Origin of the sequence: Polynucleobacter nymphae, from assembly GCF_018882155.1 — a bacterium.
GTDB lineage: Bacteria > Pseudomonadota > Gammaproteobacteria > Burkholderiales > Burkholderiaceae > Polynucleobacter > Polynucleobacter nymphae.
The window spans coordinates 976,184-1,091,526 of record NZ_JACVPA010000001.1; the positions used below are offsets into that span (position 1 = coordinate 976,184).

At 44.9% G+C, this 115,343-nt stretch carries 119 protein-coding genes and 1 pseudogene (2 of these 120 running past the window's edge); 46 read left to right on the forward strand and 74 right to left on the reverse strand.

All coding sequences use genetic code 11. From position 1 onward, the window contains the following. Positions 1–370, forward strand: the 3' portion of a protein-coding gene (gene kdsB / locus ICN29_RS04995) for a 3-deoxy-manno-octulosonate cytidylyltransferase (RefSeq protein ID WP_216130308.1). It extends 392 nt beyond the left edge of the window; the window shows 370 of its 762 coding nt (coding positions 393–762); its start codon lies beyond the left edge, outside the window; it ends in the stop codon at positions 368–370. A 108-nt stretch (positions 371–478) separates the two neighbouring features. Next, a complete protein-coding gene (gene adk / locus ICN29_RS05000) occupies positions 479–1,144 on the forward strand; it encodes an adenylate kinase (protein ID WP_216130310.1) in 666 nt (221 codons plus the stop codon). An 80-nt stretch (positions 1,145–1,224) separates the two neighbouring features. Here the strand turns inward: adk and nrdR are convergent, their stop codons facing one another. Both nrdR and glyA read right to left on the reverse strand, forming a co-directional pair. Continuing rightward, the gene (gene nrdR, locus ICN29_RS05005) at positions 1,225–1,671 is read right to left on the reverse strand and encodes a transcriptional regulator NrdR (RefSeq protein WP_216130312.1); all 447 of its coding nucleotides are present in this window, start codon (positions 1,669–1,671) and stop codon (positions 1,225–1,227) included. A gap of 29 nt (positions 1,672–1,700) precedes the next feature. Beyond that, entirely contained in the window at positions 1,701–2,945 is a 1,245-nt protein-coding gene (gene glyA, locus ICN29_RS05010; RefSeq protein ID WP_216130314.1) for a serine hydroxymethyltransferase, read from the reverse strand. A gap of 76 nt (positions 2,946–3,021) precedes the next feature. Here glyA and tolQ point away from each other — a divergent pair, with 76 nt between their 5' ends. From tolQ to queC, 7 genes are all read left to right on the forward strand, one after another. Continuing rightward, the gene (gene tolQ, locus ICN29_RS05015) at positions 3,022–3,678 is read left to right on the forward strand and encodes a protein TolQ (RefSeq protein ID WP_216130316.1); all 657 of its coding nucleotides are present in this window, start codon (positions 3,022–3,024) and stop codon (positions 3,676–3,678) included. A gap of 11 nt (positions 3,679–3,689) precedes the next feature. Next, positions 3,690–4,109: a protein TolR gene (tolR, locus tag ICN29_RS05020; protein ID WP_216130318.1), complete on the forward strand. Its 420-nt coding sequence runs from the start codon at positions 3,690–3,692 to the stop codon at positions 4,107–4,109. A 23-nt stretch (positions 4,110–4,132) separates the two neighbouring features. Beyond that, positions 4,133–4,936 carry an energy transducer TonB gene (locus ICN29_RS05025; protein ID WP_216130320.1) on the forward strand — a complete coding sequence of 268 codons (804 nt, stop codon included), beginning with the start codon at positions 4,133–4,135 and terminating at the stop codon, positions 4,934–4,936. Positions 4,937–4,939: 3 nt separating this feature from the next. Next, a complete protein-coding gene (gene tolB, locus ICN29_RS05030; RefSeq protein WP_216130322.1) occupies positions 4,940–6,250 on the forward strand; it encodes a Tol-Pal system beta propeller repeat protein TolB in 1,311 nt (436 codons plus the stop codon). 150 nt (positions 6,251–6,400) lie between these two features. Further along, positions 6,401–6,913, forward strand: coding sequence for a peptidoglycan-associated lipoprotein Pal (pal, locus tag ICN29_RS05035; protein ID WP_216130324.1), 513 nt, complete (start codon positions 6,401–6,403; stop codon positions 6,911–6,913). Further along, complete coding sequence (ybgF, locus tag ICN29_RS05040) at positions 6,914–7,645, forward strand: tol-pal system protein YbgF (RefSeq protein ID WP_216130326.1); 732 nt, start codon at positions 6,914–6,916, stop codon at positions 7,643–7,645. It abuts the gene before it with no gap. Between the two features lie 13 nt (positions 7,646–7,658). Continuing rightward, a complete protein-coding gene (gene queC, locus ICN29_RS05045) occupies positions 7,659–8,402 on the forward strand; it encodes a 7-cyano-7-deazaguanine synthase QueC (protein WP_216130328.1) in 744 nt (247 codons plus the stop codon). 20 nt (positions 8,403–8,422) lie between these two features. Here the strand turns inward: queC and ICN29_RS05050 are convergent, their stop codons facing one another. The 5 genes from ICN29_RS05050 to ICN29_RS05070 are packed head-to-tail and all read right to left on the reverse strand — an operon-like array spanning position 8,423 to position 11,681. Next, a complete protein-coding gene (locus ICN29_RS05050; protein ID WP_216130331.1) occupies positions 8,423–9,040 on the reverse strand; it encodes a riboflavin synthase in 618 nt (205 codons plus the stop codon). Positions 9,041–9,049: 9 nt separating this feature from the next. Next, positions 9,050–10,165 carry a bifunctional diaminohydroxyphosphoribosylaminopyrimidine deaminase/5-amino-6-(5-phosphoribosylamino)uracil reductase RibD gene (ribD, locus tag ICN29_RS05055; RefSeq protein ID WP_216132016.1) on the reverse strand — a complete coding sequence of 372 codons (1,116 nt, stop codon included), beginning with the start codon at positions 10,163–10,165 and terminating at the stop codon, positions 9,050–9,052. 16 nt (positions 10,166–10,181) lie between these two features. Further along, on the reverse strand, positions 10,182–10,703 hold the full coding sequence (locus tag ICN29_RS05060; RefSeq protein WP_255538068.1) for a GspH/FimT family pseudopilin: 522 nt from the start codon (positions 10,701–10,703) through the stop codon (positions 10,182–10,184). A gap of 25 nt (positions 10,704–10,728) precedes the next feature. Continuing rightward, positions 10,729–11,058: a hypothetical protein gene (locus tag ICN29_RS05065; protein WP_216130333.1), complete on the reverse strand. Its 330-nt coding sequence runs from the start codon at positions 11,056–11,058 to the stop codon at positions 10,729–10,731. Then, a complete protein-coding gene (locus tag ICN29_RS05070) occupies positions 11,055–11,681 on the reverse strand; it encodes a hypothetical protein (RefSeq protein ID WP_216861472.1) in 627 nt (208 codons plus the stop codon). The genes ICN29_RS05065 and ICN29_RS05070 overlap by 4 nt, the downstream gene beginning before the upstream one ends. A gap of 368 nt (positions 11,682–12,049) precedes the next feature. Between ICN29_RS05070 and ribBA the strand changes: the two genes are divergently transcribed. From ribBA to nusB, 3 genes are read left to right on the forward strand one after another with little or no spacing between them, the layout of a single operon-like run. Continuing rightward, positions 12,050–13,189, forward strand: coding sequence for a bifunctional 3,4-dihydroxy-2-butanone-4-phosphate synthase/GTP cyclohydrolase II (gene ribBA / locus ICN29_RS05075; protein ID WP_216130335.1), 1,140 nt, complete (start codon positions 12,050–12,052; stop codon positions 13,187–13,189). 33 nt (positions 13,190–13,222) lie between these two features. Continuing rightward, on the forward strand, positions 13,223–13,735 hold the full coding sequence (gene ribH / locus ICN29_RS05080; RefSeq protein WP_216130337.1) for a 6,7-dimethyl-8-ribityllumazine synthase: 513 nt from the start codon (positions 13,223–13,225) through the stop codon (positions 13,733–13,735). Between the two features lie 8 nt (positions 13,736–13,743). Continuing rightward, on the forward strand, positions 13,744–14,256 hold the full coding sequence (gene nusB, locus ICN29_RS05085) for a transcription antitermination factor NusB (protein WP_255538069.1): 513 nt from the start codon (positions 13,744–13,746) through the stop codon (positions 14,254–14,256). Between the two features lie 29 nt (positions 14,257–14,285). Here nusB and trmB read toward each other — a convergent pair whose 3' ends face one another. The 4 genes from trmB to ICN29_RS05105 are packed head-to-tail and all read right to left on the reverse strand — an operon-like array spanning position 14,286 to position 17,395. Beyond that, positions 14,286–15,092: a tRNA (guanosine(46)-N7)-methyltransferase TrmB gene (gene trmB / locus ICN29_RS05090; protein WP_216130339.1), complete on the reverse strand. Its 807-nt coding sequence runs from the start codon at positions 15,090–15,092 to the stop codon at positions 14,286–14,288. Position 15,093: 1 nt separating this feature from the next. Next, a complete protein-coding gene (locus tag ICN29_RS05095) occupies positions 15,094–16,029 on the reverse strand; it encodes a UDP-glucuronic acid decarboxylase family protein (RefSeq protein WP_216130341.1) in 936 nt (311 codons plus the stop codon). A 29-nt stretch (positions 16,030–16,058) separates the two neighbouring features. After that, positions 16,059–16,514 (reverse strand): DUF2721 domain-containing protein, encoded by a 456-nt coding sequence (locus ICN29_RS05100; protein ID WP_216130343.1) that lies wholly within the window; start codon positions 16,512–16,514, stop codon positions 16,059–16,061. Positions 16,515–16,549: 35 nt separating this feature from the next. Beyond that, positions 16,550–17,395: an undecaprenyl-diphosphate phosphatase gene (locus ICN29_RS05105; protein ID WP_216130345.1), complete on the reverse strand. Its 846-nt coding sequence runs from the start codon at positions 17,393–17,395 to the stop codon at positions 16,550–16,552. A 118-nt stretch (positions 17,396–17,513) separates the two neighbouring features. Here ICN29_RS05105 and ICN29_RS05110 point away from each other — a divergent pair, with 118 nt between their 5' ends. Further along, positions 17,514–19,136: a TolC family protein gene (locus tag ICN29_RS05110; RefSeq protein WP_216130347.1), complete on the forward strand. Its 1,623-nt coding sequence runs from the start codon at positions 17,514–17,516 to the stop codon at positions 19,134–19,136. A 1-nt stretch (position 19,137) separates the two neighbouring features. On the opposite strand, the gene waaC is transcribed toward ICN29_RS05110, so the two are convergent. Genes waaC through rfbB form a run of 5 tightly spaced genes read right to left on the reverse strand, consistent with a single transcriptional unit; the run spans position 19,138 to position 23,724 of the window. Continuing rightward, positions 19,138–20,136, reverse strand: a complete 999-nt coding sequence (waaC, locus tag ICN29_RS05115; RefSeq protein ID WP_369411632.1) for a lipopolysaccharide heptosyltransferase I — start codon at positions 20,134–20,136, stop codon at positions 19,138–19,140. Positions 20,137–20,193: 57 nt separating this feature from the next. Then, complete coding sequence (gene rfbC / locus ICN29_RS05120; protein ID WP_216130351.1) at positions 20,194–20,760, reverse strand: dTDP-4-dehydrorhamnose 3,5-epimerase; 567 nt, start codon at positions 20,758–20,760, stop codon at positions 20,194–20,196. Continuing rightward, positions 20,757–21,686 carry a glucose-1-phosphate thymidylyltransferase RfbA gene (gene rfbA, locus ICN29_RS05125; RefSeq protein WP_216130353.1) on the reverse strand — a complete coding sequence of 310 codons (930 nt, stop codon included), beginning with the start codon at positions 21,684–21,686 and terminating at the stop codon, positions 20,757–20,759. The genes rfbC and rfbA overlap by 4 nt, the downstream gene beginning before the upstream one ends. Before the next feature lie 11 nt (positions 21,687–21,697). After that, positions 21,698–22,648, reverse strand: a complete 951-nt coding sequence (gene rfbD, locus ICN29_RS05130) for a dTDP-4-dehydrorhamnose reductase (protein ID WP_216130354.1) — start codon at positions 22,646–22,648, stop codon at positions 21,698–21,700. A 17-nt stretch (positions 22,649–22,665) separates the two neighbouring features. Next, positions 22,666–23,724, reverse strand: coding sequence for a dTDP-glucose 4,6-dehydratase (gene rfbB / locus ICN29_RS05135; protein WP_216130356.1), 1,059 nt, complete (start codon positions 23,722–23,724; stop codon positions 22,666–22,668). A 30-nt stretch (positions 23,725–23,754) separates the two neighbouring features. On the opposite strand from rfbB, the gene ICN29_RS05140 reads away from it, so the two are divergent. From ICN29_RS05140 to ICN29_RS05150, 3 genes are read left to right on the forward strand one after another with little or no spacing between them, the layout of a single operon-like run. Further along, positions 23,755–24,651 carry a DUF6492 family protein gene (locus ICN29_RS05140; protein ID WP_216130358.1) on the forward strand — a complete coding sequence of 299 codons (897 nt, stop codon included), beginning with the start codon at positions 23,755–23,757 and terminating at the stop codon, positions 24,649–24,651. Continuing rightward, positions 24,644–25,399, forward strand: a complete 756-nt coding sequence (locus ICN29_RS05145; protein WP_216130360.1) for a hypothetical protein — start codon at positions 24,644–24,646, stop codon at positions 25,397–25,399. Before ICN29_RS05140 ends, ICN29_RS05145 begins: the two co-directional genes overlap by 8 nt. Before the next feature lie 27 nt (positions 25,400–25,426). Further along, positions 25,427–26,371, forward strand: coding sequence for a glycosyltransferase family 10 domain-containing protein (locus tag ICN29_RS05150; protein ID WP_216130362.1), 945 nt, complete (start codon positions 25,427–25,429; stop codon positions 26,369–26,371). A gap of 5 nt (positions 26,372–26,376) precedes the next feature. On the opposite strand, the gene ICN29_RS05155 is transcribed toward ICN29_RS05150, so the two are convergent. Together ICN29_RS05155 and ICN29_RS05160 are read right to left on the reverse strand one after the other, a co-directional pair. Next, a complete protein-coding gene (locus ICN29_RS05155) occupies positions 26,377–27,645 on the reverse strand; it encodes an ATP-grasp domain-containing protein (RefSeq protein ID WP_216130365.1) in 1,269 nt (422 codons plus the stop codon). Between the two features lies 1 nt (position 27,646). After that, the gene (locus ICN29_RS05160; RefSeq protein WP_216130367.1) at positions 27,647–28,765 is read right to left on the reverse strand and encodes a DegT/DnrJ/EryC1/StrS family aminotransferase; all 1,119 of its coding nucleotides are present in this window, start codon (positions 28,763–28,765) and stop codon (positions 27,647–27,649) included. 233 nt (positions 28,766–28,998) lie between these two features. Here ICN29_RS05160 and ICN29_RS05165 point away from each other — a divergent pair, with 233 nt between their 5' ends. Both ICN29_RS05165 and ICN29_RS05170 read left to right on the forward strand, forming a co-directional pair. Next, positions 28,999–29,592 carry a hypothetical protein gene (locus ICN29_RS05165; protein WP_216130369.1) on the forward strand — a complete coding sequence of 198 codons (594 nt, stop codon included), beginning with the start codon at positions 28,999–29,001 and terminating at the stop codon, positions 29,590–29,592. A gap of 11 nt (positions 29,593–29,603) precedes the next feature. Beyond that, positions 29,604–30,476 carry a glycosyltransferase family A protein gene (locus ICN29_RS05170; RefSeq protein WP_216130371.1) on the forward strand — a complete coding sequence of 291 codons (873 nt, stop codon included), beginning with the start codon at positions 29,604–29,606 and terminating at the stop codon, positions 30,474–30,476. Positions 30,477–30,479: 3 nt separating this feature from the next. Here the strand turns inward: ICN29_RS05170 and ICN29_RS05175 are convergent, their stop codons facing one another. The 8 genes from ICN29_RS05175 to ICN29_RS05210 all read right to left on the reverse strand — a co-directional run bounded on the left by ICN29_RS05175 (position 30,480) and on the right by ICN29_RS05210 (position 36,850). After that, entirely contained in the window at positions 30,480–31,211 is a 732-nt protein-coding gene (locus ICN29_RS05175; RefSeq protein ID WP_216130373.1) for a glycosyltransferase family 25 protein, read from the reverse strand. Positions 31,212–31,228: 17 nt separating this feature from the next. Further along, complete coding sequence (locus ICN29_RS05180; protein ID WP_216130375.1) at positions 31,229–32,131, reverse strand: DUF6492 family protein; 903 nt, start codon at positions 32,129–32,131, stop codon at positions 31,229–31,231. Further along, positions 32,128–33,498 carry a glycosyltransferase family protein gene (locus ICN29_RS05185; protein ID WP_369411634.1) on the reverse strand — a complete coding sequence of 457 codons (1,371 nt, stop codon included), beginning with the start codon at positions 33,496–33,498 and terminating at the stop codon, positions 32,128–32,130. The genes ICN29_RS05180 and ICN29_RS05185 overlap by 4 nt, the downstream gene beginning before the upstream one ends. Before the next feature lie 8 nt (positions 33,499–33,506). Then, positions 33,507–34,463, reverse strand: coding sequence for an aspartate carbamoyltransferase catalytic subunit (locus ICN29_RS05190; protein ID WP_216130377.1), 957 nt, complete (start codon positions 34,461–34,463; stop codon positions 33,507–33,509). Next, positions 34,460–34,963, reverse strand: coding sequence for a bifunctional pyr operon transcriptional regulator/uracil phosphoribosyltransferase PyrR (pyrR, locus tag ICN29_RS05195; protein ID WP_216130379.1), 504 nt, complete (start codon positions 34,961–34,963; stop codon positions 34,460–34,462). Before pyrR ends, ICN29_RS05190 begins: the two co-directional genes overlap by 4 nt. Then, on the reverse strand, positions 34,953–35,390 hold the full coding sequence (ruvX, locus tag ICN29_RS05200; protein ID WP_216130381.1) for a Holliday junction resolvase RuvX: 438 nt from the start codon (positions 35,388–35,390) through the stop codon (positions 34,953–34,955). Before ruvX ends, pyrR begins: the two co-directional genes overlap by 11 nt. Then, complete coding sequence (locus tag ICN29_RS05205; protein ID WP_255538141.1) at positions 35,383–35,922, reverse strand: YqgE/AlgH family protein; 540 nt, start codon at positions 35,920–35,922, stop codon at positions 35,383–35,385. Before ICN29_RS05205 ends, ruvX begins: the two co-directional genes overlap by 8 nt. A gap of 127 nt (positions 35,923–36,049) precedes the next feature. Continuing rightward, on the reverse strand, positions 36,050–36,850 hold the full coding sequence (locus ICN29_RS05210; RefSeq protein ID WP_216130385.1) for a YdcF family protein: 801 nt from the start codon (positions 36,848–36,850) through the stop codon (positions 36,050–36,052). Between the two features lie 62 nt (positions 36,851–36,912). Between ICN29_RS05210 and ICN29_RS05215 the strand changes: the two genes are divergently transcribed. Further along, positions 36,913–38,388 (forward strand): cryptochrome/photolyase family protein, encoded by a 1,476-nt coding sequence (locus tag ICN29_RS05215; RefSeq protein WP_216130387.1) that lies wholly within the window; start codon positions 36,913–36,915, stop codon positions 38,386–38,388. Positions 38,389–38,421: 33 nt separating this feature from the next. Then, the gene (locus ICN29_RS05220) at positions 38,422–39,261 is read left to right on the forward strand and encodes a symmetrical bis(5'-nucleosyl)-tetraphosphatase (protein WP_216130389.1); all 840 of its coding nucleotides are present in this window, start codon (positions 38,422–38,424) and stop codon (positions 39,259–39,261) included. 27 nt (positions 39,262–39,288) lie between these two features. Here the strand turns inward: ICN29_RS05220 and hemL are convergent, their stop codons facing one another. From hemL to ICN29_RS05270, 10 genes are all read right to left on the reverse strand, one after another. Beyond that, positions 39,289–40,590 carry a glutamate-1-semialdehyde 2,1-aminomutase gene (gene hemL, locus ICN29_RS05225; protein WP_216130391.1) on the reverse strand — a complete coding sequence of 434 codons (1,302 nt, stop codon included), beginning with the start codon at positions 40,588–40,590 and terminating at the stop codon, positions 39,289–39,291. A gap of 13 nt (positions 40,591–40,603) precedes the next feature. Continuing rightward, positions 40,604–40,774, reverse strand: coding sequence for a rubredoxin (locus tag ICN29_RS05230; RefSeq protein WP_216130393.1), 171 nt, complete (start codon positions 40,772–40,774; stop codon positions 40,604–40,606). Positions 40,775–40,824: 50 nt separating this feature from the next. Further along, positions 40,825–42,285: a THUMP domain-containing class I SAM-dependent RNA methyltransferase gene (locus ICN29_RS05235; protein ID WP_216130395.1), complete on the reverse strand. Its 1,461-nt coding sequence runs from the start codon at positions 42,283–42,285 to the stop codon at positions 40,825–40,827. Between the two features lie 59 nt (positions 42,286–42,344). After that, a complete protein-coding gene (locus tag ICN29_RS05240) occupies positions 42,345–42,770 on the reverse strand; it encodes a CopD family protein (protein ID WP_216130397.1) in 426 nt (141 codons plus the stop codon). A 5-nt stretch (positions 42,771–42,775) separates the two neighbouring features. Further along, positions 42,776–44,053 (reverse strand): glutamate-5-semialdehyde dehydrogenase, encoded by a 1,278-nt coding sequence (locus tag ICN29_RS05245; protein WP_216132030.1) that lies wholly within the window; start codon positions 44,051–44,053, stop codon positions 42,776–42,778. A gap of 32 nt (positions 44,054–44,085) precedes the next feature. Next, positions 44,086–45,147, reverse strand: a complete 1,062-nt coding sequence (gene holA / locus ICN29_RS05250; protein WP_216130399.1) for a DNA polymerase III subunit delta — start codon at positions 45,145–45,147, stop codon at positions 44,086–44,088. A gap of 19 nt (positions 45,148–45,166) precedes the next feature. Further along, positions 45,167–45,694, reverse strand: coding sequence for an LPS-assembly lipoprotein LptE (locus ICN29_RS05255; protein WP_216130401.1), 528 nt, complete (start codon positions 45,692–45,694; stop codon positions 45,167–45,169). A gap of 14 nt (positions 45,695–45,708) precedes the next feature. Next, positions 45,709–48,381, reverse strand: a complete 2,673-nt coding sequence (gene leuS / locus ICN29_RS05260; RefSeq protein ID WP_216130403.1) for a leucine--tRNA ligase — start codon at positions 48,379–48,381, stop codon at positions 45,709–45,711. Between the two features lie 57 nt (positions 48,382–48,438). Next, positions 48,439–49,239 carry a 4-hydroxy-tetrahydrodipicolinate reductase gene (gene dapB, locus ICN29_RS05265; RefSeq protein ID WP_216132033.1) on the reverse strand — a complete coding sequence of 267 codons (801 nt, stop codon included), beginning with the start codon at positions 49,237–49,239 and terminating at the stop codon, positions 48,439–48,441. Positions 49,240–49,306: 67 nt separating this feature from the next. Continuing rightward, complete coding sequence (locus tag ICN29_RS05270) at positions 49,307–50,011, reverse strand: outer membrane protein assembly factor BamE (protein ID WP_255538071.1); 705 nt, start codon at positions 50,009–50,011, stop codon at positions 49,307–49,309. A 76-nt stretch (positions 50,012–50,087) separates the two neighbouring features. On the opposite strand from ICN29_RS05270, the gene fur reads away from it, so the two are divergent. Beyond that, complete coding sequence (fur, locus tag ICN29_RS05275) at positions 50,088–50,543, forward strand: ferric iron uptake transcriptional regulator (RefSeq protein WP_216132038.1); 456 nt, start codon at positions 50,088–50,090, stop codon at positions 50,541–50,543. Positions 50,544–50,615: 72 nt separating this feature from the next. Here fur and gap read toward each other — a convergent pair whose 3' ends face one another. Both gap and tkt read right to left on the reverse strand, forming a co-directional pair. Further along, a complete protein-coding gene (gene gap, locus ICN29_RS05280; protein ID WP_216130405.1) occupies positions 50,616–51,644 on the reverse strand; it encodes a type I glyceraldehyde-3-phosphate dehydrogenase in 1,029 nt (342 codons plus the stop codon). Between the two features lie 34 nt (positions 51,645–51,678). After that, the gene (gene tkt / locus ICN29_RS05285; RefSeq protein WP_216130407.1) at positions 51,679–53,673 is read right to left on the reverse strand and encodes a transketolase; all 1,995 of its coding nucleotides are present in this window, start codon (positions 53,671–53,673) and stop codon (positions 51,679–51,681) included. Between the two features lie 44 nt (positions 53,674–53,717). Between tkt and ICN29_RS05290 the strand changes: the two genes are divergently transcribed. Next, positions 53,718–54,479, forward strand: a complete 762-nt coding sequence (locus ICN29_RS05290) for a 16S rRNA (uracil(1498)-N(3))-methyltransferase (RefSeq protein ID WP_216130409.1) — start codon at positions 53,718–53,720, stop codon at positions 54,477–54,479. 33 nt (positions 54,480–54,512) lie between these two features. Here ICN29_RS05290 and ICN29_RS05295 read toward each other — a convergent pair whose 3' ends face one another. Then, on the reverse strand, positions 54,513–55,133 hold the full coding sequence (locus ICN29_RS05295) for a barstar family protein (protein ID WP_216130411.1): 621 nt from the start codon (positions 55,131–55,133) through the stop codon (positions 54,513–54,515). Positions 55,134–55,261: 128 nt separating this feature from the next. After that, a complete protein-coding gene (locus ICN29_RS05300; RefSeq protein WP_216130412.1) occupies positions 55,262–57,583 on the reverse strand; it encodes an NADP-dependent malic enzyme in 2,322 nt (773 codons plus the stop codon). Between the two features lie 84 nt (positions 57,584–57,667). On the opposite strand from ICN29_RS05300, the gene thiL reads away from it, so the two are divergent. The 3 genes from thiL to ICN29_RS05315 are packed head-to-tail and all read left to right on the forward strand — an operon-like array spanning position 57,668 to position 59,744. Continuing rightward, positions 57,668–58,693 carry a thiamine-phosphate kinase gene (gene thiL / locus ICN29_RS05305; RefSeq protein ID WP_216130414.1) on the forward strand — a complete coding sequence of 342 codons (1,026 nt, stop codon included), beginning with the start codon at positions 57,668–57,670 and terminating at the stop codon, positions 58,691–58,693. Continuing rightward, on the forward strand, positions 58,690–59,253 hold the full coding sequence (locus tag ICN29_RS05310) for a phosphatidylglycerophosphatase A family protein (RefSeq protein ID WP_216130416.1): 564 nt from the start codon (positions 58,690–58,692) through the stop codon (positions 59,251–59,253). The genes thiL and ICN29_RS05310 overlap by 4 nt, the downstream gene beginning before the upstream one ends. Then, complete coding sequence (locus ICN29_RS05315) at positions 59,250–59,744, forward strand: CinA family protein (RefSeq protein ID WP_216130418.1); 495 nt, start codon at positions 59,250–59,252, stop codon at positions 59,742–59,744. The genes ICN29_RS05310 and ICN29_RS05315 overlap by 4 nt, the downstream gene beginning before the upstream one ends. On the opposite strand, the gene corA is transcribed toward ICN29_RS05315, so the two are convergent. Further along, positions 59,745–60,710 (reverse strand): magnesium/cobalt transporter CorA, encoded by a 966-nt coding sequence (gene corA, locus ICN29_RS05320; RefSeq protein ID WP_216130420.1) that lies wholly within the window; start codon positions 60,708–60,710, stop codon positions 59,745–59,747. A gap of 73 nt (positions 60,711–60,783) precedes the next feature. Between corA and pyrF the strand changes: the two genes are divergently transcribed. Beyond that, on the forward strand, positions 60,784–61,626 hold the full coding sequence (gene pyrF / locus ICN29_RS05325) for an orotidine-5'-phosphate decarboxylase (RefSeq protein ID WP_216130422.1): 843 nt from the start codon (positions 60,784–60,786) through the stop codon (positions 61,624–61,626). Positions 61,627–61,654: 28 nt separating this feature from the next. Here the strand turns inward: pyrF and mtgA are convergent, their stop codons facing one another. From mtgA to mpl, 6 genes are read right to left on the reverse strand one after another with little or no spacing between them, the layout of a single operon-like run. Next, complete coding sequence (gene mtgA, locus ICN29_RS05330) at positions 61,655–62,398, reverse strand: monofunctional biosynthetic peptidoglycan transglycosylase (RefSeq protein WP_216130425.1); 744 nt, start codon at positions 62,396–62,398, stop codon at positions 61,655–61,657. A 25-nt stretch (positions 62,399–62,423) separates the two neighbouring features. Continuing rightward, entirely contained in the window at positions 62,424–63,329 is a 906-nt protein-coding gene (aroE, locus tag ICN29_RS05335) for a shikimate dehydrogenase (RefSeq protein ID WP_216130426.1), read from the reverse strand. A gap of 44 nt (positions 63,330–63,373) precedes the next feature. Further along, the gene (locus ICN29_RS05340; RefSeq protein WP_255538072.1) at positions 63,374–64,228 is read right to left on the reverse strand and encodes an energy transducer TonB family protein; all 855 of its coding nucleotides are present in this window, start codon (positions 64,226–64,228) and stop codon (positions 63,374–63,376) included. 16 nt (positions 64,229–64,244) lie between these two features. Then, positions 64,245–66,248, reverse strand: coding sequence for a ribonuclease catalytic domain-containing protein (locus ICN29_RS05345; protein ID WP_216130430.1), 2,004 nt, complete (start codon positions 66,246–66,248; stop codon positions 64,245–64,247). Positions 66,249–66,250: 2 nt separating this feature from the next. After that, positions 66,251–66,985 (reverse strand): 3-oxoacyl-ACP reductase FabG, encoded by a 735-nt coding sequence (gene fabG / locus ICN29_RS05350; protein WP_216130431.1) that lies wholly within the window; start codon positions 66,983–66,985, stop codon positions 66,251–66,253. Between the two features lie 40 nt (positions 66,986–67,025). Beyond that, positions 67,026–68,423: a UDP-N-acetylmuramate:L-alanyl-gamma-D-glutamyl-meso-diaminopimelate ligase gene (mpl, locus tag ICN29_RS05355; protein WP_216130434.1), complete on the reverse strand. Its 1,398-nt coding sequence runs from the start codon at positions 68,421–68,423 to the stop codon at positions 67,026–67,028. Between the two features lie 26 nt (positions 68,424–68,449). Here mpl and ICN29_RS05360 point away from each other — a divergent pair, with 26 nt between their 5' ends. The 7 genes and pseudogenes from ICN29_RS05360 to ICN29_RS05385 all read left to right on the forward strand — a co-directional run bounded on the left by ICN29_RS05360 (position 68,450) and on the right by ICN29_RS05385 (position 74,111). Further along, positions 68,450–68,977, forward strand: a complete 528-nt coding sequence (locus ICN29_RS05360; RefSeq protein ID WP_216130436.1) for a TlpA family protein disulfide reductase — start codon at positions 68,450–68,452, stop codon at positions 68,975–68,977. 191 nt (positions 68,978–69,168) lie between these two features. After that, positions 69,169–69,612: a type II 3-dehydroquinate dehydratase gene (aroQ, locus tag ICN29_RS05365; RefSeq protein ID WP_216130438.1), complete on the forward strand. Its 444-nt coding sequence runs from the start codon at positions 69,169–69,171 to the stop codon at positions 69,610–69,612. 42 nt (positions 69,613–69,654) lie between these two features. After that, positions 69,655–70,122: an acetyl-CoA carboxylase biotin carboxyl carrier protein gene (gene accB, locus ICN29_RS05370; RefSeq protein WP_216130440.1), complete on the forward strand. Its 468-nt coding sequence runs from the start codon at positions 69,655–69,657 to the stop codon at positions 70,120–70,122. Positions 70,123–70,170: 48 nt separating this feature from the next. Then, positions 70,171–71,535 carry an acetyl-CoA carboxylase biotin carboxylase subunit gene (gene accC, locus ICN29_RS05375; RefSeq protein ID WP_216130442.1) on the forward strand — a complete coding sequence of 455 codons (1,365 nt, stop codon included), beginning with the start codon at positions 70,171–70,173 and terminating at the stop codon, positions 71,533–71,535. A gap of 16 nt (positions 71,536–71,551) precedes the next feature. Continuing rightward, positions 71,552–72,469 (forward strand): annotated as a pseudogene (gene prmA, locus ICN29_RS10690) (50S ribosomal protein L11 methyltransferase); the annotation flags it as partial. A gap of 261 nt (positions 72,470–72,730) precedes the next feature. Next, positions 72,731–73,081 (forward strand): DUF3426 domain-containing protein, encoded by a 351-nt coding sequence (locus ICN29_RS10810; protein WP_500797031.1) that lies wholly within the window; start codon positions 72,731–72,733, stop codon positions 73,079–73,081. Between the two features lie 70 nt (positions 73,082–73,151). Beyond that, a complete protein-coding gene (locus tag ICN29_RS05385) occupies positions 73,152–74,111 on the forward strand; it encodes a carbohydrate kinase family protein (protein ID WP_216130446.1) in 960 nt (319 codons plus the stop codon). A gap of 211 nt (positions 74,112–74,322) precedes the next feature. Here ICN29_RS05385 and ICN29_RS10800 read toward each other — a convergent pair whose 3' ends face one another. The 5 genes from ICN29_RS10800 to ICN29_RS05410 form a co-directional block, all read right to left on the reverse strand. Beyond that, the gene (locus ICN29_RS10800) at positions 74,323–74,511 is read right to left on the reverse strand and encodes a hypothetical protein (protein ID WP_439651256.1); all 189 of its coding nucleotides are present in this window, start codon (positions 74,509–74,511) and stop codon (positions 74,323–74,325) included. 335 nt (positions 74,512–74,846) lie between these two features. After that, complete coding sequence (locus tag ICN29_RS05395; RefSeq protein WP_216130448.1) at positions 74,847–76,025, reverse strand: ribonucleotide-diphosphate reductase subunit beta; 1,179 nt, start codon at positions 76,023–76,025, stop codon at positions 74,847–74,849. Between the two features lie 45 nt (positions 76,026–76,070). Then, positions 76,071–79,043 (reverse strand): ribonucleoside-diphosphate reductase subunit alpha, encoded by a 2,973-nt coding sequence (locus ICN29_RS05400; RefSeq protein WP_216130450.1) that lies wholly within the window; start codon positions 79,041–79,043, stop codon positions 76,071–76,073. A 273-nt stretch (positions 79,044–79,316) separates the two neighbouring features. Continuing rightward, positions 79,317–80,135, reverse strand: coding sequence for a 1,6-anhydro-N-acetylmuramyl-L-alanine amidase AmpD (gene ampD / locus ICN29_RS05405; RefSeq protein ID WP_255538073.1), 819 nt, complete (start codon positions 80,133–80,135; stop codon positions 79,317–79,319). Positions 80,136–80,138: 3 nt separating this feature from the next. Then, on the reverse strand, positions 80,139–80,987 hold the full coding sequence (locus ICN29_RS05410) for a cytochrome C assembly family protein (RefSeq protein ID WP_216130454.1): 849 nt from the start codon (positions 80,985–80,987) through the stop codon (positions 80,139–80,141). Positions 80,988–81,007: 20 nt separating this feature from the next. On the opposite strand from ICN29_RS05410, the gene ffh reads away from it, so the two are divergent. Continuing rightward, positions 81,008–82,390 carry a signal recognition particle protein gene (ffh, locus tag ICN29_RS05415; RefSeq protein WP_216130456.1) on the forward strand — a complete coding sequence of 461 codons (1,383 nt, stop codon included), beginning with the start codon at positions 81,008–81,010 and terminating at the stop codon, positions 82,388–82,390. Here the strand turns inward: ffh and ICN29_RS05420 are convergent, their stop codons facing one another. Further along, entirely contained in the window at positions 82,391–84,133 is a 1,743-nt protein-coding gene (locus ICN29_RS05420; RefSeq protein WP_216130458.1) for a proline--tRNA ligase, read from the reverse strand. 48 nt (positions 84,134–84,181) lie between these two features. On the opposite strand from ICN29_RS05420, the gene ICN29_RS05425 reads away from it, so the two are divergent. Further along, positions 84,182–84,781 carry an RNA pyrophosphohydrolase gene (locus ICN29_RS05425; RefSeq protein ID WP_216130460.1) on the forward strand — a complete coding sequence of 200 codons (600 nt, stop codon included), beginning with the start codon at positions 84,182–84,184 and terminating at the stop codon, positions 84,779–84,781. After that, entirely contained in the window at positions 84,778–85,344 is a 567-nt protein-coding gene (locus tag ICN29_RS05430) for a CNP1-like family protein (RefSeq protein ID WP_216130462.1), read from the forward strand. Before ICN29_RS05425 ends, ICN29_RS05430 begins: the two co-directional genes overlap by 4 nt. Here the strand turns inward: ICN29_RS05430 and proB are convergent. The 4 genes from proB to rplU all read right to left on the reverse strand — a co-directional run bounded on the left by proB (position 85,341) and on the right by rplU (position 87,927). Beyond that, complete coding sequence (proB, locus tag ICN29_RS05435) at positions 85,341–86,132, reverse strand: glutamate 5-kinase (RefSeq protein WP_216130464.1); 792 nt, start codon at positions 86,130–86,132, stop codon at positions 85,341–85,343. The genes ICN29_RS05430 and proB overlap by 4 nt on opposite strands. Before the next feature lie 27 nt (positions 86,133–86,159). After that, positions 86,160–87,248: an Obg family GTPase CgtA gene (cgtA, locus tag ICN29_RS05440; RefSeq protein ID WP_216130466.1), complete on the reverse strand. Its 1,089-nt coding sequence runs from the start codon at positions 87,246–87,248 to the stop codon at positions 86,160–86,162. Positions 87,249–87,335: 87 nt separating this feature from the next. Further along, positions 87,336–87,596, reverse strand: a complete 261-nt coding sequence (gene rpmA, locus ICN29_RS05445) for a 50S ribosomal protein L27 (protein ID WP_216130468.1) — start codon at positions 87,594–87,596, stop codon at positions 87,336–87,338. Between the two features lie 19 nt (positions 87,597–87,615). Further along, entirely contained in the window at positions 87,616–87,927 is a 312-nt protein-coding gene (rplU, locus tag ICN29_RS05450) for a 50S ribosomal protein L21 (RefSeq protein WP_011902040.1), read from the reverse strand. A 75-nt stretch (positions 87,928–88,002) separates the two neighbouring features. Between rplU and ICN29_RS05455 the strand changes: the two genes are divergently transcribed. Further along, entirely contained in the window at positions 88,003–89,007 is a 1,005-nt protein-coding gene (locus tag ICN29_RS05455; protein WP_216130470.1) for a polyprenyl synthetase family protein, read from the forward strand. Positions 89,008–89,013: 6 nt separating this feature from the next. Here ICN29_RS05455 and ICN29_RS05460 read toward each other — a convergent pair whose 3' ends face one another. Beyond that, complete coding sequence (locus tag ICN29_RS05460; protein WP_216130472.1) at positions 89,014–89,949, reverse strand: reductase; 936 nt, start codon at positions 89,947–89,949, stop codon at positions 89,014–89,016. A gap of 55 nt (positions 89,950–90,004) precedes the next feature. Between ICN29_RS05460 and ICN29_RS05465 the strand changes: the two genes are divergently transcribed. Further along, positions 90,005–90,772, forward strand: coding sequence for a fumarylacetoacetate hydrolase family protein (locus ICN29_RS05465; protein ID WP_216130474.1), 768 nt, complete (start codon positions 90,005–90,007; stop codon positions 90,770–90,772). An 88-nt stretch (positions 90,773–90,860) separates the two neighbouring features. Here ICN29_RS05465 and ICN29_RS05470 read toward each other — a convergent pair whose 3' ends face one another. Together ICN29_RS05470 and ICN29_RS05475 are read right to left on the reverse strand one after the other, a co-directional pair. Then, positions 90,861–91,880, reverse strand: coding sequence for a 2-dehydropantoate 2-reductase (locus tag ICN29_RS05470; RefSeq protein ID WP_216130476.1), 1,020 nt, complete (start codon positions 91,878–91,880; stop codon positions 90,861–90,863). 104 nt (positions 91,881–91,984) lie between these two features. Continuing rightward, positions 91,985–93,400, reverse strand: a complete 1,416-nt coding sequence (locus ICN29_RS05475; RefSeq protein ID WP_216130478.1) for a high affinity choline transporter 1 — start codon at positions 93,398–93,400, stop codon at positions 91,985–91,987. A gap of 152 nt (positions 93,401–93,552) precedes the next feature. On the opposite strand from ICN29_RS05475, the gene ICN29_RS05480 reads away from it, so the two are divergent. Beyond that, positions 93,553–94,488 carry a squalene/phytoene synthase family protein gene (locus tag ICN29_RS05480; protein WP_255538074.1) on the forward strand — a complete coding sequence of 312 codons (936 nt, stop codon included), beginning with the start codon at positions 93,553–93,555 and terminating at the stop codon, positions 94,486–94,488. A 2-nt stretch (positions 94,489–94,490) separates the two neighbouring features. Here the strand turns inward: ICN29_RS05480 and ICN29_RS05485 are convergent, their stop codons facing one another. Then, positions 94,491–95,003, reverse strand: a complete 513-nt coding sequence (locus ICN29_RS05485) for a methylated-DNA--[protein]-cysteine S-methyltransferase (RefSeq protein ID WP_216130482.1) — start codon at positions 95,001–95,003, stop codon at positions 94,491–94,493. A 118-nt stretch (positions 95,004–95,121) separates the two neighbouring features. On the opposite strand from ICN29_RS05485, the gene ICN29_RS05490 reads away from it, so the two are divergent. The 6 genes from ICN29_RS05490 to zapD are packed head-to-tail and all read left to right on the forward strand — an operon-like array spanning position 95,122 to position 100,429. Next, positions 95,122–96,411, forward strand: coding sequence for an HlyC/CorC family transporter (locus ICN29_RS05490; RefSeq protein WP_216130484.1), 1,290 nt, complete (start codon positions 95,122–95,124; stop codon positions 96,409–96,411). Then, the gene (locus ICN29_RS05495; protein ID WP_216130486.1) at positions 96,408–97,487 is read left to right on the forward strand and encodes a GspE/PulE family protein; all 1,080 of its coding nucleotides are present in this window, start codon (positions 96,408–96,410) and stop codon (positions 97,485–97,487) included. Before ICN29_RS05490 ends, ICN29_RS05495 begins: the two co-directional genes overlap by 4 nt. Next, positions 97,478–98,524 (forward strand): type II secretion system F family protein, encoded by a 1,047-nt coding sequence (locus ICN29_RS05500; protein WP_216130488.1) that lies wholly within the window; start codon positions 97,478–97,480, stop codon positions 98,522–98,524. Before ICN29_RS05495 ends, ICN29_RS05500 begins: the two co-directional genes overlap by 10 nt. Beyond that, entirely contained in the window at positions 98,524–99,024 is a 501-nt protein-coding gene (locus tag ICN29_RS05505) for a prepilin peptidase (RefSeq protein ID WP_216130490.1), read from the forward strand. The genes ICN29_RS05500 and ICN29_RS05505 overlap by 1 nt, the downstream gene beginning before the upstream one ends. Continuing rightward, on the forward strand, positions 98,979–99,665 hold the full coding sequence (coaE, locus tag ICN29_RS05510; RefSeq protein ID WP_216861474.1) for a dephospho-CoA kinase: 687 nt from the start codon (positions 98,979–98,981) through the stop codon (positions 99,663–99,665). The genes ICN29_RS05505 and coaE overlap by 46 nt, the downstream gene beginning before the upstream one ends. Positions 99,666–99,676: 11 nt before the next feature. Then, the gene (gene zapD, locus ICN29_RS05515; RefSeq protein WP_216130492.1) at positions 99,677–100,429 is read left to right on the forward strand and encodes a cell division protein ZapD; all 753 of its coding nucleotides are present in this window, start codon (positions 99,677–99,679) and stop codon (positions 100,427–100,429) included. Here zapD and ICN29_RS05520 read toward each other — a convergent pair. From ICN29_RS05520 to secA, 4 genes are read right to left on the reverse strand one after another with little or no spacing between them, the layout of a single operon-like run. Next, the gene (locus ICN29_RS05520) at positions 100,426–100,842 is read right to left on the reverse strand and encodes an NUDIX domain-containing protein (protein WP_216130494.1); all 417 of its coding nucleotides are present in this window, start codon (positions 100,840–100,842) and stop codon (positions 100,426–100,428) included. The genes zapD and ICN29_RS05520 overlap by 4 nt on opposite strands. Before the next feature lie 14 nt (positions 100,843–100,856). Beyond that, the gene (locus ICN29_RS05525; protein ID WP_216130496.1) at positions 100,857–101,714 is read right to left on the reverse strand and encodes an ATP-binding protein; all 858 of its coding nucleotides are present in this window, start codon (positions 101,712–101,714) and stop codon (positions 100,857–100,859) included. A gap of 14 nt (positions 101,715–101,728) precedes the next feature. After that, positions 101,729–102,964, reverse strand: coding sequence for a bifunctional glutamate N-acetyltransferase/amino-acid acetyltransferase ArgJ (gene argJ / locus ICN29_RS05530; RefSeq protein WP_216130498.1), 1,236 nt, complete (start codon positions 102,962–102,964; stop codon positions 101,729–101,731). A 59-nt stretch (positions 102,965–103,023) separates the two neighbouring features. Further along, positions 103,024–105,789: a preprotein translocase subunit SecA gene (gene secA / locus ICN29_RS05535; RefSeq protein WP_216130500.1), complete on the reverse strand. Its 2,766-nt coding sequence runs from the start codon at positions 105,787–105,789 to the stop codon at positions 103,024–103,026. Between the two features lie 15 nt (positions 105,790–105,804). Between secA and ICN29_RS05540 the strand changes: the two genes are divergently transcribed. Further along, positions 105,805–106,344, forward strand: coding sequence for a hypothetical protein (locus ICN29_RS05540; protein WP_255538075.1), 540 nt, complete (start codon positions 105,805–105,807; stop codon positions 106,342–106,344). A 21-nt stretch (positions 106,345–106,365) separates the two neighbouring features. Here the strand turns inward: ICN29_RS05540 and lpxC are convergent, their stop codons facing one another. From lpxC to ftsW, 9 genes are all read right to left on the reverse strand, one after another. Beyond that, positions 106,366–107,280 (reverse strand): UDP-3-O-acyl-N-acetylglucosamine deacetylase, encoded by a 915-nt coding sequence (gene lpxC / locus ICN29_RS05545; protein ID WP_216130503.1) that lies wholly within the window; start codon positions 107,278–107,280, stop codon positions 106,366–106,368. A 47-nt stretch (positions 107,281–107,327) separates the two neighbouring features. Further along, complete coding sequence (locus ICN29_RS05550) at positions 107,328–107,828, reverse strand: peroxiredoxin (protein WP_216130505.1); 501 nt, start codon at positions 107,826–107,828, stop codon at positions 107,328–107,330. 111 nt (positions 107,829–107,939) lie between these two features. Further along, the gene (gene ftsZ, locus ICN29_RS05555; RefSeq protein WP_216130507.1) at positions 107,940–109,283 is read right to left on the reverse strand and encodes a cell division protein FtsZ; all 1,344 of its coding nucleotides are present in this window, start codon (positions 109,281–109,283) and stop codon (positions 107,940–107,942) included. A 49-nt stretch (positions 109,284–109,332) separates the two neighbouring features. Continuing rightward, positions 109,333–110,562: a cell division protein FtsA gene (gene ftsA / locus ICN29_RS05560; protein ID WP_216130509.1), complete on the reverse strand. Its 1,230-nt coding sequence runs from the start codon at positions 110,560–110,562 to the stop codon at positions 109,333–109,335. 9 nt (positions 110,563–110,571) lie between these two features. Then, entirely contained in the window at positions 110,572–111,429 is an 858-nt protein-coding gene (locus tag ICN29_RS05565) for a cell division protein FtsQ/DivIB (RefSeq protein WP_216130511.1), read from the reverse strand. Then, a complete protein-coding gene (locus ICN29_RS05570; protein WP_216130513.1) occupies positions 111,426–112,436 on the reverse strand; it encodes a D-alanine--D-alanine ligase in 1,011 nt (336 codons plus the stop codon). Before ICN29_RS05570 ends, ICN29_RS05565 begins: the two co-directional genes overlap by 4 nt. Further along, positions 112,429–113,865, reverse strand: a complete 1,437-nt coding sequence (gene murC / locus ICN29_RS05575; protein WP_216130515.1) for a UDP-N-acetylmuramate--L-alanine ligase — start codon at positions 113,863–113,865, stop codon at positions 112,429–112,431. Before murC ends, ICN29_RS05570 begins: the two co-directional genes overlap by 8 nt. Beyond that, positions 113,862–114,935, reverse strand: coding sequence for an undecaprenyldiphospho-muramoylpentapeptide beta-N-acetylglucosaminyltransferase (gene murG / locus ICN29_RS05580; protein WP_369411636.1), 1,074 nt, complete (start codon positions 114,933–114,935; stop codon positions 113,862–113,864). The genes murC and murG overlap by 4 nt, the downstream gene beginning before the upstream one ends. Further along, a protein-coding gene (gene ftsW / locus ICN29_RS05585) for a putative lipid II flippase FtsW (RefSeq protein ID WP_216130517.1) crosses the window boundary here: on the reverse strand, positions 114,932–115,343 show its 3' end. The gene runs 860 nt beyond the window's last position; only the last 412 of its 1,272 coding nucleotides appear in the window; the start codon falls outside the window, past its right edge; it ends in the stop codon at positions 114,932–114,934. The genes murG and ftsW overlap by 4 nt, the downstream gene beginning before the upstream one ends.

The following is a 115,343-nucleotide window of genomic DNA, read 5'->3' on the forward strand; positions in this document are numbered from 1 at the left end:
AACTGTTGCAGTACCCATGAGTGATCAAGCAGAAATTGATAACCCCAATGTTGTCAAAGTAGTGCTCAATCGCGCTGGGGAAGCTTTGTATTTTTCAAGAGCGACGATTCCCTTTGTGAGAGATACGCAGAGCGCTCAAAAAACAGCACATCTTCGCCATTTGGGTATTTATGCCTATCGGGCAGACTTTTTGCAGGCCTACACCAGGCTAGAGCCTGCACCCCCAGAACAAGCAGAAGCGCTAGAACAACTTCGCGCCCTCTGGAATGGCTACCGTATTGCCGTTCACATTGCTTCAGAAGCGCCACCAGCGGGCGTAGATACCCCAGAGGACCTAGAGCGGGTCAGACGGCTGCTTGGAGCCCAGTGAAGAGTCAGAGACGATCCTCTAAGGGCTTCTCGGGGATAATCCTAGTCATCAGAGATAAAAGATCCCGATAAAACACGGGACAATGACAGATCTTGTAAAGGGGAAACAATGCGCTTAATTCTGCTCGGTGCACCAGGTGCTGGCAAAGGCACGCAAGCTCAGTTTATTTGCGAAAAATTTGCCATTCCACAAATCTCCACCGGCGATATGTTGCGCGCTGCTGTCAAAGCAGGAACTGAGCTGGGTATTGCAGCTAAAAAGATTATGGATTCCGGCGGCTTAGTTTCCGATGACATCATCATTGGTCTGGTGAAAAACCGTTTGACCCAGCCCGATTGCAGCAAGGGTTATTTGTTTGACGGTTTTCCAAGAACCATTCCACAAGCACAAGCGATGAAAGATGCTGGTGTGCCCATCGATTACGTTTTAGAAATCGATGTGCCTTTTGATGCCATCATCGATCGGATGAGTGGTCGGCGTGTACACCCTGCTTCAGGCCGCACTTATCACATTAAATTTAACCCACCGAAAGTAGCTGGCAAAGATGATGTGACTGGCGATGATTTAATTCAGCGCGATGACGACAAAGAAGAAACAGTTCGTAAACGCCTACAAGTGTATGACGCCCAAACCCGTCCATTAGTCGATTACTACTCTTCATGGGCAGTACAAGCAAACTCTGCAGATAAAGTGAAGGCTCCTGCTTATCGCAAAGTGAGTGGCACTGGTAATGTGAATGGCATTACTGCTTCGATCTTTGCAGTATTGAAGTAAGTCAATTACCTCAATAAAAAAGGACTGCCATTGCAGTCCTTTTTTATTGGGCTTTATTGCAATTCTCTATTTGAGTTCTTTTATTTAAGCTCTTTCAACGCGCTCTCAAACGATTCAATATCGGCAAAGCTGCGATAGACAGAAGCAAAGCGGATATAGGCTACTTTATCTAAGCGCTTGAGTTCGCGCATGACCAATTCGCCAACGCGTTCACTCGGAATCTCTTTCTCACCCAGGCTGAGAAGCTTTTCTTCAATTCGAGCAATCGATTCATCAACAGAGTCTGAAGATACGGGGCGTTTTCGTAGCGCAAGCTTGATTGAACCGACCAGCTTATCGTGGCTGTACTCAACCCGGCTGCCATTTTTCTTGACGATGGCTGGCAAGGCCAGCTCCACCCGCTCATAAGTCGTAAAGCGCTTATCGCATTTAGAACAACGACGCCGACGTCGAATGGTATCGCCTTCATCGGAGACTCGGGTATCGAGAACCTGGGTATCGTCGTTATGGCAAAAGGGGCAGCGCACGGGGGCTCTTTTCTTTAGTGTTTGAGTACTTAGCCGTAAACCGGGAAACGCTTGGTGAGCTCTGCTACTTGATTGCGTACTTTAGTAATATTTTCGACATCATTTGGATTATCTAAAACATCTGCAATGAAATGGCCGACTTGCCTTGCTTCAGCTTCTTTAAAGCCACGCGTAGTCATGGCAGGGGAACCTAAGCGAATGCCGCTCGTCACCATCGGTTTTTCTGGATCATTCGGAATACCGTTTTTATTGCACGTAATGTGCGCTTCGCCCAAGATGCGCTCAGCTTCTTTACCGGTCATTTTCTTGGCACGCAAATCGACCAACATCACATGAGAATCTGTACCGCCGGACACAATGCGCAGACCACGAGAAATTAAGGTCTCAGCCAATGCCTGGGCATTAGCAATCACTTGTTTTTGATAATCGATAAAGCCTGGCTCTTGCGCTTCTTTAAAGGCGACAGCTTTAGCAGCAATCACGTGCATTAAAGGGCCGCCCTGCAAGCCCGGGAATACTGCAGAGTTAATGGCTTTCTCATGCTCAGCCTTCATCAAGATGATGCCGCCACGCGGACCACGCAAACTCTTATGCGTTGTAGAAGTAACAATGTCTGCATGTGGTACTGGGTTTGGATAAACACCAGCAGCAATAAGTCCAGCATAGTGCGCCATATCTACCAAGAAGATCGCGCCCACTTCTTTGGCTAATTTACCGATGCGCTCAAAATCAATTTTTCTAGAGTAAGCAGATGCGCCCGCAATAATCATTTTGGGTTTGTGCTCGCGAGCCAAACGTTCCATTTGCTCGTAATCAATTTCTTCATTCTTATCTAAACCGTAAGCAATCGGGTTAAACCACTTACCGCTCATATTGAGCGCCATACCGTGCGTCAAATGCCCACCTTCTGCAAGGCTCATACCCATAAATGTGTCGCCTGGTTTTAAGAAGGCCAAGAACACGGCTTGGTTAGCAGATGCGCCGCAATGGGGCTGTACATTTGCCGCTTCAGCACCAAACAAGGCTTTGACACGATCAATAGCCAATTGCTCAGCAACGTCCACAAATTCACAGCCGCCGTAATATCTTTTGCCTGGATAGCCTTCAGCGTACTTATTGGTCAATTGGGAGCCCTGGGCTGCCATGACTGCTGGTGAGGTGTAGTTTTCAGAGGCAATAAGCTCAATATGGTCTTCCTGACGCTTATTTTCGTTCTGAATGGCCTCCCATAACTGGGGGTCGGTTTTGGCTAAGGTGTTCTGACGGTCAAACATGGTGATAATCCTGATGAAGTTGGATTGCTGAGTTAATTAACTTAGTAAAATCAACCTACATCATACAAAATCCACCATGACCACTACACAAGACCTCTCCTTTCTCTCTCTAGTCCTCAATGCCAGCCTATTAGTCCAGTTGGTAATGTTGTTATTACTAGGGATGTCCATCGCCTCTTGGACCATCATTTTTAAGAAAACTGCTGTTTTGCGGGGGGTGAGACAAGACACCGAGCGTTTTGAGCGTGACTTTTGGTCTGGCGGGGATCTGGCCACCCTTTTAGAGTCTGCTCAGCGCAATACCCGCAGCGATGCTGTTCTAGAGCACATCTTTGAGGCGGGCATGCAAGAGTTTATGAAGGTTCATGAAATTGATGCTGCCCGTCGCGCCATGAAAGCAACCTATCAACGCGAGATGGATATTCTCGAAGCGAATCTGCCTTTCTTAGCTTCTGTGGGTTCTGTATCGCCATACATTGGTTTGTTTGGAACAGTCTGGGGAATCATGCACGCCTTCCGCGGTTTAGCAAATGTTCAGAACGCCACCTTAGCGGCAGTAGCGCCCGGCATTGCTGAAGCGCTTGTCGCTACTGCAATTGGTTTGTTCGCAGCGATTCCTGCTGTAGTTGCTTACAATCGCGCCGCAACTGATGTAGATCGTTTGGCGATTCGCTTTGAAACCTTTATTGAAGAATTTACAAACATCTTGCAGCGTCAAACAGCGGGACGTTAAGCGAAAAAGTTATGGCTGGATCTTCTTTACGAAAAAATAAACGTCGGGCGATGTCTGACATTAACGTCGTTCCCTATATCGATGTGATGTTGGTTTTGCTGGTGATCTTTATGGTCACTGCGCCCATGGTGAACCCAGGGGTTGTAAACCTACCAACGGTTGGCGGGGCTAAAGTGCAAGCCTTACCACCAGTCTTTCTGACGATTGATGCTAATGAGAATGTCATCGTGCGTAAAGACGGCGAGCCAGTACAAACTCTCAATCCATTTGAACTGGGTGCATTTGCAAGATCACAGGCAGAAAAATCCGCTGATCAGCCCATCGTGCTGGCTGCAGATAAGTCGATCAAATATGAAACTGTCATGAGTGTGATGTCTAAACTCAAAGAGAATGGTGTTAAACGCGTTGGCTTAGCAGTTAAGAGTCAATAAAGCTTAGTACAGATAATTTGTCCATGAACAGTGCGCAAACTTTTCCATCCAATCTCTCTCCGTTCAAACGGGGGCGTCTCACAAAAGAAGAGAGTACTAAACGCGCCTTTAGTTTTTCATTAATTGCGCACTTAGGTCTATTGGCCTTTTTAGTGATTGGCATTAGTTGGAATAACAGTACGCCTTCTGGAGTAGAAGTGGAGCTGTGGGATTCTATGCCACAATTACAAACTACACCAGAACCAGAACTGAAGACAGTAATAAAAGAAGAGGCTGCGGATATTGCGGTCAAGAAAAAGCCCGTAGAAAAAGAGCCTCCTAAAAAAGAAGTGGTGAAGGAGACCCCAAAAACAGCCAAGCCTCCTCCGCCCAAGGAAAAAGAGCAGCCTAAAAAAGTGGAAGCTCCCAAAGCACTCTCGCCAGCAGAAATCAAAGCCAATGCCGCTGCTGAAAAAGTACGTGCAGATCAATTAGCCCGTTTGCGCGCTGCTGCAGGCGCTGAGGGCGGCAGTGGCGGCACAGTTGGTAGCGGAGTAGGTGGTGGTGGCAACGCACCTCCCGGCTGGACTGACAAGGTGATTAAAAAAGTAAAGCCGCTCATTGTGTTTAATGCAGAATCGGTCAGTGGCAATCCTGCAGCAGTGATACAGGTGAGCCTCGCTCCCGATGGCGCCATCTTAAACACCAGCCTTGTGAGCTCTAGTGGTAATCCAAGTTGGGACCGTGCGGTATTGCTAGCGCTTTCTCGTGCAGAAAGCTTGCCAAAAGATGACAATGGCAAAATTCCCCAACGTGAAGTAAAGCTGACCTTTAAACCCAAGGACTAATGCATGTTGCAGTTGATGAAAAGAATGATTTGGAAATTGCAATTACTCAGCATGACGGTTGCTACCCTGTTGATTGGTATCACAACACCAGCACTGGCTCAAATGAATATCGAAATCACGGGCGTTGGTCAATCGCTATATCCCATTGCTGTGATGCGCTTTAAAGATGAAAATAAATTACCCACCAGCGTTACTGAAATCATTCGCCAAGATTTAGCACGCAGTGGTTACTTCAAAAATACTGAAAATGGTAATGCTGTTGAAAGTGATGATGGCACTCCAAACTACAAATCATGGTCTGCGCGTGGTGCGGACGCTTTAGTCATTGGCTCCGTTGTCCAAACTGGCAATGCTCAGTTTGAGATTTATTACAAGTTATTTGATATTCGTAAATCCCAAAGTTTGGGTGGCTTAAAACTAGACTCCAGTGCTGACAATCTGCGCGCTGCAGCCCACAAAATTGCCGATGACATCATTCTCAAGCTACTAGGCGAGCGCGGTGTGTTCTCCACCCGCCTATCCTATGTAATTAAGGACGGCAAACGCTATCGCTTGGTGATTTCGGATGCGGATGGTCAAAATATTCGTAATGCACTCAATAGTAGTGAGCCTATTATTTCTCCATCATGGTCGCCTGATGGTAAGAAAGTAGCTTATGTCTCCTTTGAAGATCGCAAGCCAGTAGTTTATGTTCATGAGCTTGCAACCGGTCGTCGTATTTCGCTTTCGAACCAAAAGGGAAATAACAGCGCGCCAGCATGGTCACCCGATGGCAAGAAGTTAGCAATCTCACTTTCTAAAGATGGCAATACCCAAATCTATGGCATTAATGCTGATGGCACAGGCTTGCATCGCTTAACGCGTGGCAACACCATTGATACTGAGCCGCAGTACTCTGCTGATGGTCGTTCTATCTATTTCACCAGCGATCGTGGTGGTAATCCACAAATCTATCGCATGAGCGCTGAAGGTGAGCAAGCTGAAGGCGTCAAAAGAGTGACTTACAAACAAGGTTTTGTGACTTCGCCACGCATTTCTCCGGATGGAAAATACTTAGCTTACATTGCTAATATTGGTGGCGCCTATCGCCTCTACATTCTGAATTTGGCAACTGGTGATGCACAAGCATTGACTGATGGCACTAGTGATGAATCCCCTTCTTTTGCAGCCAATGGTCGCTATGTGCTGTACTCGACCAAAGTCAATGGTAAGCGCGTATTAGCCGCCGTCTCTGTTGATGGAAACTCAAAACAGGTTCTGAGTATTCCAGGTTCTGACGTTCGTCAGCCGTCTTGGGGTCCATTTATGGATTAAGGCTTACTCAGTCTTTATCCATAAATCCTTGCTGCGATCCCCCTTTTAGGGCGAAATCGTTACTTTTCATAGTCTTAGAGGCATAATATTGTCTGTAAGCTCAGATATTGACTGGGTTATTTGCTTAAGCTTGTCAGAAAAGGAAAGACCATGAAAATTTCTCTCGCACGTCGTGCCGCAACACTCACCCTCATTGGGTTAAGCGCCTTGTTAATGGCAGCGTGTTCTAGCGTCAAATTGGATGACGTAGATGCTGCTAGTGGAAGCGGTAGTGGTGGCGGTAGTGGCAAATTTGGCTCACAACCGTGGAATGACCCTAGTAGCCCATTATTTGATAAAAGTGTTTACTTCGGTTTTGATGAGTACACCGTACAGACTAAATACCAAAAAATGCTGTCTGCTCATGCAAGTTATTTAAAAGCCAATCCAAAACAAAAAATTATCATTCAAGGCAATACTGATGAGCGTGGTACTGCCGAATACAACTTGGCGCTGGGCCAACGACGTTCCGATGCCGTTCGTAAATCATTGAACTTGATGGGTGTATCGGATGATCAGATAGAAGCCGTCAGTTTCGGTAAAGAAAAACCTAAAGTAGAAGGTGATACTGAAGCAGCTTGGGCAGAAAACCGCCGCGCTGACATTGTTTATATCGCAAACTAAATGAAGATGCTTTCACACTCAGCAAAACAAACGCTCTCACGAGCGTTTTGTTTAAGTGCTACCGTTCTTTGCTTGGGCGTATCTAATAGCGCTTGGGCCCTCTTCTCTGATGATGAGGCCCGTAAGGCTATTTTGGATCTGCGCAAGTCGCTAGCGACTACCCAGCTTGAGTTGCAAGGTCAAATTGAAAAACTGAAAGCAGATAATGCTGAGCTGCGCGGCAAGATTGAAAGCCTTGAGAAGCAAGGTGAAGACATCAACTCTAGTCAAAAAACTTACTATCAAGATTTAGATGCTCGCTTAGGGAATTTTGAACCGCGCACAATCACGATTGAAGGTGTGAGTGGGATAGTGCAGCCCGACGAGAAAAAAGCGTATGACGATGCCTTAAAAGCATTTCAGGCTGGTAACCTCAAAAAGGCGAACGAAGCTTTCTCTGCATTTGCAGCGAAGTATCCAAAAAGTCCTTACCTACCTTTAACACTCTATTGGGGCGGTAATAGTAAATATGCTAACAAAGATTACGCTGGCGCAATCAGCCAATTACAAAGCCTAATTAAAAAATATCCTGATCATCCACGCGTGCCTGCTGCGATGGTTACTTTGGGAAACGCTCAATTAGAGAGTGGCAGCAAGGCGGCTGCTAAAAAAACGTTTGCTGAGATCGTTGCTAAATATCCTGATACCGAAGCAGCGAAAGACGCGCAACAGCTTCTGGCTGCTACTAAGTAATATCAACTAAGCCATGTCCAAGCTGTCTGCTGCATTTGAGAGTCTTGCGCCACGCAAACCTGGCGCCCCTGCGGTCATCTTATTTTCTGGTGGCTTAGACTCTACGACGGTACTCGCCTTAGCCAAAGACTTAGGCTACGCGCCTTATGCGCTCTCAGTAGCTTATGGACAACGCCACTCTTCTGAACTAGCGGCGGCCAAACATATTGCTAAGCAAATGGGCGTCATACGTCATGAAGTGGTCAATCTAGATCTCACCCGTTTTGGCGGCTCGGCTTTAACGGACTCATCGATTGCCCTGCCAACCACTCCTGGTAAAGATCTAGAAATTCCGATCACCTACGTGCCCGCACGTAATACGATTTTGCTGTCACTAGCCTTGGGGTGGGCGGAGTCATTAGGTGGCTTAGATGTGTTCTATGGGGCCAATGCCTTGGATTATTCAGGCTATCCTGATTGTCGCCCTGATTATGTTGCTTCTTTTGAACAGATGGCTAACTTGGCAACTAAAGCCGGTGTACAAGCAATTAATAATGAAAATCGCTTTCGGGTTCATGCCCCCATCATTAATTTAAGCAAGGCTGAGATTATCCAACTTGGTAGCACAATGGGTGTAGATTACTCACAAACAGTTTCTTGCTATCAAGCCAATGATTTGGGTGAAGCTTGTGGTGAGTGTGAGTCTTGTCGTCTCCGCCAAATAGGCTTTAAGCAAGCGAATGTGAGTGATCCCACTCGCTACCGCAAAAGCAAATAAATTAAAATTAGCTCTTAGATTTATTTATCTTGAGTTTCAAGCATACGCGCAACATAACGCGCGATCAAATCAATCTCCAGATTCACGGCATCGCCCTGCTGTAACTTACCTAAGGTAGTGCTTTGCAGTGTGTGGGGAATGATATTGATATCTACCACGCAAGCATCTGGACTGTCTTCTGTCTTGTTGACTGTCAGTGAAACGCCATTCACCACAATCGATCCTTTGTAAGCCAAGAATGGAGCTAAGTCTTTAGGAGCCTCAATGCGGAGTAGCCAAGAACCATAAGCATCATTTGCTACTTGTGAGAAATGTGCAACTTTACCAACGCCATCGACATGCCCGCTGACTAAGTGGCCGCCCAAGCGATCATTTAAGCGCATTGCTTTTTCAAGATTCACAGGGCCTACTTTATCTAGGCCAACTGTTTTATTGAGAGACTCGCGTGAGATATCTAAGGAGAAGGTGTTGCCTTTGAATTGTGTCGCAGTCATACAGGCACCCGCAATAGCAATACTATCGCCTAAAGTAACATCATCTAAGTAGCCTGCTGGGACCTCAACTTGCAAATGCAAACCATCGCCCTTCGCTTGTGCGCTTGTAATTTGACCAACAGCAGTAATGATTCCAGTAAACATAGGGTGATTTTAGTTCTTAATTAATCTTAGCCTTAAATCAGGGCCGAATAAGCGCTGATCAATGACTTGCCAATCCTTTGGTGTATCCAAAGTAGTTGGCGTTGGCACATTGGCCATACCAATCCCTTCGCCCATGAAAAATGGGGCGTAGTAGAGTAATAACTCATCTACACAGTTTTCTCGAAGCATCGATCCATTAAGCTTAAAGCCTGACTCAATATGAATCTCATTCATCTGGCGCTCTTTGGCAAGATAAGAAAAGAGTTTTGGTAAATCTACTTTACCAAATGCATTAGCCATCGCAATGACTTCAATACCGCGTTCCGTCAAAGCCTTAGTCTTCTCATGGTTTCCTGGTGAATTTAGATCAGCACACACAATGAGAACTTTGGATTGATCGAGCTGATTGAGAATCTTGGCGTTTAGTGGCGTTTCCAACTTAGAATCAATAATGATTCTCCAGGGCTGACGCTGCGTTACTACATCCCTCACATTGAGAGAAGGATCATCTTCTTTGACGGTGCCCACTCCTGTAACAATTGCGCAAGCTTGTGCGCGCCAATGATGACCATCTGCTCTTGCAAGTGGTCCAGTAATCCACTGACTCTTTCCATTGGGCAATGCAGTCTTGCCATCCAAGCTGGCAGCGATTTTCATGCGGACCCAAGGAAGACCTCTTATCATCCTCGAGATAAATCCGCGATTAAGTTCCCGGGCTTCCAAGTCCAATAAACCAACTAGCACTTCAATGCCGGCTGCTTTCAAACTTTCCAACCCCTTACCTGCCACCAATGGATTGGGATCACTCATAGCGACAATCACTTTAGCTGGCTTGGCAGCAATCAGGGCATCAACACAAGGAGGTGTTTTACCGGTGTGGCTACAGGGCTCTAGTGTGACGTAGACGGTAGATCCCAGAGGATTATTGCCGTTAGATTGAGCATCAGCTAAAGCTTGAACTTCCGCATGAGCTTCTCCCACTTTTTGAGTAAAGCCGCGCCCAATGATTACGCCATCTTTCACAATGACACAGCCTACCCGCGGATTTGGGTTGGATAAATAAAGTGCTTTTTGAGCCTCGGCCAAAGCCTCGCTCATAAACTGGTGGTCAACTGCGCTGTACATGTATCTATTAAACCATTCAATGACAGCGCTTGGCATCTCTGGCTGGGTCACAGATTCTCCAACGGCCACCGCTACCCAAAATAAGCTGGCGCTCAAGACTGGGCGCCCTGTCATGGCCCAAAATGAGGCGATTAGCAACGAAGCCTCCTTGACCAGATTTAGCTGCCCCTGCTGCGTTAAACAAAATACCTCTTTTTCTAGAGTGGGGATCTACAAACTGCTGACCACCACCCTTGAAATAAATGGGTTCTATTGCCCCTTGAGAAAACCAATATTTAGGAAGGCAGTCTGGCTTAGTAGCCTTTCCAATGCAAGCGCTCTGAATCACCCAACCACTATCCCAGCCCACTTCGGTAGACGGGGCTAGCAGAACTTGTTCACCTAGATGCAATGCTTGCTGCCGGGCAAAATGGGCATGCGCAATAAATCGTCTGGCAATAGTATCTATTTCTCGTGCAGCGATTTGGTTTTGCAAAAGTGGCATTGTGATCATCGTGATGATGGCAACAATCAATAACACTGCCATTAGTTCAAGCAAGCTACTCCCTTGGGATGGATGATATTTATTCAAATACTTGCCGCCAATTTAAGCGTGTAGTGACGCCTGATTTTTCATCTAGAGCAAGCTGTACTTGAATTGCTGGTTTATGTTTGCTGGTAATTAACCAAATGTCTTTAGAAATAGCTTGAATAAAACAGGGGTTTTCACTTAATACAGAAAGAGTAGCGAGATTTTTCTCGCAATCTAATACTGCTTTTTCTGCGGCAATAAAATTTTTCTGCGCCATCTCAATCGTTTTGAGTTCAATCATTCGTAGCGCAGTTAAGCGCTCTAGATGAATCACTAAGGATGCGCAGAGAAGCAACAAGGAGATTACCCAAGCAAGAATCATGGCAGGTTCCTCGTGCTAAAGGTGCGCTCCAGGCCTATATTTAATGAGGCTCCATCGGTCATTTGCAAACTCACTTTAAAAAGTTTTTGAGGAGTTGCTTTGTCTTGAATGGTGAGCTCTTCAATCCATAACGCATTCACTCCATTCATCAAGGTTGTATTTTGCAAACGTCCTTGGCGATCCAGTGATTGGCAAATCAAAGATCCGCCGTTCACCTTTGCGCCCTTAGTAATGCTAGCCTGTCTATCTACCAAAAATCCTTGACGTGCTGAACCATTCTTGGTGCGCTCTTGATTGAGTACATTACCAATACAGTCAAAATCAATCCCAGTAGATAGCTCGTGTTGTACCGTCAAAGAATCAGATCCTCGGTAGCCTGTTTTTTTCTGAACTACAATCCATTGATCTACTTGCTTGCGCTGCTGCGTAGAATAAATATTGCGATATCCCGCCATTCGCAGTGCCCGACCAATGAGCTCAAATGCCCGCTCTGCTTCAGAAATAAGAGATTGTCTTTTTTCATACTCAATTTGTTTAGCTATCAAATCAGCGCTGGTTTTTAAGAGTGGGTTTAGAAGCAACATGCTGAGCGCGATTGCGACTAGACACTCGAGTAGATTCATGGATTTGGCCTTTGTTATTTATGCTAATGCTTGCTCTAGCGTGCTCACTTACTTCAAAAGCATCGAATTCCCTTTGTAGTAGGACTCTTTTGCTTTCTGTTTGAGTACTGCGTAAAGCTAAGTTTTGGTAGGCACCGACCGAGGTCATCCACGCCGACAAAATGAGTCCCATGGCTACCAAGACTTCTAACAAGACAAAGCCCTGAGAGTGATCAATTTGAGGGGCTTGGCATGGTTGGCGCATGCGAGTATTTTCAGAGGGTCTGCCAGCCCTTAAAAGACCTTGCCCGAGCTCTTTGCTGTCTGAAAGTCGGCATATTCCTGTAGGACGCCACAGTAATTGTCTGCTCAGCTTAAAATAGAGGGCTATGCCAAATACCCTTTCCTCCACAGAAGAAATTATTGCTGACCTGCGCGCCGGCAAGATGGTCATTCTCGTTGACGAAGAAGATCGTGAAAACGAGGGTGATCTGGTTTTGGCTGCTGATCATGTGACAGCTGAAGCGGTTAACTTTATGGCTAAGCATGGTCGTGGTCTGATTTGCCTGACTTTGACCCGTGAGCGTTGCCAACAATTAAACCTGCCACTGATGGTGCGCGATAACGGCACTTCGATGGGAACAAATTTCACGGTCTCGATTGAAGCTGCTGCTGGTGTCACTACTGGCATCTCCGCTGCAGACCGTGCCCTAACCATTAAAACCGCTGTGGCTCCGAATGCTAAGCCAAACGATTTAGTACAACCAGGTCATATCTTCCCGCTTATGGCTCAACCAGGTGGCGTTCTGATTCGCTCAGGCCATACTGAAGCGGGATGTGATCTAGCGGCAATGGCCGGTTGTTCACCAACTTCTGTGATTTGCGAAATCATGAAAGATGATGGCAGCATGGCTCGCCTACCAGACCTTTTCGAATTTGCTAAAGAGCATCAACTCAAGATCGGTAGCATTGCTGATTTAATTCAATACCGCAGCCAACATGAAAGTATTGTGGTGCGCGAAGGTAAGCGTGAATTTATTACTCCTTGGGGAAAATTCGAAGGTATTATCTATCGCGATACCCCAAGCTCAGGCGTACATATTGCTTTGGTGCATGGCAAACCCACTGAAACGCAAGAAACTTTGGTGCGTGTTCATGAGCCTGTAACGGTATTAGATTTCTTAGACTCACAGGTTAGCAACCACTCTTGGCCGCTTGCACAAGCATTACAGCAAATAGCTGCAGCTCCAGCAGGCGTTGCAGTACTGCTCAATGCTGCAGGTATAGCAGCACCTAACGATCAAGATTGGTTGGCTCAATTTCAGAAGCTCAACCAATCAAAAGACGAAGTAAAAAAGCCATTGGCACGTAAAACAGATTTTAGAAGCTATGGCATTGGCGCCCAGATTTTAAAAGATATTGGTGTTGGCAAAATGCGCTTACTTGCTAATCCAAATCCCGTACCAAGCCTATCTGGTTACAAACTAGAAGTGACAAGCTACCAACCATACAAAGCAGCTAAACCTTGAACTCCTTAGAAACTCATCTAGAAAATATTGATTATGACCAACTCTAACAATGACTTTGTAGGCGTACTAGAGGCAGACCTCAATGGTCAAGATCTTCGAATTGGCATTGTGCAAGCTCGCTTTAATGAAGCGCATTGTGTAGCTCTCACAAATGCTTGTATTAAAGAATTGGTTAATTTAGGTGTTGCTCAAGCGGATATCAAATTAGTAACCGTACCTGGCGCGCTTGAAATTCCATTTGCGCTACAAAAATTAGTGGAGACTGGTGAGTTTGATGGCTTAGTGGCGCTTGGCGCAGTGATTCGTGGTGAGACTTATCACTTCGAACTCGTCTCAAATGAATCGGCTGCGGGAATCACCCGTATCTCAATTGAATCCGGTCTGCCTATTGCAAATGGTGTGCTAACTTGCGATACCGATGAACAAGCACAAGTTCGCGTAGAGGTAAAAGGCGCAGATTGCGCCAGAGCTGTAGTAGAAATGGCCAACCTGGCTTTAGCACTGACTCCCGATATTGATATCGAAATCAACTCTAGTGAAGAGTAATTATTCTCATGCCTAAATCTAGTCTTAACTCTTCCAATCCTGATGCAACAAAGGAAGTGAAATCAGTAGTTCCCAAGCGCTCACTGACCCCACGTCGTCGTGCTCGTGAATATGCTTTGCAAGGCGTTTATCAAAGTCTAGTAGTACGCCGTGCAGGCAGCTTACCGAATAGCGCCTCCATTGCAAAACAATTAGCTGAAGACCCCGCATTTCGTCGCTGTCAATTAGAGCTATTCCAAGGTATCTTTGAAGGTGTTCTAGAGCGTACCGATGAATTAGAAGCGCTGATAACTCCAGCGCTTGATCGCCCAATCAATGAACTCTCCCCGGTAGAACACGCTGCGCTATTAATCGGTACTTACGAATTAGCAGTAGATCTTTCTGTGCCCTATAAGGTTGCAATTAATGAAGCGGTAGAGCTTGCTAAAACTTTTGGCGGTACTGACGGACATAAATATGTCAATGGCGTACTTGACCTACTGGCTAAATCATTACGCAGCACTGAGATTGCAGCAGCTTAAATCATGCAGTGTGGTTTACACACCCAGATTTACTTTTTTTGATAAACCAAATCCCAAACACCATGTCCTAGTTTGATCCCACGGGTTTCAAACTTGGTCACGGGCCGGTAAGAAGGTCGCTCAACATAGCCTGGCTGCTCAGAATGCAGTTGCTCCAAGCTAGGCTTAAATTCATTGGTAATTTCACCTGGTTTGGCAATATCTTCATCGGTAAATGTTTCCACCTTGACCAAATGAGTTGAAGTATTTTGCAAAGTATCTTCGTTATTTAAAACTAACAGCATCTGCTCAGCATAGTTATGCCAATCTGTTGCCAAATGAAGATAAGCGTCTGGCTTTAATTTAGATACTAATAAGCGCACAAACTCAGCCTGAATGAGACGGCGCTTGTGATGGCGCTTCTTATGCCAAGGATCAGCAAAATAAATATGAATACCGTCCAAAGCATTCGGAGCAATCATTTTTTCTAAGACCTCAACTGCGTCATGGCGAATCAGGCGCAAATTCGTGAGTTGATTTTCACCAATCAGTTTTAGTAGTGCGCCTACACCAGGTGTGTGCACCTCAATCGCTAGAAAATCGTCTGTATTTCGAGTAGCTGCAATTTTGGCAGTGGTCTCACCCATACCAAATCCAATTTCCAAAATCTTGGGATTGGTTGAGCCTGCGAATACAGCGATGAGATCTAATGGCTCATCTTGAAATGGCAAAAGATACTGAGGGCCTAATTCATCAATAGCACGCTGTTGACCAACAGTAGTTCTACCAGCCCTTAAGACAAAAGAGCGAATGCGCTCAAATCGTTTTGCTGATTTTTCTAGCCCTTGCTGCGTCAACTTAAGCTACAACTTTCCTAAAGTAGGCAATCGTCTCTTTAAGGCCATCTTCTAGATTAACCTTTGGCTGCCAGCCAAGTTTTGCTTTAGCTAAATCAATATTAGGCTGGCGCTGCTTTGGATCATCCGAAGGTAATGGTTGATGAATGATCTTCGATTTACTGCCTGAGAGCTTTAGTACTGCCTCAGCTAACTGGAGCATGGTGAACTCACCAGGATTGCCAATATTGACTGGTCCTGTAAAGCCCTTCTCACTATCCATCATTTTGACCATGGCATCGATCAAGTCATCGACATAGCAAAAGCTTCTGGTTTGCTGCCCATCACCATAAATGGTGATGTCTTTACCTTGCAGCGCTTGCACGATGAAGTTACTCACTACGCGCCCATCATTAGGGTGCATGCGTGGTCCATAAGTATTAAAGATTCGAACTACTTTGATATCTAAGTTGTGCTGACGGTTGTAATCAAAAAAGAGGGTTTCAGCACAGCGCTTACCTTCGTCGTAGCAAGAGCGGATACCGATGGGATTGACCTTGCCCCAATATTCCTCTGGCTGAGGATGGACTTCTGGGTCACCATACACCTCACTAGTAGAAGCTTGTAAAATCCGAGCGCGCGTTCTTTTGGCAAGGCCGAGCATATTAATGGCCCCGTGCACACTAGTCTTAGTAGTCTGTACAGGGTCATATTGATAATGCACTGGGGAAGCTGGGCAAGCTAAGTTATAGATTTGGTTTGTTTCTACATAGAGCGGAAAAGTTACATCGTGACGCATGAGCTCTAAACGGGGATTGGGTAATAAGTGCGCCAAGTTTTCTTTAGTGCCCGTAAAGTAGTTATCCACCACCAAAACATCATTACCTTCTTTGAGAAGTTTCTCAGTTAAGTGAGAGCCTAAGAAGCCTGCGCCGCCAGTGATGAGGATTTTATTCATGATCTATTCTTTATAAAAGTTATTTTATTTTAACGGCGATGGAGGTGCCAACCAGCAGACCAATAGGCATAAACAACTTCGCCTAAAACAATGGATAAGGAGGTCATGAAAGAGGTTAATCCCAGTACGAAGGTCCATACAACATAATCGGTCTTTAAAGAACGCACTGCACCGGCCTGAAAAAAGAAGAGCTCTAATACTGTGACAGAAATAAATACCCCACTTAAGACGACAAAAAAGATAGCCAGCGTGCACAAGCGTCCCCGAATCTTTGCTTCGTTAGCTTCAATTCGCATATGCCTAATCACACTCTCGTCGGTGACTAAACCGTCTTGAATCTTTTCCTGAATTGCTCGCATGCGATCAACCGTTCTAGCCAGACGAGTAGAAATGGCGTTAAACAGAGTAGCAACTGCAGTCAGCAAGAAAACCGGCGCTAGTGCTAACTGAATATTATTAGTAATTGTGTCAATTGATGGATCCATCTTGAGTTCTGTTTTCCTTATAATTTTTTAAATGGTTAATGCGACCAGGCGATCAAACCACTATAGGCAGTAATTAACACCAAAAGCCCGAATGCAATTCGGTACCAAGCAAATGGAATGAAATTGTGGTGCGCTACATAATGAATGAGCCAGCGAACACAAATAAATGCAGAGATAAAGGCGGCAACAAAACCAATGACTGTTGCAAGTGCAAATTCTCCTGAGAATGGAACTGGCGCCTTCCAAAGCTTCAGTAACTCGTAAGCAGTGGCCCCACCTATGACTGGAATCGCCAGGAAGAAAGAAAATTCTGTAGCTACTGCCCGAGGCAATCCAAATAGCATGCCACCAATAATGGTTGCTCCTGAGCGTGAGGTACCAGGTATTAATGCAGCACACTGCGCTAGACCAACTTTTAGCGCATCCAATGGTGAAAGATCGTCAACTGAATGGATGTGACTCTTAGCAAGAGTGATTTTTTCTTGACGACGCTCTGCCCAGAAAATAATTAAACCGCCCACGATGAAAGCACTCGCTACTGGTATCGGTGAAAACAAAACTGCTTTGATATGCTTGCCAAATATAAATGCCAGCCCCATTGCCGGAGCCGATGCGATTAACAAGTTCAGAATAAAGCGGCGGGAATTAGCACTGGTGGTAATAGATAGCGCAACTTTTAGAAGCTTTTCGCGAAACTCCCAGCAGACCGCCAAAATTGCACCGAACTGAATAATGACTTCAAAGGCCTTACCTCGCTCATCGTTGAAATCAAGCAAATCGCCCACCAAGATAAGATGCCCAGTGCTGGAGATTGGCAAAAACTCGGTTAAGCCCTCTACCACCCCCAGAATGACTACCTTTATTAATAAAATTAGATCCATCAGCAAATTTTATAGACTTATGGGCAATGCAAGTGAATTTGGCAAAATAGTAGCTAAATAGGCAGTTTGAATGAATTGGCTTTAAACTTCATGGCACATTGAAAAGTATCCGAATTAGATGACCCAAGCCCGTTTTCGCCGCTCCCAGATAAGTACTATTGGTTTAATCCTGAGCCAGGCGCTCGGCCTCAATTTCTTGTCATTGAATGCTGTTGCCCAAAGCCCAAATGATGCAGCTAGACCTGCCCTACCAACCCCAATAAGTATTTCTACGCTCATTGGTCTTGAGCAGCCTCCTCAGTTTGTGATGCCCACAAAACCTGCGCTTCCCAGAACTTCGGCGCCTTCAAATGTTACTGGGAATCAAGCATTCAGTGCCCCAGGTCAATCAGTCGATTTAATTGAGCTCTATCAAGAAGCCGCATTTAGCGATCCAGTATTAAACGCGGCTCGCTTTAATTATGTCGCTAGTAAAGAACTCTATTGGCAAGGACTGTCTCTATTGCTACCACAGACTAATGCCACTCCTACCGGCACGCGCTACTACCAGCATGGAGCAAATACCACCATAGTATCTAGCAACCCAGGAAACTCTCGGGTATTTGATCAAAAAAGTTATACGGTTACCTTAACGCAACCCGTATTCAACGTTGCTGCCCTTGAAGCATTCAAACAAGGTGACCTTAATACCAAGATCGCAGATATGCGTTTTTTCTTGGCACAACAAGATCTGATTATTCGTGTTTCACAAGCTTACTTTGATACGCTTACGAGTCAAGATAACGTTGAGCTATTCCTCAATAAAAAAGACTTAATTAAACAGCAGTTAGATGTTGCTCAAGCTAAATTTGATGCGGGGCTTGCCACCATTGTTGATGTCAACACAGCGCAAGCCGCTCTTGATTTAGCTAACTCCCAAGAAATCGCAGCACAAGCAGATCTCATCGTAAAGCGCGGAGTATTAGAGCAATTGGTTGGACGTCCGGTTGGGCCTATTAGACCTCTAGTGAAGGAGGCTAAAATTGATGGTGTTTTGAAGGATCCACGCTCTAAAAACAAAGATAGTAGGGGTATTCCAATTGCTGAGTCTGTTAATCCTCAATTACCTCCAGGTCAAACCTTGAATGATTGGATTAACCAAGCAGAAGCGGCAAACTTTAATGTCTTAGCCACTCAACTTTCAGTCAGTCTTGCCGAGAGTACTTACCGCTCTGCGCAAGCTTTAAATTACCCATCAGTAAACTTTGTGGGAACTAGTGGATACAACACTTCAAACGGTACACCTAATAGTTATACCCCAGCTAATACCAATGTCTTTAATAACACTATCGCACTGCAAATGACAATACCTTTGGTATCAGGTGGATTCAATAGTTCAGTCATTCGTCAAAATGCTGCGCTCGTAGATCAAGCTAAAGCAAACTATGACAATGCTCGTCGTACTGCAGCCCAAAATACGAGAACGGCGTTTACTGGTTTTTATGGTGGACTTGCTAGTGTTAAGGCTTTTGAAGCTGCTGAACGCTCATCAAGCTCTGCTCTAGAGTCAAGCAAACTTGGGTTCCAAGTGGGCACCTTAATCAATATTGATGTATTGATTGCCCTTGATACCGTCATTACCACTCGATCACAGCTTCAACAAGCACGTTACAGCACCATCTTGAATGCGATTAAATTAAAAGCGCATGCCGCTGCCTTATCAGATGAAGATTTAATCTCCATTAATACTTTGCTGCGTTAAATCAGGGCAGCAAACTCAAGGCAGCACCTACTACCTCTGAAGTGCTTGGTGGAGACCCAATATCACCAACATTATAAATATTTTTGGCCCAATAGCCCTCAGTTTTCCAGAGCGGTGAATCACAATAAATTTCTACAGTCGGCTTACCCAATACTGCAGCTAAATGCGTCAGGCCAGTATCAACACCGACAGTGAGTGCAGCATCAGCAATAACAGAAAAAGCATCTCCAATTGAAAATGCCGGAGGGACGAACGAACCTGGTATTTGCTTGGCAATTTCTTCACTCACTACCTTCTCACTAGAATTCCCCCAAGGTAAGACCACTTGGTAGCCACGAGTAGAAAGTGCTTTTCCTAAAGTGATCCAGTGTTGATTTGACCAACGCTTAGCCGCTCTTGCAGTTGAGTGAAAACATAATACATAAGGGCTTTTTATACCTTCTATTTTCTTTTCAGGCAGCGCATCAGTAAAGGATTCTGGGTAGAACAAGGGCGTATTTGTTCGCTCTAGTAAGGGCCAGTCTAGCGCGGAGCACATTACTCGGCGGGAGCGATCAACCGCATGGCAGTCAATAGGCACTTGTACACACTGGTTATAGAAAGATTTAGCAATAGGCTCATATCCAGAAAATTGCGTAGCATTAGCAAGTCCTGCAATCACAGCATCACTGGATTTATTGGCTAGAGCACAAACTAATGCTGACTTTAAAAGACCTTGAGTTTCAATAATGTAGTTGTATTGAGTGGACTGCAATTGCTTCTTAAATGCAAAGAATTGCTGCCATGTAGAGGGTTTCAACAGATTCTTTTTCCAGCGACGTAACCCAAATGGAATGATGTGATCAATGCCTTTAAATCCATCTCTACTTAAAAGAGGCTCAAGTAAATGCACATACCCTTCCTCAACTACCCAATCAATTTGTGCACCCGGTAAACGTGCCCGTAAATCCCAAAGAATTGGTAAGTTATGCAATACATCGCCCAGTGAAGAGAGTTTCACCAGTAGAATTTTTGGGGAAGAAATCAAATTGTTGGAGGATAAATTGCTCATAGGAGCTTAAAACTTCGGCGCAAGGTCCCAATGCAAGCCTGCCGCATCTTTAGCATTCATATTGGGTGATATTCCTGCTGGTAGGGGCCACTTAATATCCACTACTGAATCATTCCACGCCAGACATACTTCACTTTGCGGGTGATAGTAGTCAGTTGTCTTATAGAGAAACTCAGCCGATTCTGAAAGCACTAAGAAACCATGGGCTAATTTTGGCGGAATCCAAAGTTGCTTGTGGTTTTGGGCGCTGAGCTCAAGCCCAAGCCACTTGCCATAACTTGGTGAATCTTTACGAATATCAACTACCACGTCAAACACGCTGCCAGCAACAACACGCACTAACTTACCCTGAGTTTGCTCTAGCTGATAGTGCAAACCCCTCAAAGTCCACTGACGAGAAAACGAATGGTTATCTTGGACAAATTCAAAGTCGAGTCTGGTGGCATCGAAAAAATCATTTGCATTAAATGACTCAGTAAACCAACCACGCTCATCACCAAAAACCTTAGGCTCAATCAGCAGTACATCATGAATTGCAGTGGGGCTTACTTGTAACTTAGCTGGCACAGTCATTTACTAGGTTTCTTTGTAAAGAACGAGCTAGCCTGAGCTGAACTATTAATCTCATTCAGAATTTTGTTCAGGTATTGGCCATAACTATTTTTACTGAGCTGAGCGGCTACTTTTTGGACCACATCAGCACTGATCCAACCCTGACGATAAGCAATCTCTTCAGGGCAGGCCACCATCAAACCTTGGCGCTTCTGCAAGGTAGCAATAAAACCTGCAGCATCCAATAAAGAATCATGCGTACCGGTATCTAACCAAGCAAAACCCCGACCCATGATTTCTACGCTAAGCTCATTCTTATCCAGATACACACGATTGATGTCAGTAATCTCTAATTCACCACGGGCACTCGGTTTAATTGATGCAGCAATATCACAAACTTGCTTGTCATAAAAATATAGTCCGGTAACAGCGTAGTTACTTTTAGGGCTTACAGGCTTTTCTTCAATTGAAAGCGCTTTATTGTCTTTATCAAACTCCACTACACCGTAACGCTCTGGATCATTCACGTGATAAGCAAATACGGTAGCGCCAACACTTCTATCATCGGCACTACTGAGTTGATCTACTAATTCATGGCCATAGAAAATGTTATCGCCCAAGACTAAAGCGCTCGGATGATTGCCAACAAAGTTCTTGCCTAAAGTAAAGGCCTGAGCAAGACCATCTGGAGATGGCTGTACGCAATACTCAATATTTAACCCCCACTGCGAACCATCACCTAAGAGCTCAGAAAATCGAGGGGTGTCGTGTGGAGTAGAAATCAACAAGATGTCACGAATACCAGCCAGCATTAAAGTGCTCAATGGGTAATACACCATTGGCTTATCGTAGACTGGCATCAACTGTTTAGAAACTGCTTGAGTCACTGGATACAGACGAGTACCAGACCCGCCTGCCAAGATAATCCCCTTACGATTTACCGCCATACTTTTAACCTTTAAATGAGTCCATCTTGGGCAAGCTCAGCAACATAGGCCCGAACCTCATCGCTCCAGTCCTGCTTACAATGCTGCAATTTTGACATATCGCCAATATGCTCTAGGGTAAGGTGCAATTTAGCTGTATCCATACGTGAATTCATGGGTCTGGGGGCTGGCAGTGGGTATTCCACTGCCAGGATAGGCTGGATTACCTCAGGACCCACCTTCAGAATGACACCAGCATCAATAGCAGCTTGGGCAGTGAACCTGGCTAAGCCATGCCAGGTAGTTTCTCCAGTAGGAACTGAATGATAAATACCAGAGGTAAATTTTCTGAGATTGAGCTGCTGATCTAATACCAAATTTAAGCTGACTTGCGCTAACCACCCTGCGCTAGTTGGTACGCCATATTGATCATTAATGACCTTGAGCTCTTCGCGATCTTTTGCTAAACGTAAAATTGTCCGAATGAAATTATTGCCATCTCCATAGACCCAGCTCGTTCGCAAAATAGCATATTGCCCATTTGCAGAATTGGCAAAAACTTTTTCTATTGCCTCTTCCCCTGCAGCTTTGCTTTTGCCATAAATACCTAATGGGTTGCGAGAATCATCCTCTACATAAAAACTATTTTTACTACCGTCAAAAACATAGTCAGTTGAGTAATGTAAAAAAGTAGCGCCCTGCTCTACTGCATAATGAGCCATCAGTTCAGGTGCTTTAGCATTGATAGCAAAAGCCAGCTCTGCCTCTGTCTCAGCTTTATCTACCGCAGTATATGCAGCGGTATTGATAATGAGATCTGCTTTAGATTGACTCAGAAAATGAGACAGGGCGGCGGGGTTGCTGAGATCACATTGATCACGGCCTACATATTGAATATTTGCCTCTGAAAAATGCATAGAGCCAAATAGTTTTTGAAATGCTTTTCCTAGTTGACCATCTTTGCCAAATACGAGGATATTCATTTACGCATTTCTTAGTATCAGTTGTACTGCTTTTGTAACCAGTCACGATAAGAGCCGCTGACTACACCCTCAATCCATGCTGGATTATCCAAATACCACTGTATAGTTTTACGAATGCCTGTATCAAAAGTCTCCGTAGGACGCCACCCAAGCTCTCGCTCAAGCTTGCTAGCATCAATGGCATAGCGGCGATCATGGCCAGGGCGATCTTGAACAAACGTAATTTGCTCAGCATAGGTCTTGCCATCGGCACGAGGTTTTAATTCATCCAAAATACAGCAAATCGTTTTAACGACATCAATATTGGCTTTTTCATTCCAGCCGCCAATGTTATAGGTCTCGCCTAATTTTCCCTTTTCCAATACTTCGCGAATAGCGGCGCAGTGATCGCCTACATAAAGCCAATCTCGCACTTGCTGACCATCACCATAGATTGGCAGCGGCTTGCCATTAAGGGCATTTAAGATCACCAGTGGAATTAATTTCTCTGGGAAGTGATATGGGCCATAATTATTTGAACAATTGGTCGTCACTACTGGAAACCCGTAGGTATGAAACCAAGCGCGTACTAAATGATCTGAGGCGGCCTTGGAAGCAGAATAGGGACTATTCGGTTCGTACGGATTAGTTTCCGTGAAGGCAGGATCTGTGGCAGATAGTGAGCCATAAACTTCATCAGTGGAAACATGATGAAAACGAAATGCTTTCTTAGCAGCTGCATCAAGACCGCCCCAATACTCTCTAGCGCACTCCAGTAAATTGAAAGTGCCCATAATATTCGTTTGCACAAACTCTGCAGGCCCATGAATCGAACGATCGACATGGCTTTCTGCTGCAAAATTCACGATAGCACGCGGCTGATGTTCCTTGAGTAGTTTAGTGACAAGTTCTTTATCGCCAATATCACCATGAATAAACACATAATGAGAGTTCGCCTTCAAAGGGTCAAGGGTGGCTAAATTACCCGCATAGGTCAATTTATCGAGATTAACAATGCCTTCAGCATTCGGATTGGATAACCAATCTAATACAAAATTACCGCCGATAAAGCCGGCGCCACCAGTTACTAAGATCATTGTTAGTAGCCCAATTTATTAAGGTTTATCATGCAAATTATGCCTGAAATTCCCCTGCAAATTTCTGAACTGATCTCTGTTTGCTGCCTTAAGGATATTGAGGCCTGGGAGGTTACTTCTCGTTTTATGGTTCGCAATATTGCAGCTAAACAATATCGAGTCATTGTCCCCAATCGAGAAATTGAAGAGTTTATAAAAAAATCTCCTCCGGAATTCAAAGTAATGGGGGAATCGCGTTATACAGAGCAATTCAAAGATCAACTTTTACAGCTCTTGCCTTTAGATAAGAAAAGTCAATTTGGCTGGTATCTACAACAATTCATTAAGTTATTTGCCATTAAAGACAATCAAGAAAATGCGGTTGTTTTGATTTGGGATGCGGATACTGCACCCATCCATAAACTAGAATTTATCAACCCCGAAGGGAAATTAGTTTATTACAAGGGTACAGAGAATCATGAGCCCTACTTTGAAACCATTCAAAAACTCACCGGGCTCAAAAAGATAGTCTCCTTTTCTTTTATTGCCCAATGTTTTCCAGTTAGAGTTTCATGGCTTAATGAATTTTGCTTAGAGCTAGAGGAAAGATTCAAAATGCCTTGGATAGAAGCGCTGTTAAGCCAAATCAATTTTGATGCACCAAATAGCTTCAGCGAGTATGAAACCTTAGGCACCTTTATTTCGCATCGTCATGTAGATCAAATAATCTACACCGATAGGCCTTGGTGGCGGCTTGGTAATACATTACTAAATCATGTCGCATTTTTAAGCTCAAAAAAGGCCGCGGAACTTTCAAAGCAATATGACTTTATTAGCTTTGAGAAGTGGGAAAGGGCGAAACCCTACTTTATTAAGGTAAGCATTCCCTACTTCTTTAAAATATATCTTCCTTCTCTATTCAATAAGAAGCCAACTCGATATGTTTAATACATTTCACCAATCCAACTTTAAACGTGCCGTCAAGCACCTGTTTGCAAGGCGTAAAAAGAATGTGGTGCTGATAGAGGCGCACTTTGGACTAGGTGATAATCTTATCTGCTTAGGTCTCTTGCGCGCCCTTGCAGAGAAGAATCCCGAGATCCGATATCACCTTGCTTGTTTGCCCCAGTACTATCATTCCATTGCTTGGATGCTCCAGGGCACAAAAAATATTTTCCCTACCGTAGTAACTAGTGGCCGTGAAGCAAGGCAATTAGCCACTTTTTTAAATGCGAGCTACCAGACAATCGGTATTGACAATATTGACATCAAACGTTTTGATGAATCTTTTTATGCTGAATATGATGTTCCGTTTGAATATCGCTGGAGTAAAGCAGCAGTCCCACCAGGCCCAGAATCAGAGGCACTTTATGAGCGCCTCAATCCTCAGGATGAGCCCTACATGTTGGTATGTAGAACAGAGTCTGGAAACAATACTTACCCACTAAAAATCGAGAATCCATCCAAGTTAAAAGTCATTGAAATTTATCCAGCAACACATAATATCTTTGACTGGACAAAACTGGTTGAGAAGGCTTCTGAAATTCACTCGATAGATACTTCATTTTTACATTTTGTAGAAAATGTTTTGCATGAGAAATCTAGTGGGCGCTTGTACTACCATCTTGCCAAGAAAAAGCTGAAAAGCGCATTCACCCGAAAATTACCCTGGGCATTAGTGAACTATGATGACTAAGACTCAAACCTTTACTGAATAAGCCACATGAAATCAATCAAGATAGCAACTAAGGGTGTGCCACATGACTATCAGTCGAGTCTTTTGCCTATTATTATTCAGAGTATGGGATACCGGATTGACTGGGTAAACCATGATCAAGCAGATTTACTCATTCTTGGACCCTTTTTTAAGGAAAACCAAAAGCCTTATCGATGGCTCCCAAAACCTCTCAGGCCGCTAGCTAGTAAATCGATGAATGCTATTAGCACCAAGAGGCGGCAGGATCCCTTAAAGCTTTTCCACACCCAAGAGAACGAGCGACATGATTTTGTAAACGCTGAATACTCCATCTCATTTGACCTTGGCGTGCAATCAAACAATCACATGAGATTTCCCTATTGGATGGAAATGCTCGATTGGTCTCATGAGGGCATCCTAGGCAATACTAATCCTAGATATGGCGAACTATTAAGCATATCCACTTTAATGTCTCCGCTTGGGGATCAATACCTCAAAAGAGGCGGAATATGCACCCTTCTTTCTTCACATCTCAGAGAGCCGAGGGGGTCACTCTTTAAAGCGCTAGAAAAAGTGATTCCAATCCAGGGTTTTGGCGCCTTCTTCAACAAAGAAATTAAAAGTCATCACTCTAGTGGATTTCTGAAAATGGATATCCTCAAAGATTTTTCTTTTAACTTGTGCCCTGAGAATGGTTTATACCCAGGTTACTACACAGAAAAGATACCGGAAGCATTTTATTCTGGCTGTTTGCCTATTACTTGGGCAGATGACAATATCAGCGTCGACTTTAATCCAAGCGCATTCTTAAATCTCGAGCCGCTATTTAAAAGTGATTTTCAAGAACTTCCGGATTTGTTTCGAAATAAAGAAAAGCTTGAGGCCTATCAATCCGAAGCTTTATTGCAAAAGAAACCTTCAATAGAGCCGCTTAAAGACTATTTAAAAGTCATTTTGAGCGATTTATCTTAAGAAAATTATTGGTCTAGCAAAAACTCCATCATTGAACAATCAAAAGTAGGAATTTTTTTAACCTTTTGAACATCTCTTCGCTCCGAAAAACTATCATCTATAAAAATAGCATTCTTATGAGTGATTGCCGATGATTTTTTCTCATCTTTCTTAAGGTGAATAATTTTGTCAAATAAGTGATTCAAGCGATATTTACTTAATGTCTTTGATAAATCGCCGGCATGCCTAGTGATCAAGATAATTTCTATGCCTTTATTTACACACTTATATAAAAATTGAATTACCTGTAAATTAATTTGACTACCTAAGAGAATAGTGTCATCAAAATCAACGTACACACTATCAAAATCAATACTCTTTTTATACTTGTTTTTTAGGGCTCTATCTAACAAAACTGGATAGGAATTCTTCAAAATAGATAAGGGCAATCGCTCTGCTTCAAAAATACTCAACAGTGGAAAATTAACACCCTGAACACGGTTGGCAGCCATTGACCCTGCAATTCTTGGGCCAATTTCTAAAAGCGTTAATTCACTATTTATATCTTCTTTAACCTGAAAAAACCAAGCTCCTTGCATGCTTAGTTCATCTGAAATTTTTTGGGCAAATGAGTTAAAAATGGGGCTCTCAATTATCTGAGTACTTACTGCAATCCCATTACGCATTCTCAGACGTTGTCGGGCCCCACTAAATAGTAATCCTTTTTCCCTATCTGAAAAACAATCAACGGTATATTCATTGCCTGGCAAATATTCCGAAATAATAGGGCTTTCAATTTCTTCTATTGATTGCTGCAATTCTTCTCTAGATTTAACGAGCTTGATTCCAAAGGATCCTTGGCCTTTATCAGGTTTAATAAAAACAGGAAAAGTCACTACATCATCAGTGTCCTTGTAAACCTTTGGTGTTTTAACTACAGATTTCAGTTTTTGATAGGTTTCGCTTTTGCTACGTGTTAATAAGCAGATTTCATGGGATGGAATAAGAATTGTGGCTGGTATTTTTTCTCTGTTTGCGCTTAGCGCCACGATAACATCATCATAAGCTGGAAAAATATAATCTATATCCAGTTTTTTGACGACAGAAATAAGTTCGTCTAGCCATTGATCAGAGTGAATACTTGGAATTTGATGATAATTATCGTATAGCAATTCAGCATGATTCGAGATTGCCTGTCCCGCAGCAAATAATTCCACCTCTTTACAAGAATGGAGGGCTGAGTAAATCTCAAGTCCAATCTCAGTGCCTGCAGGAAAAACTAAAACCTTTCTCATATCAACTTGCCGATGCTTTTATTATGCTAATAATTTTAGAGATGCTATCTTCACCCAATCCAGGATAAATAGGTAGGCACAAGACTTCATTAGCTATTTCGGTAGCAATTGGCAAGTTTGATGGTGTGGAGGAGGGAAGATTTTGATACATTGGAAACTCTGAAATCAAAGGATAGAAATATCGTCTCGAAAAAATGTCTTCACTCTTAAGTTTTTCATATAGTTGATCCCTGCTAATTCGGTAATTTTTCGTTACCAGTATCGGGTAATAAGAGTGGTTACTTTCATCCGACAGATTATTCTGCGCAATGACGATGCCCTCTATAGCTTTAAGGCCGCGATTGTAGAGCTCGGCAACCTGCTTTCGCTCAGAGAGCACCTCTTTAGCATGTTTCAGCTGCAAAAGTCCAAAAGCAGCATTAATTTCACTCATTTTTCCATTGATGCCAGACTCAACTACGGTAACCTCATCCACAAAACCAAAATTCTTAAGCTGGTCAATGCGACGCTTCATTTCGGGAGTGTGACTAATAATCGCCCCGCCCTCAAAAGTATTAAAAATTTTGGTTGCATGGAAACTAAGCACAGATAAATCACCATGCTTCAAAATACTCCCACAATGGCATTGCACTCCAAAAGCATGTGCTGCGTCATAAATAACTTTTAAATTATGACGATCAGCTATTTCTTGGATTGCCTCTACATCGCAAGGAGTCCCATAGCAATGAACAGGAAGAATTGCCTGAGTATTTTTAGTGATGGCAGATTCAATTTTTTCAGGGTCTAAATTCATTGAAACTGGATCTATATCAGAAAATACCGGAGAAATATTGTTCCACACTAGAGAATTTGTAGTGGCAACAAATGAAAATGGGCTTGTAATAACCTCGCCCCGTATACCAAGAGCTTGCAAAGCAACGACTAATGCTATGGTTCCATTACTAAAAAGCGAGATATATTCAACCCCAAGGTAGCGACATAACTCTTTCTCCAACTGCTGGTGAAATACTCCACCATTGGTAAGATTTTTACTCTCCCAGATTGCTTCTAAGTAGGGGTAAAATTCCTTTAAATCAGGAAGATAGGGCTGAGTAACGTAAATTGGCTTTTTACTATTCATAACTGTATTCTAACAACCTTACTATAAAAATTAAGCCCCTCATTTAGATAGCGCTAACCATGTTTTTAGATAAATTTTTCAAGAAAAAACTGCATATCTTCTTCCGCCACGTTCATATTTATGAGCCGGCAACCAAAGCTAGGCCAGACTGGTTTTCAATGGAGTCCTGCTTTCTGAATCTAATATCCACCCTTTCGAATAAGGAACTCCCATTAAAGGTAGATTTAACCATCATGTTTGATGGCAATGATGCTTCATTTGATGACGATTTTCTTTCATCTTATATGAAATCCAGAGGAGAGCAGTCCCCTATCAAAATTAAAATTATTCAATTTAATGGAGGCTCTGATGCCAAATCTTTCCATCAAACCATTGACCATATCTTGGATCAAAAATACTCAGATGATGATTGGATTTACTTTTTAGAAAACGATTATCTACATGATGCCAACTGGATTGTTAAGTTATCAAACCTGATTAATCTAGGTAAAAATCTTGAGTATGTTTCTCTATATGATCATTTTGATAAGTATCTATATAAGCAATACGACGATTTAGAATCTAAATTATTTTTTTATGGGAATCACCACTGGAGAAGCACCCCTAGTACCTGCGCATCTTTTCTAGTTAGCTCGCACATTCTTAATCAAGATGCTCAAATTATCAAAAGTAGTGGTGGAGATCATGATTTTTTTACAGCGCTAGCTGAAAAAAAATCTAGGAAAATAATCAGTCCGATTCCGGGGCTCTCAACCCACTGCATGATAGATTTTTTATCCCCTGGCATTGATTGGGAAAAGATCAGTAATTCTGAAAAATTGAATTAAATTACTGCCAAATGCTCTTTTCTAATTTCTATCAAAAAGCTAGAAGCCTTCATCGACGACTTCGCAATGGTATTAAAGAGACATTCAGACCTGAAATATCTCAAAGAAAAATTCGTACCTTTATCAAAAATACACAGATCGTAGATAAATCAGAGCCTCCTTCTTCTGAGCGCTCATCTATTGCAGTTATAGTTCCTTGCTATGGCCATGCTCCATTTCTACAGGAGATGTTTGAGAGCATTCAACGACAAACCATCCCTCCAAACGAAGTCATTTTTGTTGTGGATCGATCGCCTGATAACACTCTACCAATTCTTGAAGGACTTGTTCAAGAAAATCAGTCTAATAGTTCATCGCGCTTTACCATTCTAGAAAATGAAAGTAATTTAGGCCAAGCAGCGAGCCTAAATAAAGGGGTTGAATACTCAAGCTCTGATCTCATTATGATTTTGAATGATGATGACTACCTCATGCATGACAGCATTGAAGTGACGCATAAAATCCTAAAAAAATATCCCCAGGCGGTATTACTTGGTGGACATTCGCTTCATTTTGGAGGCAATAGCCTTGGAAGTACTCCAAAACTAATTCAATCCATTTGCCCAGTTGAAAATATTGAAATCGACTTGCGCCTTCCAAATCAGGTAAAGAGATACCGCAAATATAACGACATTAATATGACTCACAGCGGTAGTAGCTTTTACAAATTCGCCTGGAAAACTATCGGCGGCTATTACCCTGATAAATCAAAGAGGCTAGTTCATTTTTCGGATAGAGACTTTCAATTAAGAATGAATGCTCTATTTCCAGTCGCACTAAGCAATATTACGCCCCTCAGTTGCTGGAGAAATGACAGTAGCGTTGATCAAGGAGTCAACTCGTAATAACTACCTTGGAAACCAAGGTCTTTTACTAAATGCGCGATCAAGAGCTCGAGCAACAGAGCGTAAACGTTTTCTGAGACCCTGAACTGGAGCTCGCTCATCTCTATCATCAATCGTAGACTTAGCCCGAGTGATGTCGACTGGATAAGGGCGTACAGCCAAAAATTCTAGGCCATGCTTTTTTTGATGCTCTAAAAAATGATCTACTGGCTCATAAATATCAGATGATTCATGAACTAAAGTATGGGCTACTTCTGGCTTTAAGAGATATGCGGTTGCACCAACAGCATCGCCCATATTTTTGACCAAGCGAACGCCATCAATCAAGGCCACTTCTTCATACGAAACTTCATAAAGCCCTTGCAGCCTCACAAAACTCCAAGTATCTGGGTTGCTTAGAAGGGTCTGAATAACACGTCCGAACTCTGGAGCTAAGACAAAGTCATCCTCAAGGATTAATGTCGGAGTATTTTTCTCAACACAGCGCTTCCAGGCTTCCTTATGAGAAAGATAGCAACCAATTTCATTGGGCGTTAACTCATAACCCTGCAAGCATTTAACTTTGAAGGCTTTATATTCAGCTGGAGGGCTCTGCAAGGCAGAACCATCAACTGCATCTAAGAAGGCCCATGGCAGAGAAATCTGCTGCATCTCTTGCTCGACCTTTGCCCTTCGATCGAGTGATCTACGCAAAGATATAACTAAGATCTGGAATGGTAAAGGGGTAGCTGTCATCAATCGAAATTCATCTTCTAGAGATAGCTTTGTAAATAGCGCAAAAATCTTTTTACTTTTTTGTTTGCCCTTGAAAGCAATGATTTTTCAGGCACCCCAAGATCTAAATCCGAATCCCAGTTAGATTGATAAATAACTCCCAAGTAATTCTTGGTAAGCCTATTTTCAGACTCCCCCAACCTTTGCAATAAATAAAACTGCCAGTCATAGTAGTAAATCCGGAACAACTGCTCTATGGGTTTTAATGGAATAGCTTGGAAATTCAAGAGCGCTTCAAGATACAGCAGTGTCTCTGGATGGTCTGTAGTAGAAATATCCCAGAAGGTCAGATCCTTAGGAATGAGAAATTGCTCATCGAGCGAGCGCCAAACTTTGGCTGACCAAATAAACGGTGGGCAAGGGCAATAATAATTAGGTCCATTTCTACCAAATAAAGCTTTAACTCGATCTCCTTCAAGGCATAAATTTTCCACAACCTTCGAATGATTTCGGTCAATTGCCAACTGAAAAAATTCTTTATTCTGGTAAATAACGGTATACGGATTGCCATCTGGCGCAATGAAATCCTTACGGCCAAATTCTTTGAGAAAGATGCAGTCTGAATCAAGACAAACATAGGTTTCAGAGATTCCTAGTCTCCAGAACTCAGACTTGATCGCTTGCTGTGCTAAAGAACCAGACCTAGTTTTCTCTATTCCTGCTTTTACTCTTGGATTAGCTGCAATGATGGATTCATCGGATACCCAGTGGTATTCGATATTCGAACCAAGAATATTCTTTAGTTCCTCACATTGATCTTGTGGGGTTGAAATATACAATGGGATTTGATCTACGTTATATTTCTGAATTGACTCTAGCAAACGCTTTAGACGTAGAAAATCCCGTCGATATGACTTGCAATAGAGAACGAGATCTTTCAAATGCTTTCCTTATTTTTCTGAACTTCAGAAAGTATTTTATACACTGCCTGCTTTACCCCAATGGGCTTACCACCAGGAATGCGTAGCTGCTTTTGTTGCCAGTCTAACCAGATTCTTTCTAGCGCCATAGAAATTCCCGCTTTATCGCCTTCTAAGCTAAGGTAAGCACCGCGGTCTTGCAACATCTGATCTAACTGTGGATTTCGATGCGTAATGGCCCAAATAGGGCGACCAGTCCACAGGTATTCATAAAACTTGGAAGGTATATATTCAGCGCACCACTCATCATTACCATGCAGCAGTATCAATACATCTGCCTCTTGCATCTTTTCTACTACACGCTCACGCCCAGACTTACCAGTGTCTGGATCTTTTTCAAGTCGGCCATGAGATTGCAGCACATCACTAAATCCTAGGCTCTGAATAGCGTCAATCGTTAAAGAATCTAAGGGTGCACCGTAAGCATGAACTCGAATCAAATCTCTTGCCTCTGGATATTTTTTAAACAAAGGAACTAAAGCATTGAGGATAGTAGATAAAGAACGATCATTAGCTAAAGAACCGAAATGACATAGATTTAATTTGTCTGAATAGGTATGGGGCTTGGCAGAAGATAGCCCGCCCGGTGGCTCCGCTCCCGGTAGCACCATAAACCCGTGCGCATTATTTGGAGTATTTAAATTGGGATTGCGCACCTTTGCATAATGCAGCGCGCCTTCAGTAAACCACCACACCTGATCTGCGTATTTGGCCAATTGGCTTTCTAAGTAATGTCTAAAGCGAGCATCGCGGTTTTTAGGCTTTTCAAAACCTTGATCATTGGGATCTTTACGAATCACTAAGGGATCATGAATTTCAGCAATCCAAATTGCGCCTGTTGCCTTCTTTAACCAGAGACCAGCCAAGTGGGCGGACCAAGCACCCCCAGTACTGAAAACCAAATCCACCTTACCTGATTTAACTAAGCCCCGGCCATGCATAAATGCAGGCATTGCCCATGACCATTGACTCGAATAACCTAAAAAAAGTTTTTCTAGAGCAATAAAGGGGGCCAGCAATACTGAAACTACACTTGTCAAAAGCTTATAGATAAAACCGCGGCCGTATTGATTGGCAATCCAGTGACGGAAATCAAAACGAAATGCCGCAGGACCCCAAGCTAAAAACTGGCGATGAGGAAAGCGTTGATCTTTGATGCCAGTGATCGCACTAAAGACAATCGGCTGAATACCTGCCTCTAAAAGATAGGGAATTTTGTCTGTGATAGTCTGACTAGAGGCTCGGCCATCCATATTAAAACCATGCGACAAAATCAGCCAAGATTTTTTTGCTGGCACGGCATTCATCTCTGCTGTATTTTGTGTCACGTGCTAACTTAATTACTCGCAACAATCGACATTACAGCCATGCGCACAGCAATTCCAAAGGTCACTTGATTCAAGATCACTGATTGGGGGCCATCAGCTACTACTGAATCGATTTCGACACCACGATTCATGGGGCCAGGATGCATCACGATGGCATCTGATTTCGCCAACCCTAGGCGGACAGGGTTCAAGCCATATTGCTTAAAGAATGCATCACCTTCAGGAACTTGACCAGCCTCCATGCGCTCCTTCTGAATACGCAGGGTCATCACAACATCAACACCTTTGAGCCCTTCTTCCATACTATGGAATACCTTAACACCGAGCATATCCAAATTACTTGGCAGCAAACTTTCCGGGCCAATCACACGTATATCTTCACAACCTAAGGTGGTGAGAGCATGAATATTCGATTTAGCTACCCGACTATGAACAATGTCACCAACAATAGCAACCTTCAAGCCTTTAAAGGTTTTCTTAAAGTGGCGCATCGTGTACATATCTAACAAACCTTGAGTAGGATGCTGGTTGCTACCGTCACCTGCATTGACTACGTGGACATGTGCTGGTACATGATTTGCAATTTCAATTGGCGCCTTAGAAACACCGTGGCGTACAACAAAGATATCTGCCTGCATCGCTACTAAGTTATCAATTGTATCTAAAAGACTTTCGCCCTTAGCAGTCGAGGAAGTAGAGATATCTAAATTAATGACATCTGCAGATAAGCGTTTTGCAGCAATCTCAAAAGTAGTGCGCGTACGGGTTGAGTTTTCAAAGAAAAGATTGAATACGCTCTTGCCTCGCAATAAGGGAACCTTCTTCACCTCTCTCGATGGATTGGTAACACTGACAAACTGTTTAGTAGTATCCAAAATATGGAGAATTTGCTCTTTTGGTAAACCCTCTAAGGTCAGAAGATGGGTTAACTCGCCGGCTGAATTAAATTGATTTGCTGAGTTCATGATTCACGCTCCTCAAGCTGAAAGCTGAACTTGCCAGCTGCATCTTTTTCTAGCACCAAGATTTTTTGATCCGGAACTTCAATTGCTTCACCTACAAAATTGGCGCTGATAGGTAATTCACGTTTACCGCGATCAGCCAAGACCATCAATTCGACTTGTGCGGGCCGACCAAAATCGAATAATTCATTTAAAGCTGCCCTCACTGTTCTACCCGTAAACAAAACATCATCAATCAAGATGATGTTTGCTCCATTAACATCAAAAGGTAGCTTAGTAGGCATGGTGCTCGACGTTCTTAAAGCAGTCATCCCTTTTTCTGCGTAATCATCCCGATGAAAGGCCACATTAATCACGCCATAGTGAGGTAATTCCAAATCTTGGGCTAAACGCTGAGCAATCCATGCTCCTCCCATAGCCAGGCCAGCAAGCTCAAAAGGTCCGCACTGCAACCTACTACGCAGATTTTCTAGTAATTTTTGATATAAGGATTCAGCGTTCATTCTTTAGCCCTGATACTGATTGATATTCTGCAAAATATTGCTCCAAAATGAGCGCAGCAGAATGCGCATCTAGATTGTCATGCATCTGGGGATCCCCCTCCAAAACTACTGATGTGTAGCGCTCATCTACCCAACTGACGGGCAAATTGAAGCGCCCATGCAGCTGATTGCCAAAACGCTTCGCTTTGGCGGTCATTTCATGCTCAGAACCGTCAGGGTGAGTTGGGAGCCCCACTACGATCTGATCTGGCTGCCACTCTTTCACAAGATTTTCAAGCTCCTGAAAGAGTACATCTGCATTAGCAGCGGCTATGGTCTTTAATGCCTGACTTACCTTAGTCTCTGTATTGCCCACTGCCACGCCAACCCGACGCGTTCCATAATCAAAAGCCAGTATTGTCATCGGCCTATTGATTGGATTAGGCATGCCCTGCCTCTCCAGATAAATGTGATGGATCGAAGCCTAAATGGCTCATTGCTTTTTCATAGCGTTGACTCGAGGGGGTATCAAAAATAATCTCACCCATCTGTTGACGTGAAAGAGGGACATTCATCCATCCATTCAATGTAATCTCTTCTTCAAGCTGGCCAGCACTCCAGCCGGCATAGCCTAAGGTCATCAAAAACTTGCGGGGCCCATTGCCAATAGCTAAGGCTTCTAAAACATCTTTAGAGGTTGTCATTGTTAAACCGCCAGGAATAATCAATGAGGAGCTATAAGATGGGCTGGAGTGAGATTCATGCAAAACAAAACCTCGCTCTACTTGAACTGGGCCGCCAAAATACACTGATTGCTTCAACAAAGGAGCAATTTCTAATTTAAGTTCAATCTTGTCAAACAAAGTTGCGAGATCTAATTCGGTTGGCCGGTTAACAACCAAGCCCATTGCACCTCTCTCGGTATGCTCAAAAAGATAGATAACAGACCGTGAAAAATTAGGATCGACCATGCCAGGCATAGCAACTAGAAATTGATTTGCTAAATGGGTGGCTGAAAAAGAAATCGAAGGCTGTAGCGCAGACGCTGGGTCTGAAGCAGGGGGTGCTTTTTTGGCCGAAGTCATATAGGTCTATTTTACAGAATATCTAAAGCTTTCCAGTAACCCAATAAGCTGCTAAACCAACACTTTCGTGAATTAATTTATTCCATTGATGGGCACCCTCTTCAAGGTCAAAAGAAGCCCAATTGAGACTATTCCCTGTTTGGTAATCCACTGGTACAGGGATGACATCTATTCCCTGCTTATGAAAAATTAAAGTTGAGCGATACATATGCCTGGCAGAGGTGACCAGCAACCATGGTTTTGGAGGATCGCTTTTATCAATCTCACGTATCATCGGCTTCATGAAAATCACATTTTCATAAGTATTACGTGACTGATTTTCATAATATCCGGGCCTATCTATGAACCCCTGCTCAATCACTAGCTGCTTAAAAGCCTCAGACTCCGAAACACCCTGCGGAGAGATTTTGTCTGAATAGCCGCTAAAAATAAAAGGTAAATCTGGGTATTTACGCATGAGTTCAAATGCTTTGGTGATTCGCTCAGCAGATGCCCCAAGAGAAACCTCTCCTCGTTCTGGGCCAATCCTCCCACTACGAACAGCACCACCCAAAATAATGATCCCCCCAAGACCCTTTTCAGGTATAGAAGCAAGATCAGCTTTAGGAATCTTATCTTCCAACGCTCGCACAAAAGCCTCTGAAGTAGGCAACCATCCAACAATCAGTAAATCCAGAAGTGCAAAGACTAAAAACCGTTTACAAAGATGGGGCTTTCTTAGGCTCAAAAAGAGCAAGCTAAGTAAAACAAAAATAATGACCCAGTTAAGGGGTTCTATGCAGAAATGCAGCAATTTTGAAATTAGAAAAAATAGGTTATCCATAATGCAATAGATATTACCTTGGTGCCAGGCAAATCTTGTAAATTAGCCCTAATATAGGGTCTATGCAAAAAGCTCTCGTTTGGCTCCGTCGCGATCTTCGTCTTTATGACAACGCCGCACTTTCCCACGCCCTGAAAGAAGCCAAACAGGTTTGGATAGCCTTTATTTTTGATACCGATATTCTCAAACCCCTCATCCAGGGAGAGTTAGATGCTAAAGGCTTAAAACATGAGCGCCGTGTTGACTTCATATGGCAAGGCCTAAAACAAATAGATGAGGAACTGCGCGCTTTAGGTGGTGGCCTGATCGTTCGCTTTGGCAAGCCTATTGAATGTATTCCACAGATTGCTAAGGAACTTGGTGCTAATACCGTATTTACTAATCACGACTATGAGCCATCCGCAATTGCAAGAGATGGGGCCGTTAAATCTCTCTTAGAGAAGCTCGGTATTCAGTTTGAAGACTTTAAAGATCAAGTCATTTTTGAGAAGAAAGAAATTCTCACCAACTCAAATACTGTGTTTTCTATCTTCACGCCCTATAAAAATAATTGGCTCAAAACGCTGCAAGAAAAAGATTTAGCTGCATATGAATGTAATCCTCAGCCTGGCCAATTTGCTGCCATTCCAAAAAAGCTAGATACCCCATTCCCCTCATTAGAGTCTATGGGCTTTTGCGCCACCGGGATTGAGACCTATTTACCACCAGGCTCTGAGGGTGGACAAGCATTTTTAGAAGACTTCCTTTCTCGTATTGATCAATACCAAATTGGCAGAGACTTTCCTGCGATTAAAGGGGTTAGTTATTTATCAACCCATTTACGCTTTGGGATGCTTTCGATTAGAGGCTTAGTCCGCGAAGCGCATCGTCGCATGCTAGCTGGCAGTATGGGTGCGACGATCTGGTTAAGCGAACTGATTTGGCGTGATTTTTATTTCATGATTTTGGCTAATCACCCAAGACTAGCCAAAGGTGCTTCCTTCAAACCAGACTATGACAACATTGCCTGGGAAAGTGGCGCTAATGCCAAGAAACTCTTTGCAGCTTGGTGTGAAGGAAAAACGGGTTATCCACTGATCGACGCAGCAATGCATCAACTGAATCAAAGTGGCTATATGCACAATCGTCTGCGCATGGTGGTAGCTAGCTTTCTCACCAAAGATCTCGGCATTGATTGGCGCTGGGGCGAAGCCTATTTTGCCCAGCACCTCAACGACTTTGAACTCTCATCAAATAATGGTGGTTGGCAATGGGCATCTTCATCAGGCTGCGATGCCCAGCCTTATTTCCGCATCTTTAATCCCATTACACAATCTGAAAAGTTTGATTCTGAGGGCAAATTTATCAGACGCTATCTTCCGCAACTCGACAAGCTCTCGAAAAAATCGATTCATGCCCCGTGGGAGTCTGGCCATATTGAACTTGAGGCTGCTGGTGTAGCGCTAGGCAGAGACTATCCAATGCCTATCGTTGACCACGATGAGGCCCGCAAGAAAACTTTGGTGCGCTATAGCGTGGTCAAAAAAGTCAACTCCTGAGGGCCTAGCTTCGCTTTTCCACTAAGATAGGGTATGAGCAAAATCTATGCTGTGGGCGATGTTCAAGGATGCGGCCCCTCACTCAAAGCCTTACTCAAAAAGCTTCCCACAAAATCTAATCTGATTTTTTTAGGAGACCTGGTTAACCGCGGCCCTGATTCGCTTGGCGCCTTGAGGAAACTTAAATCCCTGCAAGAGTCTGGCCGCACCGAATGCATCTTAGGCAATCATGACCTGCACTTATTAGCCATTGATGCTGGGCTACGTAAGACCAAGGGTTTAGATACGGTGGACGCCATCTTAAAAGCGCCTGATCGTAAAGAACTCATCGATTGGATACGCAAGCGCCCAATGGCACTTAGCAATGGCAAAGTGCTTACAGTACATGCTGGCGTACTTCCCCAATGGGACTTGCAGCAAACCCTCGAATGCGCACAAGAAGTTGAGAAGGCTCTACGCAGTAAATCCTATAAAGAATTTTTAGCCAACATGTATGGCAATACTCCAAACAAATGGAGTAATTCATTAAAAGGTGATGAGCGTTTACGTCTCATCACTAACACGCTCACCCGTATGCGTTTTTGCACGCCAACCGGACAGATGGAGTTTGAAAGCAAAGAAGGCTTAGAGAATGGCCCTAAAGGCTACATCCCTTGGTTTAATGTGCCTAAACGCAAAACTGCAGATACCCTGATTTACTTTGGTCATTGGTCTACATTGGGCCTACTAAGACATAACAATGTCATTGGCCTAGATACTGGTTGTGTATGGGGTGGAAAATTGACAGCCTTGGAAATTTCCAACACTAACAAAGATTCAAAAAGTCTTGAGATTGTTCAAGTGGATGGCTATGACCATCCACTCAGAATGTAATTACTGCATCAATGAAGTGTTAGCAGTTTATAGCTTTTTAAATGAGCTCTCGGCTGCAGCAATGATGGCATTAACTACTTCATTGTCATGCGCAATTGAGGTAAATCCAGCTTCGTAAGCTGATGGCGCAAGATACACACCCTCATCTAACATTAAATGGAAGAATTTCTTAAACGCTTCGATATCAGATTGGGTAACTGCTTTATAAGAAGTCGGAATCCGGCTAGTAAAGTAAAAACCAAACATGCCACCTACGTTATCAACTGCAAATGGAATATTGGCTTTATCTGCAGCCTGCTTTATACCCATCATTAACTTTTCAGTTTGACCAGTAAGGCACTCATAGAATCCTGCTCGAGAAATAATCTCTAAAGTCTTAAGGCCCGCTGCCACCGCCACTGGATTACCAGACAAAGTACCTGCTTGGTAGACACTGCCCAAAGGAGCTAGCTTTGACATGATTTCTTTTTTACCACCAAAAGCTGCCATAGGCATGCCACCACCCATCACCTTACCTAAGCAAGTAAGGTCAGGAGTAATGCCTTGCAGCGACTGAGCGCCGCCTAAAGCAACCCTAAAGCCAGTCATGACTTCATCGTAAATTAAAACACTACCGTACTTGCTAGTGAGATTACGAATCGCTGATAAAAATTCTGTTGAGGGCTTAATCAAATTCATATTGCCAGCAATGGGCTCTATGATTACAGCTGCAATCTGATCACCCTGCTTTTTGAATACCTCCTCAATTGCGGCAACATCGTTATATGGCAACACCAATGTGTGCTTCACTAAATCTTGCGGTACGCCACCAGAAGACGGGGCATTTTGAGTGGAATCAGCGAAAGTCAACAAGCCAGACCCTGCCTTCACTAAAAGACTATCGGCATGACCGTGATAACAACCTTCGAACTTAATAATTAAATCACGACCGGTATAGCCACGCGCAAGGCGCAGGGCACTCATCGTCGCCTCGGTACCACTTGAGACCATTCGCACTTGCTCAACGCTAGGCATTAAGGCGCAGATACGCTCTGCAAGCTCAATCTCGCCTTCAGTTGGAGCGCCATAACTAAAACTCGTTTCTGCGGCCTTTTGAACTGCCTCCACTACCTCTGGGTTTGCATGGCCAACAATCATGGGGCCCCAAGACATAATCAAATCGATATAACGCTTGTTCTCTGCATCCCAAAAGTAAGGTCCTTTAGCTTTAGTAATAAAGCGGGGTGTACCTCCTACCTGACGAAAAGCCCGTACTGGAGAATTCACGCCCCCAGGTATCGTTTTTTGGGCGCGCTCAAATAAAACTTCGTTTTTGTCTACTTTTGCCACAATCAATTCCTAATTAAATCGCCATCATTTCAAAATCATCTTTACGAGCGCCACATTCTGGGCATGACCAATTCATCGGCACATCTTTCCAGAGAGTGCCTGGAGCAATACCCTCTTCAGGCAAGCCAGCAGCTTCATCGTAGACCCAGCCACAGATGAGGCACATATACGTTTTAAATTCCATTTACTGACTCTCCGCTTTATTTCTTCATTAATCACTTTATTCTAAAGCACCTAGTCTTCGCTTGAAGATGGGCGCTTTGCATGCATCTCAAATTTAAACAAACGGCATTCGAGTGGGCCATTAAATAATGGGGTGCGCTTAGATTCCTTAATACGCAATTGTCCTGGCAAAGCCATATCAGCAGTCAATACAAAGACATTCCATCCACCAAAAGCATCTTTCAGGTGTTGACCAAATTGACGCAAGAATTCTACAAACTTGGGATCTTGCTCCTCCTGGGCTTGAAGTTTTTTCAAAGACTCACGACTAGAGCGCTTGGCACTCTGACGGCCTGTTTCTAAATTCATCTCAAAGCGATTTTCTGGCTCAGCGTCATAGTCAGTATCACCTTCGTCACGGGCATCACGATCTTGACCACCTCCTCTGCCGCCTTTAATGACAAGGCGCTCGCCATAAGGTGGATTTAATAACATCACACCTTCTTTAGTATTAGTCGGGGGTTTACTTGCCAGAGCATCAACTTGTCGAACAAGCGGTTGATCTGGTAACTGCGCTCTCTGCCAATTAGCTCTAGACATAGAGACTAGTTTTTCATTAATATCACCACCGCTAATTCTCAAGGAATCCACATTAGGGTATTGCTTTCGCTTTTCTAGTATTTCTGAAAGCGATGCTTCTTTTAAATTACTCCAACGCTTTTGTTCTGCAGCCTCCTGAAATGGCTTGAGTCTCTGAAAACCAAAACCATTTGCAGAAGTTACTAAGGGGCGATAGGCCAATCTACTAGATTTGCTATCGTCACCATACATTCCAGCCCTTATCGCTCCAGGCGGAATAGACAGGGCTATCTGAGCGGCCTCGATCAAAAAAGTACCGCTGCCACACATTGGATCGAACAAGGACTGGCCTGGCTTCCAACCGGTAATGGACAAAATACCTGCAGCTAAATTCTCTTTAAGAGGTGCATCACCTTTTTCATCACGCCAACCACGCTTGAAGAGCGCTTCACCAGAAGTATCTAAATAGATCGTAATTTGAGTTGCAGTTAAATGTGCTTGTACACGTACATCTGGAAATGCTGTATCAATACTGGGACGATCACCGGTAACATCGCGCAAGCGATCCACAATAGCATCTTTAATCTTTAGAGTGGCAAAGTTCAAACTCTTCAGTGGAGATCGATGGGCAGTCACGTCAACACGCAAAGTCTGCTGAGAGGTAAACCAATCTTCCCAGGCTAAGCCGCTTGCCAATTTATACAGATCTTCTTCTTGTCGATAAGAGGCTTGCGCCATCTGCAATAAAACACGACTGGCAATTCTGGAATGTAAATTCAGGGCCATTGCTGCAGAAATCGGAGCGGCAAGACCAATTCCACCGGTTGGGCTGGTCGGGGTTGGATCAATCACCCAAGTCCCCAAGGCTTTAGAATCGGGGCGCTGAGCAATCTCTGCGAGCTCCTGAGCAAGCGGTACTTCTAAACCGCCTGGACAAACAACAAAAAATCTCATGGGGCTAACAGTCTAAAAAGAGTAATAAAAAATACAGGGGTCGTAATATTGAGTCGAACTCAGGGCTTAAAAATAACTAGAGTAACAATGACTAGCAGCAGAATGACTGGCACTTCATTAAACCAGCGATACCAAATGCCTGACTTCGTATTCACGCCAGCACGGAACTTCTTGAGCAAGCTATAGCAAATATGATGGTAAGCAATGAGTAAAAGAACAAAAAATAACTTCGCGTGCATCCAGATATCGCCTGCACCAACGCCAAAGTAAAGCCAAAGTGTTATCCCAAGCAATAGAGCCGGAACAGCCAAGATGGTCATAAAGCGGTAGAGACGATCAGCCATCCCCAAAAGACGTGCATAAGCATCTGGATTTTTCTCATCAGCCAAGTTCACAAAGATACGAGGCAAATAAAATAAGCCAGCAAACCATGAAGTGATCAAGACGATGTGGAAAGTTTTAACCCAGAGGTAAGGATTCGTCATATTTTTTAACTACGAATTTCGCCATGACCCATAACGATGTATTTCAGCGAGGTCAAGCCATCCAACCCAACTGGACCGCGGGCATGTAACTTGTCATTAGAAATGCCGATCTCTGCACCCAAGCCATATTCAAAGCCATCAGCAAAACGAGTGCTGGCGTTCACCATCACGCTAGCGCTATCAACTTCCCGCAAGAAACGCTCTGCAAGAGCTTTGTTATTAGTAATAATCGCATCAGTATGCTTACTGCCATAGCGCTCGATATGATTCATCGCTTCGTCGATATCAACCACCGTCTTAATAGATAGAATTGGAGCCAAATATTCTGTATACCAATCTTCTTCTGTGGCATCGACTAAATCTTTAAAGCCATTTGACTCAAGCATATTGCGGGTCAAGCTATCTACTCGTAATTCGACACCTTTATCTTGATAGATTTTACAAAGTGTTGGCAACACTTTTTGCGCAATATCTTGATTTACCAAAAGCGTTTCCATCGCATTGCAAGGTGCGTAACGCTGAGTTTTGGCGTTATCACACACTTTGATCGCCATCGCAATATCGGCGTCGGCATCAATATAGGTATGGCAGATACCATCCAAATGTTTAATCATTGGTACGCGTGCTTCAGCCATTAGTAAAGCGATTAAACTCTTGCCGCCTCGTGGAACGATGACATCAATATATTGAGTCATGGTGATCATTTCACCCACAGCACTGCGGTCTGTAGTAGTGACAACCTGCACAGCATCCTTAGGCAGACCGGCTGTAGCTAAGCCCTCTTGAATCATTTGCGCCAATAAGGTATTGGAATCAATTGCTTCTGAACCACCGCGCAAGATTACAGCATTGCCTGATTTCAGACAAAGCGCTGCCGCATCAATTGTGACGTTTGGCCGCGACTCATAGATGATGCCAATCACGCCCAGTGGCACACGCATTTGGCCAATCTCAATACCAGAAGCTTGTTTTTGAAAAGCAGAAACCTTCCCAATAGGATCTTCTAAAGAAATAATTTGTTCGAGACCTAAAGCCATAGTTTCGATTGTCTTAGGGGTCATCGTCAAACGATCCACAAAGGCAGCATCTTGACCATTTGCTTTTGCACGTTCTACATCTATCAGATTGACCTTCTGAATCTCACCTGCTTTTTGACGAATAAGCTTAGCGATATGCAAGAGCGCTTGATTTTTTTGCTCTGATGATGAACGTGCCATTGCACGCGATGCACTACGTGCTCGCTTACCAATATCTTGCATCATCTCTTGAATATTTAAACCCATCGCTACACTCATATTCCTATTTTTCTAAACCATTACCGTAATAAATTTCCAAGCAAGCGTAAACCATCCCATGGATCTGCCGGCAATTCTGCCGCATGCAAACCCTTCGACTGTCGATCCAAACCTGCAGCAACCTGCATTGCCCTGCGCAACTTTGGCGCCTGCACCCTTCTAATAGCAGCCGGGTATAAACGCTCTTTATTGCCCCAAATACGATTGGCTCGCATGAGTTGTTGAACGGATTCGCCAGCATCACTTGCAGCCTTCAATTTAGATAGTAGCCGAAGCTCTTCAGTTACGCTCCATAAAATTAACACCAAAGGCTCACCCTCGCCTTTTAAGCCATCTAGCATGCGATTTAGCCTTGGTAAATCGCCAGCAAGCATCGCTTCGGTTAATTCAAAAACGTTATAGCGCGCTACCTTCAAAATCGAAGAACGAATTTGCTCTTCAGTTAATTTGCCAGTGGGGTAGAGCAAGCCTAATTTCAATATTTCTTGATGGGCAGCGATAAGATTACCTTCAACCTGATCAGCAATAAACTCTAAAGAACGCTGACCCTCAGGTCCTGCCTCAACTTCTTGTCCTTGCTTCTTCAGCCGACCAGCAATCCATTGCGGCAAGTGACTACGATCCAAGGTATCTACCTGAATAGCCATACCAGCATCGTCTAAAGCACTGAACCAAGCTGATGTTTTAGTTTTGCCATCTAATCTTGGCAACACAATACAAAATACCGTATCAGGGCCATCTGCACCATCATGCTGAGAAGCTATTTGTGCAGCAAATTGTTTTAAAGCATCCGCCCCATCACGACCAGGCTTGCCAGTTGGCATGCGTAACTCTACCCATCTCTTATCGCCAAACAAAGACATCGTCTGGCCAGCATTCATTAAGCCACCCCAGTCAAACCCGCGTTCTTGCAACATCACTTCACGATCAGTAAAGCCTAATTTTCTGGCAGTTGAACGTAATTGATCCATTGCCTCCATCATTAATAATGGTTCATCACCACTAAAAATATAGAGCGGCAACATAGCACCACCAGAACTGAGTGATTTGAAGTGCGCTTGCAAAGCATCAACTTTGACCATGCGAGTTCTATATCTATCTTTAGAAAGATCTTGCTTGTGGATTTTTAGCTGCAGCAGAAATACGGCGCAGAATCTGCAGAGCTAAATCTTTACGCATCAAGGTTATAAATTGCTGCTGCTGAACATCCGTTGCTAAAACAGTGGTGTTTGAGAAGTCCATATCCCTAGTGATGTAAATGTCACTCTCAGGAACAATATCTGCGCCAGCAATATCATAGGCTCTAAATGTAACGCGAATCGTTAGTCGATAAGCAGAAATTTGACCATTAGAGGTGTAAGCCAAAATTTCTCGGCCGTTAATTTCATTGCTGATATCCAAAATTAAGTCTGCGTCTTTCGGATTAATAGCAACCTTGACATCGGTACCCGTCAAAATTGCGACTTGTAAATCAGCGCGCAATGGAGGTGATGGGTTGCCTGTAATCGCAATCACCTTAAAGGGTAAATCGACTACTCCACGCATGCGATAGCCACAGGCGATTAATCCACTCAATGGCGTTACGGCCATTACACCTAGCAATGTACGTCGAATGTGATTTACGCTCATGGATTTACTTTCCTTTAGGCCACAATATTGACTAGGCGACCTGGAACAACAATCACCTTCTTAGGCACGCCACCATTAAGAGCTTTAGTTGCCGGCTCGCTTTGCAATGCTAAAGCCTCGATTTGCTCTTTGCTAGCATCTGCTGGAACACAAATATCACCACGCAACTTGCCATTAATTTGCAGCATCAGAGTGATTTCAGTTTGAACCAGCGCAGCTTCATCAACCATAGGCCAAGGTGCATCTAAGAGTGGGCCGAAGGTCTTTACGTAACCCATATCTTTCCAGAGTACATGGGTTAAATGAGGAACTACAGGGTATAGAATACGCAACAAAATACTTAAGCACTCACGCAATACAGAAGCACTAATCGCAGTATCTTGGCCTAACTTGATTGGCTCAAGTACATTTAGCATCTTCATTGCCGCAGAAACTACCGTGTTGTATTGACGACGTTGATAGTCAAAATTAGCCTGCTTCAAAATAGTATGTACTTCACGGCGCAACTCTTGATCGGCATCACTCACATTTTTAGGTGCAGAATCTTGCGCATCACGAATAGCATCAGCCTGACTACTAGAGTAGATCCAAACACGGCGCAGGAAGCGTGAAGCGCCATCAACACCAGCGCCAGACCATTCCAACTGCTGTTCAGGGGGTGCTGCAAACATCACAAATAAGCGTGCAGTATCGGCGCCGTACTGATCTATCAAGGCCTGGGGATCAACCCCATTGTTCTTGCTTTTAGCCATCTTCTCAACACCACCAATAATCACGGGGGTGTTTGATGTGTCACCTTTTAACTTAGCACCTTTTGGTCGGCCTTTTTCATCAAGATCTAATTCAACATCTAATGGATTGAGCCAAGTTTTCTTACCAGAAGTATCTTCAGAGTAATACGTCTCATTCAGAACCATGCCTTGAGTCAATAGATTCTGGAATGGCTCATCAAAAGTAATGAGATTGAGGTCACGCATGACCTTCGTCCAAAAACGCGCATAGAGCAAATGCAAAATCGCATGTTCAATGCCGCCAATGTATTGATCCATTGGCATCCAATATTCATTGCGCGCATCTACCATCGTTTTAGCATTGGGGCCGGTATAGCGCATGAAATACCAAGAAGAGTCTACAAAGGTATCCATGGTGTCAGTTTCCCGGCGTGCGGGCTTGCCACACTTGGGGCACTTTACATTCAGAAAATCTGCACGCTTATTTAATGGATTACCACTGCCATCTGGCACGCAATCTTCTGGCAACACCACTGGTAAATCAGATTCAGGAACCGGTACAGCGCCACAACCTGGATTTGTATCATCACCGCAATGAATAATGGGTATTGGAGTTCCCCAATACCGCTGACGAGAAATGCCCCAATCACGTAAACGATAGGTAGTCTTGATTTCACCAATACCCAACTTTTCTAAATCTTTAGCGACAGCGCTGACTGCATCCTCGTGCGAGAGACCATCGTATTGATTGCTATTGAAACAAACCACGCCTTCTTTTTGAGCGTACCAATCTTCCCAGCGACTTGTATTAAAAATGGGTGACTCGCCTTTGAGCGCAATCACTTGTTTAATTGCTAGATCGTATTTGTTCGCAAAAGCAAAATCACGCTCATCGTGGGCAGGTACACCCATCACAGCACCGTCGCCATAAGACATCAACACATAATTACCAACCCAAACAGGCACTGGCTCATGAGTTAAAGGGTGCGTAACATATAGACCTGTAAACATTCCCTCTTTTTCTTGAGTAGCTAGATCAGCCTCAATCACACTACCCGTTTTGCATTTCTCAATAAAGGCTGCTAGCGCAGGATTATCAGAGGCTGCTTTAGCTGCCAAAGGATGTTCTGCGGCCACAGCACAAAATGTGACGCCCATGATGGTGTCAGCTCGAGTCGTAAACACATACAAAAGACCGTCTTGAATAAACTTGCCATGATCATCGGCGATTTCATGCTTGAAAGCAAAACGTACGCCGTGGCTTTTACCAATCCAATTCTGTTGCATGGTTTTGACGCGCTCAGGCCAACCTAAATTATCCAAACCAGAAAGTAATTGCTCGGCATACGCAGTAATGTTGAAGTAATAACCAGGGATTTCACGCTTCTCAACCAATGCGCCAGAGCGCCAGCCACGACCATCGATTACTTGCTCATTAGCCAGCACTGTTTGATCAATTGGGTCCCAATTCACGACTTGGGTTTTGCGATAAGCAATACCTTTTTCGAGCATCTTTAAAAAGAGCCATTGGTTCCAACGATAGTAATCTGGACTGCAGGTAGCAACTTCACGTGACCAGTCAATGGCAAGACCCATCGCAACCATTTGCTTTTTCATATAAGCAATGTTGTCGTAGGTCCATTTTGCTGGCGGCATTTTATTCTGAATCGCTGCATTTTCAGCAGGCATTCCAAATGCATCCCAACCCATTGGCATTAAAACGTTATAGCCTTGCATGCGAAGTTGACGAGCCATTACATCATTGATGGTGTAGTTACGTACGTGCCCCATGTGCAACTTACCAGATGGGTAAGGCAGCATAGAACAGGCGTAATACTTTGGCTTTTTCTTTCCAGAGAGATCTACCGCATTCTCAGAAACTTGATAGACTTGCGCGCTTTCCCAATCAGCTTGCGCTGCCGCTTCAATCCTGCGGTAGTCGTAATCCTTACTCATTCAAGACAACTCTTTTCTTCTATTTTGATGGTTTAGCTGATCAGTGACTATCGGCTCTTATTTACGCAAACCTAAAACATCTTGCATGTCATATAGGCCACAAGCCTGTGTTTGCAAGAAGCGAGCGGCGCGCAATGAACCCTGCGCATAAGATTGGCGACTGGAGGACTTATGGCTAATTTCAATGCGCTCGCCATCACCCGCGAACAGAACGGTATGGTCGCCAACAATATCGCCACCGCGAATAGTTGCAAACCCAATTGAGCCTTCTTTGCGTTCGCCGGTATGGCCTTCGCGTGTATACACAGCAAGGTCATCCAATTTTTTACCCAGGGCCTCAGAAATCACTTCACCCATCTTGAGAGCAGTGCCTGAAGGCGCATCTACTTTGTGGCGATGGTGGGCTTCAATGATTTCAATGTCATACCCTTGATTGAGCATCTTGGCCGCAATCTCCAGTAATTTGAATGTGGCATTCACACCGACACTCATATTGGGAGCAAAGACAATTGCCAATTTTTCGGATGCTTTCTTCAGACTGGCAATCTGCTCAGTGCTTAAACCGGTCGTGCCAATAATCATTTTGGTACCTGATTTCTCAGCAATGGCTAAATGCGCCATCGTGCCTTCAGGCCTAGTGAAGTCAATCAAAAACTCTGCGTTTGCTAAAACCTGAGCAATGTCAGCAGAAATTATTACGCCTGTTTTTTTGCCCAAGAATGCGCCAGCATCCTCGCTCAGCAAGGGGCAAGCAGTATGCTCAAGCGCACCAACTAATTGGGCGTCAGGGGTATTAAGCACGGCCTCAATTAACATCTTGCCCATGCGACCAGTTGCTCCAGCGATTGCAATCTTCATCATTTTTTCATCACTTCACATTAAAGGTAGATACAGACCTCATTGGGTATTAATGCAAAAATCATTCTTACTGTTTAGTCTCTTTTGTCTGCGGAACATTCATAGCACCAGGTCCTAAAGTTTCTGCTGCTGGTACAACTTGTGTATCACCTGGCTGTTTTGAAAAGCTAAAATAATCCCAAAATGAACCTTTGCTTGCGGGAGGCACTGCTGGTATGGCCGCGCCCTTCGCTAAGTTATCTGTTGGGCTCGGAACTAGTAACTCTGGTTGCTGTAATCGAGGTGTTACTGGCGGCTTATTAGCCCCCGTAAAGATATCCCAGAATGAGCGCTTATTTTTGGCATAGCCATCAATCTCTGCAACCAACTCAACATCCGTTGGTAAGGCATCGCCCTCAAACTTCGCAACTTTATCGCCATCAAAAAAGATAGTAACGCGGCGCTCTTTACCAACTACTTGATTTTGACGCTTGAATTCAAAGATGTAATCCCAGCGATTAACGTGAAAATAACTCGCTAACAAAGGTGTACCTAAAATTTGACGCACTTGCTCGCGACTCATGCCTAATTGCAATTTCGCATATTGCTCGCTAGAAATAAAATTACCTTGAACAATATCTGGAACATAAGGTCTAAATACTTTATTTACCCAGGCCCGCTGGGTATCGTCAACTGCAGACGTACAAGCAGAAACACCTAATAAAGCAGCGATGGCAAAAGCAGCTAAGCCGAGGCGAGAAGGGGTAGAAACCCCTTTTAAACGCGGGTTCAAAAAACAATTAAAAAGTTCAAGGCAATTTCGCATGGCTGGCCGTATCATTAAGACATTGATTTTAGCTCCCAAAGCCATGAATACGAACCAAAACCCTAGCCCTGCAAATTTACGCGACATTGGCCTAAAAGCTACTGGGCCACGCATGAAAATTCTGGATTTTTTTCATCAGAATGGTGGTACCCACTTTAGCGCTGAGGACGTCTTTATGGCTCTGGCTAAAGATGACCAAGAAATCGGTCTTGCTACAGTCTATCGTGTTCTCACCCAATTTGAACAGGCTGGGCTCCTACTTCGTAGCCATTTTGAGTCCAGTAAAGGTGATGGCAGGGCAATCTATGAGCTCAATGAGGGTCAACACCACGACCACCTGGTTTGCCTGGATTGCGGCCATGTAGAGGAGTTTGTAGATGAGGCTATTGAAAAAAGGCAGCGGGATATTGCTAAAAACCTAGGATTTAAGCTTCAGGAGCATTCTTTAGCAATGTATGGCCACTGCCAAAAGAAAAATTGTCGAAATAAGCCAAAATAAGCACTTTTAGGCCACCCACTAATGAAAAAAGACCTCAATTTGAGGTCTTTTTTGCTTTTAGGCGAATTTAACTCACTTCACAGCCATCAATGCCTCAGCTGCATTGAGCATTTGTACTGAATAACCCCATTCGTTGTCATACCAAGCCAATACTTTGACCAACTTACCGTCAGCAGAAACGCGGGTCTGTGAGGCATCGTAAATACTGGGGCGTGGGTCGTGGTTAAAGTCGATCGAAACCAGGGGTAAGGTATTGAAGCCCAAGATTCCCTTGAGCTCACCTTCGCTAGCAGCCTTCAATACAGAATTTACTTCGTCTACGCTAGTAGCGCGGCTTGCTGCAAAAGTGAGGTCCACTACGGAAACATTAATTACTGGCACGCGCATCGCAAAACCATCAAAACGCCCTGCTAAAGCCGGCAACACCAAACCGATCGCCTTTGCTGCGCCAGTTTTCGTTGGAATCATGCTGGTTACTGCGGAACGCGCGCGACGCATATCTTTGTGATACACATCAGTTAATACTTGATCGTTAGTAAACGCATGGATAGTCGTCATCAAACCAGATTCAATGCCAATTTTTTCTAACAATGGTTTGACTAGTGGCGCCAAACAATTTGTAGTGCAGCTTGCATTAGAGACGATCACATCACTTGGCTTTAATACATTTTGATTCACACCATAAACAATGGTTGCATCCACATCTTTTTCACCAGGAGCAGAAATCAATACTTTCTTTGCGCCTTGCTGAATATGAATCATGGCTTTTTCTTTAGAGGTAAATTTACCAGTGCACTCTAAAACCAAATCTACACCTAATTCCCCCCATGGCGTTTCTGCAGGGTTACGGGTGCAGAACATTTTGATGCGATCACCATTAACCACCATGCAATCGCCGTCTACTGAAACGTCTGCCGGAAAGCGCCCATGGGCTGAGTCATACTGGGTAAGGTGAGCATTGATGGCGATATCGCCCATCGCATTGATCGCTACGATCTTAATATCGCGCCGCGGCTTCCCATTGACTTGATCTTCATACAGGGCACGCAATACCATGCGCCCGATACGTCCATAACCATTAATTGCGACACGAATTGTCATTTGTTGCCCCTTACTAATTTTAAATTCTTTACGATTATTTCTTCGCGATACATTGCTCAACAGTCTTGGCAATTTGATCTACTGTTAAGCCAAAATATTCATATAGCTGGCCCGCAGGTGCTGACTCCCCAAAGGTATCTACACCATGCACTGCTGCGCAGCCATACTTCCACCAGAAATCTGTTACGCCTGCTTCAACTGCAATACGCGGAATACGCGCTGGTAATACTTTTGCTTTATATGTGGCATCTTGCTGATCAAAGACCGTAGTTGATGGCATTGAAACCACCCGAATACCATAGCCCTCTTTTTCTAAACGCTCAGCAGTTTGTAGTGCCAGAGCAATTTCAGAGCCAGTGGCGATGATGACTGCATCCATCTTTCCAGATGGATGGTCACGCAATACATAGCCGCCACGTGCAATATCCTTAATTTGTTGGCTATTACGAGTAACAAATGGGCAGTTCTGACGACTGAAGATCAAGGCGCTAGGGCCATTCTTACGCTCAATGGCAGAACCCCAAGCTACAGCGCTCTCAGTGGTGTCACAAGGACGCCAAACCATGAGATTGGGGATCAGGCGCAAGCTGGCAACATGCTCTACAGATTGGTGGGTTGGACCATCTTCACCAAGACCGATAGAGTCATGCGTAAAGACAAAGATACTACGTAACTTCATTAGTGCGGCCATACGCAAAGCATTACGACTGTAATCTGAGAAGGTTAGGAAGGTTCCACCAAACGGAATGTAGCCACCATGCAAAGCGATGCCATTCATGATGGCGCTCATACCAAATTCACGTACGCCATAATTAATGTGATTACCCCATTGATCAGCACGAACTGCTTTACATGCAGACCAATTGGTTAAGTTAGAACCCGTTAAATCAGCAGAGCCACCCATGAATTCTGGCAACACCGGTGCTAAAGCTTCGATCGCATTTTGACTGGCTTTACGGGTAGCAACAGTCTCCGCTTTCGATTGGCAGGTTTTTAAATAGGTATTTAATGTTGTAGCAAAATCTTTTGAGAGATCGCCTTGCATGCGACGCTGCAATTCCGAGGCAAGCTCTGGAAATTGAGTTTTATATTTCTGAAATTCTTTATTCCACTCATGCTCAGCTGCTTGACCACGCTTTTTAAAATCCCAAGCAGCATAAATATCTTTTGGAACTTCAAAAGGTGCATACGGCCAGTTCAAAGCAACCCGGGTTTCTGTAATTTCAGCGGCACCTAGTGGTGAGCCATGAACTTTATAGCTGCCAGCCATATTCGGCGAGCCCTTACCAATGGCGGTCTTACAGCAAATCAGGGTAGGCTTATCGCTCTTTTTAGTCTTAGTAATAGCATCTGATACAGCCTTTGCATCGTGACCATCAACATTACGAATGACGTTCCAGTGGTATGCCTCAAAGCGCTTGGGCGTATCTTCGTTAAACCAAGAAACGACTTTACCATCAATCGAGATGCCATTGTCATCCCAAAATGCAATCAACTTGTTGAGTTTCAATGTGCCAGCTAGTGAACAAACTTCATGACTAATGCCTTCCATCAAACAACCATCACCTAAAAATACATAGGTGTAATGGTCAATGACTTTATGGCCAGGGCGATTAAATTCTTCTGCTAATAATTTTTCCGCAAGTGCCATACCTACTGCATTGGCAATGCCTTGACCAAGTGGCCCAGTTGTTGTTTCGACACCGGGTGTAATTCCATACTCAGGATGCCCTGGGGTTTTACTATGCAATTGACGGAAGTTCTTCAACTCTGCAATGGGCAAGTCATAACCTGAAAGATGTAAGAGTGAATACAACAACATCGAACCGTGGCCATTGGATAAGACAAAACGATCGCGATCAATCCAATGCGGATCGGTTGGATTATGTTTTAAATGTTCATTCCAAAGCCCAACGGCAATATCTGCCATACCCATTGGCATGCCAGGATGGCCAGAATTTGCCTGTTGAACTGCATCCATAGATAAAGCACGAATTGCGTTGGCCATGCGGATTTGAAGGTTTGACATCGTAAAATTGTTCTCGAGGAAAATAAATTGGCTATATTGCAGTAATGCCTCAATTTTATCTTCCCGGGCCATGGGAATCCCAAAAGCCAACAACTCTCTCCGCCGAGGTCGCCCATCACTTACGTGTCCGGCGCATCCAAGTTGGGGAGTCTTTTCCCGTATTTGATGGAAAAGGCCAGGTGGCCCAAGCTGAACTGCTCTTATTAAGCGGAAAAACGGGGCAAGTTCAGCTCAGTAATATCCATATAGACACCCACCGCGAGACCACTTATGCCGTTAGCCTAGTCCAAGGCTTGGCCGGCGGCGACAAAATGGACTGGATTATTGAGAAGGCGGTTGAAACTGGGGCCCAGATTATTGCGCCCATACAGTGCGATCGCTCAATCTTAAAACTCACCCGCCCTAGCGATCAGGAGCGCGCCCAAAAGCGACTTGCCCATTGGGAGGGAATTGTGCAAGCGGCATGCGAGCAATGTGACCGCACCGTCTTTGCCACCTTAGAACCCATTCAAACTTTTGAAACTTATTTAAAAGTAAATCTAAAGCCAAGCTTAAAGCTTCTCTTAAGTCCTGATGCGACTAAAAGTATGTATTCGGTTTTGATAGAAAATGCTCCGCAAGACATTGTCTTGATGATTGGGCCCGAAGGTGGCCACTCTCCAGAAGAAGAGGCGCAAGCAGAAGCGGCGGGCTACCAAATCGTTTCCCTGGGAGAGCGCGTACTCAGAACTGAAACCGCCGGAACCGTTGCGATTACAGCCGTTCACAGCATCTGGAATCCTGAAATGCAAAATCGCCTCAGATAGAGGCGATTCCAAGGGTTCAGCTTACTTTAGCAATTAAGCAAAAGAGTAGAAGACCCGATAAGGAGTGCGGCGCTCAGCCCAAAAATCTACAGCATCACGGAAAACATCTAAAAGAGTTTCACGTGCTTCTTTATCGAATTTTTGAGTACAAGGCAAGCCTTCAAGCACCACCACAAATCCAGGCTGTTGACCAGTCTTATCAATTGTTGTCGTCAAGGCGTCCAACAAAGGGTCAAAATTTTTGGCCTGTTGTTTTGTAAATGAGTAAGCAATCGCGATGGCTTCTAATACTTCACCTTTAGTCATGGCATTTGCGCAATTTGCATAAATGAAATGCTGACCGAGCTCAGTAGCCGCCTCCTGAAGATCTGGAGTGCGGAACGCACGAATAGATTGGACGATGTTAGTGCGCACACTGCGCAACATTGCCGGCGGTCCGGCATCGCGAACGGCCAAAGCGGCACGCCAAGAAGCAGTCACTTTTTTCCCCGAAACTTGATTTGCTGCATAGGTTTGTAAACGAGATAAACCACCCTGGGCATAAATATTGGCAGCGGATGATTCAGTCTCAAGTCGATCATTACTGCCCCAACTTTCAGCCCGACTATGTTCTTCGAAGCTGGCTAAATCGGTATTGTCAGTGCGATTATTCATGATGGGTGCTAGGTTACCCGTAACACGCCATCAAATCAAGCCCAAATACACTGCATTTTATATAAACCATTGATTTATATAAAATAAATATATGTTAGTTTTTGCTAACTTAGATATATTTAATTGGCTTAAGCAATGCCTCTAGCGTTGCTAGCAGCCTCTACAACTGCCAAAGTTGTCACATTCACAATCCTGCGAACAGTAGCCGCAGGAGTCAGGATATGAATTGGTTTTGCCACACCCAATAACAAGGGTCCAATAGCGATTCCATTACCTGCTGCTGTTTTTAACAAATTGTAAGAAATGTTAGCAGCGTCAATATTGGGCAAAACCAAGAGATTTGCGTCACCCTTCAAAGGGGACGAGGTTACCGCACCCTCACGAATGCTCGCATCCAAGGCGCTATCGCCATGCATTTCACCATCTACCTCTAAATCAGGTGCTGCTTTTTGAATGAGGGCCAATACTTCACGCATTTTGATGGCAGAAGGGGCATTACTCGATCCAAAGTTAGAGTGGGAAAGTAGCGCCACTTTTGGAATCAATCCAAGTTTGCGCATTTCGCTAGCAGCCATCAAAGTCAACTCAGCCAACTCTTGCGCTGTTGGATCAATATTAATATGCGTGTCCACTAAGAACACTTGACGACCTGGAAGAATCAATCCAGACATCGCACCATAGACATTAGCGCCTGGCTCACGACCAACTACTTCATCAATATATTTCAGATGCGTTGCGCAATTGCCAATCGTTCCACAAATCATGCCGTCAGCCATGCCCTTAGTAATCATGATCGAGCCAATCAAACTATTGCGACGACGCATCTCGAGTTTTGCAAAAGACTCTGTAACACCCTTGCGCTCAGTCAGCCCAAGATAGATTTGCCAGAATTCACGGAAGCGAGAATCATTTTCAGGATTTACAAGCTCGAAGTCATCGCCCATCTTCATGCGCAGACCAAACTTTTCAATTCGATGCTCGATCACAGCTGGGCGACCAATCAAAATTGGAGTAGCAAGCTGTTCATCAAGGAGGATTTGGACTGCGCGCAATACACGCTCATCTTCACCTTCAGCAAACACAATGCGTTTTTGATTTGCTGGCACGCCCTTGGCAATACTAAAGAGTGGCTTCATCAAAGTACCAGAGTGGTACACAAACTGCTGTAGCTGATTACGATAAGCCTCGAAATCTTTAATCGGGCGGGTTGCTACGCCGTCATCCATGGCGGCCTGTGCCACTGCAGGAGCAATGACTGTAATCAAACGGGGGTCAAACGGTTTTGGAATTAAGTATTCCGGGCCAAAGGACAAATTCTCAATGCCATATACAGAGGTCACTATTTCACTCTGCTCTGCTTGCGCCAGCTCGGCAACCGCCTTCACTGCAGCCACTTCCATGCCACGTGTAATCGTTGTAGCGCCTACGTCTAAAGCACCACGGAAAATAAATGGGAAGCATAAGACGTTGTTGACTTGATTTGGATAATCAGTACGGCCTGTAGCCATCACTGCATCAGGGCGCACTGCCTTTACCTCTTCAGGCAAAATTTCTGGGGTTGGATTTGCTAAGGCAAAGACCAATGGCTTAGGAGCCATCTTCTTGACCATCTCTTGCTTTAATACGCCGCCAGCAGATAGCCCCAAGAAAATATCAGCACCTTCAATTGCTTGATCCAAAGTGCGCAGTTCGGTCTCTTGGCAGAATGGCTCCTTCTCGGGATCCATTAATTCTTTACGGCCTTTATAGGCAACACCTGCTAAATCAGTTACCCAAATATTTTTGCGGGGGATCCCAAGATCAACTAATAAGTCCAAACAGGCCAATGCTGCAGCACCAGCGCCAGATGTAACCAGCTTTACATTACTCGCATCTTTGCCAACTACCTTAAGACCATTAATGATTGCTGCTGCAACCACAATCGCGGTGCCATGCTGGTCATCATGAAAGACCGGAATCTTCATGCGGGCTTGCAACTTACGCTCGACTACAAAACAATCAGGCGCTTTGATGTCCTCTAAATTGATGCCGCCAAATGTTGGCTCTAATGCCGCAATGATTTCAACTAACTTATCAGGATCGTTTTCATTTACTTCAATATCGAAAACATCAATGCCTGCAAACTTTTTGAAGAGAACAGCTTTTCCCTCCATCACAGGCTTACTTGCCAGCGGTCCAATGTTTCCCAAACCGAGCACAGCGGTGCCATTGGTAATCACGCCAACTAAATTTCCGCGAGCGGTGTATTTAAATGCATTAGCGGGATCTTTAACAATCTCTTCGCAAGGAAAGGCAACACCTGGGGTATAGGCAAGCGCTAAATCCCGCTGGTTGGTCAGCTGTTTCGTTGGGGCAATCTCAATCTTGCCTGGAGTTGGAAACTCGTGGTACTGGAGGGCAGCCTCTCTTAGGGCTGCAATTTGTTGCTCTCTATTCGTTTCTTTGCTCATCAGCGTACTCTTTGGTAAGACGTATTGAAGACTCCAATTCTATTCCTCTCAAGCGCGCCCTCCCCAAGAGCCATAAAATGGGGAATGCATTCTGAATCTAGCCCCCTTGGTGAGTTTGATCTCATTCAGCGTTTTTTTAAAGCGGGTGCAGATGCCATGCGCTCAAATAACGAGAAAGTAATTGCTCTGGGCATTGGTGACGATTGCGCCCTTCTTACGCCAGTTGCAGGAGAGGAAATTGCGATTACGAGCGATATGCTGGTCGCAGGCAGGCATTTTTTTGTTGATGCTAATCCTGAGCTATTGGGCCGCAAAGCCCTAGCAGTCAACCTTTCAGACCTAGCAGCCATGGGGGCACAGCCGCTAGGATTCACTTTAGCAATCGCTCTCCCCACAGTGGATGAGCTTTGGCTTGGTGCTTTTGCTAAAGGCCTCTTTGCTATTGCTAATCAGTATTCCTGCCCCCTCATCGGTGGTGATACCACTGCTGGCCCCCTCACTATTTCTATTACGGCATTCGGCAGCATTCCAACTGGAAAAGCGATTCGCAGATCAGGTGCAAAAGTGGGTGATGACATCTGGGTTTCTGGAACTGTCGGTGATGCAAGGCTCGCTCTTGCTGCACTGCGTCATGAAATTCATCTACCTGAGAGTGACTTAAAGCAAATAGAACATCGTATGCATAGCCCCACTCCTCGCATAGGGCTCGGCATCAGAGTGCGCGACAGTGCAAGCGCTGCCCTCGATATATCAGACGGCTTACTTGGTGATCTACAGCACATTCTCAAACAATCTCAAGTGAGCGCAGAAATATTTTTAGATCAACTCCCAAAATCTGCCACTTTGCACAAACAGAGCGAGGATATTCAAAATCAATTTGCTGCTAGGGGTGGTGATGATTATGAAATTTGCTTCACTGCACCAGCTGAGAAGAGAAATAGCATTAATGAAATCAGTAAGGCGCTGAATTTGCCCCTCACTAAAATTGGCCGCATTACAGACAAAGTTTCCGCAATAGAAAAATTGTCTTTACTCAATAAGAATGGTGACTTACTAGATGACGCCATAACAGCGGCATTACTGAAATCATTTGACCACTTTGCAAAATGAACGCTACTGAAGATCTGAATTCGGTGAGCCCCACCTTTAGGTGGGTGAGGCAAACCGCCAGTCGCACCATCGCCTTTGGTTTTGGTAGTGGTCTAAGTCCTATTGCGCCCGGGACCGCAGGTACTCTCTGGGCTTGGGCAGCCTTCTTGGTAGGTGAGTATTTCCTTTCTACTGAAGAGTTTATTTGGATTATTGGTGACGGATTTCTCTTGGGGTGCTGGGTCTGTGGTCACGTCAGCGAAGAATTAGGCAAAAAAGATTTCGGAGGGATTGTTTGGGATGAAATCATTGCCTTTTGGATTGTGCTTATTTTTATCATGCCAGCCAATATTTGGATGCAGGTAATCGCTTTTGGACTCTTCCGTTTTTTTGATGCCGTCAAACCTGGACCCATTGGAATGATTGATCGCCACTTTAAAAATTGGGAGGGCAACGAGCATGTCTCATCCTCTATCTTAAAAATCATTTGGCGTGGGTTTGGGATCATGGTCGATGATCTTGCTGCAGCCTTCTTCACACTCTTAGTCATTGCTTTGATACAAAAGATGGTCCCACTATGATTTCGATTGATCACGCTAAAACACTTGCGCAACTTTTACTTGCTAGAGGCTGGAAGCTTGCGCTGGCCGAATCTTGCACGGGTGGCCTCGTCTGCGCCACCCTCACAGAATTATCTGGATCCAGTGAGTGGTTTGAGCGCGGCTACATCACCTATAGCAACCAAGCAAAGACGGAGTGCTTAGGGGTTCCTGCAGAGTTGATAGCGTCTCATGGGGCAGTCAGCGAGCCTGTGGCTAGGGCTATGGCACAGGGAGCGCAGCGCAATGCTGGCGCTAATGTGGGCGTCTCTATTACTGGGATTGCTGGACCAACAGGAGGTACTGCAGAAAAACCTGTCGGTACAGTTTGCTTTGGGTGGACCATAGCAAATGCTGCGGGTGAAAATATCACCGCTTGTCAAACCAAAGTATTTAGTGGGGATAGATCAGCAATACGGCAACAGGCAACTGAGTATGCTTTGGCTGGCTTGGTTCAACTACTCAATAACTAATTACTTCATCCAACCTTTGCTATAGAAGTAGCCTAGTGGAATAACAGCTGAAATAATCATCGCACCAATTGCCATTGGGTAGCCCCAAGTCGCATCTAATTCAGGCATATGTTTGTAGTTCATACCCCAAACACTGGCCAATAAAGTAGGCGGCATTAAAGCAACTGATACCACCGAGAAGATCTTGATAATCTTAGATTGGTTCAAGTTAATGAAGCCGACAGTGGCATCCATTAAGAAGTTAATCTTATCGAATAAGAACGCTGTATGGTTCTCTAAAGAATCAATGTCGCGCAAAATTTGACGCGCCTCTTCCTGCTGTTCATCGGATAGCAGCTTGCTACGCATCAAGAAAGATAAGGCTCTGCGGGTATCCATCACATTACGACGGATACGCCCATTGGTATCTTCTTCCTTGGCAATTGTCTCGAGCACTTGCTCTGCATCAGCATCATTAATGTCGTCTTGCAATACTCGCTTACCAGCCTGTTCGAGGTTTTCATAAACCTCTTCCAAGGCATCAGCAGAATACTCGGCATCAGTGGAGTACAAATCGAGCAATACGTCTTTTGCATTGCTGACTGAACCAGGACGCAAACGAGCACGCAGTCGAACCAAGCGGAACACTGGTAAATCTTCATCGTGAATCGAGAACAATACTTGCTTGGTCAGAACAAAAGCCACTCGCACGTTGCGAGAGGTTTCCTCTTCATCTAATAAGAAATCAGTACGAATATGGAGGTGGCCATCGTCAGCCTCAAAGTAGCGAGCAGAGGCTTCTAAGTCTCCCAAGTCATCTAACTCAGGCAAAAGCACCCCAAATGCCTCTTTAATCCAAATAAGTTCTTCTTCCTCTGGATCAACGACGTCGATCCAGATAGGATTAGCGTATTGCAACAATTCATTGCGATCTTCGACTTGCTCTTGAGAGAGGCGGCCATTTTGCAGGACGAACAAGTTGATCATGGTGAACTCCTAAGGAATGTGCGCTAGTTTATCCTATACAACATGACAATTTCACTAAAATAAGCCAAATCCAATGAACTCTCGCTCAAATACCTTTAACCAGCAACTCCAATCTGCATGGGCTTCCCAAGGTAGCATGTTGTGTGTTGGTTTTGATCCAGACCCTAAGCGGCTGCCCTCATCCCTTCAAGGTAAACCTGAGGGGATATTTGAATTCTGCCGAGAAATCGCTGATGCCACTGCAGATTTAGTGTGCTCATTTAAACCACAGTTCGCTTACTTTGCTTCCCAAAAAGCCGAGGCCCAATTAGAAAAGCTCATTAAGCACCTGAAGGATAAATACCCTCATATTCCCGTCATCCTAGATTCCAAACGCGGAGATATTGGCAGTACTGCTGACCACTACGCCCTAGAGGCCTTTGATCGCTATGGGGCTGATGCAGTGACTGTGAACCCCTACATGGGCTTTGACACCATCGAACCCTACCTCAAGCATGCTGGCAAAGGGGTTATCGTGCTTTGCCGTACCTCCAACCCTGGTGGCTCAGATTTGCAATTTCTGAAGGTTGATTCAGGTGAGCCACTCTATTTGCATGTAGCCAAGCTAGCCTCACAACAGTGGAATAGTTCCGGTCAGATCAGCCTCGTAGTTGGCGCTACTTTCCCTGAAGAAATTGCCAAAGTACGTGCCATTGTTGGTGACATGCCTTTACTAATTCCAGGTATTGGTGCTCAAGGGGGTGACATCGATGCAACCGTTAAAGCAGGTTGCATTGCTGGGGCGCCTGGGACTGGAATGATCATCAATTCATCAAGGGCTATTTTGTATGCAAGCTCTGGTAGTGATTTTGCACAAGCCGCAAGAAATGTAGCGCAAAGTACACGCGATGCGCTCAGAGCCGCTAGCGCAAAATAATCTACGCACCCACGAATGATAGGGCTATTTATTTACTGCTTTGAGGTGCTGGATAGGGCGCTAAGGCAACCCGATCCATATTCTCCAAGATAAAGTCTTGTCGAGTTGGAAAGTGGATATTGGCCTTACGACAGTACTGAGGTTTATCAAAACACTTAGGGGCTGGCAAGGCAGAACCTAAAGCAGCGGCTTGATCTCGATCTAATGTCGCTGGTGTCCTTGCAAAATAATAATGGGAAGCGGATCCGATGCCGAAGATTCCTTCACCCCATTCCACGGAGTTGAGATAAATCTCAAACAACCTCTGCTTTGACAGGGTTAACTCCAGAAGTCCAGTAATGATGAACTCTTGCCCTTTGCGAAAATAATTTTGCTCGGAAGAAAGAAAGAGATTTTTTGCCAATTGCTGCGTGATCGTTGAACCGCCTCGTAAAGCGGCCTTAGAACTATTACCCAACTGGGTTTTTTGCTGATTCTTTTCCCAAGCTTTTTTCATATCTTCAAAGCGAAAGCCTTTGTGCTGAAAAAAGATATCGTCTTCACTAACCAGTACAGCGCGTTTGAGATTATTGGAGATCTTATCGTAAGGCGTCCATTCAGAATAAACAGGACAAGACCAATGCCAGGTACATAAACGCCAACGCTCGGCTCTCTGAAACGCCGTGCTAGCTGGATCAAGGCCAATCCATAAAACGATCTGAATAGCAAAGTAGAGCTGCATCGCCAAAAAACCACAGAGCAAGCATTTGACTAAATAAGTGAGCCAACGCATCGAAAAATTCAGCTAAGTGAGCAAGTTAACTGCGAAGTTTAGCTAATACTGCGCGTGGGTCAATTGCCGTAGCCAGCTGTTCGCCTCGCCACAATAAGAAAGCATCGGCAGCCTGTTCTACTAGCATTCCTAAGCCATCACTGACGCGTGCACCTTTTTGCAAAGCTTGTTGCATAAATGCGGTAGATTTTCCGTAAACCATATCGTATGCAAAAGAGCTTGGTACAAAAATATTAGCTACTGCCTGAGCGCTTAAAGGAGATTCATCAATTAAGCCAGCAGCGGTAGCATTAATGATCAGATCAAATGGATATGGCGTTGTGGTGGCATTCTCCAGCTCTAATAAAGTTCTAGCCTCGAGAGCAACTTCTTGAGAGGCCGCAAGATCAGCAAATAACTTCACTAATTCATCTGCTTTCGCATTAGAACGATTGGCAATCACAAGACACTTCGGCGACTGCTGTAGTAATGGGCCAATCACTCCACGGGCAGCGCCACCCGCGCCCAATAGCAAGATTCTGGATTGATGAAGTGCAATTCCCTGAGCCAATAAATCGCGCACAAGACCAGCACCATCAGTATTGTCACCATAAATCTTGCTATCTTTTATCCACAATGTATTTACGGCACCAGCAAGCTGGGCACGGGAAGTTAATACATCGGCAAAAGCTTGAGCATCTAACTTAAAGGGTACGGTGACGTTCATACCCTTACCACCAGCATCAAAGAAAGATTTTGCTGCTACAGCAAAAGCATTGATGTCAGGTTGTAAACGCCCATAGTGCATTTTTTGCTTGGCCTGTTCTGCGAAGCGTCGATGAATGTCTGGAGACTTGGTATGAGAAATGGGATTACCCGTAACTGCGTAGACATCTGTTCCCACAAAAAGACTTGGGTCAGTATGCAGATCAGCGGGATTTAATGGATTCATGATGACTACAGAATAAGCGAATTTATGAACTATTTTTCAAAAAATTAATGCCGCAACTCTAGGCGGTCAGCGCCATCGCGAGAAAATTCAAAGGTAGAGACCCAATCGAGTACATCGATCTGATTGCGCATTTCAGACGGAAATGGGCCGAAGGGAGCTGAAGCGCGCACGATAGCAATTGCCTGTCGGTCTAACTCCGGGTTACCTGAGCTGCGACCGATCGATAGGCCATCCTTACCTTGAGCATTCGTCGTAATGCGGCCTTGATCATCAACGCTCACCACAATCACTAAGCTGCCATATAGAGGGCGGCCATTGGCACGTGGAAAAAATGCGCTTCCATAAGCTTCAATCTTTTGACGCATTGCATCGTAGTAATGTGCAAAAGTCACTGCTTTGGCATTGCTGCCTGTTAAGACTTTGCGTCGTGGTTCGCGCCCATCTGCCTGTAACCGTTTAGCCAACTCAGCTTCTAGAGAGTTCAGTTGTGGAGTGATTTTTTGATCCTCCCCACTCTTGCGCCCACCCGAACGAAATCTCTCTTCATTCAACCTTGCCAGCATCTGTTTTTGCTGCTTCTCCAAAATCTCAAGGCGAGCCTCGGCTCCCAAGCGAGCGCGGTGCAAAGCAGTTGCATCTTGATTTTCGGTTTTACCACCGCCCTGCAAATCAGCTTGCGCTAACTTATTCGCTTCTTTAGGGGGAGTTTTATTGCTAGCGTTGACCAGCACTACGCTAAGAGGTGTATTGAGGCGACGACTCTCAATCCCTCCAAATCCCCAACGAACGGATAAAAAAATCAGGTGAATTAAAAGTGATATGCAAAGCGCCAAGCGGAATGGGTAGCGCTGCCAAGTGGTCTGAAGATAAAGCATTGCTTTGCTTAATTTTTCAGGCATCACGAATCCTGACACTTTAGCCTGCGCTACCATTTTCTTCGGAACTTACTTCAGGTACTTCGACTTTAGCTTCAATTTCTAGCACCCTGACCGCAGCGCTCAATTGCAGTAAGTCAATATCTGCCAATAGAACCTGGGCACGAGTCATGCGCGGATGGCTTGCCAATTCTGGAATCGGTAGATGCAGTGGCACTAACTCTACTCTCGACATGCCTTCTTTTAAATGGCGTACATGCATATTTTTAGATTCACCATCTTGCAGAGCCCAGCGCAAGCACCAGTACTTCTCTAACCTATCTTGATATTCACCATAAGCTTGATAACAAGACTCAAAATCCGCGGCAATGCCCATCAACGTAGCATCTTGAGGCGGAAACGGGGCAACCATCTTGGCAGTCACACCATGTTTTGCTAAAGCAATGAGCTGCCATTGATTCACTAAATCAGAATAACGACGCAACGGGGATGTGCACCACGCGTAGTGATCTAAACCCAAGCCTTCATGAGGTCCTGGTGTAGTTTGCATACGTGTGCGCAAAGGACCCCAACCTTTCTGAGTTCTAAATAAGCCTGGTAAACCATGATCAGCCAAGAGTTGACCGGAAGCGCTATTACAGAAAATCATCCATTCAGCAACAATCGTATCGAGAATAGATCCACGCTGACGCGCTACGATCTCTACGCGCTCTAAGCCATTCACATCTTTAATTTGAAAATAGAAATCTCTTGCTAAGGTATTAGGATCGATAAACCCCAATTGCTCTGCACGAAGGCCATTAGCTACTCGCTTTTCTTGGCGCCCAGCATGTAAATGTTGAGCAGCCCTCCATAAAACGGAGAGCTCTTTACGATAAGGATAGGAAGCGCCTTCATCAGCCAAGCTTTCCTCACTGACAAGATGCTCAATATTCTCTAGGCGTAAGTTGGCTACCATTGGCACCATCTCGGTTCGCATTTGCAGCGAATCTTTATTTATTACACCTACCGCATCAATATCAACGTAGATCGATAAGGCGGGTCTGGGAGCGCCCTCATCTAAAGAAAATTGCTCAATGACGGAGTCAGGCAACATCGTGATTTTGTCGCCAGGAAAATACACCGTCGACATCCGACTTCGCGCTACCTGATCTAAGGGATCATCTTTAGTAATCACTAAACCAGGCGCAGCAATATGAACACCAATACGATGACCCCCATCGGCTAGCTCCGTGACGGATAAGGCGTCATCAATCTCTGTAGTGCCAGCATCATCAATGGAGAAAGCTTTTACATCTGCAAGTGGAAGCTCAGCAATAGCAGCAGCATAAGCCGCTGGGTCAACAGCAATACTTTGACTATGTGCAGACCCATTAGGAAAATGTGCTTTGAGGAACATGCCTTGGTGATAAGCCAAAGGAGAATCAATCGCGCCGCAACGAATCATTAATTGCGCAGGAGACTCACCAGTCTCATTGCAGGCAGCTATCAAGGCTTTATAGGCAGAGGTATTTTTATCGGCTGAGAACAATAACTGCTGAGCGGAAGACTTGAGCGCCTCTGGGAATCTACCAGCTACCAACTCTTGTTGCCAAGCAGACTGCTGCTCCAACTCTTTTTGCTTACGCTCAAGTGCGGCTAAGCCAGCCTGCAATTGCTCAAGCGGTGCTCTCTGAAAACGTCCGCGCCCCTTGCGACGGAAAAATACTGGGGCGCCTTGCAAAGCAATCCCTAAAGAGACTTGCTGAGGAATAGTAGCTTGTGCGCCAAAATACTCTTGAGATACATCGACTAAACCAAACTCTTCATCTGGTGCGCAATCCCAGAGCAACTGTAAATCAATCTCTTGAGATAAAGTAGTGGCCTCATCCATTACAGCTTGAGCCTCAGGCCTTTCAAAGCGCAGCCAAACTTCCTTAGCCTTGAGTTTGATCTTTTTTCCAGTTAGGCTGGTAGCCTGCCAAGACTCAGCATCTCCTGCTCCCGATGCAGACTGCACTGTGGCAATCTTGATATCGCCACCTTCTTCGTATACGAGGTTCATGCTTAGAGAGAGATCCCGCCGCTAACCTCTAAAGCAACTCCATTGACAAAGCTGGCCTCGTGACTAGCCAAGAATAAATACACATTTGCTATTTCTTCAGGAGTGCCCAGACGACCAAGCCAGCTGCGCCTTTCAATATCTTGCAAAATATTTTCTGGCATTGCTTTAACCATTTCAGTTGCAATAAATCCTGGGCAAATAGCATTCACCCGAATCCCTTTAGGGCCAAGCTCGCGTGCCCAAGTCTTGGTAAAGCCAATCACGCCAAATTTAGTCGCTGAATAATTGGTTTGACCAAAGTTACCGTAAATACCAACGACACTAGATGCATTCACAATCGATCCTGAGCCCGCTTCTAGCATATGCGGAACAATTAACTGCGCACAATTAAATACGCCTTTGAGATTGACATCAATCACCGCATCAAATTGGGCTTCTGTCATCTTTACCAAACGGGCATCTTGCGTAATGCCAGCGTTGTTAATCAAGATATCAATACGGCCATGTTTTTGCATTACTTGATCTACGACCGCCTGAATGCTGGCTCGATCGGTCACATTCATGGCATAAGCCTGGGCATGTGGAATTTGTGCAGCAGCAGTCTTTACAGACTCTAGATTCACGTCTGCAAGGATGACCATTGCACCCTCCTGAGCAAAGCGCTGTGCTGTAGAAAACCCAATTCCTTTTGCAGCGCCCGTAATGATTGCTACCTTATCTTTTAATCTGTCACCCATTATTTATTCTCTGTATTTTGATTTGCCATGATCCTACCTATTAAACACCAATCGCTTTTAATATTTTTTGATGTACGCCACCAAATCCGCCATTGCTCATTACCAGGATGTGATCACCAGGCTTAGCTTCTTTTGCAACTGCATTGACTAAAGCATCAAGATCATCAAAAGCGTGGGCCTTGCCCTGCTCTTTTATGTTCAGCGGGGATAACACTTCAGCCAAGTCCCAGCCTAAAGACTCTTTACCAGCATTGGCGCCGTAGGCAAAGACTTGATCAGCTTGCTCCAGGCTACCCGGAAGCTGAGCCTTCATCACACCAAGCTTCATCGTATTGGAGCGAGGCTCCAATACGGCCAAGATGCGCGCTTGACCAACGCGACGACGTAAGCCATCTACAGTGGTTGCAATAGCAGTTGGGTGGTGGGCAAAATCATCATAGACGGTAATGTCATTTGCAATACCAATCGTTTCAAGGCGTCGTTTGACATTCTTAAATTGCGCCAAAGCGCGCGCAGAATCAGCTGGTGCAATACCAATGTGATTTGCTGATGCAATTGCTGCCAATGCATTGAGTTGATTATGTCGCCCCATCACTCCAGAATCTGGAGCCCACTTCACAGTAGCAACTTCTTGACCAGATTTGCGCACAATGAATCCATCGCCTGCTTGGGAAATTAATGACCACTCGTTACTGGCCTCCTGGCCGAAGCGCTCTACAGGCGCCCAAGCACCGCGTGTGATCACACTCGCTAAGGCTGGCTCTTCGCCGTTCACCACTAATAAACCATCGCTCGGCACAGTGCGCACGAGATGATGAAATTGGGTTTCAATGGCAGCAAGATCGGCAAAAATATCGGCATGATCAAACTCCAAATTATTTAATAAAGCAGTGCGTGGCCTATAGTGCACAAACTTACTGCGCTTATCAAAAAAAGCAGTGTCGTATTCATCAGCCTCAATCACGAAATATTGGCTCTCACCTAAGCGTGCAGATACGGTGAAATTGAGAGGCACACCACCAATCAAATAACCCGGTTTATAACCACTAAATTCCAAAATCCAAGTGAGCATGGCTGATGTTGTTGTCTTGCCATGCGTGCCGGCAACCGCTAAAACATGCCTGCCATACAAAACTTGTTCGCCTAGCCATTGTGGGCCCGAGATATAAGGGAGCCCTTGATTCAGAATGGCCTCCATCAATGGATTGCCACGAGAAACCACATTGCCGATCACAAATAAATCAGGCATCGTTTCAAACTGCAATAATTGATCTGGTGAAAATCCTTCAATGAGTTTGATACCCTGAGCCTCAAGTTGTGTACTCATCGGCGGATACACGTTAGCATCACAACCAGTGACACGATGTCCGGCTTGCCGAGCGATTGCGGCAATGCCGCCCATAAAAGTACCGCAGATGCCCAAGATATGAATATGCATCTACGAATTTTAGCGAAGGAGTTGCAATGAACCGAAGACAATTAGTGGCCATTTGCGGAATTAGTCTTTTGGCACTTCTGGCTGGCGTGCTGACTTCGCAGTGGATTTCTAAAACTGGCTTAGCTAGCGAACCTTCTGTAAAAGCGTTTTTTGCTAATCCTTGGCAGACCCCTGATGGAAAACCAGCAAATACTGCACAATGGCAGGGAAAAGTCCTGATTGTGAACTTTTGGGCCTCCTGGTGCCCCCCTTGCGTTGAAGAAATGCCCACTTTAGACCTGCTTTCGCAAGAGTATTTGCAGCAAAATGTCTTATTTGTCGGTATCGGTATCGATTCACCCTCTAATATTCGTGAATTCCTGAAAAGTACCCCTGTCACCTATCCGATTGTGATTGGTGGCTTAGAAGGGAGTAATCTTTCTAAGCAAATGGGCAATACCCAGGGAGCCCTCCCATACACAGTAATTATCAATTCCAAGGGAAAGGCAATATATACAAAATTAGGAAAGATAAGCGAAGAAGAGCTCAGAAAATCGATTAAATCTGCTTTATAGCGAATGATCCAGCTTTTTGCATGTTGCAAACCCCCTTTTAAATGCTCAAAAACAAGGCAATTAGGACATTTCACATCAATATCTCCTCCTAACAATGCTCAAGCTTCCTTTTTTCAGAATCTTGAGAAGGTATACTTATTTCATAGCATTCGAAGCAATGAATACCAAACTGCCTCTAAAAACAGGGATCTATGTCGAAAAAAGCTTCAATTCTCGTAATTCAGGGTCCTAACCTCAATCTATTGGGTACTCGTGAGCCAGAGGTTTATGGGACAACCACCCTTAAAGACATTCATCAAAAACTAGAGGAGCTGGCAAAAGCTCAATCTATTGACCTGAGCACCTACCAAAGTAATCATGAAGGCGAGTTAATTGACCGTATTCAAAAAGCCAAACAAGATGGGGTGAATTTCATCATCATCAATCCAGGCGCATTTACCCATACTAGCGTTGCCTTACGTGACGTTTTAGCCGGAGTGGCCATCCCTTTTATAGAAATCCATTTGTCCAATATTCATCAGCGCGAAGAGTTCCGCAAACATTCCTATTTATCGGACATCGCAACTGGTGTCATTTGTGGCCTAGGCGCCATTGGTTATGAACTGGCATTGCAAGCAGCGATTGCCCGCTTATAAAACTAAGTTAATTTAAAGCATTACAAAAGAGGAAGCACTCACATGGATCTGAGAAAACTAAAAACCTTGATCGACCTCGTTTCTGAGTCGGGCATTTCTGAGTTAGAGGTTAACGAAGGTGAAGACCGTGTACGCATCGTTAATGGTGGCTCCCCAGTACCCGCTGGACAAGCGGTTCATGCAAATCTAGCGCCTATTCATGCTGCGCAAGCTACTCCCGTAGCAAATCTGGCACCAGCAGCAACTCCAGTTATTGAAGTGCCCGCTGGTGAATCTGGATTTGTTGCTCGCTCCCCAATGGTTGGCACTTTCTATCGCGCCCCAAATCCAGAATCTCCAAATTTTGTCAGTATTGGCGATACGGTAAAAGTAGGTCAGACACTTTGCATCATTGAAGCGATGAAATTACTCAATGAGATTGAGTCAGAACACGCCGGCGTGGTTAAAGAAATTCTTTGCGAAAACGGTCAAGGCGTTGAATTTGACCAACCACTATTCATCATTGCTTAATTTTTTAAGCTTCTTTACTAATCCATATTTACCTAACTCACAGCCGACATGTTCGATAAGATTCTGATTGCCAATCGGGGAGAAATTGCTCTCCGTATCCAACGCGCATGCCGTGAGTTGGGAATTAAAACTGTAGTGGTCTACTCCACGGCAGATAAAGAAGCAAAGTACGTAAAGCTGGCTGATGAGGCCGTTTGTATTGGGCCTGCCCCATCACCACAGAGTTATCTCAATATGCCAGCGATTATTTCTGCGGCTGAAGTGACTGATGCTGAAGCAATTCATCCGGGTTATGGATTCCTTTCTGAGAATGCTGACTTTGCTGAGCGTGTAGAGAAATCTGGCTTTGCCTTCATAGGCCCTAAAGCTGAAACAATCCGCTTAATGGGCGATAAGGTTTCTGCTAAACGTGCCATGATCAAAGCAGGGGTGCCTTGTGTCCCTGGATCTGAGGGGGCTTTAACTGATAACCCAAAAGAAATTATTGCTACTGCGAAAAAAGTAGGTTATCCGGTCATCATCAAAGCTGCTGGCGGAGGTGGTGGTCGTGGTATGCGGGTTGTGCATACCGAGGCAGCCCTTCTCAATGCCGTCAATATGACGCGTGAAGAAGCAGGCCGCGCTTTTGGTAACCCAGAAGTCTATATGGAGAAGTTTTTAGAAAAACCTCGTCACGTTGAGATTCAGATTTTGGCCGATACCCATGGCAATGCGATTTGGTTAGGCGAGCGCGATTGCTCGATGCAGCGCCGCCATCAAAAAGTGATTGAAGAAGCACCAGCTCCAGGTATTGATCGTCGCTTGATTGCCAAAATTGGTGAGCGTTGTGCAGAAGCCTGTCGAAAAATGGCTTACCGTGGCGCAGGAACCTTTGAGTTTCTTTATGAGGATGGCGAATTCTTCTTTATCGAGATGAATACCCGCGTTCAAGTGGAGCACCCCGTTACTGAAATGATTACTGGTGTCGACATCGTTCAAGAACAGATTCGGATTGCTGCTGGCCTGAAATTAGCCTACCGCCAGAAAGATATTGTGTTCCGAGGCCATGCAATTGAATGCCGTTTGAACGCAGAAGATCCATTCAAGTTCACTCCAAGCCCAGGAAAAATTGGCTCCTTCCATATGCCAGGCGGCCCTGGCATTCGAGTTGATTCCCATGCCTATAGCGGATATGTTGTTCCCTCGAACTATGACTCAATGATCGGCAAATTAATTTCTTATGGCAACACTCGTGAACAAGCGATCCGCCGCATGCAAATTGCCTTATCAGAGATGGTGATTGATGGCATCACCACCAACGTGCCCTTGCACCGAGAATTAATGTTGGATCCTAACTTCATGGAAGGCGGCACCAGCATTCACTACCTGGAGCATCGCTTAGAAGAGCAAGCCGCAAGCCGCGGAAAATCTTAACTAATGCGAGTGCCTCATGTCTTACCGTGAACTGGTCTTCACGGTAGTTGCTGAAACAGCTGAACCATTAGGCGATGTGCTACTGGAGTTGGGAGCGCTATCTGTCACCGTAGAAGATGATTCGGCCGGTGGATATGATGAGAACCCACTCTATGGAGAGCCTGGCCTATCACCTGAAGTACAAGCCTGGGATAGATCCGCAGTAACAGCCCTCTTTAATCCAGATATGGATGCCTCAGCCAGCACACAATTTATTCCTGAATTAATGGCTTCCTTAAAAGAGGCTGGCTTTAACTTAGCAGCTCCCCAAGAAAAAATCGTTGAAGAGCAAGATTGGGTAAGACTTACCCAAAGCCAATTCGCACCCATTCAAATTGGTAAACGCATTTGGGTAGTGCCATCTTGGCATGAGGCCCCGACCGATCCAAATGCAATCTGCTTGGCTGTTGATCCAGGCTTAGCTTTTGGAACGGGCAGTCACCCCACTACGCATTTGTGTTTGTTATGGCTCGAAGAGCATCACAAACTTGAGCAACTCAGTCTTTTAGATTACGGATGTGGCTCAGGTATTTTAGCCATTGCAGCCGCAAAGCTTGGCTGTAGTACTGTTGTCGGCACCGATATTGATCCTCAGGCAATGGTTGCGGCACGGAGTAATGCCCAAATCAACAACACCATCATTCAGTTTGTTTTGCCAAATGACGATGCTCCACAGCTTGCAGCAGAAACGAAATACGACATTGTGATGGCCAATATTTTGGCTAATCCTCTGCAAGTGCTCGCCCCAGCATTGGTAAACAAAATAAGCCCCGGCGGAAAAATTGTTTTGTCTGGAGTGCTTGCTCGCCAAGCTGATGAAGTCATTGCCACCTATAGTCAATGGCTAAAACTCTCAATCTGGAAAGAAAGTGATGGTTGGGTTTGCTTGCATGGCGTTCTACCCAAAGACAAACAGAAGATCACTAATACTCTTTTTGCTGCACCTGCGCAAAAAAAAGGATTGAAGTTCGCTTTACTAGCCTGCTTTTTTGCTCTCCTTCTCGTATTTAGCGAGCATCTTTCCAGAAATTCTTTGCTTCCAGCATTAGCACCGCAGGTAGATGGCACATCAAATTCTTTTTCAGTGACTGCATTTTCTATTTTGCAGGCTATAGATGAAAAAATATGTGGCGCACTAGGATGCGTAAATCGCCCTGTGAGCGATTTTGCTGCATGGAAAATAACTTCAGCCACACTATCGCCTGAAAACGCGCGAGAAGGCCTTAAAAGCGGCGCAAATCAATCAATACTGCAAGTTGAAATACAAAATCGACTTGCACTCGCTGTTTTACCCCCAGATTTGGAAATTTCTCTCACGGATGCAGAAGAATCTGAGATCACATCAATTCGCTTAACTCCAAAAGAATGGTTGCCCGTTGCTTGGCAAGAATCTCACCTTGATTTTTTGCGCAAGGGTGTCGCCTCAGGAGAGCTAATCCAAGCCCAACTACCAATCCAATTGCCGCAGAATGCTGCTGGCTATAGGGTGAGAGTTGTTTACCCCTAAAAGATCCTCAATTGTGCTTTTTCTTTATTCTTAACTCTGATTCATATTTATCTCTTACAGAAAGTAATTTATGGCTAGCTTGATCTGTGGCTCTGTCGCCTACGACACCATCATGAACTTTGAAGGCAAATTTGCTGATCAAATCCTGCCTGAGCAGATTCACATTCTGAATGTGGCCTTCTTGGTGCCAACGATGCGCCGAGAATTTGGTGGTTGCGCAGGAAATATTGCTTACAACCTGAAGCTTTTAGGTGGCGATCCAATCATCATGGCAACTGTTGGCGGGGATGCTATCCCCTACATGAAGCGTCTTGAGCAACTGCAGATTGATACCAGCCACATTCGTCAAATTGAACACGCATTTACTGCACAGGCGATGATTACGACCGATCAGTCTAATAATCAAATTACAGCCTTCCATCCAGGAGCTATGGATGAATCCCATCTCAACCAGGTTTCTGCAGTAATTACCGAGCGCAGCAAAAACGCCAAGGGTGCCGCTAAATTCGGAATTGTTGCGCCAGATGGTCGTCAAGGGATGTGGGAGCACTGCCATCAATTGGCAGAGGCCAATATCCCATTTATCTTTGACCCAGGCCAAGGTTTACCGATGTTTAATGGTCCAGAACTACTTGAGTTAGTTGAGATTGCAAGCTATCTGGCTGTAAATGACTATGAAGGTGAAATGCTTTCTCAAAGAACTGGGCTGAGCCTAGCAAAAGTTGCTGAACGAGTGCAGGCTTTGATTGTGACCAAAGGGGCTGAAGGTGCCGATATCTATTCCGCTGGCAAATGCATTTCTATTACATCCGTGCCAGCAGCAAAAGTGACTGATCCAACTGGGTGCGGCGACGCTTTTCGTGGCGGATTACTTTTTGGACTAGAAAACGGTATGGACTGGGAAACTACCGGCCGTCTAGCAAGCCTGATGGGCTCAATCAAAATTAGTCATCAAGGACCACAAAACCACCAATTGAGCAAAGATCAGATTACTGAGCAGTTCAAATCCGCTTTCGGCTTTAGCCTATAAGGACGACTACATCATCCCAAGCTAGGCTAATTAGGCAATAAAAAAGGGGTCTCATAGAGACCCCTTTGAACTTCTTACCACCCGTCTAAAGTTAAAACTTAAGGACGAGTGCCAGTTGGGAAGGGCCAAGCAGCGGCAGTTGTTACTGATGCAGCTTTCTTAGCCGCGGGCTTTTTTACAGCAGGGCCCGCTTTCTTCGCAGCAGGTTTACTTACTTTTTTTTAGCTACACGCTTCTTTTTAGCAGCTGGACGCTTTTTAGCGGCTGGCTTCTTTTTAGCAGCTGGACGCTTCTTAGCAGCAGGCTTCTTCTTAGCTACTTTTTTAGCAGCTGGTTTCTTTGCAGCTACTTTTTTCTTAGCAGCTGGTTTCTTTGCAGCAGGTTTTTTCTTTGTTGCCATGTGTGTTACTCCTTCACGTGAGGATTAGTACGAACTAACGATTAAGAAGACCCGACCATTCATTTCCGCCTGGTTTTGCAACCAATTGGGCCTGACGAGCGAGCCATTCATCGGCGCGCGGCTTGATGCTAAGTGCTGCACGCTAATGAATCCTGGAAAAAAAGCCGTGGCCCCAAAGGACAACGGCTTTTTAAATGTGCTGGAAAAAATAGAGAGAATAGCCCAGACACCCTTGAGCAAGGGTTTTCGGATTTGAGTCTGATTTTGCTGACTTCTTAAACTATCCAACCGTCTAATCTCCTATTTAGCCGACTATGCGCTTGATACTTGCCTTACTATTCCCAACTAAGCGCACCACCGGTTTGATACTCAATAACGCGTGTCTCAAAAAAGTTTCGTTCTTTCTTCAGATCAATCATTTCTGACATCCATGGAAATGGATTCTCTTCATTTGGGAACATTGCGTCAAGTCCTATTTGCAAACATCTGCGATTACAGATGTATCTTAGGTACCCTTTGAACATCGGAGCGTTCAATCCGAGCACTCCGCGAGGCATCGTATCTTCGGCATAACGGTACTCTAATTCGACCGCTTTTTCGAAGATCGCTTTGATCTCGTCTTTGAACGCGGAAGTCCATAACTGCGGGTTCTCCAGCTTGATTTGATTAATTAAATCGATGCCAAAATTACAGTGCATTGACTCGTCGCGAAGGATGTATTGATACTGCTCAGCAGCACCCGTCATTTTGTTTTGACGACCCATTGCAAGTATTTGCGTAAAACCAACATAAAAGAACAAACCTTCCATTACGCAGGCAAAAACAATCAGCGAACGAAGTAATTTTTGGTCAGCTTCTAATGTGCCAGTCTTGAAATTTGGGTCTGTTAATACGTCAATATAAGGAATTAAGAACTGGTCTTTGGCGCGAATCGACTCAATTTCGTTATACGCATTGAAGATTTCGCTCTGGTCTAAACCCAAAGATTCGACAATATATTGATATGCATGGGTATGAATTGCCTCTTCAAAAGCCTGGCGCAATAGGTATTGACGGCATTCTGGAGCGGTAATGTGGCGATAGGTACCCAAAACAATATTGTTTGCAGCCAAAGAATCTGCGGTAGTAAAGAAACCGAGGTTGCGCTTAATAATGCGACGCTCATCTTCAGTTAGACCATTTGGATCTTTCCAAAGCGCGATATCGCGGTTCATATTGATTTCTTGTGGCATCCAATGGTTTGCGCAACCAGCCAAATACTTCTCCCAAGCCCACTTATATTTAAATGGAACCAGCTGGTTTACGTCAGTCTTAGCATTAATCACGCGCTTATCAGCAGCATTTACACGCAAAGCTGCGCCACCAGATAATTTGGCGGCTTCTACTGGTGCAGATGCGGCGGTTTGTGGTGCCACTTGATCTGGCTGCGGGCGTTGTGGCTCAGCTGCAATCGGCTGCGGTGCAAGGCTAACTTTCGCTAGCGCTGGAGCAACTTCCTCTTCCCAATTCAACATAACTTTCTCCTCAATTCTTCTATTTCCAACCAATCGCCAAATGGCTTATTGGCATGCTTCACATTCATCAAAGCCAGCGTCGCCAGGGCGCATTGTGCACGCTGGACCATCTGCTTCTGCAGCACTTGCAGCGGCTGCATCAGTACCATTTACACCGCCGCCACTCGAAACTGAGTTCAATTGACCGCTAGTAACAGTTGATTTCTCAACGTGGGTCGCAGCCATGGTACGCAGGTAATAGGTTGTCTTAAGACCACGCAACCATGCCAGCTTGTAGGTGTCATCCAACTTCTTACCCGATGCGCCACCCATGTAGATGTTCAATGACTGAGCTTGATCAATCCACTTCTGACGACGAGAAGCCGCTTCAACCAGCCAGCTAGGCTCGACTTCAAAGGCAGTTGCGTATAAATCACGCAAGTCTTGCGGAATACGGTCGATCTTGGACAAAGTGCCATCAAAATACTTCAAATCAGCAATCATGACTTCATCCCAGAGGCCACGATCCTTCAAATCACGAACCAGATACTCATTCACGACGGTGAACTCACCTGAAAGATTTGATTTCACGAACAAGTTCTGGAAAGTAGGCTCGATACAGGCAGAAACGCCAATGATGTTAGAAATCGTTGCTGTTGGCGCGATCGCTACGCAATTCGAGTTACGCATACCGTGCTGCTTGATACGGGCACGTAAACCACTCCAATCCATAGTAGAGGAGTTGTCAACCTCGACATAACCACCACGCTCTTGAGCTAGAAGTGCTACAGAGTCTTGCGGGAGTATGCCGCGGTCCCATAAGGAACCTTTGTAAGTGCTGTATACGCCCCGCTCCTCAGCCAATTCGCATGAAGCCTGGTAAGCGTAGTAGCAAACCGCTTCCATAGAAGAGTCTGCAAACTTCACAGCCTCATCGCTAGCGTAAGGAATACGCTGCATATGCAAACAATCCTGGAAGCCCATGATGCCCATACCGACTGGACGGTGCTTCAAGTTGGAATTACGTGCTTTAGCAACTGCGTAGTAATTGATATCGATGACGTTATCCAGCATGCGCATAGCCGTACGGACAGTCTTCTGGAGCTTCTCGTGATCCAAAATCATCTTACCGTTAGCGTCGGTCGTCATGTGCGCGGTTAAGTTCACAGAACCCAAGTTACATACTGCAATCTCAGTCTCATTTGTATTCAGAGTGATCTCTGTGCACAAGTTAGAGGAGTGAACCACGCCAACGTGCTGCTGAGGGCTACGAATATTACAAGGATCTTTGAAAGTGATCCATGGATGGCCTGTTTCAAACAACATACCAAGCATCTTGCGCCATAACTGTTGCGCAGGGATTCTACGGAATGGCTTTAATTCGCCACGATCAGCTTTTTGCTCGTAGGCTACATAAGCCTCTTCGAAAGCTTTGCCGTACTTGTCATGCAAGTCAGGAGTATTGGATGGTGAGAACAATGTCCAGTCACCATTTTCCATAACGCGCTTCATGAACAAGTCAGGAATCCAGTTGGAAGTATTCATATCATGGGTACGACGACGGTCGTCACCAGTGTTCTTGCGCAACTCTAAGAACTCTTCAATATCTAAGTGCCATGTTTCCAAGTAGGCGCAAACCGCACCCTTACGCTTACCACCTTGGTTTACAGCAACTGCAGTGTCATTGACTACCTTTAAGAACGGCACAACACCTTGTGATTTACCGTTGGTGCCTTTGATATGACTACCTAAAGCGCGAACGTTAGTCCAATCATTACCTAAACCACCGGCAAACTTAGACAACAAAGCGTTCTCTTTCAAAGCTTCGTAGATGCCATCTAAGTCATCATCAACTGTAGTTAAGTAGCAGCTAGAAAGCTGTGGACGGGTTGTTGCTGAATTGAATAATGTCGGGGTGCTAGACATGAAGTCAAATGTAGAGAGGATTTCATAAAACTCAATCGCACGACGTTCACGATCCGCTTCATTCAAAGCCAAGCCCATTGCAACACGCATAAAGAAAGCCTGTGGCATTTCAATGCGACGCTCTTCAATGTGCAAGAAATAGCGGTCATACAAAGTTTGCAAACCAAGGTAATTGAACTGCAAATCACGATTTGCATTCAAGGAGGCGGCCAAACGCGGCAAGTCAAACTCGCGCATACGCGGATCTAATAACTCTGCAGAAATACCTTCGTTAATGTACTTAGCAAAGTAGGTGCCGTACTCAGCCTGTGTATCACCTTGTAATACTTCTTTACCAAAAATTTCTTTACGAATAACGTGCATCAAGATGCGAGCCGTCACTTGACTATATGCCGGGTCTTTCTCAATCAAGGTACGTGAAGCTAAGATCGCAGAGTCATACACTTGCGCCATTGGAACACCGTCATACAAATTCTTAATTGTTTCGGTGATGATTGGACTTGCATCAATTTGATTACCCAAACCTTCGCAAGCTGCTCCAATCACCGTGCGCAAAGCAGCCATATCGAGCCACTTCTCTTCGCCATCATCGATAACTTTGATGCCAGACTCACCAGCCTCATTGGCCACTTGAGCATCTTGAGAAGCATCTTGTTGAGCTGCGCGCTCTTGATTACGCTTTTCACGGTAGAGAACATAGGCACGAGCAACGTTGTGCTCGCCACTTCGCATCAAAGCCAATTCGACTTGGTCTTGGATATCTTCAATATGAAAAGTGCCGCCATTTGGACGGCTGCGCAATAAAGCGCGCACTACAGCGTGTGTGAGCTGCTCCACTTGTTCGCGTACACGTGCAGATGCTGCACCTTGGCCGCCATTAACTGCCAAAAATGCTTTAGTTACTGCAATGGCAATTTTGGATGGCTCAAATGCAACAACGGAACCATTACGGCGAATGATTTTGTAATCCGACAACTGGGTTGCCTGGCTACCACCAACACCACCAGCTACGAAGCCAGCAGAAGGAGTTTGGTTAATCACTCCTGCAGGACTCATTCCTGGATTATTGGCTCCAGTTGGCTGTCCTGCTGACTGAGGGTTGGCGTATGTCATGTTTCTCCTGCTTATATATAGTTATTTGGACAAAATATCGTTAAAAAACAAAGGGGTATTGCTGCAATCAAACACTACATCTAGTGTTTTGAAGCGCATTGGGTACTAAGTATAGGGAAATATTTAATATTTGGTAAGTTTTTTCTGACAAATACTGATAAGTATTGGTAGTAATTTTTACTCTAATTTCGGGGTCATTTTGGTGCCGATTTTTTAGCCCTTTTTAGTTAAAGGCTAAAAAAGTGAGCGTATGCTCACATACAAAGATTTGGCCTACCGAGAAACCAATCCATAGGGTATTTTTTCTTGCGAAATACCTGTCTCTTTTTGGAACTTTTCCCAATCAAAATATTTTCCAGGGTCCGTTTTTCGATCTGGAGCGATATCGCTATGCCCTGCAAATTGCAAGTTAGGGTATGCAAGTCCCAATTTCTGAATAAGCTTTGCCAAAGATTGGTATTGAATGCCCTCAAATGGCGTGTCGCTGTCACCCTCTAATTCAACGCCAATTGAAAAATCATTACATCTTTCTCTGCCCATAAAATTCGATACACCAGCATGCCACGCCCGATCTCGAGTGGAGACAAACTGGATTAATTCTCCTGTACGGGTAATGAAAAAATGGCTAGAAACTTTTTGATTTGCGATCTGGGAAAAATAGGGATGTACATTTGGATCTAATGTGTTTTGGAAAAAATTCACAATGTGCTGACTAGATGCCTGCCTTTTAAATTCACTGGGCGGCAAACTAATATGATGAATCACGACTAAGTCAGGCTTTACTTCATCTGGCCTTGCATCTTTGTTTGGAGAAATACGCCAAGCTGCGGCGCCAATCCAGCCTTGCTCGTCCAATAAACTTAAATGGTCTTTTGAACAATAAAACCGACCATCATTGCTGATGGCATCCGGTTGTGGCAGGTGTACTTTGCAATATTGACACTGCACCATTGCCGCTGGCTCCGCTAGGGTCTGAGCCTGATTAGAGCTGGAATTGTTTGATTTCTGCCGATCGAATTTCGCCTGCTTTTTTCCCTTAAGCCAAAAATAAAAAAGGGCTGCTCCGACAAATAGTAAAAGCCACTTAAGCAAGGATCATGCTCTCTGAAGAACCACTTCCAATACAAACCGACTGCCAACATAAGCAAGTAGCAAAACAACATAAGCACTCAATACCCAACGTATTGCAGCCCAACCTCGTAAACCAACCCACCAACGAGCGATGAGTAAACCAGCGAACAATACCCAGGAGACGAGTGCAAAAATCGTTTTATGATCAAACACAAAAGGCTTGCCAAATAAAACTTGAGAAAAGAAAAGACCGGAGAAAATGGTCATCGTTAAGAGTGCAAAACCAACATACAACAAATTGAATAGCAGACCTTCCATCATCATCAGGGGTGGCAAATCTTCTAACCAATGCGCGAGACGACTATTGGGGACAATCGCTAATTGACGGTGCAAGGCACGGTCATAAACACTCATTAACATTGCCTGCATAGCCGCTAGGCTTAATAAACCCACTGAAATAGTTGCGACAATAAAGTGCGCCTTGAACCAGGGATCCGAAACAGCCACCGGTGAAATTAATACCCCTGGAAAAAAGATCGGAAGCAGAGAGCAAACCAAAGCAAATAATATTGACATCCAAAGTAAGCTGGCGATTGGCAAAAACCAGGATTGGAACCAATAAAAGGCTAAACCTACCCAAGCAATCAAGGATAGGTCCTGTGCAAACCCAAAGACGAAACCTGCGGGTGTAAAGACAGAATCATGTAATTCAATACCGTGAAGTATCAAAATCACAAAAATACATGCCTGCATCACCCCAGCGGAGAGGGCGGATTCCTTACCGGCCCTAGCTCTCTGACTCAAAAAGAGCAACAAAAGTAAATAAAGGGCTGGGGGAAGCCAGCCGAAACTTGAGTAACCTAAAATATCCATATGGAAAGTCTAATCGATAAATGCTAGAGAATCTCACCGACCGCCTATCACGCGTTGTTAAAACAATGCGGGGCCAAGCCCGCCTCACTGAAGCCAACACCGCTGAAATGCTGCGGGAGATCCGCCTAGCCTTGTTGGAGGCTGACGTAGCACTGCCAGTAGTGAAATCCTTGCTCGAGCAAATTAAATTTAAAGCCCTTGGTGAGGAAGTGGTTGGCAGCCTGAGCCCAGGACAAGCTCTGGTTGGCGTAGTCCAGCGTGAGCTTGTCCAAGTCATGATGGGCGACACGAATCAAAGCGGTGAACTCAACTTAGCAACCCAGCCTCCGGCAGTGATTTTGATGGCAGGCTTACAGGGTGCTGGTAAAACTACCTCAGTTGGTAAATTAGCCAAATGGCTTCAAGAGAAAAAGAAAAAGAAGGTTCTGACTGTTTCTTGTGACGTCTATCGCCCTGCTGCTATTGAACAGCTTGAAACTGTTACTAAACAGGTTGGTGCAGAATTTTTCCCAAGTAACGTTAATCAAAAACCCAATGACATTGCACTTGCCGCCCTAGATTGGGCACGCCGTCATTATTTTGATGTTGTATTGGTTGATACCGCTGGTCGCTTAGGTATTGACGAAGCGCTCATGCAAGAAATTAAAACCTTGCATGCGAGCCTAAACCCCATTGAAACACTGTTTGTGGTTGATGCCATGCTAGGTCAAGATGCCGTTAATACCGCCAAAGCCTTTCATGAAGCGCTTCCGCTGACTGGTGTCATTCTCACTAAGCTTGATGGTGACTCTCGCGGTGGTGCTGCCCTTTCTGTTCACCAAGTGACTGGTGTGCCGCTCAAATTTATTGGTGTGGCTGAAAAAATGGATGGGCTTGAAGCCTTTGATGCACAGCGTATGGCCAATCGTATTTTGGGAATGGGCGATATTCTGGCTTTAGTTGAGCAGGCTCAACAACACGTTGATGTTGCTCAGACTGAGAAATTGGCAACGAAGATTTCTAAAGGCGGATTTGATCTTGGAGATTTTCGTGACCAACTGATGCAAATGCAAAAGATGGGTGGCATGGCGAGCTTGATGGATAAGCTACCAAACCAGGTTGCTCAAGCAGCCTCTAAAACAAATCTTAGCAATGCAGATAAACAAACGACGCGCATGCGGGGAATTATCGATAGCATGACCCCGTGCGAACGCAGTAAACCTGAATTACTCAAGGCCAGTCGCAAACGACGTATTGCTGCAGGTGCTGGTGTAGAAGTACAAGAAGTCAATCGTCTACTGGCACAGTTTGAACAAATGCAAACTATGATGAAACAATTCAAAGGCGGAAAGATGGCGCGCGCTATGGCAGGTATGGCCGCAAAAGGAGCCGCCAAGGGCATTGGCGGGCTCTTTAAGAAATAATTAAGAAACGAGTTTCTTGGCTACTTGAACAGCAGCAATTACTTTTGATTTGATATCGGCTAGCGGGATATTTTGTGATTCAGCATCTGTGCGGCCTTTAAATTCCACTTGAGAATCTACTAAGCCACGATCACCGATCACCACGCGGAATGGTGCGCCAATCAGCTCCCAATCAGCAAACATTGCGCCTGGACGCTCATTGCGATCATCCAAAATCACATCGATACCAGCAGCGAGTAATTCGTCATGTAATTGATCACAAGCTACTTTTACTGCTTCAGACTTGTCGTAACCCATCGGGCAAATGACGACTTCAAATGGCGCCATTGAGATTGGCCAAATAATGCCGCGCTCATCATGTCCTTGTTCGATAGCTGCACCCAATAAGCGCGTCACGCCAATACCGTAGCAACCCATCACCATTGGCTGCGCTTTACCTTGTTGATCTAGGTATGTACAGCCCATGGCTTCGGAATAACGCGTACCCAATTGGAATACGTGACCCACCTCAATGCCACGACAAATATCCAACACACCTTTGCCATCCGGAGATGGATCACCCATTACTGCATTACGAATATCCAAGACTAAGGACTCTGGTAAATCGCGTCCCCAGTTCACGCCGGTTAAATGGTGCCCAGCATCATTTGCGCCACAAACAAAATCAGACATATTAGCCACTGTGCGATCTGCCACCACAGTCACATCAGCGCTTACGCCAACTGGGCCCAAATAACCTGCAGGTGCATTGCATGCATGCTTAATCTCAGCCTCAGTTGCAAAGCGCGACTGACCCATGCCAGGAACCTTGCTTGCTTTCACTTCATTGAGCTCATGGTCGCCGCGTACTAATAACATGAAAAGTTTGGCAGGGCCTTTTTCTTGATCGGCTGCAAACAACAATGACTTCACAGTCTGCTCAATAGGAATGTTTAAGAACTTTGCAACATCTACACAATTTGTCTTATCAGGTGTTGGCACCTTAACGATTGCGGCAGTTGCTCCAGCTCTTGCTGCTACCAATGCAAGAGATTCAGCTGCCTCTAAATTTGCGGCGTAATCAGAATTTGGGCAATACACAATGGCATCTTCCCCAGTATCTGCAATCACATGAAACTCTTGACTGCCCGATCCGCCAATTGCACCGTTATCGGCCGTGACTGCACGAAACTTCAGCCCCATACGATTAAAGATGCGCGTGTAAGCATCAAACATAACTTGATAAGACTTCTTTAAACCTTCAATATCGCGATCGAATGAGTAAGCATCTTTCATGCTAAATTCACGACCGCGCATGATTCCAAAACGCGGGCGACGCTCATCACGGAATTTGGTTTGGATCTGATAGAAATTGACTGGCAACTGTTTGTAACTCTTAATCTCGTTGCGAGCTAAATCCGTAATCACTTCTTCAGAAGTCGGCTGAATTAAAAAATCCCTATCGTGGCGATCTTTGATGCGCAGTAATTCAGGGCCCATCTTTTCCCAACGGCCAGTCTCTTGCCACAATTCAGCAGGTTGGATCATTGGCATGAGCAATTCAATCGCACCAGCTCGATTCATTTCTTCTCGGATAATGTTTTCGACCTTACGAATCACTTTCAAACCGAGCGGCAAATAGTTATAAATACCCGCACTCAGCTTGCGAATTAAACCTGCCCTCACCATCAGTTTGTGCGAAACCACCTCTGCGTCAGAGGGGGCTTCTTTTAGCGTGGCGAGAAATGATTGTGATGCTTTCATGTATGGATATAATCAAATCATTGATTTTAAAGGATTTGAGGCACGATCATGCTTGACCGTGAAGGGTATCGCCCCAATGTCGGCATTGTCCTCCTTAATGGCCGTAACGAGGTTTTCTGGGGAAAACGCGTTGGGCAGCATTCGTGGCAGTTCCCACAGGGTGGGATTCAGCATGGTGAAAGCCCTGAGCAGGCCATGTACCGCGAATTGCATGAGGAAGTTGGCTTGCTGCGGGAACATGTCCAAATTATTGGACGGACTAGGGATTGGCTTCGTTATGACGTCCCTGAGGAATACTTGCGCCGTCAACATGCCACTCGCGTCCACCGTACCGCTTATCGCGGTCAAAAACAAATTTGGTTTCTTTTGCGCCTAGTAGGCTTAGATAGCGATATTCAGCTCCGCGCCTCAGATCACCCAGAATTTGATGCCTGGCGTTGGGTCCCTTTTTGGATTCAATTGGATGGCGTGATTGATTTCAAGCGCGAAGTTTATGAGCTAGCTCTTTCAGAGCTAGCTCGCTACCTTTCCAGGGGATTACGAATGCAAGAACTTGCTTGGGGAACCCCGCTCGATTTCATTCAGTCTTTTTATGCGGGCAATGACGATCAAAACGAACAGCCTACTAAATCGGATAAAGAAAAATGAGTGCTATCTTACGCAAAATAAGCGCCTATGCGTTTAGCATTTTAATCGGAACGGGCTTAATAGCTTGTGCTGGTGACCCCATGGAAAGCGGACTAGATCCTTTTGCTCCCTCGGTATTTAAGGAGGGCACAACCAAAATGCCCTTAAATCCACCAAATCAATCTACCCTTTTACCCTTCTATGTTACTCGAGCTACAGTCTTCAAATTTGCAGTAGACACAGGCTCGATTCTGATCGGTAAAGACGGGGTGACACGCTACATCGTAGTCATAACCAATCCAAGTGGAGAGCAGCAGGCTCAATACGAGGGTATTCTTTGCGACTCATTTCAGTGGCGTCTCTATGGAACCTTTGAGAACAATGCTTGGAGAGAAAATCCTTTATCTAGCTGGCGAGAAATTCAAACCAAAGTACCCAACCGCTATCAAGCAGCCTTGGCTCAAGGAGCTTTTTGCAGCTTAGGTAAGCAAGAAAAAAGTATGAATACTATTTTGGGATCTTTAAACCCCGATAAATTTATTGGTGGCATTCAACCAAGCAGCACTGGAATAATTGGCAACTAGTTTTTGTTAGCTGGGGATAAATAGGTACCAATTTTCTCCCCCACTAAGAGACGAGTAAGCACATTGGGTTCGCGCCCAGATGCAATGACAGTAGATGCTCCCATTTGACCGGCAATTTTTGCAGCCAGTACCTTAGTTAACATGCCGCCTTTACTCAACTCACTAGCTGCTCCTCCAGCCATCTTCTCTAGAGTAGGGTCGCCTGCAATAGCATGGCTTAACAAACTTGCATCAGCATGATGACGAGGATCAGCGCTATATAAACCACCTTGATCAGTCAAAATCACGAGTAAATCTGCCTGAATTAAATTGCTTACCAAGGCTGCAAGGTTATCGTTATCACCAAACTTGATTTCATCAGTGACTACTGTGTCATTCTCATTAATGATTGGAACAACGCCTAGTTTTAACAAAGTCTCTAGGGTTGCCTTAGCATTCGCATTACGCTCTACGTTTGCTAAGTCAGCATTAGTCAATAAGATCTGTGCGCTATGTAAATTAAAGCGTGCAAAACAACTCTCATAAACCTGCACTAAGCCCATTTGACCAATTGCAGCTGCCGCCTGAAGTTGATGAATTTCTTGTGGGCGCTTAGTCCATCCCAAACGCTGCATGCCTTCAGCAATAGCTCCTGAGCTCACCATTAATACTTCATGGCCAGATTTTAATAAGGCTGCCATTTGCTCAGCCCACATCCCAATCGCAGCATGGTCTAGACCTTCACCGTTATTAGTGACAAGACTAGAACCTACTTTCACAACGATACGTTTAGGGTGTTTAGTATTCATAAAAAGTGAGTAATCTGAATAGATACTTTAATCGAGTTTTTTATCTTCAAGCTGGTCTTTATAACGAGGATCTTGAGCGCGCTCATCCTGCTCATCACGATTACGACGCACTGAATCTAAGTAATCCTGCAGTGCGTAGCAAAGCTTATCGCAGCCAAGCCCAGTCAAAGCGGAGATCTCAAATGTTGGGCCTTTCCACTTGAACCTTTTCACAAAGTCTGCAACTACCTTTTGACGATCCTCTTCGGGAATCATATCCACTTTGTTTAATACCAACCAACGTGGTTTTTCAACCAAGGCTTCATCGTACTTGCGCAGCTCATTCACAATTGCATTGGCATCAGCCACAGGGTCAATATTCTCATCAAAAGGTGCAATATCTACCAAGTGCAAGAGAACACCTGTGCGCTGGAGATGGCGCAAGAAGCGATGGCCTAAGCCAGCACCTTCAGCGGCACCCTCAATCAAACCCGGAATATCCGCAATCACGAAACTGCGCTCACTCCCCACACGAACTACACCCAAATTGGGGTGCAAAGTAGTGAATGGGTAATCAGCAATCTTTGGCCGTGCATTAGAAACTGCAGTGATCAAAGTAGACTTACCAGCATTAGGCATGCCCAGCAAACCAACGTCAGCCAATACCTTTAATTCCAATTTCAACTTACGGCGCTCACCTGGCTTACCGTTTGTTTTTTGACGTGGCGCTCTATTGGTGCTGCTCTTGAAGTGAATGTTTCCCCAGCCACCAACGCCACCTTGGGCAAGACAGAGACGTTCGCCATGCGTTGTTAAGTCAGCAATAGGCTCGCCCGTTTCGTAATCGGCAATGATCGTGCCAACTGGCATACGCAATTCAATATCATCACCTGCGCGACCATAGCAATCAGCGCCGCGGCCAGGCTCACCATTTTTTGCAGTATGTGTTTTGGCGTAACGGTAATCAATCAAGGTGTTAATGTTGCGATCAGCTATAGCCCATACGCTTCCACCCTTACCGCCGTCGCCGCCGTCGGGTCCACCAAATTCAATGAACTTTTCACGGCGCATAGAGGCACTCCCGGCGCCACCCTGGCCGGCTATGACTTCAATACGCGCTTCGTCTATAAATTTCATGAATAAAAAAGGCCTCGCTTAGCGAGGCCTGTTCCTAAGAGTTAAATTCGGAATAAATCTGAATCAAACGAGTCTCAGTCAGGCGCCTTATGAACGCGGCAAAACTGAAACTTGGGCTTTCTTCAAAGCACCCTTAACTCCGAATTGCACTTGACCGTCAATTAAGGCGAACAAAGTGTGATCCTTACCAATGCCAACGTTTACACCAGGATGAACCTTTGTGCCACGTTGACGAATGATGATGCTGCCAGCATTAATTTGCTCGCCGCCGAATACCTTAACGCCTAGGCGTTTCGATTCTGAGTCGCGGCCGTTTCGTGTCGAGCCGCCGCCTTTTTTCTGTGCCATATCTTTCTCCTACCCTGAATTAGGCTTTAATCGTATTGATCAAAATTTCAGTGAAATTCTGACGATGGCCTTGGTGCTTTTGATAATGCTTGCGACGGCGCATCTTAAAGATTGTCACTTTATCGTGACGTCCTTGGGAGACGACAGTGGCCATCACAGCTGCACCATTAACCAATGGATCACCTAATTTCAGTGAAGCGCCTTCGCCAACGGCGAGGACCTGGTCAAGAGTGATTTCGCTGCCGATTTCCGCTGGTATCTGTTCTATTTTCAATTTTTCACCTGCGGCAACTTTATACTGTTTGCCACCGGTTTTTATGACCGCGTACATGGTTTGAAACCTCAATTAATATCTACATTTAAGCTAATCCACCCTGGATGAGCTAAGCCCATTATTATATCTTGCATGATGAGCACTGTCAAAACCAATGACCTGAGCCAAATCCTGGCCCCAATTGCCCTAGATTTCAAGGCTTTAGATGGGGTGATTCGCCTTCGATTAGCTTCAAAAGTTGCCTTAATTGACCAAATTTCCACCTATATCATTCAGGCTGGTGGGAAGCGGGTTCGCCCAGCCCTATTAATGCTGGTAGCCAAAGCCCTCAGTAGTGGCAAAGAAACCCCGCACACCCTAGAAATGGCAGCTGTAGTTGAATTTATCCATACAGCCACCCTCCTTCATGATGATGTCGTTGATGAGTCCACCCTCCGAAGGGGTCGAGAAACCGCAAATGCCGCTTTTGGCAATGCAGCCAGCGTTCTCGTGGGGGATTTCCTCTACTCCAGAGCCTTCCAGATGATGATTGGCCCAAATGACCTGCGCGTTATGCAGATTCTGTCGGATGCTACCAATACGATTGCGGAGGGTGAAGTCTTGCAGTTGCTCAATATGAATGACCCGGAGGTAGATGAAGCAAGCTACTTGCAAGTGATTCGCTACAAAACTGCCAAACTTTTTGAAGCATCAACCGAGCTGGGCGCAATGTTGGCTAACGCAACAGATGTGCAGTGCGAACAGGCTGCGGCATTTGGTCGCCACATTGGTACCGCATTCCAACTCATGGATGATCTATTAGATTACACCGCCAATGCAGCGCAGATGGGCAAGAATGCTGGTGATGATTTACGTGAAGGTAAGCCGACATTACCTCTCATTTACTTGCTAGAAAATGGCAGCAATGAAGAGCGTCTTTTAGTGCGGGCAGCTATTCAACAAAATCAAGATTTGCCAGATGACGTATTTATACAAATTTTGAATGCCGTTCAAACTTCTGGTGCTTTAGATTACACCCAAGCTGCGGCCAAACGTGAAGCAGACTTGGCTTTAGCATGTATTCAAGATTTCCCAGCTAACGACGCCACATCAGCATTGCACGCCTTGTGTGAGTACTCTCTCGCTCGCCAGACTTAAAAGAAATTAATTTCCGATACTTTTCATTCTCAAATCGCGTGCAGTGATACGTACCTGCTCTGCCTCTTCCCTCAAGCGTGAAATTTCTTGCGCAGATAATCTTTCCAGATTTGAGTAATCCAATTTCCATGAGGGGTCTGCAGACCAGATCAATGGTGACTGCACAGTCGTGCGCGGTGTAGAGGCCGATTCTAAAAGACATAGTGCTAACTCAAAGTTCAGCGCCTGAGAATCAAGATCATTAGGCTTTGCTGCGGCATTTCCCAGAGGGAAATCACTAAACAAGAATCTTGGTACTCCGCAATATTCAACAATATCTTTTGCAGCGCCCATCACAACCGTAGAAATACCGTTTGCCTCTAGATACCGTGCTAACAAACTTTGACTCTGATGACATATCGGGCAATTCGGAATTAAAACTGCGACATCCACTTTGTCAGCACGCAACATTTCCAAAATGAGTGGTGCATCTATTTCTAAAGTATGCCGCTGGCTACGATTCGTCGGTAAACCATAAAAATTCGGTGACAGCGCTTTCACTCTTCTAGTCTGAACTGCTTGTTTGGATATCGCTAAGGGAAACCAACAAGCACTATCTTCCATATTGGCATTTTTACGATCAATACCTACGTGAGCAATTCTTAAATCGATATCAGCATCCACAGAGTTTTGATAAGGCTGGTAAAACTTTGCGGTAGCGTTGTAAGACGCACCTGGGCCTTGAAGACCTTTATTGGGGTCATAAGGAACAGCGGTTGTAATGAGGCCCAACACAGATTGATTTAATGGTTTTTGCAGTGCTGTAAATGGCGCTTCAATGTAATGTGCCCAGATATAAGGGTTCTCATAGCCCAAGCCCAGGTAATAACTTCGGGTACGCTCAATATAGCGAATGGGCTGATCCAATTCTGGTGCAAAAGTAAGCTCAGAAGCCTTAGACATCAGTTGATCCCTGTAAGATATTGCCTATCAAATATTAACTTCACAGGAACTCATTATGGCTCATTGGCTTAGATTTCAGCATCAAGGGAAAAGTGGTTTGGGACAGTTGCAGGGCGAGCAAATCGCGGTTTATTCGGGCGACTTGTTCAAAGATCCAAAACCTACGGGTGAAACCCTCAAATTAGCCGATGTCACGATTGATATCCCGTGCATCCCATCAAAAATGGTTGCAATGGTGGATAACTTCCATGCACTTGTTACCAAACTGGAGCACGCAGTACCAGCCGAACCTTTGTACTTCCTTAAAGGAAATAACTCCTTTTTAGCCGCCAATCAAATTGTTCGTACACCTAAGTCCTACTCTGGCAAAGTGGTTTATGAGGGTGAGCTTGGAATCGTAATTGGCAAGCACGTCCATGAAGCTGACGAAGCTGAAGCTGCAAAAGCGATTTTTGGTTACACCTGCATTAATGATGTCACCGCTATTGAAATACTCAACCGTGATCCAGGTTATGCGCAATGGACACGCTCCAAGAGCTTCAATACCTTTGGTGTCTTTGGCCCTTACATCACTACCGGTGTAGATCCAAACAAATTAATTATTAAGACCATTCTCAATGATCAAGAGCGTCAAAACTATCCGATTGCAGATATGATTTTCCCGCCAGCAAAATTAGTCAGCCTAATTTCGCAAGATGTTCCGCTGCAGGCAGGTGACATCATCGCTTGTGGCACCTCAGTGGGGGTTGGCTCAATGAAACCTGGTAGCAATGTCAGCATCATCATAGATGGTGTTGGTCGCCTCGATAATCGCTTCGAATAATACCGCCATCCTTTCAACAAAAAGCCTTGCTATATTGAGTAGCAAGGCTTTTTTAATGCTGAAAATTGACTACGTATTTTTTTGTTACTTAATAACCTGAAACAGATGGCAAGGCCAAGCTGCCTTTAGAGGCCTGCACGTTTTCATCCAAATACTTTGTCAAAGCAAAGACAGCATTCAAACAAGGTGTTGGTGTTTGCGTAATCTTACCCAACTCAATCGCGGAGCCCAACAGCGCATCGATCTCTAAGCTGCGACCAGCCTCTAAGTCTTGCAACATCGAAGTCTTATGCCTACCCACTTTTTCAGCGCCTGCAATACGACGCTCAATATCAACCCGGAAGGTGACACCCAACTTTTCTGCAACAGTTTGCGCTTCAGCCATCATGTTGCGTGCTAATTCTTTAGTCAATGGATATTGGCAAATGCCTTCCAAAGTTCCATGCGTTAGAGCGCTGATTGGATTAAAAGTCATGTTGCCCCACAACTTAAGCCAAATCTCTGAACGAATGTCTTCCAAAATAGGTGACTTAAATCCAGCTGCGCCCATCATCTCTGATATCTTCTGAATCCGCTCTGTAGGCTTACCATCCAACTCACCCAACGGGAAACGATTTCCCTCTACGTGACGAATCACACCGGGCGCTTGAGTAAAGGTTGCAGGGTAAACAACGCAACCAATAATATTGCTTGGGTTAATCGCATTCTTGGCTACGCCACCTGCATCAACTGTCTCAACCGAATGATCTTGATACTCACCGCCGAGCTTTTGGAAATACCACCAAGGAATACCATTTTGCATCGGAATTAAAATAGTCTCTGGGCCCATGATGGCTGCTAAGTCATCAATAATCGGCTCAACTTGATGTGCCTTAACCGCTAACATCACTACGTCTGGGGCTTCAACGTCTCTAATTTTTTCAACTGCCTTCACTTCAGCTACCAAAGGCTCTGGCTGGTCGTCCATGATTAATGCCAAGCCACGTTCCTTGATTGCCGCTAAAGTTGCGCCGCGTGCTACAACGGTTACTTCATTGCCAGCTCGCGCCAACATGACAGCGAGGTAGCCGCCAATTGCGCCACCGCCGCCAATTACACAGATTTTCATAGGAACCTTATAAGAATAAATAAATTTTGTATTAGTTAAATATTAGATGAGAATATTTTGTGGCACAACACATTTGATTGCCTAATATTTAGGCAAAAGAGAATTTAGACTGGCTTAAGTAGATCTTTAGAGACATGGCTGCCTAAGACCATCCCCATAATGCTAGCCAATAAGCCCGCTAACTGTGGCGGCAAAATAGCATTTGGCGCCAAAATTTCGCAACTGATCCATACGGCCAGACCGCAGACTACCGACAGCAGACCACCCAAAGAATTTGCTTTTGGCCAGTACACCCCAAATGCTAGAGGCACAAATGCTGCAACTAAGGTTACCTTATACGCACTCTCAACCATCTTGAAAATCGATAGCTGAGAATTAATAGCAAAGAAAGTAACCACTACAGAAAAACATAAGACAGTGATACGCATGATTTTTAGCAACTCTTGGTCAGTTAAGTGTTTAAAAAATCCTCTCACAATATTTTCTGCAAACGTTACCGACGGGGCGAGCAACGTTGCACTAGCGCAACTCTTAATTGCCGATAGCAGAGCTCCAAAGAACATCACCTGCGCAAGTAATGGTGCATGATTCAGAATCAATTTTGGCAGAATCATCTGTGGATCAGTATGCAAATACTGCTTCACTAAATCTGGACTAATCAGTGTTGCCGAATACGCCAAATACATTGGCACAAAAGCAAAAATAAAGTAAAGGACACCACCTAAGATTGCCGCCTGTACAGCAATGTTGACGTTCTTAGAGGAGGTGATGCGTTGAAAAACATCCTGCTGAGGAATTGAGCCAAGCATCATGGTGCATAAAGCAGCAACAAAACCCAATATGGAAGCCAGATTCATATCTGGCCAGAAGTTACTAAATTGCCCTGCGGCAGCTGCATGCTCAATGACGACAGCAACTCCACCAGTTTGCCCAGCCATCTCTCCGCCGATATAGAGCATACCAATCACGATAATGATCATTTGAATAAAGTCGGTAATCGCAACCGACCACATACCGCCAAATAAGGTGTAAATCAACACACTGCCAGCACCAATAATCATGCCACCCGTCTGAGAGATGCCGCCATCAGACACCACATTAAATACGAGACCTAAAGCTTTAATTTGTGCAGCAACCCAACCTAAATAAGAGACCACAATACAAAGTGTCACCAATACTTCAACGGTGCGTCCATACTTTTCACGAAAGAAATCGCCAATGGTAAGCATGCGGCGGTTATAGAGATGGCGCGCAAAAAAGAGGCCAACTAAAATTAAACACATGGAAGAGCCGAAAGGGTCGGCAACGACGCCACCTAAACCCTCTTTTAAAAAAGTAGCAGGCACACCTAAAACTGTTTCGGAACCAAACCAAGTAGCAAAAACAGTTGCCGTAACAATTGGCAGCGGAAGGCTATGGCCAGCAGCAGCAAAGTCAGCGGTATTTTTAACCCGTAAGGCAGCCCATAATCCAATGCCAATGGATATAAGCCAATAAATGATGACGAACCAAATGAGCACGCCCTATTTCTCCTTACATAATTTGGTGAAATTATATGGCCATGTCACTTTTACTAGTAAGGGAATTTGTACTAATTTAGGGCACGCCACTCTGACATAATCCAAGGGTGAACCTATCTCAAATGAGCCTTAGCGGAAACCCGAGCACAGATATGGCTTATCAAAAAGCTATTTTGGGCTCAGTCTCCCGCACCTTTGCTCTTACTATCCCGCTTTTACCCCCCATGATTGCAAAAGTGGTGGGTAATACGTATTTGCTTTGCCGAATTGTTGACACTATTGAAGATGCAGCAGATTTGAGTCCGGAGACCAAGCAAAATCTTTCTCAATTATTTTTAGATGCAGTCCTGGGGAAGGCGTCCGTTGAGTCTTTTGTAGAGCCCTGCCTAAAGGCCCTAAATCATTACGGCAATCAAGATGAGTTAGATCTGATTGCCCACACCCCAACCGTTTTACGAATTTTGCATACTTGCTCTCAGGATGATCAGGCGGCAGTCAGTCGCTGTATCTCGATCATGTCAGAAGGTATGTCTTATTTTCATGGCAAACAAACTCAGGCAGGTCTAAAAGACTTAGGTGAGTTTGAGAAATATTGTTATGTTGTTGCGGGCGTAGTGGGAGAACTTCTAACCACTATTTTTAGCAATCACTCGGCTGCATTTGCAAAAAACATCAAGGGTCACGATGAACTCGCTCTTGCCTTTGGTCAAGCCCTACAAATGACCAATATTTTGAAAGATTCACCCGAAGATCACGCACGTGGCGTATCTTGGAAGCCTGCTGATATCAGTCAAAAAGGGCTTTTAAAGATTTCCTATCAAAAACTCCAAGACTCCCTAAGCTACATTCTTCTCATTCCAAAAGAAGAGCTCGGAATGCGGCGTTTTTGCTTCTTGGCCTTTGGCTTAGCAGTAATGACGCTTTCACAGATTGCCAAACGCGAAGAATTTAGTAATCAAGATGAGGTGAAGCTCTCTAGAAAGACGGTAATGGCTTTTTACACCTTCACTCAATTTGCAGTAAAAAGTGATGCGCTCATGCAGATCTTTTTTAATACATTTTCCACAGCTCTCAGAAAAGCAATCTGAGATTACAGCGCGCCCTCGTGGATTAAAAGCCATAATTTGATTTGGCGATATAAACCCGGCGCATTTTCCTTCATAAAACCCCCAATCCCTTGTGCAGAAACGACTCGGTGACACGGTGCGATTAAGGGATAGGGATTAGCACCACATGCCGTTCCCACTGCACGCGGACCGCTCTTAAGCTTTTTTGCAATCTCGCCATAGGTTTTGGTTTTGCCAACTGGTATGGCCTGAATGCTTCTCCACACCCTTTGCTGATGCTCGGTTCCTAATGGCTTTAACGGCAGATCAAGCTGATGATGCGCATTCCGAAAGTAGGCTTTGAACTGCTTTTCGGCCTCTCTTGCTAATTGGTTTTTAGGGCTCACTAAGCTGGCGGAAGTGGGCAGGTAATCAATTCTAGATAACATCAAACTGCCATCAACCAGCTCAGTCAAAATACCCAATCTTCCAAAAGGGGCTGCAATGACGCAATATTGAGCGCTATCTGAGAAAGCTTGTTTTTTAACTGGGGCCATTAGTAGTGATTCTCACATAATTAAACACTGAAGACGACACTACTTTCTTTCATATCTATAGCATGTGAAATGCCACTTTGCTATATTGATTCATCCTTACTTTTTGCAGGCAGCCCCCATGGACACCTTTTTTGACGATTGGCCTTTTTATAGCCAAGTTGCTCTAGTCGTCTTTTTACTGGCTCTTTCTGGCTTTTTCTCAATGGCCGAAACCAGCATGCTGTCATCAAATCGCCATCGCCTTCTTGCCATGGCTGGAGCTGGCAATAAAGGGGCTGCTTTAGCAGAGCGACTCCTCAAGCGCATTGATTCGCTTTTATCAGTGCTCTTAATTTCCAATAACCTCATCAACACCATTCTGCCAATCCTAGTGACTGGCATTGCCCTGCATATCTTTGGTGATAGCGGACTTGTACTTTCTATCGCAACTTTAGTAGTTGCTTTGCTGATTATTATTTTTAGTGAAATCACCCCAAAAGTGATAGGGGCAGCCTTTCCAGAAAAGATTGCTTCTCGAGTCGGTTGGTTCATTCTGCCGCTGAGCTTTTTACTAAAACCCTTGCTGTGGTTTATTAATAGCTTTGTATCAGGCCTGATGAAGATCTTGGGGCTGCAATCTTCCTCAGATAGCAGAACCATGAGTAAAGAAGAATTGCGTAGCTTGGTGCTGGAATCCAACCGCTTTGTATCAAACCATCATCGTAATATTTTGCTAAACCTATTTAACCTAGAAAATATTACAGTTGACGATGTGATGACTCCAAGGTCGAAGATTGAAATTCTGGATCTCTCGCGACCGATTGAAGAAGTGATTCAACAGCTAGAAACCTGCTATCACAATAAGTTACCTGTCTGTGATGGTGATTCTGAGCGCATTGTGGGCATCCTTTCCGTCAAGAAGGCCTTGTCACTATTGGGTGATACGGACTTAAAACATGAAGACTTTAAATCCTTATTAAATGAACCCTATTTTATTCCAAGTGGAACGCCAGTTCTACAACAAATGCAGTTCTTTCAAGATAATCAACAACGCTTAAGTCTGGTCGTCAATGAATATGGTGAAGTTCTTGGTCTCGTAACCTTTGAAGACATAGTGGAAGAACTCATTGGCGAATTCACAACCTCTTTTTCTAATCTTTCAACTGATCCCCAATGGTTAGTGAATGGCACCTATCTGGCTAGCGGCACTGCATCTCTAAGAGATCTCAATCGTTTACTAAATCTCAATCTACCCTTGGATGGTCCTCGTACCCTTAATGGTCTGATCCTAGATAAGCTCGAGGCAATACCGGATCATGATGTCAGCCTACGAATTGCAGGCATCGTAATGGAGATTGTCCAATTTGATGAGCAGGGCGTAAAGACCGTCAAGCTCTATCGACCCTCAGGCACTCAAGAGCAAGATTGAGCGGCACTCATGATGACTCACTCATTATTCGCACCTGGCATGAAATCGCAGTTAATGCGCTGGAATCTAGGGCGAGTGATATTCATATTGAAGCTGGACCACAAGCTACTTTAGTCCGCATTCGGGTAGATGGCTTGCTGCAAGTACAAGCGCAATTTGAAATTGAGCTTCATGAACGACTAATTACTCGCATCAAGATACTAGCGCGTCTTGATATTGCTGAAAAACGCCTGCCACAAGATGGCCGACTCTTAATTGGTCCTGATTTTTCTAAACCTAATATTGATTGCCGAGTTTCGATCCTTCCTACTCTGCATGGTGAAAAAGCAGTTGTTCGAATTTTGCCCAATTGCATCAACGATCTTGCTATCGAACAAGTTGGCTTACTCCCAGAACAATTAGCAATATTTCAAAATGCTCTGAACCAGGTCAATGGTTTGATATTGGTAACCGGCCCTACTGGTAGCGGTAAGACCAGAACCCTCTACAGCTGTTTACGTACCCTAAATAAAAGTCATCGCAATCTTTGCTCTATAGAGGATCCGATTGAAATTCGCCTACCTGGCGTGAATCAAGTGGCGTATCACCCTCGCTCAGGCTTAGATTTTCCAACAATTATCCGCGCCCTGTTGCGGCAAGATCCAGACGTCATCATGATTGGTGAAATTCGAGATAGTGCCACTGCCCAACTTGCTATACAAGCAGCGCAAACTGGGCATCTTGTCTTGAGCACACTTCATACTCGCAATGCTAGAGGTGCATTAACTAGATTAAAAAGTTTAGGAATTGACCAAGAGTCTCTTGAATCTTGCTTGCGTAGCGTGAGCTCACAACGCTTGGTACGAAGGATATGTCGGCAATGTCTGGCTTGTGACATAAAAGAAGTTAGCCCATGCCTTACCTGTAAAGGAGTTGGTAGCTATGGTCGCATTGGGGTACATGAAGTATTAAGCGCATCGCATTTATTTAATCCGTCTTTAAAGTATTCAAACATGTATGAGGCTGGTCTTCAATATGTCAAAGCGGGTTTGATTCAAGAGGTCGATCTACAGACTGAGGTCGGCACATGGCACTAAGAAAATCGGATCAACTCACATTTGCGCAGCAGCTCTTATCACTTTTAACTGTTGGGCTTCCACTGCTAAATGCTATAGAGCTCATTCTTGTAACTAGTCCAAAACATTGGCAACGCTGTTTGAGTAATTTGCGAACTCTGTTGAGGCAAGGAGAAAGCCTGTCTCAAGCCTTGCTAGCACAGAGAAGCCAGTTTTCTGCGGAATTTATTAATCTCATTAGAGTCAGTGAGCGCACCGGAAATATTGAGCTGGCACTACAAACCATTTGCCGGCAACTTGAGGCTCAAATTGAATTACAGCGTAAGGTCCAACAAGCTTTGAGCTACCCCATCATCACACTTGCCAGCTCCTTTCTGCTGATTCTGGTGATGATGATTTGGGTTGTGCCAGTATTTAAAGATGTCTTTGCCCACTTTCAGGCTGAGTTGCCAGCGCCTACCAAAGCGCTCATTCAGATATCTACCGTCATTGAACGTTTTTTCCTGGAAATAACGGCGCTTCTAATAAGTAGCGCTGGGATATTGCTACTCTGCTGGCTCAAAATGCCCCGCTTACAGAAAAAATGTGATCGACTGAGTTTTTGCATTCCGATGCTAGGTAAATTATTTCGCCTGGCAACACTGACCTACTGGTGCAGAACTTTGGGACATTTATTGGACTCAGGCTTAGCACTTCCCGATGCACTTCGTGTGACTGCGCAATCCTCCAATCATTGGCTTAGCCATGACCTCAGTGCAGAAGTCTTCAAGCACCTTACTAGGGGATGGCCACTGGGTGACGCACTGATTCGCGCTGACCCTAAACAGGTCTTATTTGATCTTGAAACTTTACAATTATTACGAATCGCTGCGGAAAGTGGATCCCTTCCCCAGATGCTGGGCAAACGAGCAAATACTCTAGGCTCTCAACTCAGTAACCGCCTTAATACCTTAAGTCAAAGCTTAGAACCCTTGCTGATCATTTTTGTTGGAATTATTATTGGCAGTCTTGTCATAATCCTATATCTTCCAATCTTTAATCTAGGGCAGATTGTGTAATGAGCTCTTTGGCAGTCATTGACCTGATTCGGCTTTTGCTAATTTTGGTATTGGCTTATTTAGCCTTCATTGATTTACGTACTTTTCGATTGCCTGATCTCATTACTTTGCCACTCATTTTTGTAGGCCTTTGTTTTAATGGTTTCTCAAACCTAGCATTTGTAGGCCCTCAAGAATCTATCCTTGGTGCGCTATTGGGCTATTTATTGTTATGGCTATTGAATCACCTATATCGATACATGAAGAAGGAAGATGGCATTGGCATGGGTGACGCCAAGCTCTTAGGTGCTCTAGGTGCCTGGCTCGGTTGGAGCGCCCTGCCCGGCATCCTATTCATAGCATCAGCCTCTGGAATCCTTGGTGGCATCCTCTGGCTCAGACTCAATAAAAAAAATCATAGGTCGCCATTTCCTTTTGGACCATTTCTGATCTTTGCTGGCATCATTGAGTTGTTATGGCCACAGTTGCTACAAAATCTACTACTGAGCAATCCGACCTAAGCGCACTAAAGGGGCACATACCCCTGATTGGCTTAACCGGAGGCATTGGCTCTGGAAAAACTGTAGTCAGTGACTTGCTGGCCAAGCTTGGTGCCGGCATCGTTGACACAGACCTCATTGCCCACCAAATTACCGCGCCTAATGGGGCTGCAATCTCACTGATTGCGAAACAATTTGGTCCAGACTTTATCGGAGCTGATGGCGCACTTAATAGAGACAAGATGCGCTCCTTAGTGTTTACTAGTCCGGAAGCCAGAAAATCCCTAGAAACAATTACCCACCCACTGATACGCCAAGAAACTACTAGGCAAGCCTTGCAGTTAAATAAAGACGGTGCACCATACCTCGTCTTCGTTGTGCCCTTGCTCATTGAGTCTGGATCCTGGAAGAATCTGATTGATTGTCTAGTCGTCGTGGACTGCCCCAAAGAGACCCAAATTCAAAGAGTGATGCAGCGCAGCAATTTATCCGAAGAAGAGGTTGCAAGAATTCTGGCGGCTCAGGCTAGCCGAGAAGAGCGCCTGAAGCATGCCAATGTAGTGATTGAAAACCAGGGAAGTCTTCAGAAATTAGAGGTAGAGGTACAAAACTTGCATCAAAAAATCTTACAGATTCAGAAGGATCAACTCAGTTCGTCATAGAATATGGCCTTGTGATTGTCTACGAATACCCATTTAACGAATTAGTTCGAAGTATGCTTCGGCTGGAGTATTTGTTCGCCCGTTTTAATCACTTCCTACGCTCAGATGATCCAGAGCTTCACCATAACGCCATCTCTATTTTGTTTGATCTTGGTGATATTGGTGCAAGAGGCGATATCAAGTCTTTATTGCTCAAAGAATTCGAGCGCCAAAAATATGCGCTCAATGGTCTCAAGTCATCACAGAAGGTAGACCAAGAAGCTCTAACCCAAACTCTGGCTGAAATTGATTGTGCTGCTAGTAGCATCAACCATTCTACTGGCAGACCCAACTCAGCCATTACTGAGAGTGAGTGGTTAAATGCGATTCGTACTCGATTGAATATTCCAGGCGGGACAAGTCCCATTGATTTACCTAGCTATCACGCGTGGAAAAATAGTCCTTCAATCGAGCGCCGCAAACTTTTAGAAAATTATGTGGCACCACTCTTGCCATGGCAAGAATCGTGTCAATTATTTTTGCGCCTATTGCGTCAGTCTGGCGAAGCAAAAGAAGTGCTTGCTAACAATGGCTCATTTCAGCAAGCGCCTTCTGGCAAGGTATATCAATTAATGCGTATTACATTGGAAGATGACGCGCTCTTCTCAGAAATCAGCGCTAATAAATATTTACTCTCAGTACGCTTCCTAAAAGCCGATGGGGCCAAAAAGGCACAGCTTGTTAATGCGGATGTGCCATTTAAACTGACACTCTGTCAGTTTTAAGCCAAAGACCTTCTAAGGCACTCCAGCATTGGCCAAGCGGCTGGCAGCAAGGGGCTCACACTCGGAGCCTGAGCGTTAATGAACTCCCAAGATAGCGCTTGCCCCTCACGCCCTATAGGCTTGCCTGTCCAATCACGGATGATGCTGACATATAAGCGGACATAAGCATGTGGATAGTCATGTTCCAAGACAGTTAATTCTTGGCTAGACTGAATATCGATACCAAGTTCTTCCTGCAGCTCACGCTGTAAAGCCTGAAAAATAGTTTCACCTTTTTCAACTTTTCCACCTGGAACTTCCCAGTAGCCAGCATATGGTTTACCTTCAGGTCTCTGACCTAAAAGATAGCGGTTTTCCCCATCTAGCAATATTCCTGCAGCAACAACAGTCACAGGACGATTCATTTCATTCATAGAAATAAATCATCTTAAGCGTGAGAGCCAGCCCAGTGTTTTGCAAATTGCCAAGCGACACGGCCAGAACGCGAACCGCGCTCTAGCGCCCAAACTAAGGCATCTGCACGAGCAGATTCAATTTGCGCCGTATTCAAACCAAAATGACTTAACCAATGCGCAACGATGGCCAAATACTCATCTTGCTTTGGCGGATAAAAGGAGAGCCACAATCCAAAACGTTCAGATAAAGAAATTTTTTCTTCTACCACCTCACCCGGATGAATCTCACCATCATCGCTATAAGCGTAGCCTTCGTTATCCTTCATGTATTCAGGTAATAAATGGCGGCGATTTGAGGTGGCATAAATCAAAATATTATCGACTTGGGCAGAAACAGAACCGTCAAGCGCAGATTTCATTGCCTTATATCCAGATTCACCTTCATCAAATGACAAATCATCGCAAAAAACAATGAAACGTTCAGGTCGCTCAGCCAAGATATCGGCAATATCAGCCAAGTCAGCTAAATGCTCTTTCTCAACCTCAACTAAACGCAAACCTTGGCTAGCAAACTCATGAAGGGCTGCCTTAATGAGGGAGGATTTACCAGTCCCCCTAGCGCCTGTAAGCAATATATTATTCGCGGGCTTTTTTTCGATGAAGTGTTTGGTATTTTCACGTATAGCATCTCGTTGACGATCAATATTCTTCAAATCATCAAATGTGATATCTGAAATATGCTTCACCGGTTGCATAAAACCAATGCTGCCAAAAATACTGTCGCGCCTACGCCATCTAAATGCGGTGGAGGAATCCCACTCCTTCTCAGTTAAAGGCTTAGGTAGGAAAGTTTCCAGATGATTTAAGAGTTGCTCTAGTTTTTCGTTCATGTTTTTCTTAACAGTTAAGAGCGGTAGTCAGCGTTAATTGAAACGTATTCATGAGATAAATCACACGTCCACATGGTTTGGGTGGCATTACCGCGTCCTAAGTCAATCTTCACAGTAACCTCTGAAGCCTGCATTACTCTTTGGCCATCCGCTTCCTGATAACTTGGGTTACGACCACCATCTTTGGCAACCCAAACATCACCGAGCCACATCTGCACACGACCTACATCTAAGTCGGTAATGCCTGCATATCCAATTGCCGCCAAAATACGGCCCAAATTTGGATCACTTGCAAAGAAAGCAGTTTTCACTAAAGGGGAGTGGGCAACTGCTTTTGCAACCAAACGACACTCTGCTTGGGTCTTGCCGCCTAGCACTTCAATGGTGATGAATTTAGTAGCGCCTTCACCATCACGCACAATCATTTGCGCTAACTTTTTAGCGAGGGCCATCAAGGCATCACGTACCGCTGCATAACTTGGATCTGTCGCCGATTGAATCTGGACTGCAGACTGACCGGTTGCAATGATGATGAATGAGTCATTCGTTGAGGTATCACCATCAATAGTGATGGCATTGAAAGAAAGATCAGCAATATCACGGGTGAGCTTAGTCAATAAGCCTGGGGCAAAACCGGCATCGGTTGCGATAAAACCCAACATGGTAGCCATATTCGGATGAATCATCCCAGCACCTTTACAGATACCGGTAATCACTACTGGCCCCGCTGGTGTTGATACCGTCATTGAGCTTGCCTTAGGCTGAGTATCGGTAGTCATGATGGCCTGAGCAGCATCAAACCAATTGTCTTCACCTAGATTGGAGACCGCCTTTGGTAAAGCACTAATTATTTTTTCAATCGGCAAGGGTTCCAGAATCACACCTGTTGAAAATGGCAGAATTTGTTCTGGATTAATCTTCAGTTCTTTAGCTAGAGCGGCACATGTTTCTAGGGCATGCTTCATGCCTGACTCACCAGTACCGGCATTGGCATTACCAGTATTTACTACTAAAGCACGAATTTCTCCATTACGACCCTCTTGTGCTAAATGCTCACGGCAAACTTGTACAGGTGCAGCACAAAAGCGATTTAAGGTAAATACGCCGGCAACTTGAGATCCAGGAGCCAAGGTCATCACCAATAGATCTTTACGATTTGCTTTCTTAATTCCAGCTTCAGCGATACCCATCTCAAAACCTTTGACTGGCTTGAGATCAGCTTTTTGGGGGAGAGGTAAATTAACTGTCATAGTCTGACAATTGTAGATGAGGGTTTAAAGAGGCGCTAGCTAACACCTTTAGGCAGGGTCTAGCTTAAGGCGCCGCAGCAATTCTTATATTTTTTGCCGCTGCCACAAGTACAAGGATCGTTACGACCAATCTTGGGGCCTGTTCTTACCGGCGCAGGGATAACCTCAATTGCATCGCCGCGGTCACCCGTTGAGCCAGCAACTTCTTTATCGGGATCAGCATGTTGATATTGGACATCTGCTAATTTAGCTAAGTCATCATTCATCGACTCAGCAGCTTCATCCAGCTCACTAGCGCTTCTGATCTTGACGGTCATGATGCTTTTCACAACATCATTCTTAATCACACTAAGTAATTCGCCATACAGCTCAAATGCTTCACGACGGTACTCTTGTTTGGGATCTTTTTGAGCATAGCCACGTAAATGAATACCTTGACGCAAATGATCTAAGGCTGCCAAGTGTTCCCGCCAGTGGGTATCTAGGCTATACAGAAGAACAGAGCGCTCAAATCTTGCAAAAGACTCACGCCCGGATAAGTCAACTTTCGCATCATAGGTATCTTTAGCAGCCTCTAGTACGCGATCCACAATCTCTGCATCATCTACTGTCTGGGCACTCTCAACCCAATTGCGCAAGTCGACAGTCAAACCCCAATCGCTTGCCAACACATTTTCAAGTCCAGGCAAATCCCACTGCTCTTCCATGGATTCAAGAGGGACGTAGAGAGAGCAAATCGAGCGCAAAACATCTTCACGTAAATTAGCAATTAAATCGCCAATATCGTTGCTTTCGAGGACTTCATTTCTTAAGCGATAAGTTTCTTTACGTTGATCATTAGCAACGTCGTCATATTCCAATAACTGTTTACGAATATCAAAGTTGCGGCCTTCAACCTTACGCTGTGCTGACTCAATCGAACGAGTCACCATGCCAGCTTCGATTGGCTCACCATCAGGCATCTTTAAGCGTTCCATCACCGAACGCAAACGATCGCCGGCAAAAATACGCAGCAGTGAATCATCTAGGGAAAGATAGAAGCGTGATGAGCCTGGGTCACCTTGACGGCCTGAGCGACCTCTTAATTGGTTATCAATACGACGGCTTTCATGGCGCTCTGTACCAATGATATGCAAACCACCAGCGCTAAGAACATGATCATGCAGACCTTGCCACTCATCTTGAAGCACTTTAATCTTGCCTGCTTTTTCTGCATCAGACAGCGCAGAGTCAGCTTCAATTAAGGTAGATTGCTTGCTTACATTACCGCCAAGCACAATGTCAGTTCCACGACCAGCCATATTAGTAGCAATGGTGATCATTTTTGGACGGCCTGCTTGCGCAATGATCTCTGCTTCGCGTGCGTGCTGCTTAGCATTCAACACTTGATGCGGCAATTTACGTTGATCAAGTAATTTAGAAATCAGTTCGGAGTTTTCAATCGAAGTAGTGCCTACCAGAACTGGTTGGCCACGCTCGTAGCAATCTTCAATATCTTTAGTAACCGCATCATAACGCTCAGGGGAAGACTTGAAGATTTGGTCTTGACGATCTTTGCGCTGACTAATTCTATTAGGTGGAATGACTACTGTTTCAAGGTTATAGATTTCCTTGAACTCATACGCTTCAGTATCAGCAGTACCCGTCATACCAGATAACTTGCCATACATACGGAAGTAATTTTGGAAAGTAATCGTGGCGAGAGTTTGATTCTCATTCTGAATCGGAACACCCTCTTTAGCCTCTACTGCTTGATGAAGACCATCAGACCAACGACGACCTTGCATCAATCGACCAGTAAATTCATCAACAATAATAACTTCTTTGTTTTGCACAACATAGTGTTGATCACGGTTGTACAGACAGTGCGCACGCAATGCTGCATAAACGTGATGCATCAAAGTAATATTTTGTGGGGCGTATAAAGAAGCGCCATCGTTTAAGGCACCCAACTGTACTAAGATTTCTTCTGCTTTATCGTGGCCCTGTTCAGTCAAATAGACCTGCTGCGCCTTTTCATCAACCCAGTAATCACCAGGCTTTTCAACACCACTGCCATCTGATTTTTCTTCACCAATCTGACGCTCTAAGTGAGAAGGAAGTGCATTGATTTTGATGTAAAGATCTGTGTGATCTTCAGCCTGACCAGAAATGATGAGTGGTGTGCGTGCTTCGTCAATCAGAATCGAGTCAACCTCATCGACGATCGCATATGCTAAACCACGTTGCACTCGCTGATCCAAATCCTGGACCATGTTGTCGCGTAAATAGTCAAAACCAAACTCGTTATTAGTACCGTATGTAATATCTGCGGCATAAGCTTCTTGTTTTGTCTTGTGATCCATCTGGGATAGATTCACGCCAACTCTCATGCCTAAGAAGTTATACAAGGTAGACATCCACTCAGCATCACGCTGAGCCAAATAATCATTCACTGTAACCACATGAACACCGTTGCCAGTTAAAGCATTTAAGTAGACTGGGAGTGTTGCCGTTAAGGTTTTTCCTTCTCCAGTACCCATCTCAGCAATCTTGCCTTGATGCAATGCGAGGGCTCCCATAATCTGCGCATCGAAATGGCGCATTTTCATGACACGAACACTAGCCTCTCGAACCACTGCAAATGCTTCTTCAGAAATATCCTCTAAAGTCTCGCCGCTAGCTAAGCGTGATTTGAACTCGGCTGTTTTGGCAGCAAGAGCGGCATCATCCAAAGATTGCAGGCTTGCTTCAAAAGCGCCAACCTTGGCAACGACTTTGCGATACTGTTTTAAGAGGCGGTCGTTACGACTGCCGACCAGGGTTTTTAGAAGACCGATTACCATGGGATATTGAAGAAAATGAAGTCCTTGAGTTTATCACCTGCCACCCCATTTTTTATGAACTTTGCCCGCAAACCATCCCGCAATCATTCAGCCCATGACTGGATGGAATACCTACGGGAATCTCAGGGGCTTGGGGGTATTCTGGCCAAAACAGAAGATCTCGCCCAACTCAAGGCCAAGCTATTGATAGCCTTAGAGCACCTAGGTATCGGACACTTGGGCTCGAAAATTGAGGCTGGATGGCGCTCAGGAGCTCAAGAAGAGCTTTTTTTACTAGTTAGTAGCGCCAGCATTGGCGCCCGCCTACAGCAAATTTTACCTAGCTTAATCAGTGAGTTAGGAAAAATTGGGCTTCATTGCAAAGCTATTAAAGTCAAAGTAAAGCCTGCTACGACGGACTGGGAGGTCAAGCCTAGACTAAACCCTAAGAATCTGCCCCCCAAAGGCTTAAATGAGGCGGCAAAAAAGTCATGGCAAGACCTCTTAGAAAAACTTCCGCCAGAATCCGATCTGCGTAGAGCAGTTGAGCACCTGCTACAAAAAAAATCTCAGTAGCTAAATTATTTTTAGACCCTCCTAGAAAAAGAGGGGTTGGCTCTCTTGAGAATAGGCAGCAGGGGCCTTAGCTTGGTCAAAAGACTCAATCGTATAAGAGCTTGGGTCATCTAAAAGCTTACGCAAAAGAGCGTTATTGAGAGCATGGCCCGATTTTTCAGCTACATAAGCACCCACAATTGGATGGCCAACTAAATACAGATCTCCAATTGCATCCAAAATTTTATGGCGCACAAACTCATCTTCATAGCGCAACTCTTCGTTATTCAAGATACGGTGCTCATCTAAAACAATCGCATTATCTAAACTACCGCCACGAGCCAGCCCCATCTCACGCAAAGCTTCTACTTCATGAGCAAAGCCAAAGGTGCGCGCACGACCAATTTCACTTCGGTAAGCATGTTCTGCAAAATCTACAATAAAACGTTGCCCAGTTTTATCAACCGCTGGATGCTTAAAGTCAATTGTGAAATCTAACTTAAATCCAAAGAAAGGTTCTAAGCGTGCAAGCTTATCGCCCTCGCGCACTTCAACTAGCTTCTTGATTACGAGGTACTGACGGGGGGCGTCTTGCTCAACAATTCCAGCAGATTCAATTAAAAATAAGAATGAAGCAGCACTGCCATCCATGATGGGAACTTCTTCACCATCAAGTTCTATCAATAAGTTATCTAAGCCTAGGCCAGCACATGCAGATAGTAGATGCTCGACTGTAGAGACGCGCACGCCATCCTTTTGAATGACAGATGCAAGTCTTGTATCACAGACAGCCAAAGCGGTTGCGGGAACCACTGACTGCTCTTGCGTGTCCACACGTACAAACTGTACCCCTGAATTTACCGGCGCAGGCTTAATCGAAATAGTCACCTTACAGCCGGAATGCAAACCAATGCCCACAGTTTTTACTGGAGCAGCAATGGTACTTTGTTTCATCATAGTGATATCTCTAAATTCAGGGGGATCGATTGACTAATGAATCTGAATTACAGTTTTTTCAAAATCGAAGCCGCGTCGCTCACCTCAAACTTACCAGGTGCCTCACGATCCAAAGATTTCACTACGCCATCTTCAACAATCATGGCGTAACGGTCTGAACGAACACCTAAACCGCGAGCTGTTAAATCTAGCTCTATACCCATCTTTTTAGTGAACTCACCACTGCCATCACCCATCATGCGAATCTTTTTCCCAACTTTTTGATCGCGCCCCCAGGCACCCATCACAAACGGATCATTCACAGAAATACACCAGATCTCATCAACACCTTTTGCTTTAATCGCATCATAGTGCTCAACATACCCAGGAACATGTTTTGCAGAGCAGGTTGGCGTAAATGCACCAGGCAATGCAAAGATCACAATTTTTTTACCCGCTACAAGTTTCTCAACTTCAAAGGCGTTTGGTCCTACGGAGCAGCCTTCACTCTCTTCATTAAAAAATTCATAAAGAGTAGCGTTAGGTAGTTTTTGTCCAACAGTAATCATGACATCTCCAATAAGTAATTGTTAGTAAGCATGCCAACGCAAGCGCAGGATTCGTCGTCCGGAGGGGCGCCGCGCTGGCATTTCGCAATTACCTATTGTATTGAGCTTTAGTTAGTCTGCTTGCTTACGTAAAAAAGCTGGAATTTCATAGTAATCAGCCCCTTTGTCCAACATAGATTTAGCCTGAGGAGAACTATCTGCGCCTAAAGTTGGCGCAGGAGTCGACTCACGGGAACTACGGAATACCCGCGGCAAATCATATTGACTGTAATCAACGCCACCACTAGCCGCTGGTTGAGCTGCCATTGATGGAGCGGCACCAGAACCAGTCAAAGCCATACCTGCGCTTGTACTAACAGCAGAATCTAAGCCTACCTTGCTCATAGCAGCAGATGCGCTAGTAGGAGCAAAAGTATTCAGATCAGCCATCGTTGGCATTGCATCACTAGTACCAGTAGCTTGTCTCCATACTACTTCTGGCTGATAGTTTTGACGGGCTTGAGGATTATTCAAGCCAGTGGCAACAACAGTCACTCGCAATGCATCCCCCAAGCTTTCGTCATAGACAGTACCGAAGATCACGGTTGCATCATCAGCAGCATAGCCACGAATTGCGGCCATTACTTCACGTGTTTCAGACAATTTCAATGAACGGTTAGCAGTAATATTCACTAATACGCCACGCGCGCCAGATAAATCAACACCTTCTAGTAGTGGAGATGCAACTGCAGCTTCAGCAGCTAGACGAGCGCGATCCATACCAGAAACAGTTGCTGTCCCCATCATGGCCTTACCTTGTTCGCCCATAACAGTCTTCACATCCTCAAAGTCGACGTTGATCAAACCCTGAACATTGATGATTTCTGCAATCCCAGAGACTGCGTTATGCAATACATCATCAGCGCAAGCAAAGGCCTTATCAAATTCAGCGTCTTCGCCCATGACTTCAAAGAGCTTTTCATTGAGTACAACAATCAATGAATCAACATAAGACTCAAGCTCTGTAGCGCCATTCTCTGCCACCTTCAAGCGTTTGACGCCCTCAAAATCAAATGGTTTGCTGATAACGCCAACGGTCAAAATACCCATTTCTTTTGCTACTTGAGCAACGATTGGAGCTGCACCAGTGCCAGTACCACCGCCCATACCAGCGGTAATGAATACCATATGCGCACCTTGCAAAGTATCAGCAATGCGAGCACGCGCTTCTTGCGCTGCAGCTGCGCCGATTTCTGGTTTAGCACCTGCACCTAATCCACTAGAGCCCAGTTGCAAATTCACAGATGCCTCAGAGCGCTGTAAGGCGCCAGCATCGGTATTCATGCAAATAAACTCTACGCCGCTCACTCCGCGACGAATCATATGCTGGACAGCATTGCCACCAGCGCCACCGACTCCAACCACTTTAATAATGGTTTTGCCAGCTATATCTTGATCTAACATTTCAAATTCCATATACCCTCCTAGGTAAATAACTTACTACATTGACGACGACGAAAAAAACTTAAAAATTTCCTGCAAACCATTCCTTCATGCGCGATATCACTCCTTGCAGCGCGCCTGATTGAGAAACCCGACGACCGCGCAAAAATTGCGCTTGACCTTCCATCAACAAACCAATGCTGGTGGCATACCTGGGACTTCGAAGAACTTCATGTAAGTGGCCGCGGTATTCAGGCGTACCAATGCGCGCAGGTCTTAAGAAGACCTGTTCAGCTAACTCAACCATTCCCGGCATTAAGGCTGTGCCACCAGTGAGCACAATCCCAGAAGAAACCATGTCTTCATAACCAGAATCGCGCACTACACCCCTGACCAAAGTAAAGAGCTCTTCAACGCGCGGCTCAATCACAGCAGCAAGTGCTTGTTTAGACATTGGACGTGGCTCACGATCTCCAACACCTGGCACATCAATCATGGCGGCTGAATCGGCCATCTCTTGACGTGCAATTCCATGCGCGATTTTCAAATCTTCTGCATCAATAGTTGGGGTCCGCAATGCCATGGCAATATCATTCGTAATTTGATCGCCTGCAATTGGAATCACCGCTGTGTGACGAATAGATCCTTGGCAATAGATAGCGATATCTGTAGTACCCCCACCAATATCCACCAAGACAACGCCAAGTTCTTTTTCATCATCAGTAAGGACAGCCAAACTAGATGCCAAAGGCTGCAGAATCAGGTCATTTACTTCTAAACCACAGCGACGCACACACTTCACAATGTTTTGCGCAGCACTGACAGCACCCGTCACGATATGAACCTTAACCTCTAAACGTAAACCACTCATACCAATAGGTTCACGAACATCTTCTTGGCCATCAATAATGAATTCTTGAACGAGGATGTGCAAAATTTGTTGGTCGGTCGGAATATTGATCGCCTTAGCAGTTTCTAGCACACGCTCAACATCACCATCGCCGACTTCTTTATCACGAATAGCAACCATACCGCTTGAGTTAAAGCTCACAATGTGATTTCCAGCGATGCCAGTAAACACCTGCACAATCTGGCGGTCGGCCATCACTTCGGCCTCTTCTAGAGCCTTCTGAATCGATTGAACAGTTGCCTCGATATTGACGACAACCCCCTTCTTCAACCCCTTAGAAGCAGTTTGGCCCACACCAACTACATTAAATTGGCCGTCAGGAGTTAACTCTGCTACCAAGGCAACTACTTTAGAAGTGCCAATGTCTAAACCTACTAACAGGTCGCGATTATCTTTACTCATTCACATTCCTCATTGCTTCAGCTCACTTTTTTTTCCATCTACGTCATTCTTTTTCATACCTGCAGAGGCAAGATGAACTGCAAAACCATTTGCATAACGAAGGTCTACAGCATCAATTCGGTTTGCCCATTTCTCTTGAACTTGTGGCCAGTACTTAAATAAGCGTGCTACACGTTCCTCTGTTAAGTTTTTGTCAGAGCTCTCTTCATCGCGTCCAAACTCTACTTTCATCCCATTGGAAAGTTTGACGTGCCAGGCATAGCGCTCGGTTAATGCCAAACTCACTACGTCTACATTCCAAGGCTTAAACCAGTTATTGGCTTTTTCATAAAGACTCATCACCTCCTTACCAGCATCGTCTGGACCCGAAAAATCGAATAAGTGTTTGTCATCAACAAGCTCTGAAACGCGCCCGGTAAATAACTCACCATGCGTATTCATGAGGGTGTTACTACTCTCACCGCCCCAAGTAGCAAATGGCTTTTGTTCTTCAATATTGACAATCAACCCATTGGGCCAAACCCGACGAACATTAGCGTGACGGACCCAAGGCATGGTCTCAAAACCCCGTTTAACATCCTCCAAACGGACGCTAAAGAAGTTGCCTTGCACGGTTTCGATTACCTGACGCTTCACGAGAGATTTATTAATATGCTGAAGCGTTTGGCCGGCAACAGGCTCCACTTGAATTTGCTTCAAAGTGAAGACAGGTCTCTGACTTAACCAAACCAGAACTGCAATTAGTAGAAGCACAATGAAACAGCGCATCAAGAAACGACTGAGCTTTTGCATCCGCTCTGGATAATTCCAAAGAGGTGACATGATGACAGAGAAGATATCTCCGAATCTGTCTAAAAGCGTACTCATGCAGCAGCACCCTCTTGTTGCAAAGTTTGCTTAAGTAACCACAAAACTAGGTCCGCATACTCAATATCAGCGGCTTTAGCTGCCATCGGTACTAAGGAATGCGAGGTCATGCCGGGTGAGGTATTCATCTCCAATAAATAAGGCTTGCCAGTTTTTTGATCGAGCATCACATCAGCACGGCCCCATGTGCGACAGCCCAAAGCTTTATAGGCAGCTAAAGCTAATTCTTGAACATGTTCGTTGACCTCAGGAGCTAGTCCTGTAGGGCATAAGTATTGGGTTTCATTTGAGAAATACTTGTGATGGAAGTCGTAATTGGCTTGTGGTGGAATAATTTTGATAACCGGCAATGCTTCTGCTGTATCGCCCTGCCCAACCAATGGGCAAGTTAATTCATCGCCAACAATACAAGTCTCTGCAATGACTTTTTTATCTAAGCTTGCAGCTAACTGGTAGGCGCCTGGTAGTTCATCTACAGACGTGACTTTGGTCAAGCCAAGCGAAGAGCCTTCATGTGCTGGCTTCACAATCAAAGGCAAGCCTAATTTTTTTACTACTGTATTCCAATCACTAGCCGCAGTGAGCTCTTCAAAATCTGGGGTAGATAAACCATTGCTTAACCAAATTTGTTTGGTTGCAATCTTGTCAATTGATAAAGCAGAGGCCAATACACCGCTACCGGTATAAGGTAGATTTAATAACTCTAATAAACCTTGAATCGTTCCATCTTCACCATAACGACCATGTAAAGAGATGAATACACGATCAAATTTTTCTTTTGCTAATTCGGTTGGGCATCGGAGACCTGGATCAAAAGCGTGGGCATCTACACCCTTTGAAAGTAAGGCCTCTAAAACACCATTGCCCGACATCAGAGAAATTTCTCGCTCACCAGAACGTCCGCCCAATAAAACTCCAACGCGCCCAAGTGACTTCACATCCAACTTGGATAATTCAGACTTCACCCGATCGCCCCACGTGCCAAGACCTGGACTTAACTTAGACATTTTTTGCCTCCGCCAAGGTATGTGGCAGCGCAGAGATTGACCCTGCACCCATCGTAATCAAGACATCGCCATCCTTTAATACCTGCGATAACTTTTCTGGCATCTCGGTAATATTTGCTGCAAACACTACCGCAGCAGAATTTAAGAGGCCTTTTGAAACCTTCTCTTCTGCAAGCGCTGCCTTCATTAAACTCTTACCATCTGCACCTGGAATTTTTGCCTCTCCAGCGGGATACACCTCAGTCAACACCAAGGCATCAAAGCTTCTGAGGACTTGAACAAATTCCCCAAAACAATCGCGTGTTCTGGTAAAGCGATGCGGCTGGAATGCCAACACTAAACGCCGTTCTGGGAAGGCGCCGCGAGCAGCCTCTAATGTTGCTGCCATCTCCACTGGGTGGTGTCCATAATCGTCAATCAATGTGAAACTGCCGCCAGAGGCAAGAGGGATTTCGCCATAACGTTGGAAGCGGCGGCCAACGCCACTAAATTCAGCAAGCGCCTTGGTGATTGCTTCATCTCCAACGCCTAACTCTGTGGCAATACCAATGGCAGCCAGAGCATTACGTACATTGTGGAGGCCAGGTAAATTGAGTGTCACATTGAGTGGGCCGGGCTTATTACCATGCCTACGAACTGTGCGGCGCTCTACCGTAAAGTGCATACGAGTTCCATCAGCACGCACATTACTAGCTTTAATATCTGCATCATCGGACAAGCCGTAACGTAAAACAGGTTGCGATACAAACGGAATAATGTCACGCACATTGGCATCATCAATACATAACACTGCTATGCCATAAAATGGCATGCGCTGAATAAATTGTACGAATGCTTGCTTTAATCTCGCCATATCATGCTGATAGGTATCCATGTGATCAGCGTCAATATTGGTAACGACTTCCATTGCAGGAAAAAGCTGCAAGAAAGAGGCGTCAGATTCATCAGCTTCAACCACAATGAAATCGCCACGACCTAAGCGGGCATTGGCGCCAGCGGAATTCAATTTGCCGCCAATCACAAAGGTTGGATCTAGGCCACCCTCAGCTAGTACTGATGCAACCAAACTAGTTGTGGTAGTTTTACCGTGGGTTCCAGCAATAGCGATACCCTGTTTTAAGCGCATTAATTCACCTAACATCACTGCTCTTTGAATCACTGGAATTTTTGCTGCGCGTGCTGCGAGTACTTCAGGGTTATTGCCCGCTACAGCAGTAGAAATGACTACTGCCTCTGCAGTACCAATATTTTTAGGGTCATGTCCAATATGAATTACTGCGCCCAACTCCTTTAGGCGCCTCGTGGCCGCACCTTCAGCGAGATCAGATCCGGTGACTTGATATCCCAAATTCAATAAGACTTCAGCAATGCCGCTCATGCCAGCACCGCCAATCCCGACAAAATGGATTTGCTGAACAATATGCTTCATATGCCCACCCCCGCACAATCAGCGCAAACCTCAGCTACTCGCAAGGTTGCATGTGGTTTAGCTAAAGCATGCGCACGCAAAGCCATCTCTTTAAGGTCCGCACGATTAAAGTTTTGGATCATCAATGCTAAATCTTGTGGATTGAGGTATTTCTGCGGTAATAAGATAGCAGCATTAGCATCAGCTAAAAATTTTGCATTAGCAGTTTGATGATCATCAATCGCAAATGGGAAAGGAATTAAGCAAGCAGCAACGCCACAAGCTGCTAGCTCTGATACCGTCATTGCTCCAGCGCGGCAAATCACAAGATCTGCTTGTGCATATGCAGATGGCATATCGTCAATAAAAGGAAGAACATCGGCCTTCACTCCTAAATCAGCATAGCGCTTTTGCAAGTCAGCTAAATGCTTATCGCCTGCTTGATGAGTAACCTGAGGACGCGCATCTTGAGAAATTAATGCCAATGCCGCAGGGATATTTTCATTTAGCGCAGCTGCGCCCAAACTACCACCCACTACCAATATAGATAGAGGACCTTGACGCTGTTCATAGCGCAATGCAGGTACTGAAATATGATCAAATTCTTCGCGAATAGGGTTGCCTACCCACTCGGCATTCGCCATCGTATTTGGGAAGCCAGTCAATGTCCGCATGGCAATTTTCGCAAGCGCACGATTTGCACTGCCTGCTACAGAGTTAGATTCATGCAGCACTAAGGGGCGCTTTAATAATTTAGTTACTAAGCCACCGGGGAAGGTAATATAACCACCCATACCCAAGACCACAGATGGTTTTATACGACGCATAATCTTCCAACTTTGAAAGCAAGCACGCATTAAATTCATTGGCAGCATCAATTTAGCTTTGAGCCCTTTGCCACGCAAACCACCAAACTCAACAGCTTCAAATGGAAAATCACAAGACTTCACGAGGCGGTATTCCATACCATTTTGATTGCCCAACCATGACACATTCCAACCGCAGATCCGTAAATATTCAGCGACAGCAAGTCCCGGGAAGATATGCCCACCCGTACCACCAGCCATCACCAAAATTGAGGGTTTTGTCACAGCTTCCCTCCACGCATCAAAATACGATTCTCGTAATCAATTCGCAGCAGCATTGCAATTGCAATAGCGTTCATCAAAATTCCGGATCCACCGTAACTCACTAATGGCAATGTCAAACCCTTGGTGGGCAATAAGCCTAGATTCACACCCATATTAATAAAGGCTTGCCAACCAATCCAGATAGCAACGCCCTTAGCCGCAAGACCGGCAAAACTCCGATCCAATTGCAAAGCAGTACGGCCAATTAAGAAGGCGCGTCGGACGATCCAATAAAACAAAAAGATCATGACAACTACGCCAACGAAGCCAAGCTCTTCACCAATGACCGCCATGATGAAGTCGGTATGCGCTTCAGGTAAGTAGTGTAATTTTTCGACACTGCCACCAAGCCCAGTGCCAAACCACTCC

Coding starts and splice junctions, on each gene's coding strand:
- ICN29_RS05430 (WP_216130462.1), top strand. CDS start 84,778: ATGAGTGCTATCTTACGCAAAATAAGCGCCTATGCGTTTAGCATTTTA.
- ICN29_RS05520 (WP_216130494.1), bottom strand. CDS start 100,842: ATGAATGAAATGAATCGTCCTGTGACTGTTGTTGCTGCAGGAATATTG.
- accB (WP_216130440.1), top strand. CDS start 69,655: ATGGATCTGAGAAAACTAAAAACCTTGATCGACCTCGTTTCTGAGTCG.
- proB (WP_216130464.1), bottom strand. CDS start 86,132: ATGAATACTAAACACCCTAAACGTATCGTTGTGAAAGTAGGTTCTAGT.
- ICN29_RS05290 (WP_216130409.1), top strand. CDS start 53,718: ATGCCTCAATTTTATCTTCCCGGGCCATGGGAATCCCAAAAGCCAACA.
- ribH (WP_216130337.1), top strand. CDS start 13,223: ATGACCAACTCTAACAATGACTTTGTAGGCGTACTAGAGGCAGACCTC.
- ftsA (WP_216130509.1), bottom strand. CDS start 110,562: ATGAGTAAAGATAATCGCGACCTGTTAGTAGGTTTAGACATTGGCACT.
- ICN29_RS05460 (WP_216130472.1), bottom strand. CDS start 89,949: ATGTCTAAGGCTTCTGAGCTTACTTTTGCACCAGAATTGGATCAGCCC.
- rfbB (WP_216130356.1), bottom strand. CDS start 23,724: ATGATCTTAGTAACTGGTGGCGCCGGCTTTATCGGCGGTAATTTTGTA.
- ICN29_RS05190 (WP_216130377.1), bottom strand. CDS start 34,463: ATGAACTCAGCAAATCAATTTAATTCAGCCGGCGAGTTAACCCATCTT.
- adk (WP_216130310.1), top strand. CDS start 479: ATGCGCTTAATTCTGCTCGGTGCACCAGGTGCTGGCAAAGGCACGCAA.
- rfbA (WP_216130353.1), bottom strand. CDS start 21,686: ATGGCGGTAAATCGTAAGGGGATTATCTTGGCAGGCGGGTCTGGTACT.
- lpxC (WP_216130503.1), bottom strand. CDS start 107,280: ATGATGAAACAAAGTACCATTGCTGCTCCAGTAAAAACTGTGGGCATT.
- ICN29_RS05140 (WP_216130358.1), top strand. CDS start 23,755: ATGCAAATTATGCCTGAAATTCCCCTGCAAATTTCTGAACTGATCTCT.
- ICN29_RS05245 (WP_216132030.1), bottom strand. CDS start 44,053: ATGGGTTTAAATATTCAAGAGATGATGCAAGATATTGGTAAGCGAGCA.
- ICN29_RS05505 (WP_216130490.1), top strand. CDS start 98,524: ATGAGCTCTTTGGCAGTCATTGACCTGATTCGGCTTTTGCTAATTTTG.
- ICN29_RS05425 (WP_216130460.1), top strand. CDS start 84,182: ATGCTTGACCGTGAAGGGTATCGCCCCAATGTCGGCATTGTCCTCCTT.
- pyrR (WP_216130379.1), bottom strand. CDS start 34,963: ATGAACGCTGAATCCTTATATCAAAAATTACTAGAAAATCTGCGTAGT.
- rplU (WP_011902040.1), bottom strand. CDS start 87,927: ATGTACGCGGTCATAAAAACCGGTGGCAAACAGTATAAAGTTGCCGCA.
- gap (WP_216130405.1), bottom strand. CDS start 51,644: ATGACAATTCGTGTCGCAATTAATGGTTATGGACGTATCGGGCGCATG.
- ICN29_RS05485 (WP_216130482.1), bottom strand. CDS start 95,003: ATGGCCCCAGTTAAAAAACAAGCTTTCTCAGATAGCGCTCAATATTGC.
- ICN29_RS05160 (WP_216130367.1), bottom strand. CDS start 28,765: ATGAATAGTAAAAAGCCAATTTACGTTACTCAGCCCTATCTTCCTGAT.
- ICN29_RS05255 (WP_216130401.1), bottom strand. CDS start 45,694: ATGAGCGTAAATCACATTCGACGTACATTGCTAGGTGTAATGGCCGTA.
- argJ (WP_216130498.1), bottom strand. CDS start 102,964: ATGACAGTTAATTTACCTCTCCCCCAAAAAGCTGATCTCAAGCCAGTC.
- ICN29_RS05490 (WP_216130484.1), top strand. CDS start 95,122: ATGGACACCTTTTTTGACGATTGGCCTTTTTATAGCCAAGTTGCTCTA.
- ICN29_RS05295 (WP_216130411.1), bottom strand. CDS start 55,133: ATGAATAATCGCACTGACAATACCGATTTAGCCAGCTTCGAAGAACAT.
- ICN29_RS05480 (WP_255538074.1), top strand. CDS start 93,553: ATGGCTTATCAAAAAGCTATTTTGGGCTCAGTCTCCCGCACCTTTGCT.
- ICN29_RS05455 (WP_216130470.1), top strand. CDS start 88,003: ATGATGAGCACTGTCAAAACCAATGACCTGAGCCAAATCCTGGCCCCA.
- ICN29_RS05220 (WP_216130389.1), top strand. CDS start 38,422: ATGAGCAAAATCTATGCTGTGGGCGATGTTCAAGGATGCGGCCCCTCA.
- ribBA (WP_216130335.1), top strand. CDS start 12,050: ATGCCAAATACCCTTTCCTCCACAGAAGAAATTATTGCTGACCTGCGC.
- ICN29_RS05420 (WP_216130458.1), bottom strand. CDS start 84,133: ATGAAAGCATCACAATCATTTCTCGCCACGCTAAAAGAAGCCCCCTCT.
- ICN29_RS05070 (WP_216861472.1), bottom strand. CDS start 11,681: ATGAATCTACTCGAGTGTCTAGTCGCAATCGCGCTCAGCATGTTGCTT.
- ICN29_RS05170 (WP_216130371.1), top strand. CDS start 29,604: ATGCTCTTTTCTAATTTCTATCAAAAAGCTAGAAGCCTTCATCGACGA.
- fur (WP_216132038.1), top strand. CDS start 50,088: ATGAATACGAACCAAAACCCTAGCCCTGCAAATTTACGCGACATTGGC.
- ICN29_RS05385 (WP_216130446.1), top strand. CDS start 73,152: ATGGCTAGCTTGATCTGTGGCTCTGTCGCCTACGACACCATCATGAAC.
- ICN29_RS05400 (WP_216130450.1), bottom strand. CDS start 79,043: ATGACATACGCCAACCCTCAGTCAGCAGGACAGCCAACTGGAGCCAAT.
- ICN29_RS05025 (WP_216130320.1), top strand. CDS start 4,133: ATGAACAGTGCGCAAACTTTTCCATCCAATCTCTCTCCGTTCAAACGG.
- ICN29_RS05100 (WP_216130343.1), bottom strand. CDS start 16,514: ATGGATCCATCAATTGACACAATTACTAATAATATTCAGTTAGCACTA.
- ICN29_RS05395 (WP_216130448.1), bottom strand. CDS start 76,025: ATGTTGAATTGGGAAGAGGAAGTTGCTCCAGCGCTAGCGAAAGTTAGC.
- ICN29_RS05300 (WP_216130412.1), bottom strand. CDS start 57,583: ATGAGCAAAGAAACGAATAGAGAGCAACAAATTGCAGCCCTAAGAGAG.
- ftsZ (WP_216130507.1), bottom strand. CDS start 109,283: ATGGAATTTGAAATGTTAGATCAAGATATAGCTGGCAAAACCATTATT.
- ICN29_RS05165 (WP_216130369.1), top strand. CDS start 28,999: ATGTTTGATGGCAATGATGCTTCATTTGATGACGATTTTCTTTCATCT.
- corA (WP_216130420.1), bottom strand. CDS start 60,710: ATGATCAACTTGTTCGTCCTGCAAAATGGCCGCCTCTCTCAAGAGCAA.
- ICN29_RS10800 (WP_439651256.1), bottom strand. CDS start 74,511: ATGGCAACAAAGAAAAAACCTGCTGCAAAGAAACCAGCTGCTAAGAAA.
- ICN29_RS05095 (WP_216130341.1), bottom strand. CDS start 16,029: ATGAATAAAATCCTCATCACTGGCGGCGCAGGCTTCTTAGGCTCTCAC.
- ICN29_RS05230 (WP_216130393.1), bottom strand. CDS start 40,774: ATGGAATTTAAAACGTATATGTGCCTCATCTGTGGCTGGGTCTACGAT.
- ICN29_RS05145 (WP_216130360.1), top strand. CDS start 24,644: ATGTTTAATACATTTCACCAATCCAACTTTAAACGTGCCGTCAAGCAC.
- tolR (WP_216130318.1), top strand. CDS start 3,690: ATGGCTGGATCTTCTTTACGAAAAAATAAACGTCGGGCGATGTCTGAC.
- ICN29_RS05235 (WP_216130395.1), bottom strand. CDS start 42,285: ATGAGATTTTTTGTTGTTTGTCCAGGCGGTTTAGAAGTACCGCTTGCT.
- ybgF (WP_216130326.1), top strand. CDS start 6,914: ATGAAGATGCTTTCACACTCAGCAAAACAAACGCTCTCACGAGCGTTT.
- ICN29_RS05340 (WP_255538072.1), bottom strand. CDS start 64,228: ATGCCTGAAAAATTAAGCAAAGCAATGCTTTATCTTCAGACCACTTGG.
- leuS (WP_216130403.1), bottom strand. CDS start 48,381: ATGAGTAAGGATTACGACTACCGCAGGATTGAAGCGGCAGCGCAAGCT.
- ICN29_RS05410 (WP_216130454.1), bottom strand. CDS start 80,987: ATGGATATTTTAGGTTACTCAAGTTTCGGCTGGCTTCCCCCAGCCCTT.
- rfbC (WP_216130351.1), bottom strand. CDS start 20,760: ATGACTGTGCCAGCTAAGTTACAAGTAAGCCCCACTGCAATTCATGAT.
- ICN29_RS05155 (WP_216130365.1), bottom strand. CDS start 27,645: ATGAGAAAGGTTTTAGTTTTTCCTGCAGGCACTGAGATTGGACTTGAG.
- cgtA (WP_216130466.1), bottom strand. CDS start 87,248: ATGAAATTTATAGACGAAGCGCGTATTGAAGTCATAGCCGGCCAGGGT.
- dapB (WP_216132033.1), bottom strand. CDS start 49,239: ATGAAGATTGCAATCGCTGGAGCAACTGGTCGCATGGGCAAGATGTTA.
- secA (WP_216130500.1), bottom strand. CDS start 105,789: ATGGTAATCGGTCTTCTAAAAACCCTGGTCGGCAGTCGTAACGACCGC.
- ICN29_RS05465 (WP_216130474.1), top strand. CDS start 90,005: ATGGCTCATTGGCTTAGATTTCAGCATCAAGGGAAAAGTGGTTTGGGA.
- aroQ (WP_216130438.1), top strand. CDS start 69,169: ATGTCGAAAAAAGCTTCAATTCTCGTAATTCAGGGTCCTAACCTCAAT.
- ICN29_RS05540 (WP_255538075.1), top strand. CDS start 105,805: ATGAAGTCCTTGAGTTTATCACCTGCCACCCCATTTTTTATGAACTTT.
- pal (WP_216130324.1), top strand. CDS start 6,401: ATGAAAATTTCTCTCGCACGTCGTGCCGCAACACTCACCCTCATTGGG.
- ICN29_RS05065 (WP_216130333.1), bottom strand. CDS start 11,058: ATGATTCTTGCTTGGGTAATCTCCTTGTTGCTTCTCTGCGCATCCTTA.
- queC (WP_216130328.1), top strand. CDS start 7,659: ATGTCCAAGCTGTCTGCTGCATTTGAGAGTCTTGCGCCACGCAAACCT.
- glyA (WP_216130314.1), bottom strand. CDS start 2,945: ATGTTTGACCGTCAGAACACCTTAGCCAAAACCGACCCCCAGTTATGG.
- ruvX (WP_216130381.1), bottom strand. CDS start 35,390: ATGCCTAATCCAATCAATAGGCCGATGACAATACTGGCTTTTGATTAT.
- ICN29_RS05150 (WP_216130362.1), top strand. CDS start 25,427: ATGAAATCAATCAAGATAGCAACTAAGGGTGTGCCACATGACTATCAG.
- ICN29_RS05205 (WP_255538141.1), bottom strand. CDS start 35,922: ATGCCTGGCATGGTCGATCCTAATTTTTCACGGTCTGTTATCTATCTT.
- ICN29_RS05565 (WP_216130511.1), bottom strand. CDS start 111,429: ATGAGTACGCTTTTAGACAGATTCGGAGATATCTTCTCTGTCATCATG.
- ICN29_RS05470 (WP_216130476.1), bottom strand. CDS start 91,880: ATGAAAATCTGTGTAATTGGCGGCGGTGGCGCAATTGGCGGCTACCTC.
- ICN29_RS05215 (WP_216130387.1), top strand. CDS start 36,913: ATGCAAAAAGCTCTCGTTTGGCTCCGTCGCGATCTTCGTCTTTATGAC.
- ICN29_RS05345 (WP_216130430.1), bottom strand. CDS start 66,248: ATGAACCTCGTATACGAAGAAGGTGGCGATATCAAGATTGCCACAGTG.
- nusB (WP_255538069.1), top strand. CDS start 13,744: ATGCCTAAATCTAGTCTTAACTCTTCCAATCCTGATGCAACAAAGGAA.
- rfbD (WP_216130354.1), bottom strand. CDS start 22,648: ATGAATATCCTCGTATTTGGCAAAGATGGTCAACTAGGAAAAGCATTT.
- ICN29_RS05175 (WP_216130373.1), bottom strand. CDS start 31,211: ATGACAGCTACCCCTTTACCATTCCAGATCTTAGTTATATCTTTGCGT.
- ICN29_RS05240 (WP_216130397.1), bottom strand. CDS start 42,770: ATGACGAATCCTTACCTCTGGGTTAAAACTTTCCACATCGTCTTGATC.
- ICN29_RS05105 (WP_216130345.1), bottom strand. CDS start 17,395: ATGGATCTAATTTTATTAATAAAGGTAGTCATTCTGGGGGTGGTAGAG.
- tolQ (WP_216130316.1), top strand. CDS start 3,022: ATGACCACTACACAAGACCTCTCCTTTCTCTCTCTAGTCCTCAATGCC.
- tkt (WP_216130407.1), bottom strand. CDS start 53,673: ATGTCAAACCTTCAAATCCGCATGGCCAACGCAATTCGTGCTTTATCT.
- ICN29_RS05570 (WP_216130513.1), bottom strand. CDS start 112,436: ATGTCTAAGTTAAGTCCAGGTCTTGGCACGTGGGGCGATCGGGTGAAG.
- murC (WP_216130515.1), bottom strand. CDS start 113,865: ATGAAGCATATTGTTCAGCAAATCCATTTTGTCGGGATTGGCGGTGCT.
- thiL (WP_216130414.1), top strand. CDS start 57,668: ATGCATTCTGAATCTAGCCCCCTTGGTGAGTTTGATCTCATTCAGCGT.
- tolB (WP_216130322.1), top strand. CDS start 4,940: ATGTTGCAGTTGATGAAAAGAATGATTTGGAAATTGCAATTACTCAGC.
- ICN29_RS05500 (WP_216130488.1), top strand. CDS start 97,478: ATGGCACTAAGAAAATCGGATCAACTCACATTTGCGCAGCAGCTCTTA.
- coaE (WP_216861474.1), top strand. CDS start 98,979: ATGGCCACAGTTGCTACAAAATCTACTACTGAGCAATCCGACCTAAGC.
- ICN29_RS05050 (WP_216130331.1), bottom strand. CDS start 9,040: ATGTTTACTGGAATCATTACTGCTGTTGGTCAAATTACAAGCGCACAA.
- fabG (WP_216130431.1), bottom strand. CDS start 66,985: ATGGGTGACAGATTAAAAGATAAGGTAGCAATCATTACGGGCGCTGCA.
- ICN29_RS05360 (WP_216130436.1), top strand. CDS start 68,450: ATGAACCGAAGACAATTAGTGGCCATTTGCGGAATTAGTCTTTTGGCA.
- ICN29_RS05110 (WP_216130347.1), top strand. CDS start 17,514: ATGACCCAAGCCCGTTTTCGCCGCTCCCAGATAAGTACTATTGGTTTA.
- mpl (WP_216130434.1), bottom strand. CDS start 68,423: ATGCATATTCATATCTTGGGCATCTGCGGTACTTTTATGGGCGGCATT.
- ICN29_RS05315 (WP_216130418.1), top strand. CDS start 59,250: ATGATTTCGATTGATCACGCTAAAACACTTGCGCAACTTTTACTTGCT.
- ribD (WP_216132016.1), bottom strand. CDS start 10,165: ATGTACAGCGCAGTTGACCACCAGTTTATGAGCGAGGCTTTGGCCGAG.
- aroE (WP_216130426.1), bottom strand. CDS start 63,329: ATGAATCCATTAAATCCCGCTGATCTGCATACTGACCCAAGTCTTTTT.
- ICN29_RS05550 (WP_216130505.1), bottom strand. CDS start 107,828: ATGATTACTGTTGGACAAAAACTACCTAACGCTACTCTTTATGAATTT.
- ICN29_RS05525 (WP_216130496.1), bottom strand. CDS start 101,714: ATGAACGAAAAACTAGAGCAACTCTTAAATCATCTGGAAACTTTCCTA.
- rpmA (WP_216130468.1), bottom strand. CDS start 87,596: ATGGCACAGAAAAAAGGCGGCGGCTCGACACGAAACGGCCGCGACTCA.
- mtgA (WP_216130425.1), bottom strand. CDS start 62,398: ATGCGTTGGCTCACTTATTTAGTCAAATGCTTGCTCTGTGGTTTTTTG.
- ffh (WP_216130456.1), top strand. CDS start 81,008: ATGCTAGAGAATCTCACCGACCGCCTATCACGCGTTGTTAAAACAATG.
- pyrF (WP_216130422.1), top strand. CDS start 60,784: ATGAACTCTCGCTCAAATACCTTTAACCAGCAACTCCAATCTGCATGG.
- holA (WP_216130399.1), bottom strand. CDS start 45,147: ATGGTCAAAGTTGATGCTTTGCAAGCGCACTTCAAATCACTCAGTTCT.
- ICN29_RS05310 (WP_216130416.1), top strand. CDS start 58,690: ATGAACGCTACTGAAGATCTGAATTCGGTGAGCCCCACCTTTAGGTGG.
- accC (WP_216130442.1), top strand. CDS start 70,171: ATGTTCGATAAGATTCTGATTGCCAATCGGGGAGAAATTGCTCTCCGT.
- ICN29_RS05210 (WP_216130385.1), bottom strand. CDS start 36,850: ATGGATAACCTATTTTTTCTAATTTCAAAATTGCTGCATTTCTGCATA.